Raw genomic sequence first — 115,343 nt, 5'->3', positions numbered from 1 at the left:
AGACTTTGAGCCGAGCCGCCACGGGGAGATATTGTGTCCAATAATCTTCGTCATCTGCGGGTTTTTCTCGCCGTCGTCGATACGCGTTCGGTCACGCGCGCGGCGGAGGCCTGTTTCGTATCGCAGCCGGCGGTCACCCAGGCGCTTGGCAAGGTTGAGAGCATGGCCGGGCTGGCGCTGTTTTCACGAACGCGGCAGGGTCTTTTTGCAACGGACGCCGGTGAGGCCCTGGCAAGACGGGTAAGACGCTGCTTCGGCTATCTCGACCCTGCACTGTCCGATCTGGCGCCACGGCTGAAGATGACGGCAACCCATGCCCAGTTGCAGGCGCTGATCGCGGTGCGCGAAACCGGGAATTTCACGCTTGCCGCCAAGCGGCTCGGTCTTGCCCAGCCAACGGTTCATCGCGCCGTGTCCCAGATCGAGGGCGAGGCGACGCGTCCGCTGTTCGAACGCACCTCGTTCGGTATCGTGGCCACGCGGGCCGCCGACGCGCTGGCCCAGGCTGCCCGGCTCGCTTTCGCCGAAATTGCCCAGGCCGAAACGGACCTTGCGGAATTGATGCAGCGCGAAGCGGGGCAGATCGTTGTCGGCGCGATGCCGTTGTCGCGCGCCTGCATACTGCCAGACGCGATCGTGCGCTTCCGGGCGCTCGGACGGACAATTCCGGTGCAGGTTGTCGAAGGGCACTATGAGGACCTGCTTTCCGGCTTGAGGCGCGGCGAGATCGACTTTCTCATCGGCGCGTTGCGCGATCCGGTGCCGATTGCCGATGTCGTGCAGGAGCCGCTGTTCTCCGACAGCGTCGTGCTGGTTGCGGGTCCGGGGCATCCACTCGCCCGCGCGCCTTCGCTGACACCTGCGATGATGGCGGACTATCCCTTCGTTGTCGCGCCGGAAGGCACGCCGATCCGCAGCCATTTCAACAGTATATTCGAGAGGGCCGGAAGCCCCGCGCCCTCGAGACTGGTCGAGACCAGCTCCGTCATCCTGATGCGCGAGCTTCTCGAAAGGAGCGATCATCTCGGCTGCGTGTCGAACTGTCAGGCGGAAGCGGAGATCGCTCACGGCCTGATGGTCGCCCTGCCATTCGACCTTTCGAGCACCGAGCGGCCGATCGGGCTGACATTGCGCAGCGGCTTTCTGCCGACCGCGGCCCAAGCCCTGTTTCTCCGGCTTATGCGTGAGGCCACGGCCGCGTTCGGCTCCTCTTGACCTTGCCATTTTACCAGGTGGTTCCACCGCCCCCTGTTTCCCAAGGGCGGGTCTCGCGAATAAACCGAAACATGAAGCTGTCCGCAATATGAAAGTTGCCGGGAAATGAAGTTGCCAAGTGGAGCGCAAACCGCACTAATCGTGTTCGCACCATCGGGCAAAGTGGCTTTTTTTGCCCGATAAAGCTTGGGAGGAGATCATGAAAGCTATGCGCGCGCTCGCTTCGGCGGCGGTTCTTTTTTCTTTGGCACCTGCTGTCGCTTCTGCGGAAACGACGCTGATTTTCAACAGCTTCCTGCCGCCTTATGACGAGATGTATCAGACGGCGGTGCGGGACTTCGCCGCGGCGATTGAAAAGGAATCCGGCGGTGAGATCACCATCCAGATACCCGACAGCACACTGGCGCCCTCGGACCGCCAGTACGAGATGGTACGCGACGGGATTGCCGATATGGCGCTGGTTTCGTCCGGCGCGGTACCGCAACTCGTAACGATGAACAAGATTGCCGACCTTCCCTTCAACTCGCCGAACGCACGTGCGGGATCGGTCGCCTTGTGGGAGACGTATAGGAAATACTTCGAGCCTTTTGACGAATTGAGAGGCGTGAAGGTGCTTTCGACTCACGTTCTGCCCGGACGGCAGATCCTGTCGGTCGGCAATGTGAAGGTCGAAGACGTTGAAGACCTTTCCGGCATCAAGCTGTGGTCGCCGCCCGGCGCATTGACGCAGACTGCCGATGCGCTCGGGGCCGTGCCGGTCAATTCCGAATTCACGGACCTGCAGGAATATGTCACCAAGGGCACCGTTGACGCCATCATCATGACCCCTGGTTCGGCCGACGGCGCCCGTGTGCTGGAGAATGTCACCAGCTACACGAAAGTTCCCGGCGGCCTTGGCTCGCTGTCCTTCGCCGTTTTCATTTCGCAGGAGCGTTGGGCCGAGCTGAGCGAGGACGAGCAGTCCGCCATATTGCGGGCGGCCGAGGGGCTTCCGGGACGGACAGGGGCCGCAGCCGACACCGCCGAGGCCGAGCTTGACGATACTGTCGCGAAAATCCCGACGGTTGTCATCGAAGGCGAGGCTTTGACCAACTTCGAAAGTATTCTCAATTCTCAGATCGAGGCCTGGAAGAAGAAAGCCGCGGCCAAGGGGCTCGAAAATCCCGATGAGGTCTATGCCTTCTATCGCGAGGTTCTCGACCGCGAACTCAATTCCGGAAATTGAAGTATCGGGAAGTCCCTGTCTCCCGCAGTGCCCCGGCCTGCGGGAGGATAACCATCCGGAGAAATTCATGCTTTATGTCATCGATCGTTGGCTTGGGCGGATATGCCTTGCCGTATCGGGCGTCTCCATCATCGTCATGGCGCTGGTGGCCTTCGTCGACAGCATCGGGCGCAAGCTCGGTCATCCCCTTTATGGCGGATCGGAATATGTGATCTTCGCGCTTCTGATCTTTTTCTTTTCCTCGATTCCGCTGGTCGTGCGGGATGATTCCCATATCCGCGTCGGTCTCTTTTCCGATCTTTACAAGCGCCGGCTCAGCCGCATCGAGGCGCTGTTCACCAGCATCATGGAGGTCGTGGCGCTCGGCTTCTTCACCTGGATGATCTTCGATCAGGCCGATCGGCTGGAGCGTTTCGGTACGCTTTCCGTTTTCTTCGAACTGCCGATGGCGCCATTCGTGTTTCTCGCCGGGATATTCTGCCTGATCGCGATCTGGTTTGCCGTCCACAATCTCTGGATCGTCCATCGCCAGCCCCGACCGCGCCCCCATGCCATTCCCGACGACGAGGATACCGATGCTTGAAATACTGACCCTGGGATCGGTCGTCGGCCTGATCGCATTTACGCGTTTGCCGCTCGGTTTCGTGATGATGTTCTGCGGTGTTGCCGGGATCACCGGGTTGCACCCGCGCGGGCTTTCCGCAGCGCTCGCCATCTCCGAACAGCAGATCATGGACCTGGCAACGAATTACCAATTCTCCGTGCTCCCGCTGTTCATCCTGATGGGCGTGTTTGTCGTCAAGGCGGGCCTTGCCAACGAGCTTTTCGACGCGGCGCGGCGGTGGGTCGGCCAGTTTCCGGGCGGGCTCGGGATGGCGACCATCATGGCCTGCGGCGGCTTTTCTGCGATGTCGGCGTCGTCTTCGGCGGCGTCGGCAACCATGGCCCAGATCGCCATACCGGAGATGAAGAAGGCCGGTTACGATGACGGCTTCGCGGCAGGTTCGATCGCGGCGGGGGGCACGATGGGCATTCTGATCCCGCCTTCGAGCGCTCTCATCATCTACGGTCTGCTGACCCAGGAAAGCGTCAGCGAACTCTTCGTCGCCGGCATCGTTCCCGGGCTTTTGCAGGTGTTGTTCTACGTCATTGTCATGGCGATCGTCGCCCGGTTGGTCCCCCACTGGGCCCCGAGAGGCGAACGGTCCGGCCTTGGCGAGAGTCTTTCTGCCCTGTCGAAGGTCTGGGGGGTTCTGTTCCTGTTCGGTTTGATCATGGTCGGACTGGTTCAGGGCTGGTTTACAGCAACGGAGGCCGGTGGCATCGGGGCAGGGGGTGCCTTTCTTTTCGTGCTTCTGCGCGGCAAGCTCACGCTCTCGGTACTGATCAAGAGCCTGCTGGATACGGCCCGGATCTCCACGATGATCTTCATCGTTGCCGCCGGTGCCATGGTGCTCAACCAATTCATCAATCTGTCGGGCATTCCCGGCGACACGGTGCGCTTCATCGACTCGCTCAATTTGAGCCCGCCGCTCGTGATTGCCTGCCTGATCGTGTTTTATGCGTTGCTTGGCTGCCTGATGGATGGCTATGCGATGATTTTTCTGACCGTTCCCGTCGTCGCCCCGATCGTGAGCGGCCTCGGCTACGATCTCGTATGGTGGGGGATCGTCACCGTCCTGGTCGTCGAAATCAGTCTGATCACGCCGCCGGTCGGCCTCAATGTCTTCATCCTGAAGGCACTGTTGCCCGAACTGCCGATCACCCGGATTTTCAGGGGAATCATGCCCTATCTGATATCCGACTTCTTGCGGCTTCTCCTTATTCTTCTGGTTCCGTCAGTTGCACTTTTCCTGCCGCGGCTGATCAACTGACAAGGGCAGGCACGTCATGACGGACAACGCCGTACGGAAGGACTTCCGTGCGGCGTTGTCGCTTGTCGGGCAGTTTCGTGCCGCCAGCATCGCAAGGCCAGTTTTCGCTATGTGAACAAAGAAAGTCTGGTCGCTTGCGGGGTGAATGCGGGTGGTTCAAGGTCTTTTTCAAAGGTTACAGGGAGGAGCCCCGATGAAATTCGATACGCCTGTTCTCGATCCGCCGTTCAATATCACCCGCGCCAGCCATACGGTTCTGACGGCGAAGGATATTGAGGCCAGCAAATATTTCTACACCGAGCTTGTCGGGCTTGTCGTCAGTGACGAGGACGAGAACGCTCTCTATCTGCGCGGTCGGGAAGAGCGCGGCCATCACAGCCTGGTTTTGAAGAAGTCGCAGGGTCCGCGCAAATGTGAACGGCTCGGAATGCGCATGTTGACCGATGACGATGTGCGCCGCGCCCATGACTGGTTCAATGCGCAGGGTTTCAAGGCCTATTTTGTCGACGTGCCCTATCAGGGTCTGACGCTCCATGTCTCCGATACATGCGGCCTGCCGCTGGAGTTCTGCGCGGAAATGGTTGCCATGCCGCGACAGATGTATGGTTATGACAAATACAAGGGTGCTGCCGCGCAACGGGCGGATCACTGGCAGACACAGTCTTCGGATGTCGCCCGGTCGGCGGACTTCTATCATCCGCTCGGTTTTCGGACCAGCGAATACACCTTCTCCGACAGCGCTTCAGGCGGTCTTGACCTGTGGGGTATCTGGATGCAGCGCAAGGGCAATCCCCACGACATCGTTTTTACCAACGGTCCGGGGCCGCGTCTGCACCACTTCGCCTATCTGCTGCGTGATGCGGCCGATCTCGTGCATGCCTGCGATGTTGCCGGTGCGCTCGGCCTCAATCACGATCTCGAACGCGGGCCGGGACGCCATGGCATTTCCGGGGCGATGTTCATCTATTTCCGCGATCCGGACGGCCATCGCATCGAACTGTTCAACACCCACTATCAGCATATCGATCTCGAACCGCCGATAGCATGGAACCTGAAAGACCCCAGGCGCGCCGACCAGTGGGGGATGCCCGCTCAGGAGAAATGGTTCACGGAGGCGACTGAATTTGCCGGTGTAGCGCCCGCGGATCCGATCCTGAATGCGCCGCTGCCCACGCTCGAGAAATTTCTCGAAAAGGCGAAGCAGGTTGCCTGACAGGTGAGGGGCGATGTTCGGGCGCCCGGTCCTATCGATTTACCCAGGAGGAATGAACCATGTTGGATATAGCCATTATCGGAGCCGGGCCCGGCGGACTGGCCACCGCGCTTCGTTTGCATCAGAAAGGCTTCAGGCCGACAATCTACGAAGCCGCTCCGGAACTCAGGCCGCTCGGCGTGGGTATCGACATCAAGGTTTACGGCACTAGGGAAGTTACCGAGATGGGGCTTCTCGATGCGTTCCGCGAAATCTCCGTCGAAGCGAAGGACTCGGTCTTTTATACCGGGTACGGCCAGCAGATTTTTGCCGAAAAATGCGGCAAGCACATGGGCTATGACCACGAGCAGCGGTTTGTGCATCGCGGCCGTTTCCAGTTCATGCTGCTGGACGCGGTCAGGGAGCGTCTCGGTCAGGATGCGGTTGTCCTGAACGCCAAACTCAGGACGTTCGAGCAGGACGACAAGGGTGTCACCCTGTTTTTCGAAGACGCGGCCGGGGTGCCGGCCACGGCGCGCCACGATATCGTGATCGGCGTCGATGGTATCCACTCGGCGGTGCGCAAGAAGCTTCGCCCCGACAGCACCCGAACGCATTATTCCGGTATCGCCATGTGGCGCGGGGTCACGGTCATGCCGCCCTATGCCAACGGGGGAACGATCCTGCATATCGGCGATCCTATCCGCCAGGGCTCGCTTATCGTCTACCCGATCGCCAACGATGAGGATGGCGAGGGCAATCAGCTCGTCAACTGGGTCTGCGAGCAGAGCGGCAAACCGAAAGCTGCCGAAGACTGGAACGTCCGCGTCGAACCAGACGAAATCGCCCACGTCTTCGATGAGGTCAAGCTCGACTTCCTCGATGTAGGCGAGATGATCCGCAACGCCCGTGAGGTCTATGTCTATCCGCTCATCGACAACGATCCCCTGGATCGGTGGTCGTTCGACCGGGTCACGCTTCTGGGCGATGCCGCGCATGCGATGTATCCGCGCGGCGGCAATGGCGTATGCCAGGCTCTGGTGGATGCCCGTGTGATCGCGGAAAAACTTGCCGGGATTGAAGATCCGGTCGCCGCGCTTGCAGCCTATGAGGAAGAGCGCTGCGGCTTTGTGAACAAGCTCGTGATCGCCAATCGCGGCGAGGGCCCCGAAGTCATTCGCCGCATGGTCGAGGAGCGGTCGGGCGGTGTTCCCTTCGACAATATCGATGATGTCATTCCGCGCGGCGAAGTCGAGGCGCTGTTCATGGAATACCATCGCAAGGCCGGCATGAAGCGGCCCGACGACCTCAAGGAGAAGGCGGCGTTCAAGGAGGTCTTTGACGAGGAAAACATGCGGCGCGTCGCCGCCAAGGAAGATATTCGCTGAGAATGCCAGCACGAAAAGCAGGAAAGAGTTCAAGATGAATGTTTCGACCAAGTATCGCGTTATCGATGCCAATATGCACTGGCTTCCGGACACGTTGTTTACAGACGAAAAACTGCGCGAAAAGATGATGAACTGCATCCCTCGCCAGCACGGAATCCATGTGAGGATGGAGCAGATCAAGGGCAAGAACCTCAGCCAGATCATCATTGAAGAGCCGAAAGGCTACGTGAACATCAATTATGCCGAGGGCCAGTACAATATCGAAAGCCAGCTTGAGGATATGGACAAGGCGGGCATCGATCATGCCGTGTTCCGTATTCCGGTGTGGCAGGAATGGCTTGACCTGGAAAGCTCGAAGCGCATCAATGACGGTCTGGCCGAGTATGTTTCCCGCTCGGGCGGCAGGTTTACCGCGCTTGCCGTCTGCCCGCCCTGGGGCACGAATGAAATGATCGGCGAAGTCGAGCGCTGCATTGACCAGCTTGGCTTCAAGGGCCTGCAGATGGCCTGCAAATACGGCGACGTCTACCTCGACAACGAAGCGTTCTACCCCTATTTCGAGTTCATCAATGATCGCAGCATTCCGGTCGTGGTTCACCACACCCCGCTGCCCGTCGATTATGAATCGATCCTTGATTTCAACAATCAGCGCAGGCAATACGGCCGTTGTATCGCGCAGGGGACCGCGGTCGGCCGCGAACTCTTTTCCGGCCTTTTCGACAGGTTCCCGAACCTGAAACTCAGCCACTCGATGCTGGGCGGCGGCTTCTTTGCCTTTGCCGATATGCTCGTTCCCAAACCGCGCCATTCCTACGGCGACGCGGTCGACAGGTTCGATACGGGCAACACCAATCTGCGCGAGAAGCTGCGAAACAACCTTTTTTTCGACATTTCCGGCCCGCCGCAATGGGGCAAGAAGCAGCTTGAATGCGCCATCGAGGTTCTCGGCGAGGACAACATTCTGTATGGCGCATCCTACCCGATCCGCAAGGACTGGTTCTTTGACGGCGTCCCGACCGTTGAGGCGCTTGATATCTCGGATCAGGCCAAGACCAAGATTTTCTCCTCGAACGCTGAGAAATTTTTCGGCCTCTAGCCTGTTACGTAAAAGCAAGGAATGGAGCATTTCCGGTGATCCTGCTTTCGCCGGCAATGCTCCAAGCCGAAAACACTGTGGTGCCGTGGATAGCCGCTTTCGCAAGATCGTCACGGCGCACTTTCCCTTCCGTGTGGAGCCGCCGATGGACATGACCACTGCCTCGCTTATGCGCGAAGCCGCGCTCGTTGGCGGCCAATGGATCGCCGCCGAGCAGCAAAATTCTATCGCCGTGACCAATCCGGCCACCGGCGCGGTGATCGGCCACGTACCGAACCTGACGCAGGACGACGTCGCCGGAGCAATCGAGGCAGCGCGCATTGCCCAGAAAGACTGGGCGGCCCGCACAGCCGGCGAACGAGCGGCCATTTTGCACGGATGGTTCGAGCTCATCATCGAAAACCGCGAGGCTCTCGCCCATCTGCTCACATTGGAGCAGGGCAAGCCGCTTGCCGAGGCTCGCGGCGAAATTGTCTATGGCGCGAGTTTCATCGACTGGTTTGCCGAGGAGGCGCGCCGAGTCTGCGGCGATGTGATCCCCGGGCACCACCGCGACAAACGCATTCTCGTCATGAAGCAGCCCATCGGCGTCGTGGCGGCGATCACGCCCTGGAATTTTCCGAATGCGATGGTGACGCGAAAGGTGGCGCCGGCACTTGCAGCCGGCTGCGCGATCGTTCTCAAGCCGGCAGCCCAGACTCCGTTTTCCGCAATCGCGCTGGCGGCTCTTTCACAACAGGCGGGTTTGCCCGATGGCCTGTTCAGCGTTGTAACAGGGTCGGCGCGCGCGATCGGCGCGGAGATGACGGCAAATCCTCTCGTTCGCAAGCTGACATTTACCGGTTCGACGGAAGTGGGGGCGGCGCTTTACGCGCAATGTGCGCCCACGGTCAAGAAACTCAGCCTGGAGCTTGGCGGCAATGCGCCCTTCATCGTCTTCGATGATGCGGACCTCGATGCTGCCGTCGAAGGTGCGCTCATCGCCAAGTTCCGCAACAATGGCCAGACCTGCGTATGCGCAAATCGCATCTACGTGCAGGATCGCGTCTATGATGCGTTTGCGGAAAAGCTCGCCGCCGCGGTCGTCCGGCTGAAGATCGGGAACGGCTTTGAGGATGGCGTGGCACTTGGCCCGCTGATCGACGCGAACGCCGTCGCCAAGGTCGAGGAGCATGTCAGTGACGCGGTGGCCAGGGGCGCGAAGGTGGTTTCCGGCGGCAATCGCCACGCGCTTGGCGGCAATTTTTTCGAGGCCACGGTTGTGACCGGCGCGACCGCCGAGATGGCCGTTGCGCGAGAGGAAACATTCGGCCCGGTGGCGGCGCTTTTCCGGTTCGCCGACGAGGCGGATGTCATTGCCAGGGCCAACGATACCGAATTCGGCCTTGCGTCCTATTTCTATGCCGGAGACGTCGCGCGGGTCTTTCGTGTCGCCGAGGCGCTGGAATACGGGATGGTTGGCGTCAACACCGGATTGATCTCGACGGCGGAAGCGCCCTTTGGCGGCGTCAAATCATCGGGGCTGGGCCGCGAAGGCTCGAAATATGGTCTCGAGGAGTTCCTGGAGCTCAAATATGTGTGTCTCGGCGCCATAACCTGAAGCTGGAAGGTTGAGATGGAAAAAGCTAAATTTATCAGCTATTCGTTTGAAGAGCGGCGTTGCTACGGTCTGATGCGCGGTCGCGGGGTTGTGGACCTGTCCGCGCGTCATGCAAACCGTTGGCCATCGCTGCAGGATGCCGTCGCTGACAACGCCCTGATGCGGCTGGCGGATACGGCCGCCCATATGTCACCCGATATTGCTGTTGATGACATTACGTTCGATATTCCCCTGTCGAATCCCGGCAAGATCATCTGTATCGGCGTCAATTTTCCTGATCGCAATGCCGAGTACAAGGACGGCAAGGACGCGCCCGCGAACCCCTCGCTGTTTGTCCGGTTTCCCGGGTCTTTCACGGGCCACAACAGACCATTGATCCGCCCGCCGGAGAGCGAGCAGCTTGATTACGAGGGCGAGATAGCTATCGTCATCGGCCGGCCTGGCCGCCGTATAAGCGAGGCCGGTGCGCTTTGCCATATCGCGGCGCTGACGATTTGCAACGAAGGCACCATTCGCGACTGGGTCCGCCATGCCAAATTCAATGTCACGCAAGGCAAGAATTTCGAACGGTCCGGAGCGATGGGACCATGGATCGTGCCCTTCGTCGATGAAGGGCAGATAGCCGACATCAAGCTGGAGACCCGCGTCAATGGCGAGGTTCGTCAGCAAGACCGCACCAGCTGGATGATACATCCGTTTCGCAGGATCATCGCCTATATCTCGACCTTCACCAAGCTGGTGCCGGGGGATATCATCGTGACCGGAACGCCGACAGGCGCCGGCGCCCGGTTCGACCCTCCGCGCTGGCTCAGGCCGGGCGATATCGTCGAGGTTGAAGCCGAGGGCATCGGCATCCTGCGCAACGGCGTCGCGGATGAGGTCTGAGATGCTGAACAGCCAAGACATAGAGACCGCCGCCAGAGCGCTCGACGAAGCCGAGCGGACGCGTGTCCAGACCGGACTTCTGTCCGGGCAATTTCCGGACATGACCATGGACGATGCCTACGCGATCCAGGCGTTCTGGGTCGGGCTGAAGAAGGCGGCTGGTCGCCGCGTCGTTGGCTGGAAAATCGGCCTGACGTCGAGGGCCATGCAGGCCGCCCTCAATATTGATATCCCGGATTCCGGCGTGCTGTTCGACGACATGATCTTCGAGGACGGCGCAGGCATTCCCGCGGACCGCTTCATCCAGCCGCGGATCGAGGCGGAGATCGCGTTCCTTATGAAGTCTCCGCTCCGCGGTCCGGATATCACCGTTTTCGATGTCCTGAATGCGACCGAATATGTGTTTCCCGCTCTCGAAATCCTCGACACGCGGATCGTGAGGGTCGATCCCGAGACCAACCGGATGCGGACGGTGATCGATACCATTTCCGACAATGCCGCGAATGCGGGCATTGTTTGCGGAGGAAGGCCGGCGCGCCCCAACGATGTCGATATGCGTTGGATGGGCGCCATTGTGTCGCGCAATGGCGTCGTCGAGGAGACGGGGCTCGGCGCCGGTGTTCTCAACGATCCGGCGCGCGGGATTGCCTGGCTGGCAAATCGGCTTGCCCGGTATGGAGACGGCATCGAGGCTGGACAGATCGTGCTTGCCGGTTCATTTATCCGACCGGTCGAGACCACACATGGCTGTACGATTTCTGCGGACTTCGGTTCCCAAGGTACGGTCGCCTGCCATTTCGAATAGGATCCGGACGATGCCCGCACCGAAAAACACATTCAAACAGGCGCTGAGAGACAGCAAGCCACAGATCGGTCTATGGATTGCGCTTGCCAATGCTTACACCGCCGAGATCTGCGGCGGCGCCGGATTCGATTGGCTGGTGATCGATGGCGAGCACGGACCGAACGACCTGCCGTTGCTTTCGGCGCAGTTGCAGGGACTTGCCGCTTCGCCGTCTCACCCGGTCGTGCGGGTGCCGATTGGCGAGGCCTGGCTGGTCAAGCAGGTTCTCGACGTCGGCTTTCAGACGGTTCTGGTGCCAATGATAGAGACCGCCGAGCAGGCGCACGCCATGGTTCGCGCGATGCGCTATCCGCCGGACGGCATGCGCGGCGTCGGTGCGGGCCTGGCGCGGGCCTCGCGCTTCAATCGCATCCCCGATTATCTGGCGAGCGCCAACGAGGAAGTCTGTCTCCTGCTTCAGATCGAAAGTCGCGCCGGGATCGAGGCGCTCGACGATATTGCTGCAATCGATGGCGTCGACGGCGTCTTTATCGGCCCTTCCGATCTTGCAGCCGATATGGGCTATCTTGGCAAGCCTGCCGCACCGGACGTCAACGCCGTGATCGAAACCGGCATTGAACGCATACTTTCCCACGGCAAAGCCGCCGGCGTGTTGACAGGCGACAAGTCTCTTGCGCGCCGCTATCTTGAGTTGGGCGCCACCTTCGTGGCGGTCGGAACCGATGTCGGATTACTGGTTTCCGGATCGGCCTCGCTGGCGGCTGACTTCAAGAGGAGCAAGGCTCATTCACCGGACGGAAGCTATGGTTGAACAGACCTGAAACGGGAGAGATGACCGCAATGCACACTGTCGCTATCGTTACCATGGGGCAAATGGGCTCGGCAGTCGCGGCGAGGCTGGTTCATCACGGATTGCGGGTCATCACCTGCCTGGACGGGCGCAGCGCCGACAGTCTGGCCCGCGCAGGAGCCGCAGGCGTTACCGTGACGAGCCTCGATCGACTTGTCGGCGAGGCCGGCCTGGTGCTTTCGATCGTGCCGCCCCATGCCGCGCGGCAGACGGCGGAGACCCTTCTGCCCCTGCTTGGCGAGCGGCCCGAACCACCCCTTTATGTCGATTGCAATGCTGTTTCGCCCGCAACGCTGCATGAGATTTGCGCGCTGTTTGACAATCTTGGCCTGCCCTTCGCCGATGCCGGTATTATCGGAGCGTCGCCGTTGCCTGACCGTGGGGCCGGCCCGCGCGTCTACATGTCGGGTCCGGTGGGCACCTCGGTGGAATGGCTCGGCGCCCATGGCCTCGACACGCGCCTGCTCTCCGATCGGCAAGGCGATGCGTCGGCGCTGAAAATGGCCTATGCGGGAATCACGAAGGGATTTCAGGCGCTGGCGACTGCCATGGCTGAAGGTGCGGGGCGGAACGGCCAGCTCGAAGCGCTCAAGGCCGAAGTCGAAACCAGTCTGCCGGATATTTACAAATGGCTGGCCGCGCAACTGCCGAACATGCCCGCCAAAGCCTACCGCTGGGACGGAGAGATGGCTGAAATCGCCCGTTTTCTGGATGCCGAGGACGATGTGGCATCGATGTTCGAGGGCGCATCGCGCTTCTATCGCCGGGTTGCCCGTGACAATGCCGAAAACGGACCGTTGATCGAAACGATCGCCCGGTTTGTCGGCCGTTGAGTTTTGGTCGGGGGACCGATCCGGCCTGCCTCATATCGAAAACCGGATGAGGGCAGGGGGGCGTGGCCCCCTGTCGTCGTTTCATCTCCCGGCGGCTTCCGATTGGCTGCGCTGCCATGCCCCCAGCAAAGCGCGGCCGTAATCGTTGCCGTTCGGGATGCGGGTGATCGTGTGGATGTGGAATTTCTCCGGCTGCTCATTGGTCAGCCACATGCCGGAGTGATGGTCGAACTCGATCATCACCACGGGGCTCTGAAGGCGGAAATAGAACGGATCGTCGTCGCCATGCCCGCCGATCCAGCTCCACCACGTATGGTCGAGATATTGTTCGATCATGCGCATCCGGGCCCTGCGGGGATTGTCGGGAATATGTTCCAGAAACGCCTCCGCCGTCGACAGTAGCATTTTTCGCTGTTCAGGCGAGAATTCGCTGGCGCAGACGCCTTCGATCGGCACGATCCTGTTGTCCTGAAACGCACCGCCCAAATGGCGCTGGTCGGCGAAATTGAAACGGCCGGGCGGCATGGCTGGGTCTTCCATCTGCCTGTAGACGGTGGCGCGATCCTGCAATTGCGGCGAAAGCGATTGCATCAACGCCAGGCCGCGCTCTTCTTCCGAAACAAACAGCGCGAAGGAACTGCCGTCACCACGATCGATGACGTTCGGCTCGACCCCCATGAAGGTTGGCGAAATCACCAGTTGGTTGCCAAGGATAAAGCAGTTGAAGCAGGCATGATGGCCATAAATGCTCCATCCCCACGGCTCTGTTTTCGACGGCGTGCCGAACATCAAAAGGTGATAGCTCCATTCGTTCATGATGTTCAGGAGATCGTATGTTTCGCCGAGATAGCGGTTGGCGGAGAAGAGCTGAAGCACCTTTTCATATCCGCGCGGGCTGGTGCAGGCTTTGAGCAGGGTGAGAAAGGCTTCCCGCGCATGGTCGCTCACCGTCTCCAGGCGAATGCCATGGTCGTTGAACGGGATCTCGGGATTATACCACGCGCGCCATGCTGTGGCGTCGATTCGGTGGCCAACGGCCTGTCGCTGTTCGTCTTTCAGGCTGGAAAGCAGGGCGTGAGCCGCCTCGACCGCAGGCGCGGGGTCGAACCCTTCGTCGGCAAGCGAGAACAGATTTTCCTGAACCTTGCCATCGACCGTTATGCCCCTGAACGGCTCGGCGAGAAGGCGCTCCCACTCCGCCTTCAGCCCGATGGCCTTGTCGGTTGCCAGCATCTGGGCGCCATATTCTGCGACGCTGTGTCCGCGTCCCATAAGAATGCGCGGCGCATCCAGCGGCATCAGATACGGATGGAAATCCTTTTGCGTCATTCTTCTCCCCTCCCGGAGTTCGTTCAGGCCGGTTTACACGGGTGATATTGCTGTGGTGTCCGTGAGACGCCTGAAGGCTTTGCGATGCTTCGTATAGCATAAAATATATTTTTTTATACAAATATTTTTATGTAATTTTATATTTTTTATGGTAGGTGTTTGGCAGGAGTGAGGAATATGGCGGCAGCAAGCAGAACGGCAGAGGTTTATGAGGCTCTGAAGGAGGAGCTTCTCGATTGTGCCTATGCGCCCGATCGCAAGCTGGCCATCGACCAGCTTGCCAGCCAGTTTGGCGTCAGTGCGGGCGCCGTGCGCGAGGCGCTGTCGCGGCTGACCTCGGACAGGCTGGTTGTCAGCCTGCCGCAGCGAGGTTTCGTGGTCGCATCGGTCTCGCGGCGGGACCTTATCGATTTGACCGCGGTTCGCATCGAGATCGAGACACGGTGCCTGGGGCGATCAATCGCGCGCGGCGACCTTGAATGGGAGGGCCGGTTGCTCGGCATCTGGCACAGGTTGTCGCGCACGCTTCCTTCTGAGGACAAGGCTGCAAAAAAGGAGTGGGCGCGGCTCCATTCCCAGTTTCATGACGAACTTCTCTCGTGTTGCGACAGCCTCTGGTGGCTGCATCTGCGCGATCAGCTTTATATGCAGGCCGAACGCTACAGGCGGATGATCCTGCCGCATGCGCGGACAAGCCGCGACATCAATGCCGAACATCAGAAAATTCTCGATCGTGCCCTTGCGGGTGACGCCGAACAGGCATGCGCGGCATTGCGCGATCATCTGCAACTGACGACCGACATTCTTTTGACATCGGGGGCGCTGGCTCCTGCTGTGGAAGACGGCAAACGTGAACTGGTCCAGGGAGGTAGATATGACTGGCACCGTGATTGAGGCCATTGAAGCAGCAGCGCCGGCGCTCGGGCGGGAGACCGGCGCGCAATGCATTCACAGATCGCTCGGCGTGTTGCGGCTTCTGGCCGGCAGTCCGCCCGACGGCGTGAAGCTCGTGGACATCGCCGCAGAGCTGGGCCTGCCGCATCCGACGGCACACCGGATATTGAAGGCACTGGAAGAGGAGGGCGTGGTCGAACGGGTGCGCGGCACGCGGCGCTATACCATCGGGTCGGAGGCAGCGTGGCTCGGCCTGCCAGCCGCAAACCGTTTTCCGATTTCCCAAGCCGCGGCACCCGCCCTGGACCGGCTTTGCGAGGCGGTCGGCGACTCGGTATTTCTTGCGGTGCGCAGCCGTAATGATTCCGTTTATGTCGACCGGCGCATCGGTTCCTATCCGGTGCAAGCCCGCCGCCTGACACTGGGTGCCCGCCGCCCGCTCGGAGTCAGCATCGCAAGCCGTGCGATCATGGCTTATCTCCCGAAGGAAAAGACTGCCGATATTCTGATGGAAAATGAACGCCGTTATGTCGATTATCGGCTCACGCCGGATCGGATCATCGAGGACCTTGCCACCGCGCGCAGCCAGGGGTTTCTACTCGCCTCAAGCCTCACGAATATTGAACGCAGGGTGCTTTCCGTTCCTGTTTTCGACATTGTCGGAGCACCGGTGGCGGCCATCAGTGTCATTGCATCAATGCAACGGCTGCAAAACGACCGCGTCGAGCGTATCCTGCCCAAACTCAAACTTGCGGCGAGCGCGATTTCCGAGAGACTTCTGGAAAGCAACACATTGGCGCGGGCCTGCTGAAGGCGGACTTCAACCGTCGTTTTTGCCAAGCCGCTGTCCGCCATACGGATGGCGGCTTTGTTCTTAAAGGCTCTGCCTTGGCTTTTTTCGCCATATGAACAAAACAAGCCGTCTCGCTTGCGGCCCGCGCGGCGGTGCTGAAAACTCCTTGCTGAGGAACGGGCGAAAAAGGCCGGACCAGGCAATGGGAGGTTTGCGTGATCGAGCGGGACTGTGTTTACGGCGGCGGCGAAGAAACAGTGACTGGCTGGTTGTGCGCGCCGGAACCCGCGTCGCGCAAAAGGCACCCCGGTGTGCTCGTCGTCCATGGCGCGCACGGTCTGGACGATCATGTCGTTTCCTCGTCGCGCCGGATCGCCGCTCTCGGATATGCCGTTTTTGCCGTCGACCTCTGGGGGGAGCGCAAGCAGCCGAAAGGGCCGGATGAATTCGGGCCGCTGCTTGGACGATATGCCGGCGACCGCGACTACTGGTTTTCACGCATTGACGCCGCCTGCGCGGCACTCGCCGGACAACCGGAAACCGATGCCACGCGCATCGGTGCGGCGGGCTACTGCTTCGGCGGAGCATCGGTTCTCGAATATGTCCGAATGGGCGGCAGGATCGCGGCGGGTGTCAGCCTGCATGGCGGCCTCGACATGGTCGCCGACGACTGGTCGAGAGCGGTGGCCGGAACCGGCATCCTGATCGCGACCGGCGCCGATGATCCGCTCGCAAAATCCGAAGACCGCATGCGTATCGAAAACGCTATGAGCGCGGCCGGAATCGTTTGGGAAACCGATCTTTATGGCGGTGTCAGGCATGCCTTCAGCGAGCCTGATACCCCCGCAACGCCACCTTTTGCCGCCTATGATGCGCATGCCGACCGGCGTTCTTTCCAGGCAATGACGGCTTTTTTCGCGGCGATGCTTTAGCCGTGTTCTTTAGGGACAGGCGGAACGGCAAAGCGGATCAAACGACAAACGGAAGCATTTTAAAAGGATCAGGGAGCAGACATGGATCTTGGCATCAGAGGCAGGAGGGCTCTTGTTCTCGGCTCGTCGCAAGGGCTCGGTCTGGCATGCGCTCGCGCGCTCAGCCGGGAAGGCGTCAAGGTATTTCTCAACGGGCGGGACGAGGCCAAGCTCAGGAAGACGGTGGCCGAGGTAATGTCTGAAAATCCAGCTTCGGATGTCAATTTCATTGCCGCCGACATGACAGCCGAAACCGGCCGCGATGCGATCCTAAAGGCCTGTCCGGATGTCGATATCTTGGTGACCAACAATGCGGGGCCACCGCCTGGCGCGCTTGAGAACTGGGACGAAGCCGCTCTGCTGGGCGCGATGGGGGCCAATTTCATACCGGCGGCGCTTCTGATCAGGGCCTATATTCCGGGCATGCGCGCGCGCGGCTTCGGGCGGATCGTGAATATCACATCGGCCATGGTGAAGACGCCGCATTACATGATGGGTCTTTCCACATCCGCGCGCGCCGCCCTGACGGCCCTTTCCAAGGCGATCAGCGGCGAGGTTGTCGCTGACAATGTGACGATCAACAATCTTCTGCCCGAACGCATCGACACGCCGAGACAGGAATTCATGATCCGTCGCCGGATGGAGAAGGAGGGCATTGACTGGGACGAAGCCCGCCGTCGGACCGAACTATCGATAAAGGCCGGAAGGTTGGGCCGGCCCGAGGAGTTCGGCGATGCCTGCGCATATCTTTGCAGCGCTCAGGCCAGTTACATTTCAGGTCAGAACCTGCAACTCGACGGCGGCACCTATGAGGGGCTGGTTTGAGGCAATGAGCACGGTCGGGAGGAACATATGACCAATCGGGATACGGAACTGGCGGCGGTCAGCGCCGCCGAAGAGGAACGGCAAGCGGCTCTGATCTCTGCCGATCCGGCGGCGCTGGATGCGATACTGGAAGACGACCTTGTTCATGTCCACTCGACGGCGATGGTGCATGGCAAGGCGGCTCTGATCGCCCATGTCGACCGGATGGGCGGATTTATCGCTATCGAACGCGGGTCGCTGGATATCCGCATTGAAGGCGATCTTGCGATCACCACAGGTACGACAACCAATCATGTGCGCTCGCCGCAGACAGGCGGCGAGGTGGCGCTTGATGGCTTCCAGACCGTCGTTTTCCGACTCCGCTCCGGTCGCTGGCGAGTTCTGCTGTCGCAACTGACTCTTGCCCGCAAGCCGCATTGACGACCGCTGCCAACCAAAGAACATGAAGAAAGACCATTTATGAAACTCGCGCGCTTTACCCATTCCGGAAAAACCTCGATCGGCAAGGTCGTTGGCGACACGATCATCGATCTTTCGTCCGTACCGGGCGTCGGCTCGTCGATGAGCCAGCTGATCGGCGATCTGCCGCATCTGCGTCCAGCACTGGAGGCCGCAACCGAGCCCGCCTTGCCGCTTGGCGCGGTTCATCTGGAAACGCCGGTCAACGATCCCCAGAAGTTCCTGGCGATCGGGATGAACTATCGCAAACACGCCGAAGAAGCGCGGGCGGCCGGAATTCCCATTCCCACGAGCCAGTTCTGGTTCAACAAGCAGGTTTCCTGTCTCAACGGCCCCTATGATCCGGTGGAAAAGCCTGACGTCTCGGAGAAGGTCGACTACGAAATCGAGCTTGGCGTCGTGATCGGAAAGCGCTGCCGCCATGTGAACCGCGAGGAAGCGCGCGGCGTCATTGCCGGTTACCTGATCGTCAACGACGTCTCCGCGCGCGACTGGCAGCATCGCTCGCCGACCTTCACGCTCGGCAAATCCTTCGACACCCACGGACCGGTGGGGCCATGGCTGACGACGGATGACGAGATCGCGGACCCACTGCAACTCGAGATGAGACTGACGGTCAACGGTGAGGAGCGTCAACGCTCCAGCACCGCCGACATGATCTACGATATCTACGACCAGATCGCATACCTCTCGACGGTCATGACCCTGATGCCGGGCGACATCCTGGCGACCGGAACGCCGGCGGGTGTCGGGGCGGCAATGAACATTTTTCTGAAGCCGGGCGATGTCATGCATCTGTCGATCGATGGCCTGGGGCACATCGAAAACCGGGTTGTGTCGACGTCCGAAATTGCCGCGGCGTTCTAGCGGAAAGTCGGTGCGTGACAAGAAAAGGAGGTTCGAGGATGGCAATCGAAAAAGGCGAAATCGCTTTCCGCAGCAGACGAAGTGTCTATATCGACGGTTTTGCGCATAAAAACCCGGTGCCGGTCGCCTGCAGGATCGGTAACATAGTCTATTCCGGCGGTATCCACGGGCTCGATCCGGAAACAGGACGGACCGCGGACGGTCTCGACCGGCAGTGCGAACTGATGTTTGGCCATGTCCGCGATATCGTCGAAGCGGCAGGCGCAACGACGGCCGACATCATCAAGATGACATTGTGGATGAGGGATCGCGGCGATCGCCATGTGGTCAACCGCCATTGGGAGGCCATGTTTCCCGAACCGGGCAACCGGCCGGCGCGCCATGCTCTTCACTCCGAACTGGGCAGCGGCATGCTGATCCAGTGCGACTTTGTCGCTGTTGTTGATGCAAACGCCTAGTTTTTTTGTCCGAACGACTGTGGGTCAGAATTCCGGAATTTGTCTTTGAAGCGAAGCACAGGAATGCTTCGGAACCGATACCTGGTTGCAGGCCGGCTCACGCATTGGAATGCCGTGAGCCAGCCTGCTTTGCTGGGAACTGATTCCTTCCGGATCGTGCGTGTCTGGTGGCCAGTGCCGCCAGACCATCGCGCGGAGATGGTTTCGGTGCGCTTCGAGCCACCGCTGAATTTTCGACAAGCATCCGGCTCATTCGTCACCGTTCCATCCGCTGTCGCCTTGTCGGTCCGGTGCCGCAACCGCGCCGGACGATTCGGTTCAAGATATGCCTTGTCAGCGAGACCATTGGCACGCATGACGCGGACGAGCTGTGGCGAGCCCGTCAGATCGGTGCGAGCAGTGTCTCCATGATCCTCTGGGTCGTCGCAATGTTGTCGAAGTCCGGAAGATGGCCCTTCTCCCATTCGCCGATGTCGACGCAACCTTGAATCACCATTCGGCAGCGTTCGTAGCGACGGTCGATATAGCGCTTGAAGGCCTGTTCGCAGGTGGCGTCTTCGGCCAGGCATTCAGCCAGAACGATGCCGTCCTCGATAGCCTGCGCCGCTCCCTGTCCCAGATGGGGCAGAAATGCATGCGCCGCGTCTCCGATCAGGACGATGCGATCCTTGTGCCACGGCGGCGGCACGATCATCCACTCGATCGGCCGAAAGACGATCTCATTGCCGTCATGAACGAAATTGTCGCGCACATAACCGGTGAGACCGCCGAAGCCCTGAAGGCGCTCCCTCAGCGCCGGCGCGAGTTCGTGCTCCTCGAGCCGCGTTCCCGCCGGCCAGGACGAGTTCAGGAACATATAGGCGAGATCCGGGCCGATGGGCACGTAACCCGCCATGCCGTGGGGCGCGTGCTGCAGAATGATCCGATCGATTTCGCCGAAGCCGGGCACCGTGCGGGGTATATTCATGCGAAAGGCCGATTGACCGTTGTAGACAGGGCCAATGTCTTGATCAAAAACGTATTTTCTCGTTTGTGAATAGGTTCCGTCGGCACCGACGACAATGTCGGCATCGAGACTGGTTCCATCTTCGAGGTGCACAACGACGCCGTTTTCATTGGGTTGAAGCGATCGATAACGTGTCCCGTAGCGGATGCTGGCGCCGGATTCGACGGCCTTGCGCGTCAGAATTTCGTGAAGTTTTGGGCGGGTGAGACCGTTCATCGGGGGCAGGTGCGAGTTCTCGGCGACAGCGCCCGGCATCTGTCGGGTTTCATGACCCGCCGCGTCGAGTTGCATGCCCCAGGCACGGGTCGAATATCCGGCTTCGATACAGGCATCGGCGCAGCCGATCATATCGAGTGCGCGCAACGCGTTGTTGGGCTGGATGATGCCGACCCCGAAAACCGAGGAGTGCAGGCCGGAGCTGCGTTCGAGAACCTCGACCGAAAACCCTTTGTTGTTCAGTGCGATGGCGGCGGAAAGGCCGCCAATGCCGCCTCCGATTATGATGACCTTGCCTGATTGCATGAAATTTTCCCTTTCTAAAAGTTTGCGGGCAGGGCTCACTGTCACTGAACCCTGGTTTATCGCGAGCGGGTCAGTCGAACCGGGCCAATACGCTTCGGTAGCTTTCCAGCACGGCCTGCGGATCGGCGAGGCCGTTTTTGCGGGATCTGGCGATCCAGTCCTTGATCTGAGTGTCGAGGATCGGGGCCAGTTTCGCCAGCAGGGCGGCGGGAGCGTTGATGCTCACGATATGGTCGGACGGCGCTCCGGCCGTTTCGACTTCACGTGCATCCAGGGCCGCGCCGGTGCGTTGCGGGAGCCCCTCCGCGGCACGTCTGATTGCCATCCGTTGGTCATCGCTGAGTTCTGCCCAGCGCGCCGCGCTGATAACGACGGCGATCGAGACTGATCCAATGCCGCCGGGAACGACCGTCTGATGAGAGATCGCGTCGAGAATCCGTCCTGATGCCGCTGAATCTGGCGTGATGACCAGTGCGTCGACCATGCCTTTCGTGACATTCTCGAAGAGATCCGGGAAATTCGTGATCGAAGGAATCGCCCCAAGAGCCTCGACTGTATCGACCATGGGGCCGTTCGGTACCCAGATGCGTTTGCCGACGAAGGCTTCGGGGGTGTCGAGCGGCGCTTTCAGCGACAGGAACTGCCTGCCGGGAAGAACATGGGCAGAAAGAAGAACCAGCCCCTTGAACTCGTCATAGGCTTCGAGATGCTTTCTGTAGGTTTCCCAAAGCGCCACCGATGCCGCTTCGGCACTGGGCGCGTTGTAGGGCAACTCGGCTATATTGCCGAATGTCACATATTGCGGGATTTCGTTGATCGGCAGCAACGCCATGTCGGCAATGCCCCCGACGACCGCTTCATACTGGCGATTGATCGGCGCCAGCGTGGTATCGGGTATCGTTACGGTAATATCGCCGTTGCTTTCCGCCTCGATGCGGTTGGCGAAATCGCGTACCGCAACCGCTTGCGTGGCTTCGAAAGGCGGCAGGAAGTTGTTGAAGATCAGGCTGGTCGGCTCGGCGCTCGCCCGCAATGGGACAAGCGCCATCGCCACGGCAAACGCCGCGGTGAAGGTGTTTTTCATTCTCTCCTCCATGAATGAAAATGATTTATGCTGGTCAACGCTCCGCTCTGGCCGGGCGGCGTATTGAGTTTTTGTTCCTCCTGGCTCAACATCCGAACCTGATCGAATTAAGAAACCAATTGGTTTCTAAAGTCAAGAGGTCTTCATGGCGCGTCTCGGAAGACCGCCGGCGATGCCGGCGGAAGAACGCAGGGAAATGGTGTTTCAGGCGGCGGAACGCCTGTTCGCCGAAAGTGGCTACGAGAAGGTGCGGATGATCGACATTGCCAATGCCACCGGCATGGCCAAGAAGACGCTTTACGTCCTGTTCAATGACAAGCAGGAGCTGTTGCGGGAACTCGTGGCGTCCTCCTTTGTCTGGTCGGATGTCTCGTTTGATTCGAAAAAAGCAGACCCGGTCGAGGAGTTGAGCGCGCGCGTCAGGGATGTGATAGCGCATGTGCTTTCTGAACGTCACATTAACCTGTGTCGCCTGGCGATCAGCGAAAGCATTGGTATCGAGGATCTCGCGATAACATTCCACGAAATGGGGCTTGTGCGAAGCCGCAACGCGCTGATCGCGACGATCGACAAGATTCCGGCAGGGAGGCGGCAATACGATATTCCTTCGGATCTGATTGCCGGCATGCTTTATGGTGCGACGTGCGGGCATCGACTGATGACGGCACTTTTGACCGGCGAACTTCCATCGCTCCGCGAAGCCGAAGCGGCAGGCAATCTCGTGATCGGGCAGATGTTCAAACCTTTAGGCGCACTGAACTCCTGCCGATCTGAAGACGAAAATCCCAGTGACAGTTTTGCCGGAAGCTGCCGCGACCAAGCCGGATAGGTGGTTGTCTGTTCTTTCATCCGGCGAAATCGCCAAACGCCGCCTTGCCACACACATGGCCACCCGCCATTGCACCAATGAAGGCGATGAAATTACACAACGTCTAAGAGGACTACCGAATTCTGACCGGCTTCATTCTGAGTGCTGCCGGAGCACTTCACCTTTTGAAGGCCAAAATAGTGTCGCGCAGCGAAAGAAACCTGATATTCAGCGAAAGCAGAGGCAGCACCCCAAGACGATACGGGATGAGTGGCCGGCAGGCATCTCCGTCGGTGAGACCGATTTTCCGCGTGAGAGGAATTCTGGCATGAAGGCCCCGACGGCGCCGGTGAGCGCGATGAACACCAATGAAGCCCGCAATCGCAATCTCGCGGCGGTTTTCGAGGCCATCCGTGAGGCCGGAGGGGTTTCGCGGACCGAGATTGGCGCCCACATGCCGTTTTCATTGCAGACGGTGACGAGCATTGGCCAGGAACTGATCGCCATGGGGCTGATCCGCGAGGGTGACCGCCTGCAGGTGAATGCGAAGGGCAAGCCCCAGACGACGCTGCATATCGTCCCCGAACGCGGTTACGCCATCGGCATGCAGATGCGCTGGAACTCGATCACCCTCTGCCTCGTTGACCTCGACTACACCGTCATCGATCAGCTCAATATTGCCATCGGCGCCTTCGAACCACGGGAATATGTGGGTGAAGTGATTTCCCACCTGCGCGCATTTATCGACCGGCACGCGGAAAGGGATATCTGGGCGCTCAGCGTCTCCGGCCCGCTGCCGGTCGCATCACCGGGCATGCACGCCTCACTACCGAGGCGGTTCGCATGGATGGACGCCGAGTGGTTCCAGTCCTTCTGGGAGGCCTATTCCGCGCAATCCCTGTGTGACGAGTTGGAGGCGGCGCTCGGCCTGCCGGCCTATATCCTCAACAATCCGCAGTCGGCGGCAATCGCCGAGGCCCTTGCCGCGCCGCTTGAGGCGCGGATGGTCTACATCATGGTCGGACTCAGCCTGGGTGCGACCGTGGTCAATCATCGCCAGCTCAACCTGGAACTCTGGCGCTATGCCGGCGAGATCGGCTACGTGATGTACAAGGACGAACCGCTGAACCGGATCTTCTCGGTCTCGGGCCTGCGCGAGCAACTCGACCTCGACGAGCCGCAGGGCGTCTACGAAGAGATCATCGAGCGCGTGCTGGCCGAGACGCCGGATGTTCTTGACGACTGGTTCGACAGTTCGGCCGAACGTCTGCGGCTGATCGTCAATTTCCTCGAGAATACCGTCCGGCCGGATGGCATTGCCGTCGGTGGCTTCATGCCGGTCGGCTACCTGCGCGAGCTCGTCAGCCGGGTCGAGCCGCTGCCGGATTCCGTCGTTCTCGAAACGGACGATCCGCAACGCATCATGCCGCGCCTTGCTGTTGCCCGCCATTCGGCCGAATCCATTCCCTTCGGTGCCGGTGCGATGGCACTGTCCAGCCGGGCGAATTCGCGCTTTTCCGATCTCATCGGCCAGCGTCGCCTGCCCGGATAGGCCGGTCCGTGCGGACGCCCTGCCCTTGCCCCGTTGTAGCGATGGCAGGAGGATCGTGGCAGGACACGCAAAGCGGATGGCTTCGCGGCATCTTCCAGACTAACTTTTTGATAAATATAATTTATCTCGATCAAAAACGTGACCGTACCCAACGGCCACGGCAGCGGCGCTTGCCGTTTGTCAGGTCGTCTTGACTTTTTTCACGAAAGTTGATTAATTGACTTTGCCACGGATGTCCGCTCTGAGGACGTCCCATCTGGGAGGAGATTTCATGAAACTGCGTTTCGCAATGATGGCCGCCGCAGGCGCCCTTATGTCCACGATCGCGATGGCCGATCCGGTCACGATCACCATGTATACATTCTATACGACGGATGTTCCCTTCTACGAGAAGGTGTTCGCCGCGTATGAGGAACAGCATCCCGACGTCACCATCGACATCCAGACCTTCGAAAACACCGCCTATGACGCGGCGCTGCGAACTGCATTCGCCTCCGGCGAAGTTCCAGACATCATCTGCGTCGAGCCGGACGCCCGCGCCGTTGGCATGTATCCGCTGATCGAAGCCGATCTCCTCAAGCCCCTCAACGATCTTTACGGGAGCCAGGGCTGGGACAAGTTGTTCTTCCCGAGCGTTCTCGATCAGCTCGACGTCGATGGAACCTACTATTCCATTCCCGTCGACGTGAACAATTTCTCGCTGTTCTACAACAAGACCATGCTGGACAAATACGGCCTGGACCTGCCGCACTCCTATGCCGACCTGCAGCATATGGCCGACGTGCTGGGCAAGGACGGCATCTATCCGATCGCCTTCGGCAACCAGTTCCCGCAGCGCGGCCGCGACTACTTCTACATGCTGGCAGGCCAACTCGACCATTCGATCATCACCGATGCCGATTCCGGCGACATCTCATGGGATGATCCGCGCCTGGTCGAGGCCGCCCAGAAGCTGAAGGACATGGCCGACGACAAGATTTTCATGCCCGGTATCAATGCGATGAGCATTCCCCAGGGCAATGATGCATTCCTCACCGGCCGCGCCGCCATGGTCCTGTCCGGTCCCTGGGACGTCAAGCCGTTCACGGCCGGCAAGCCCGATGATATCGAGCTCGGTGTCATGCGTTTCCCGCCGGTCTTCGACGGCGTCACGGAAGGGACCTCCCCCGGCGGTGTCGGCAAGAACTACGCCATTCCGGCCGGCGGCAAGCATATCGAGGAGGCGGAAGCCGTCATGGCCTATCTCCTCTCCGAAGACGTGATGAAGCAATATGTCGCCGACCGCGCGATCATGGCGCCCTATGCCGCGGCCAATGTCGATATTTCCGATCCGCTGCAGAAGGCCTTCGTCGAAAACCAGGAGAGCAATGTCGTTCCGCGCGTGCTTCTGAACGCCGACACGCTCGATGCGCTCGGCAATGCCATTCAGGGCGTGCTGGCCGACGAGGTGACCGCCGAGGAAGGTATGCAGGAGGTCGAAGACGCGCGCTGAGCGTATACCGCCCTCGCGCCGCCGGGCTTGCTCCCCGGCGGCTGGCCCGACCTTAAGTCCGGAACGCAGCCCATGAAACCTCGAAGTGCAGTCGGTATGGCGGCGGAAACCAGAACAGGATGGAAATTCCTGTTTCCCGCCATACTGCTGATCGCCCTGATCACCATCCTGCCCGCGCTCTACGCGCTCGGCATGAGCTTTTTCTCCTGGAACGGCCTGTCTGCAAAATGGACATTCGTCGGCCTGGAGAACTATCGCAAACTCTTCCACGACCGGACGCTGGCGCAGGCGATTTCCAACACGGCGCTGTTCACCCTCATCAACGTCGTGTTCAAGCCGGCCGCGGCGCTGGCGCTGGCCTATGCGATCGAAAGCGTCACCCTGACCTGGCTCAGGATCACCTATCGCACGATCTTCTTTTCGACATCGCTGATCTCGGCGGCAATCGCGGCGATGATCTGGGCCTTCGTCTACGACCCCAATATCGGTTTCCTGAACCAGATCCTCGGCACCCAGATTCTCTGGCTCGGCGACCGGCATCTCGTGCTGTGGTCGATTGCCGCCGTCGGCATCTGGCAGTTCCTCGGCCAGAACGCGCTGATCCTCGCCGCCGGTCTGCAATCGGTCCCGCGCGAGCTCTACGATGCCGCCGAAATGGACGGGGCGACGGTCTGGGGCAAGTTCCGCTTCGTCGCGCTGCCGCACCTGCGCTCCTTCATCGCCATCGTGGTGGTGATCAACATCATCAACAATCTCAAGGCCTATGACCTGTTCAAGGTAATGACCGATGGCGGCCCCCGCCATGCCAGCGAAGTGATCGCCACGCACATCGTCAAGGTCGCCTTCGAAAAGGGCGAACTCGGCTATGCCGCCGCCATCAGCTATGCCCTGCTGCTGGTCACTCTGATCCTCGTGGTGGTCTATCTCTACCTGACGGAATTTCGCAGGGAGGAGCGCACATGAAACAGCGCCTGAGCTTTCTGACCGTCCTCAAGCATTGCATCCTCGCCCTGACGTCGCTGGCTTTCGCAGCGCCCTTCCTGTGGGTGATCGTCACCAGCTTCAAATCGCCGCAGGAATATTACAACGGGCGCATCTTTCCCTCGGGAACCTGGCAGTTTTCGAATTATGCCGAAGCGATCTCCCAGTATGACCTGCTGCAGTTCTACCGCAACAGCGTGATCATGGCGGCATCGGCGGTGGTCGTCGGGCTGATCCTCTCGCTGCTGGCCGCCTATGCGCTGTTTCGCTTGCGTTTCCGCTTCAGGAATGTCGTCTTCGTGGCCCTCGTGGTGCTGATGATGCTGCCGCCTCAGCTCACCCTCATCGCCCAATTCCTACTGTTCCAGAAATCCCACATTCTCTACACCCCGCTGGCCCTGATCCTGCCTTACATCCTCGGCGTCCTGCCGCTCGGCGTCTTCATCCTGCGCGGCTTCTTCAACGAACTGCCGATCGATCTCGACCACGCAGCCCGGATGGACGGGGCGACGGACCTGCAGATCATCTTCCTGGTCCTGCTGCCGCTGTCGGTTCCCGTCCTCGCCACGGCCTGCATCCTGACCTTCATCCAGACCTGGAACGAATTCCTGCTGGCCTCGATCTTCGTGCGCGACAACTGGTCCACGCTTCCGGTGGCGATCGCGCGGATCAATACGGTGGCAACTGTCGAGGGCAACCAGCCGATGAAATTCGCGGCCGTGGTGCTGTCGTTCCTGCCGCTGCTCGCCGTCTTCCTGTTCATGCAACGCTACTTCATCAAGGGGCTCGCCTCCGGCGGCCTCAAGGGATGAACGCAAGAAACCGACAATGATGAAAAACAAACCTCACATCCTGCTGTTCAACCCGGACCAGATGCGTGCCGATGTCATGGGGCATCTCGGCTCCGGCAGCACGGTCACGCCGTTCATCGACAGCCTCGTGGAAACCGAAGCCGTCTCCTTCGCCAACACCTGCTGCCAGGCGCCGGTGTGCACGCCGAGCCGCTGTTCGTTCGCGACCGGACTCTATCCGCATGTGAACGGACATCGTTCGCTCCACCATATGCTGCATGCCGAGCATGGCGAGAAGAACATGTTCCAGGTGCTGCGCGGAAGCGGCTATTTCGTCTGGTGGGGCGGCAAGAACGACCTTGTGACCGCCGATGACGGCCCGGAAGCCTATTCGGATATCCACTTCAAGGCCGACGCCGCCTTCTTCGAGCGTCACCAGAGCACCCCGCAATCCGATACCCATCGCGGCGATCAGTCATGGCGTGGCGAACCCGGATCGGACAGCTATTATTCATTCCTGAAGGGCGAACTGAAGAAGGGCGAAAGCGACAGCTACTATCTCGACAATGACTGGCAGAACGTGCTGGGCGCCATCGACTTCATCGAAACCGCGCCGAAGGACAAGCCGCTCTGCATCTATCTGCCGATCCTGTTCCCCCACCCACCCTACGGCGTCGAAAGCGAGTTCTATGCGCTTGCGAAGAACGCCCCGCTGCCGCCCCGCCGCCAAGCCACGCCGGAACAACTGGCGCGCAAGCCCGAAATGCTGCGGGAAATCCGCAAGGCGCAAGGACTTGAAGGCTGGACGGAAGACCGATGGGACGAACTGCGCCGCACCTATTACGGCATGATCGCTCGGGTCGACCGGCAGTTCGCCATGCTGATGGAAGCCCTGAAGCGTGCCGGCATTTATGACGACACGGCAGTGTTCATGTTCTCCGATCACGGCGACTATACCGGCGATTACGAGGTGGTCGAGAAGAGCCAGACCACATTCGAGGATCCGATCGTTCGTGTCCCGCTAGTCGTCAAGCCGCCCCGCGACCTGCCGGCAACCCCCGGCGTGCGTGACGGCGTGATGGCCGAGCTTATCGACATGACGGCCACTGTCTTCGAAATGGCCGGCGCCGATCCTGGCTACGACCATTTCGGCCAGTCGCTTGCCCCGGTCCTTGCCGATCCCGCAGCTCAGCACAGGGATTTCGCCTATTGCGAGGGCGGGCGGCGTCCCGACGAGATGCAGGCCTCCGAGCGGGAATCGCTCAGCCAGTTCGGCCCGAACCCGGCCGACGGGCTCTATTTCCCGCGCATCAATATTCAGGTTCACAACGCCCGGGCCCATGCCCGCGCCGCTATGATCCGGTCGCCTGGATACAAATACATCCGGCGGATGACCGGAGAGGACGAGTTCTACGACCTGACGGCGGACCCGATGGAGTGCGACAACCGCATAAACGACCCTGCACTTGCCGGCGAGATCGGGCGCCACAAGGAACAGCTTCTGAGCTGGTACCTCGAAACCTCCGACATCGTTCCGCGCGCGACCGACAGCCGCTGGCCCCAGGCGGACAGAACGCAAAACAAGGCGGAACCCGCGTCCGCAGTGGAGTCATGACCATGCCCAGCGTCGAAATCAGAAACCTCAACAAGCATTACGGCCCGTTTCATGCCCTGAAGGACATCAACCTGTCGCTCAACGAAGGCGAGTTCGTGGTGATGGTCGGACCTTCCGGCTGCGGCAAATCCACGCTTCTGCGCACCATTGCCGGCCTTGAGGACGCGACCACCGGCCAGATTTTCGTCAATGGCCGCGAGGTCACGCAGGTGGCGCCGCGCGATCGCGGCCTTGCCATGGTGTTCCAGAACTACGCGCTTTATCCGCACCTGACTGTCGCCGAGAACATGGGCTTCGCGCTCCGGCTGGCGCGGCGGCCGAAACCGGAAATCAACGCGGCGGTCGGCCGCGCCGCCGAGATCCTGCAACTGACAGAACTGCTCGACAAGAAACCCCGGCATCTTTCCGGTGGCCAGCGGCAGCGGGTGGCGATCGGGCGGGCGATCGTGCGCGAACCCGACGTGTTCCTGTTCGACGAACCGCTTTCGAACCTCGATGCCGCGCTGCGCGCCCAGATGCGCGTTGAACTGAGCGCCCTCCACCAGTCGCTTGGCGCCTCGATGATCTACGTCACCCACGATCAGGTCGAGGCGATGACCATGGCGAGCCGCATCGTGCTGTTGCGTGGCGGGATCATCGAACAGGTGGGCGAGCCGCTGGAGCTCTATAACCGCCCGGCGAACCGCTTCGTCGCCGGCTTCCTCGGCGCGCCGAAGATGAACTTCTTCGCCGGAACGATCAGTGCGGTCAGCGAGACCATGACGACCATTACGGTGGCCGGCGGCATCAGTTTCGATCTGCCAAATTCCGGCTTTGCCGCAGACACGGGCCTGAAGGCCGCGGACACGGTTTCATTCGGCATCCGGCCCGAAGATTTCCTCATCGCCGACGAGGAACCCAACAGCGCCGGGCCGGCCTTCGACGTGAATATCGCTCTCGAAGAACGGCTGGGTCGCGAAACCGTTCTCTACGCAGATGGCAAACAACTTCGCCCCGACGAGATCGAACAGCCGCATATTACGATACATCGCAATGTTCAATCCGGCTTCCGCCCGGGTGACAGCGCAAGGGTTGCGTTCAATCCGAATGTCGCAACGGTTTTCGCAGCCGACGGACGGGCCATCCGCTGGCCTTCTGTCGCACGGCATTGAATGAAATGTCTCTTCTGCTCAAAGGCTTTGCGAGAATCCGGGGCAAGCCATACTGAATGTCCCGAGGCGTACACGAAACGCGGGGCTATTCGAAGGGGCGCCGCGATGAAGATCGAAAGTGTCAACTTTCACAAGCCTGCGATCTCCATCCGCACCTTGTACCTCAGTCTTTCAACTTGTCATGCGCGTCGGCGATCCCCTTCAGCCAGTAGCCGGAGGCCTTGGTCCATTGCAGCGGATGACCCCGTTCGTTGACGAGGTAGTCGCGCGTCGCGCGCGCGAGCCGCGCCTCTGCCGCGATCCAGACGTAGCCGTCGCCCTCGGGCAGTGAGAGTGCCTTTAGTGCCGAAAGAACCGGTTCCGGATCGTCGGCGCGATCGAGCGGACGATACACCCATTTCGCCGCGTGGTTGGCCCGGGTCGTGAAGGTTTGCTCGTCGCCGCTATCGGCGACCGCCACGACGCTGATCACACGCGTGCCTGCCGGCAGTTCCTCGATTCGACGGCCGATCGCGGGAAGGGCGGTTTCGTCTCCGACAAGGAGCCACCAGTCGAAGGTCGGCGAAACGATCGTCGAGCCGCGCGGGCCGCCGATCTCCAAAACGTTGCCAGGCTTTGCCGCCAGCGCCCATCGTGTCGCTGGACCGGCATCGTGTATGGCAAAGTCGATTGCCAGCGTACGCGTTTCCCTATCGAACCGGCGCGGCGTATAATCCCGCCGTTCCGATTCACCGGCACCATTGGGGAAGAAGAGCTTGACGTGATCGTCGGCGCCGAGACTTACAAAATCGGTAAGATCGTCTCCTGCGAACAGGATACGGATCATGTTCGGCGTGACGTGGGCGGTTTCCTTGACCGTCAGCTGCCTGCGCCTGAGTTCGTGACGGTGTCTTGTGATCTGATGATTCATGAACACTCCAATCAATTGGCTCAGACCGGCTCGTAGCGGCTGATCTCAATGCCGGAGCCGACAGGGAGCACGACACTGGTTATGCCGGGTTTGGCGCGTACCGCCTGAGCATAGGCGATCGCCCCGGGTGCCGCGCGGCCGAGCATGTTGTCGGCAATGATGATCGCACCGGAATTGAGTTTCGGATAGAAGGCCTTGAGGCAGGGCACATAAAGATCTTTCCAGAGATCGAGCAGCACGAAATCGACCTTGCCGGATAGGGCCGGAATCATCTCTACCGCGTCGCCGACACGGAAGTCGATCCAGTCGGCAAGGCCTGCCTTTCGCGCCATTTCCTTTGCGTAGGCCGATTTATGCTCGTAACGTTCCATGGTGATGACGTGGCCGCCGCTCGCGCGCGCGGCGTCGGCAAGCCAGATGCCGGAATAACCGAAGGAGGTTCCGATCTCAAGGATAGTCGGCGCCTCGAGGCCGCGTGCCAGGATATTGATGAACTGCCCGGTATCAGGCCCGACCGCCATGAAGCGATGCTGGCCGCCATCCTCACCTCCGGGACGCGCTTTGTGGCGGTTCTCCCGTTCCTCGCTGATCTTCTCGTGATAGGCTTGGAGCACCGCCGTGATCTTGTCGTCCATGATATATATCTCCTGCTTGTTCCCTTGTGTATGGCGCGGTTAACCTGCTGTTTCGCTGCTGTGTCGGCAGATGCGTCGCACCGAATGGCTGGCAATTCGATGATCGCCGGGCTTTAGCGCTCCGAAACTCGAATGATTTCGGGGGCTCTTCCGTATTTATGCTGCGTTTGACGATGATAGACGATGAAGTCTTCTGCCGGCATGGGCTTGGCGTAGAGCCATCCTTGGCCAAAATCGACGCCAAGCGCTTGGAGGTGATCGGCCTGTTCCTTGGTCTCAATGCCTTCAGCGACCGTGAAGAGCCCGAGCGTCTTGGCCATCTCGATAATATGGGGCGTGACCGAACTGGTGGCTGTATCCTTGCCAATCGTGTCGACGAAGGACTTGTCGATCTTGAGCGCGTCCATGGGCAGGCCCTGAAGATACTGCAGGCTGGAATAGCCAGTGCCGAAATCATCGATTGCCACAGAATGGCCGCGTCCGCGGGCTCTTGCCAGCGTACTCCGCGCCGCCTCTATGTCGATGAAGCCGCGCTCGGTCGCTTCCAGCCATATCTGTTCCGGGCGGATATCGGCTTGGCGAAGCTTTGTTTCAAGGATATCGAGGATACGCCCCGATTTGATATCCGCGGCGCACAGGTTGATTGCGATATGCAGGCTTCGGTCGTCAATGAGCGTGCTGTTCAGATCCGAAATGACCGCCTTGATCACCTGATCGGTGATCGGCATGATCAGCCCGGTTTCTTCAGCCAGCGGTATGAAGAGATCGGGCTTTATCAAAGTTCCGTCCGGTCTTTGCCAACGCACCAGCGCTTCCGCGCCAACGCAGATGCCGGACTTCAGTGCGATGATCGGTTGATAATGCACGACAAATTCACATTTGCGAACCGCAATCTCAAGCTCTGCCAGTGGAGACAAACGTCTTCGCGACAGCCAAATTACGACGCCGACTGTAAATATCGCCGAGACCAGGCCGATCGGCAGCATCAACATTCGCTCTGAATTCAACCCGGTGGCCACTTCAGATCGTTGTTTGGTGGCAACCGCGACCATGCCTTCTCTACGCGCCGTGGCGAACAGATCGCTGTCGGTCATTCCTTTGCTGCGGCCGGCGACGAGCGAACTGACAGCTTCGCGGTCCGGTGCATTCAGCGTTTGGATGATCGTGCCGTCCTCGTTTGCCAACGCAATGGATATGCCATCATCGATCAAAACGTCGACAAACCTTGATGGAACCACCAAGGCATTGTAGGCGCCGGAACGCAACGCCATGACCGGTCTCCCGCCGCTGATTGCGGGTTTGACGTGTATCGAAACTTCGATGCCGTCCTCAGTATGAAAATCGGTTGGTGACTCGGCAAACTCACCGGTCGTTCTGCCCCAGGATGTGCATTTTAGTAGGCCCTCCTCGAAATATCCGATCTCTTCCACGGAAGGAGTGTCGACCGTCAGGGTTCGCATCAGCGCGACGTGGGCGTCGGAACAGGGCGCCAGGGATGTTGCGCCAACCTTGGCGAGTGCCGCTTTGGCATCGGCGAATGTGCCTGTTGCTCGCATTATCGTCAGGCCGGCGACCTGTTCCAACCGTTTCTGCACCCTCTGGACGGCGATAAACCAAGCAAGATAGGACGCAGCAACGATCGGGAGCGCCGCGCCTAGAATGCCCAGAAACACCGCAATTGTGATAATACGCGAACGCCGCTTGCCCATGCCGTCAACCTAAATGAACGATGCCGCTGTATCATGCAAAACCCAAGTTAAAAAGCGCTGCTGGCCTTCCTAAGGGTTAGGCCTTCGCGATCGGCGCGTGAACAGCGATGGCACACGAGAAGATGTTGATGATCGTCGCCCTTTCGCAGCCGCGTCCAATCCAATCTTCACAAGAGGAACTGATATACGGAAATGGCGAGATCTCGAACTGTACGGGACGTCTGGTTGGTTTTCTGCTGGATAACCATGGCGCGATTTCGGGACTCGTGGTCGTGACGAGGGGGCCGATCTTGAACTTAACGAGACTGCAACCTCGCCGCTTCCTGTCGATCAAAAGACCAAACTAGGACCGGTCTCTTGTGCGCTTTTCTCTGTCGAGGCAGAGATGAATTTCCGTGGACCTGTCGCTCTCGGCCAAGAGCCGTGAGGGAGCCGCCATATCCTCGCCCTGACGGATGGTGGTCTCCGAGCGGGAACGGGTTGCGTGTATGTCTGCTTCGGATTGTCGATCAGCAGCGCGTTTGCGTTCGGCGATTTTCACTGGCAAGAAAAAAGTGGGGTTGATCGCACGACGATGCCGACTTTCGCCGCCCGTTTCATGATTTTGCCATTGGAAAACGATTTCGGTCGAGGCAAGGCGAAGCTGCATCGAGTTGATCAGATCGTGACTTCCAATGAATGTCGGTATCGGTAGTTGCGTGCCCCCGCAACCAAAGATACCAACAAACCCGTCGCATCAGCGGCGGGTTTTGTCGTTTTGGAAGCCTTTCCAAGAGCTTGCCGTTCCGTCCAATTCAAGATTGTGCCCAGTTCGCCATGCAGCGTTGCGTAAATCTCGCCGCGTTCTGAGCCGGGAGTGAGCGAAATCTTCTCTATCAGACCGCGAAGGGTCTCTGCCGCTTCCTGGCGCTCGGCGGGGCGATTCAGGGCTTGTGCGAGCTTTGCGACCTTCTTCGCATAGATCGCTGACGCCGTCGGCAGCAGGTCTGGTTTGTCGTCCGGCGCATCCGCCAAGAGCGAGGTCAATTCGGACTTCCGGGTTTCCAGGCCGGTCATCTTCTCCTTCATCGAGGGGTGATACATTCCGTCGGCAATGGCCTCGACAATCTGGGCGATCTGTTTATCGACTTTCGCCAGTTCCACCTGCCAGACATCCGCATTGGAGCGCCGCTCGCGGTTTAGCCGGTTGGTCTCTTCCGCATAGGCGCGCATCGCCTCGGCGGCGATCTCTGGTGACATCATGCGGTCTTTGAGACCAGAGAGCACACGGCTCTCCAGTTCATCCTGCCGGATGGTTCGGCTGTTGGAGCAGGTTCCCTTGCTGATGTGGTTGGAGCATGCGAAGCGGCCTGCACCGCGCAGCGAATAGGGACCGCCGCAGCAGCCGCAGAAGACCAGGCCGGACAGAAGGGACCGAGGTCGGCGCTTGCCGTTGAGCTGGTTCTTCTTGTGGTGCTTGCGCACCGCCTCGGTGACATTCGCGTATTTATCCGCGATCGCGGCCTGCCGCTCACGCACCGCCTGCCAAAGCTCATCATCGACGATACGCAACTCAGGCACCTCACGGGTGAGCCATTCGCTCTCGGGGTTGAGGCGCGACACGCGCTTTCCGGTCGATGGATCCTTGATGTAGCGTAGCCGGTTCCAGATCAGGCGACCAATATAGAGCTCGTTGTTGATGAGGCCGGTTCCGGGCTTCACATGGCCGCGGATCGTGGTGTCGCCCCATGGTTTGCCGTTTGGACCGGGAATGCCCTCTTCGTTCAGGGTGCGAGCGATCGTACGCGGACCCACACCAGAGGCAAATTCCCGGAAGATACGCCGGACGATGTTCGCCTCCGCGTCATCGATCTCGCGATCGCCGCGGATCGGATCGCCGCGTGCGTCGAGCTGTTTGACGACCTTGTAGCCATAGCAAAGTCCGCCGCCCGATTTGCCCTCCTCGACACGGCCACGAATGCCCCGATGGGTCTTTGCAGCGAGGTCCTTGAGGAACAGCGCGTTCATCGTGCCCTTGAGCCCGACATGCAACTCGCTGATCTCGCCTTCCGACAGGGTGACGATGGGGACGCCGGCGAACTTCAGGTGCTTGTAGAAGGTGGCGACATCGGCCTGGTCGCGGCTGACCCGGTCCAGCGCTTCGGCCAGCACCATGTCGAACTTCCCGGCCTGCGCGTCCTGGAGCAGTGACTGGATGCCGGGACGCAGGATCATGCTGGCCCCGGAGATACCCGCATCCTTGTAGGTCCCGACGATTTTCCACTTCTCCCGCTTCGCCTGTTCTCGGCAAATCCGGAACTGGTCCTCGATCGACGCTTCCCGCTGATTGTCGGAGGAGTAGCGGGCATAGAGCGCAACGCGGGTCATGATCGGGTTCCTTTATGCCACCTTGTCGAAGCGGCTCGGCCGGATCAGCACGTCCGCCGAGATGCCGAGCTGTTCGTGCAACTGCCGGATCATGTCGATCGACAGGCCGCGCTTGCGGTTTAGGATGTCCGAGACCCGGCCACGCGGTCCGATGATCGGCTCCAGATCCTTGCGGCTCAACCCCTGCTGCTCCATGCGGAACTTGATCGCCTCGACCGGATCGGGCGGGTCCATCGGGTGGTGCTTCGCTTCATAGACATCGATCAGCGTCGCCAGCACGTCGAGCCGGTCGCCGTCGGGCGTTCCGCTCTTCGCCCCCCAGAGGCGTTCGACTTCTTCAAGCGCCGCGTCGTAATCCGCCTCGGTGCGGATGAGTTTGAGTTCAGTCACCATGCTTCACCTCCGTCACATCGATCCTGTCATAGGCCTTGTGGGTGCCGATCCACTTGATCCAGACGATGCCCTTCTCGAAATCGACCGCCACCACAAGGCGGTAGTTGTTGCCCTTGATATTGAAGACAATCCGCTCGGCTGTGACGATGCTTGCCGTGGCGTAGTGTCTCTTCACATCCGCGGAATTCGCCCAGTCCGCCTTGCTGACTTCATCGAACCAGGCATCAAGCGCGGCTTTCATCGCCGTCTGATCCTTCTGCCCCGCGAGGCTGTCAATGAATTGCTGCAGGGTGCGGCGGGCGATGATCCTCATTCGAACCTCTGTATCATGATACCATAATGGTATCAATTGAAATATACCAAGGCCCCGACGGCTGGAACCGTCGACGCCGGTTGCATGTGTGGGCAGCCGTTCAGGTGGGGGTGTTGCGCTTGCGCCGGTTCGCCTTCCGAGCTTGTGCTTCATAGCGTTCGAACTGCTCGCGCGCGATCTGGTGGCCGATCAGTCGGGCCAGGGCGATGACAGCTTCATCGGAGCGGTCAAGCTCCCGCCGCGCCGTTTCCGGTGCGGATGAAGGCCCGAAGACCTCCATGATGAGCTTGGCCCGCTTGATCGCCATTGTCTCCCATAGTCCCGTGCCCGGAATGGGCGTGGAACATGGAAGCGCCGAATATCGAACCTGAAAAGGCTCGTTGCCAGACCGTGCGGTAAATCGGATACCATGGCGTAGAAAAGGGTTGGCTCACTTTCGGCAGACGAAGGATAGGCGCGGCATTGAAAGGGTCCATTCGTCCGAATCTCGGTTCGAGTCCCGCATGCTTCACCACCCCGCCGATTACCCCCTATACCCCGATATTTCCGCCGATCACCGCACCACACCAGACGGTATAGCGGACCGCCGATTCTACGCTATCGACCGCTGCTTGCATGCCTGAAACGGGCCGGAAACCGCCATAAAGAAAGAGCTTCCTGGACGACGGCTTGGCGCCACAAACGGTCAAACCGCCACACGAGGGCGGCTAGGCGGTTTCATTTCCCAGGAACCAGCCGACGTTGCACCGTCCAGTCAGCCCCACGGCCGCAACATTGCGGCGGCGTCGGCCCAACGAGCGCAGTTGGCATCCGTTCCCAACGAACTGCAAAGTGGCTGGGGTCACGATCGCGATCGCTTGTGCGAAAGCTGGGTGCATTGCTTTCGGGCCTATTCGACTTCGATCGCGTGGCGGCCCGCCCTGCGGCGACGCTCGCAATAGGTCTGCATTGCCTCCTTCCGGAACCGGCCTGGCGAGACACCAGTCGAGCGGCTGAACGCGTTGCTGAAGGCGCTGTCGGACCCGTATCCGAGCGACCAGGCAATATCGGCGACGGAACGGTCCGTTTCGCTCAACTCCCTTTCCGCCAGGCGCATCCGCCAGTTGAGTACATAGGTCAAAGGCGGGACCCCGACGACATCACGAAAGCGTACGGCGAACGATGTCCGCGACATTCCGGACAGCTTCGCTAACTCGTCCAGGCTCCACGCATGCGAAGGTTCGGCGTGAATTCCTCGTAGCGCGATCGAGATGCGCCTGTCGTCAAGCGCCGTGAGCCAACCGGACCGGTCCGATTTGTTTGATTCTATGTGAAGCCGCAAAGCTTCCACGAACAGCAACTTCGCCAAGTGGATGATCGCGGTTGTCGAGCCTGCCCGCTCGCGCTGCGTCTCCTCGGCCAATTCCGTAAGAAGCCAGCGCAGTTTCGCGGCTTCTGCTTTCTGACCATTGACGTGAACGACGGGAGGAAGACTTTCCCGCAAAAAGCCACAGCGCTGCTCGTCGACCTCCAGCAGCCCGCCGATCATCATGAATTCGGAGCCTTCCCCTGCGCGCAGGTTGCCCTCTGCATCCCGCTCAAGCGGTGCGGCGAGGGCGCCCGCAAGCTGCTCCGAAGCGCCGGCCAGGATGATCGCCGGCGCTCCATTCGTGATGACGACGTCGCCCGCCTCGAACCGAGCCGGCGCTGCTGTGTCTGCTTCGGTCGATAGCCAGCACACCCCTCTGACCACGGCGAGCAACTTCACCGCGTCCGAACGCTTGAATCTGCGCGCCCACCCGCCGCCGGCAACAAGCGTGCCGGTGAGTACGCAGCGAGCGTCGGCGAGATTGAGGACATCTGAGAGCGGGTCGGCGTGCATCGTTGTACTATCTCGCATAAATTTCGCACGATCAAGCATTCATCATTCGGAAGCAGCCGCCTACCAAGACGCTACCCTCGCGAACGGAAGGAGCCCCCCATGCCTCTCGATCACTTCATCACACTCGGCCGTTCGGGCCTGCGGGTCAGCCCGCTGTGCCTTGGCACCATGACATTCGGCGAAGACTTCGGCTGGGGCGCGAGCGATGAGGACTCGCACGCGATGCTGTCGGCGTATCTCGATCGCGGCGGTAACTTCGTCGACACGGCGAACATCTACACCGGTGGCCATTCGGAAAGGATCACCGGCGACTATCTGCAGCGACGCGATGTTCGCCGTGACGGGCTCGTGCTCAGCACGAAGTTCTACTGCAGCCTGTTTCCTGGAGACCCGAACGGCGGCGGCGCAGGCCGCAAGGCGCTCCTCCAGCAATGCGAAGCCTCGCTGAAGCGTCTCCAGACCGACTACATCGACATCTACTGGCTTCACAATTGGGATCAGGCCGCGCCGATCGAGGAGACGTTGCGTGGGCTCGACGATCTCGTCACGGCCGGCAAGATCCGCTACGTCGGCTTCTCCGATATCCCCGCCTGGAAGACGGCTGAAGCCCAGACTATCGCCCATTTCCGGGGGTGGGCGCCGATCATCGCGCTGCAGCTCGAGTATTCGTTGCTGGAGCGGACAAGCGAAGGCGAGCTTTTTCCCATGGCCCAGGCAATGGGAATGGGCATCATGCCCTGGTCGCCGCTGAAGAGCGGGTTCCTGAGCGGCAAGTTCAAGCGCGGCGGCGGCGATAACGTCGATACGAAGCGCACCGGCCTGGTGGGCGTTCCGAGTGAAGCCGATTACGACGTCATCGAAGCGGTCGCGGCCGTCGCGTCGGAACAGGAAGTGAGTTCCGCGTCGGTTGCGCTGGCCTGGGTGCGGTCACGGTCCGGTGTGAGTTCCACGCTCGTGGGCGCAAGGCGCGTCGATCAGCTTCAAGCGAACCTCGATTCGCTCGACGTCAATTTGTCGCCCGACCAGATCAAGATGCTCGACAACGTCTCCAAGCCCAAACTCAATTTCCCGGCCGAGAACAATGAAACACTGGCGCCCCTGATCGGCTTCCCGGGCACAACCGTCGATGGACAAACGATGCCCTCAGCTTCGCGCCTCTCGGCCTGATCGCAACGTGATGGTCCACGGCTGGAATGCGCGCACGCTGACAAGCGCGACGCATCTCGAACGATCGCTCATAATATTTGTACGAATAAGCATTCAACGTTCTAGATTGGTCGCTTATGCGTGTCTCCACGAAGTAGGGAGATATAGCAATGAGCACAGCTCAATCACCAATCGGTTCAAGATTTGGCCGCGCCTCCACGACAGCCGACATCATCAAGGGAGTCGATCTAGTCGGCAAGGTGGCGATCGTCACGGGTGGCTACTCAGGCTTGGGGCTTGAAACAGCACGCGCGCTCGCCTCGGCGGGTGCGAGAATCATCGTCCCGGCGCGCGACGTCGAGCGCGCGCGCAAGGCCATCGCCGAAGCAGGCGGCGGCATGGAGGTTCAGGCGATGGACCTCACCGATCCCGGCTCGATCGACAACTTCGCCCGCGACTTCGTCGAAACTGGCCTGCCGCTTCACCTGCTCATCAACAACGCCGGCATCATGGCGCTCCCCGAGCTGAAGCGCGATGCGCAGGGCAATGAGCTGCAGTTTGCTACCAACCACCTCGGCCATTTCCGGCTGACCCTGCGTCTCTGGCCGGCGCTCAAGCGGGCCGGCGGTGCGCGCGTCGTGTCAGTTTCGTCCGCCGGGCACCGCTTCTCGCCGGTGGTATTCGACGACATCAATTTCGAGCGCCGCGACTATGAGCCTTTCAAGGCCTATGGTCAGTCGAAGACGGCCAACATCCTCTTCGCGGTCGCCCTCGACCGGCGAGGCAAGGAAGAGGGCATCCGCGCGTTCGCGCTCCATCCCGGCGGGATCGCGGGAACCAATCTCGGTATGCATGTCGGGGTGGAAATGCTGAAAAAAACCGGGTTCGTCGACGAGAATGATCGGCCGGTCGTCGATCTGAGCCGTGACCTGAAATCGGTACCGCAGGGAGCGGCTACCCACGTTTGGTGCGCGGTCAGCCCGCAGCTTGACGGCAAAGGTGGTGTGTTCTGCGCCGATTCCGACATCACGCCTGTGCTGCCGGGCGGCGGTTGCGTCGATCTGGGCAGCGAAGATCGCACCAATCGCCTGACTGGCGTAGAAGCCTATGCGATCGACCCCGACGTCGCCGAAGAGCTTTGGCGCAGAAGCGAGGAGATCGCCAATATACCCATCCAGAGCTATTCGTAGCGCGACAATATTGCGTCGCCCCTCGATGACTGTGGGCCCCCGCCCGGACATCGATGCGGTCGTTGTATGCCACGTCCTCGACCAGCCTCGAAGCATCTGGTTCGTGATGCCGGCCGCAGAACTTGACCAACAGACCCGCTCTTCGTAGGCCTCGAGCGGGTGAAGTTCTTGCCGAAATCGGTAGCCGTGGTGCCGGGCTGAGGTCCGTTTCGAGCCTGAAGCAGACATTCGAAGACAACGTCGCGAACGACGGAAATGAGGGCGCAAACCCGCCAAACGTCCGAAATGGCCGCCGTTAGCCACCCAAATGCCGCCGATAGCCGCATAACACGAAGTATCTGCATAATCGTCAAAGGGTTATGACGATCTCATAGTGCTCACCTTCGTCGGGCGCTGCCCGCCAAACATCGCCGATTGCCGCACAAACTGACCGGCTATATCTTTAATTATCAATTAGATAGGTACTTGAATTATGATACGTGGTTCTCGCACGGCCCAACCAAGCGGGATAGCCCTACCGTTACATCGCCGATCAAACGCCACAGCCCCCTTCGCTTCTATCAGGGAAGAGGCTTGGGCATGACCGGATCGGGGCCGACTACCGATTGTCAGTTGCTGGGCTAACCGAGATGAAAGCGGACACACGACATCGGATGCCATGATTTTAATCGGGCCCAAACCGGTCGTAAATTGACTTGTCCGGCATAGGCACACTTACGCGGCCTCGCCACGAAGACGTACTACGTCCTTGGATGGGGGCAGCCCGAACTGTCGCGCGTATTCCCGGCTGAACTGGTTCGGGCTTTCGTAGCCGACACAGAAGGCCACAGATGTTGCGCTTCCCTCTCCTGCCATCAGAAGCGTGCGGGCATGGAGCAGGCGGACCTGCTTTTGGTATTGGATGGGGCTCAGCGCCGTGACAGCCTTGAAGTGGCGATGGAATGCCGAGACGCTCAGGGCCGCCATCTCGGCGAGCGCCTCAACCCTCAGGGGCTTTGCGAAGTTCTCCCTGATCCACTGGATCACGACGCCAATCCGTGAGAGCGCCGCGTCGGGCGCCGCGATGTCCCGTAGCATCCAGCCGAGCGGCCCCTGCAGCACCCGGAACAGGATTTCCCTTTCGTAGGCAGGTGCGAGCACGTCGACCTCGTCCGGCCGGTCCATAAGCCGAAGCATTCGCACCCAGGCATCGAGAAATTCGTCGTTGACCGGCGCGACCGAGAAGCCCGAGCCAAACAGCTTGCTGCAGACCTGCACGGGCAGGTCGCTAATCAGCGACGCGACCGTCGGAGGATGAAGCGTCAGGCTAACCGCGAGATACGGCTCCCCGGAGGCCGACGGATGCACCGATCCCACGGCCGGAAGATCGACCGACATGACGAAATAGGTGGCCGGATCATAGGCAAAAGTCCGCTCGCCAATCGTCATCGTCTTCGAGCCCGTCAGGATCAGGTTGATCATCGGCTCATAGACGGCCGAGAGCCGATGTTCCGGTATCTCGCCCTGGACCATGGCGACGCGGGGAATTCCTGTTTCCGTCCGGCGGTTTTCGGCCGACGAGGCCAAGCTGCGCAGTTCCTGAAGTTGGTTTTCCATGAAGGCGAAGGTGACAGACTGAGGTTGGTTCCGCAAGCGTTGAAGCAGAAATAGGCAAGTTTCAGAGAGAAATGGGTGAGCGTCAGCGATGGTACAGGCCTAGCTTCAGGTCATACCGAACAGGGAAGGAAAAGCCCTATGAAGATCGTTATCATTACCGGAAGCAGCCGGGGCCTCGGAGCGAGCACCGCCGTTGAATGCGCCCGCAACGGCATGGGCGTTGTCGTCACCTACAACAGCAATCCTGAAAAAGCAGAAGAGGTCGTGAAGACGATCGTGCAGAGCGGCGGCATGGCCGTGGCCCTGAAGCTCGACGTTGGCGACATCAGCTCGTTCTCGGCGTTTCGTGACGACGTCGCGGGGAAGTTGGAGACGGTCTTCGACCGTGGTGATTTCGACTATCTGGTCAACAATGCCGGATATGGCCTCTTCAGTCCGATAGCCACAGTCACAGAAGAACAGTTTGATGGATTGTTCAACGTCCACCTCAAAGGCCCGTTCTTCCTGACCCAGATCCTGCTGCCGCTGATGGCGGACGGTGGCCAGATCATCAACTTCACCAGCGCTACCTCGCGTGTCGCAACTTCAGGTGTCGCGCCCTATGCCTCCTTCAAAGGCGGCCTCGAAGTCCTGACCCGTTACATGGCCAAGGAGTTCGGTGACCGGGGTATCCGGGCGAACTCGATTGCACCTGGTGCTATCCGCACCGAACTCGGCGGTGGCCTGAATGACGAATTCGAGACGATGCTCGCAGGTCAGACCGCGCTTGGCCGCGTCGGCGAACCCGAAGAGATTGGCGGTGTCGTGGCCAGCCTTCTGTCGAGCGAGAATCGCTGGATCAACGCCCAGAACATCGAAGTCGCCGGCGGCTACATCATCTGACCAAAGGAGAGCAACGTGCTCGATCATGTCTTCATCTCAGTCAGCGACATCACCCGCTCGGTCGCCTTCTACGAGGCGGCGCTGGCACCGCTCGGAATCGTCCATGCACATGACTACGACGGGAAGGACGGGCCTCCCGGCCATCCGGACCTGAAAGGCTTTGGGGCGAACGGCAGGGTGTTCTTCTGGCTTCGCGAAGGGGTCGTCGAAGGCCGCTCGGCTCATGTCGGTTTCGTCGCCAAAGGCACCACCCAAGTCGATGCCGCCTACGCCGCCGCCATGGCTACAGGTGCATCCGAGATCCATCCGCCCGGCCCGCAGCTTCATTACGACCCACGTTACTACGCCGCGCAGGTTCGCGACCCCGACGGCTACAGCCTCGAATTCGTTTACAAGGAATGGCAGCACTGACATGACAAAGCTAATGATCTATGGCGCGACCGGCTATACCGGCCGCATGGCAGCGAAACATGGGAAGGCGGCAGGCACGCCTCTCGTTCTCGCAGGCCGCAGAGAGGAGACCCTCTCCAGGCTTGCCGCCGAGCTCGGTGTTGAATACCGGGTGTTCAGCCTCAGCGACGCTGCGGCGATCGACAAAGGCGTTGCCGATATTTCGGTCCTGCTGAACTGCGCCGGTCCTTTCCTGCGGACCGCCGAAGCCCTGATGCGGGCGTCGCTCCGCAACGGCGTACACTATCTCGACACTGCAGCCGAACTCGACAGCTACCGTCTGGCCGAAGACCTGGACGACGAGGCGAAGGCAGCAGGAATAATGCTGATGCCAGGCGGCGGGGGCAGCGTCGCAATGCTCGGCAGCCTCGCCGGACACGCTGTCGGGAAGGTCCGCGACCCCCGAAAAATCAGGATCGCGCTGCATGTCGCAGGTGGTCTTTCGCGCGGGTCGGCGATTAGCGCCATCGAGAATGTCGCCACCCAGACCCTGGCTCGTATCGACGGCAAGCTCGTCAGCGCTTCTGCTGAGGGCATTCGGAAATTTGACTTCGGCAAGGGTGCGGTCGACTGTTTCCCGGTGACGCTTCCCGATCTCATCACGATCTGGCGGTCGACGGGCGTCCCTGATGTCGAGACCTTTGTGCATGTGACAGGCGACGGCTTTCCGCAGGGCGATCTCTCCCTGCTCCCGGATGGGCCGAGTGAAGAGGATCGTCTCGCGAACCGATACCAGGCAGCCGTCGAAGTCACCGACGCGGAAGGCCAGGTGACCCGCTCGCTTCTCGACACGGTCAACGGCTACACCTTCACCGCGATGGCTGCGGCCGAAGCTGGCCGCCGTGTGCTCGCAGGCGAAGTCCGCCCCGGCTTCCAGACGCCCGCCGTTCTGTTCGGAAGCGGCTTCGCTCAGACCATCGCCGACACCACGATCGTCGACATCTGAGGAACGCACCATGCAGAAGCTCGTCGAATCCTTCATCGCGACCGCAAACGCCTGCGACGTCGAGGGCGCGCTGTCCCTGTTCGCTCCCGATGCCGTCATCGACGATGTTTCGGTCGGCGACGCCTTCGTCGGCCGGGCCGGCGTCCGGATCTATTTCGAGCGGTTCTTCGTCGGTTACAACACCGCAAGCAGGCTGCTGTCCATCGAGACGCTGGACGACTTCAACGCGAACGTCCGCCTCGATTTCACGGGAGATTTCGGCCACGAGGTCGGCATCCTCAAGATCGCGATCAATTCTGAGGGCCTGATCGAGCGCATCGACGCCGATCTCGAGTAGCAGGCCCACCTCACAATCTCATCAGACAACGAACATCTGCGCCTGAGGCGCGGATGCCGGGGAAGGCTTGCATCCGCAAGCCCCCGCACAAGAAGGAGTATGTTCATGACAGTCTCGCCATCTCTCACTCAGGAGGCCGCCGACAAGCTGGCTGTCGTCGAAGCGTTGTATCGCTTCGCGGCTGGTATCGACCTCCGAGACAAGGAGCTTCTATCGTCGTCGCTCGCAGAAAACGCGGTCTCAGACTTCCGGCCGGCCGCCGCCAAAGCCGGGTTCGAATATCCAGTCATTGAAGGTCGGGATGTCATTGTCGCGGCCCTGTCGACGTCGCTCAGCATGCTGGACACCACCCACTCCGTCAGCAATCCGCGTGTGACCATCGACGGCGACACGGCGCGCATGGATGTGCTTGTGGAGGCTCAGCACGTTCCCCGTGGCGATCCCTCGCGTCATTATCTGATGAAGAACCGCTACGACGTCGAGTTGGCGAGAACCGGCGACGTCTGGGTCATCACCCGCAACACGGTCGACAATGTCTGGCGGACGGGCGATCTGACTGTTCTCTCCGAGATCTAAGCCTCCAATGAAGGCGACGCGAATGGAATGGCGGCGGGTTCTGTTTCCGCCGCCATTCTCTCGCGGATGACCGCTGTTGACGCAAACATGCCGCTTCCTCAGTCCGCTTCCATGTCCGCTTTAGCAACCCCGCCGGGGTAGTCCCTATGACCGAGATAAAGGCGTACTGCAGACATGCAACGGTTGCATCGGGAACCACTGCTAGTGTTCGCCACCTGGCAAAAGATTCCCAGTTTGCGTCCCGTTCAACCTCGGTAGTTCGAACGAAGACTCGAGGTCCAGAATGCGGACAAAGCCGCCGTCGGTTCCTGCCAGCTTGCAATGTAAAACGATCGTCTTACATTGGTGTTCATGGACGCAAGGGGAGGTTCCTATGGATATGACCACCAAACTCACTGCCGCCGCAGAGAGGCTCTTCGACCGTCACGGCTACATGGCCACCGGCATGGACCGGTTGACGGAGGCTGCGGGAATGTCGAGCCGCACGCTCTACAAGCACGCCGGTAGCAAGGCGGCACTCATGGCACGTGTCCTGACCGAGAGAGACCGGCGCTTCATGGCCCGGCTTGAGGTGCGGACCGTGGACGCTCTGTTTGCTGCCCTTGAGGACTGGGTGCGGATCGAGGGGTGTCGGGGCTGCCTGTTCCTTCGGTCGCGCGCAGAAACGGGTGGCGATACGCCGGAGATCGCCGCAGCCGTCGCGGCGCACAAGGAGGTCTTCCACCGGCGGGTCGGCGAGGTCGTCGCGATGGATCTGGGACGCGAGGACCCGACGCTCGCCGAGCAGGTGCTGGTCCTCTTCGAGGGCGCGACCCACGCGGCGGTCTATCGCGGAGCGCAAACCGTCTCCGCAGCACGGGCGGCGGCGACCATCCTGCTGGAGAGGGCGCGCTCATGAGCTCGGCCCTTCGCATCGGCGCAACAGGCTTCGCCCTCATCGCGGTCTGCTACGGCTTTGCCCGCTTCGCTTTCGGCCTGTTCCTGCCGCAGATCGACAGCGAACTGGGCCTCGGCACGTCCCTCAGTGGGGTGATCTCGGGTGGCTCTTTCGCCGGCTACTGCGTCGCCATTGTCGCATCGGCCATCCTGACCGAACGGCTCGGCGCGCGCGCCGTCGCGGTCGGGGCGGCCCTCGTTGCGTCAATCGGCATGGCGGGTATCGCGCTCGCGCCGTCGCCACTGATCCTGGCCATTGCCGTGGTGGTCGCCGGATCGAGCACAGGCCTTGCCTCGCCGCCCATGGCCGCCGCGGTCGCGGCGGCGGTCAGTAAAGGTCGGCAGGACCTGACGAACACGGTCATCAATGCCGGCGTGAGCGCGGGCGTGGCGCTGTCGGGGGCCATCGCCCTCGCCATCACGGGACAATGGCGGCTGGCCTTCGGAGCTTTTGCCGCCGTGGCACTGCTGTTGGCCATCGCGGCCGCCATCGCGCTCCCCGCAGCCTCGGGCAGCGGTCGCTCAGGTGGTCTGCCCCCGATGACGGGGCCGGTCCTACGGCTGATTTCGGCATCCTTCTTGATGGGGACCGCGAGCACGGCGCTCTGGTCCTTCGGCGGCCAGTTCGTCGCGAGCCAGTTGGACTGGGGGTCGACCGGAACTGGCCTTCTCTGGACCTGCATCGGCGTCGGCGGGCTTGTTGGAGCTTTGGCAGGAACGCTCGTCGGAAAGTTTGGTCTCGACTGCGTTCACTGGGCCTTTTTGGGCCTGATGGCGGCCAGCATCCTGTCAGTCGGCCTTGGCCTTGGCCTTGGCCCCGTCCCGACGCTCGTCGGAGGAACCATCTTCGGCGCGGCCTACGTGATGCTGACCGGGGTTTACCTAATCTGGGGCACCCATGCCTTACCCGGCCGGCCTGCAACCGGGCTCATGGTCGGTTTCTTGACCATCGCCGTGGGCCAAACCGTCGGCGCACCACTTTTCGGATTCCTAATGGCGGGTCCGGGCGTTGAGTTTGCCGTGATATGTTTCGCCGCCGTCGCGCTGTTCTCTGGGGCCTTCCGAGCAAGGAGCGCCGTCGATAGCGCACTTGCGTAGCCTCCGGGGGGGGCGCAGAAGGTCTTGGAAGGGCTCAAAGCCGTCAACTGACCGTGTCGCTCCAGAATGTTGGACCAGTGCCCGATGCCCTGCTTTCATCGGGTATCATGTGTCAGGTGGTCAACACTAGCGCCTAACGAAGACTGTTCGGACCTAACGGACACATCACTACGGCGGATCAGACGCAACAATCGGCGGAAAATCGCCGATTGCCGCACGATAGGCAAGATTTCTTTGCCTTTTCATGGGCCTAGCAATTCGCTTTTAAGGTTCAATAGGGAGGGCCATAGAGTAGATGTCGTGCCCATCGGGTTCCCGCACGCCCCACCATCTTGGATAAAATCACCTTTTGGACGAACAATTTGCCGCCGATAGCCCGATAAGTCCGTCCGGGGAAATGGGTCATAGCGCCCGATAGGGGGCGTGTTCTAAATCGAAATCCCATCTCAGTCCCGGAATGCCGCGCCGCCCTCAATGGTGATAGTCCTATCGGCAAGCTCGATGATGAGGCTGTCGTGCGTCACCATCACCGTCGAAGTGCCGCGCTTCCCTCCAAGGGCTTTGAGTATCCTGACCACATGAAGGCCTGCGTCTTTGTCGAGCGCGGCCGTTGGTTCGTCGGCAAAGTCTCACTCCGAAGGCAAAAGCATTGATGCCTCAGAGTCTGTTCAAGAAAGCGGATATCGGGCGAGCCTTCTTGTCATGAGCGTGATCATTGCGGTCTGGATGAAGGCGCGGCTCGTTGCTGAGAACCGCTCGAAATCCTTTGCCAGGCGGCGGTTTATTCCAAGCCATGCCAGAGTGCGCTCAACGATCCAGCGCTTCGGCAACACCTCAAATCCAATCTGATTGCGCTTGACGATCCCCATGGGTCGCGGGCTTGCCTGTTCGACCTTGGGGCCCTGATAGCCGCCGTCGCCGCAGATTTTCTCGATGAAGGGAAAGCGGTTGGCGAGTTTGTCGAAAACAAGAGCTGCTCCGTCGCGATCCTGAATGCCCGCCGAGTGGACTTCCGCCTTGAGCAGCATGCCTAGCGTGTCGACCAGAATGTGCCGCTTGCGGCCCTTGATCTTCTTGCCCGCATCATAACCGGTATCGCGGCGGGCATCCGGCCCGGTCTTCACTGACTGGCTATCAATGATGGCAAACGATGGCTGTTCTTCGCGGCCTTCCAGTTGCCGCGTCCGGCAGTAGAGCGCGTCATGAATGCGCCGCCACGTCCCGTCTCGGCAGAACCGTTTGAAAGGCATCGTCAACTTAACGGAATGTGGAATTCGATGTGCGACTGATGGGCCATGACAGACCGTGATCCACTCTATCGCCGCCATCGCGTCCCCCCTTGAAGTCATTGCCCACGCCGTGTGGCTCTATTTCCGGTTCCCTCTTAGCCTGCGAATGGTCGAGGAATTGCTGGCTGCCCGCGGGATCATTGTCTCGCACCAAACCGTCCGGCTATGGGCTGAGAAATTCGGCAGCACCTTTGCCAACGACATTCGTGGTCGATCATGCGGTCGGCTTGGGGACAAGTGGCATCTCGATGAAGCCGTTGTTTCAATTCGTGGCAAGAAGCATTGGCTGTGGCGCGCAGTTGATCAGGACGGTTTTGTGCTAGAGGTTCTGGTTCAAAGCCGCCGAAACGCCAAGGCCGCCAAGCGCCTGATGCGCAAGCTCTTGAAGGGTGAGGGCCGGTCGCCGCGGGTGATGATCACAGACAAGCTGCGATCCTATGGCGCAGCAAAGCGAGAGATCATGCCGGATGTCGAGCATCGTGCTCACAAAGGGTTAAATAATCGGGCGGAGAATTCTCACCAGCCAGTCCGGCTTCGAGAGCGAATCATGAAGCGCTTCAAATCACAGCGACATCTACAACGCTTCGTCTCCATTCATGATCCGATCGCCAACCTATTTCAAATCCCACGACACGACATCTCCTCCGGCCACTATCGCGAACTGCGCACGGCGGCGATGAGCCTGTGGGCGAAAATTGCCCGAGCATGAGAGATATCGGCGGATGGCGTCTTTCGCTTTCTCTCCCTCCGTTAAGTTTACGATGCCGGTGGCGGCGTTGATTGAGGCCATCAAAACGGAATTGTAGGAGGGGATCAAGATATTTTGATCAAATGATACTGAAAAACTTGAAACCTAAAGCGCCTTTGGCTGAAATAGCTTCGGTCCGAAGCGAGCCTGCCGGCAGCGCCGGGTTTGGCTTTGATATCCGAAGTATCGGAATAATGATTTTTATATCATATACTTAATGCATGTATAGCCATCGCCGAACTGCGGGAGCAGGGCGTCAATTCTTAATCTATGAATTTTGCGAATTGATACTTTTAGAAATATTAATTCGCTTTATAAATAAAGCGAGGCTACCTGTCAGAAGCAATAGATAAGGAGCGGAACATGACGGCCTCTAGCCAAGCCTTGCGTGCGACTGACATCGCTACGACCAGTGTCGATGGCGCCACACTGACTAAAACTCCCGAATTCGAAGAGCTTCTGGCCATCATAGCAGAACGACAGCGTGAGTTCGAGGAGCTGCGCCATATTCCCCGCGATGTTATTGCACTCATGAAAAAGGCTAGGATCTTCCGCTCCGCGACGCCGACCCGGTTCGGCGGCGATGCGCTCGCGCCGCATCATTTCCTCAGGATGATTGATGCGATTGCTACTGTCGATGGCTCGGCCGCTTGGGTTGCGGCCTTTGGTTCTGCCAATACCTACACGGCGGCCCTTTCCGTCGAAGCGCAGGAAATCATGTATCGGGACGGCCCCGACCAGGTTTTTGCCGGCGGATTGCACCCGGTTCAGGAGGCGGTGCGGGTCGGTGGCGGCTGGCGGGTTTCTGGCCAGTGGAAGTTCGCCTCGGGCTGCATGGGCGCCGACTGGATCGGCGTTGGCATTGCCGGCCGCCGCGAGGGCGAAAGCGCCGATGCGCCGCCGGTGGTGATGATGGCGGTGGCGCCGGCGGAAGAGGTCGAGATTATCGAGACCTGGGACGTCTCGGGCATGCAGGGCACCGGCAGCCATGATACTCGCGTGAGGGACAAGTTCTATTCCGACGCCTGGATTTGCGAGCGTGGCGCGCCCGGTATTTTCGATGATCTTCTCTATCGCTATCCGGCGATGGCCTATCAGGCCGAGGTTCACGCCGCCTGCAACCTCGGTCTGGCGCGCGCCGCGATCGATCAGGCGATATCGGTCTCCGGAGCCGCCAAGATCATGGTTGGCCATTCAAGACTCTGCGACCGGGGCTATTTTCTGACCGGGATCGGCGAATGCGAAGCGAAACTGCGCAGCGCAAGGGCATTCTTCTATGAAGCCGCCGAGGCTGCCTGGGACAGCCTGCTGAAGGGGAACACGGTTTCGGTCGTGGAAAACACGATGCTGCGGCTGAGCGCCAGCAATGCCGCCCGCACCGGGGCCGAGATCGTGCAGCATTGTTACCGGATCGCTGGCATGGGCGTCATCAGCAAGGATAATCCGATGCAGCGCTATCTGCGCGATGCCATGGTGGTCACGCAGCATGCCGCCGTCGCGGATCTGACGTTTGAAAGCGCCGGCCGCGTTCTTGCCGGCCTCGATGCGCCGCGCGGTTATCCGTAGCTTCTCCAATCCAAAAGGTGTCGGGCAAATGGATGACAGGCGTTTGCTGCTGTTCGATCTCAATCTCATCAAGGTGTTTATCGCCGTGTACGAGGCGGAGAACCTGACTGGCGCCGCCCAGCGTCTCGGGCTCACGCAGCCGGCCGTCAGCCATGCCTTGCGGCGTCTGCGCGACACGTTCGATGACAGGCTGTTCCTGCGGTCGGGCTACGAAATGCATCCGACACCGGCGGCAACCGCGCTTTACGGGCCGTTTCAGCAGGTGATGCGCATTTTACGCGATTCCATGGACGCTTCCCTGACCTTCGATCCGGCGACGTCCACGCGTAGGTTTCGGCTCGCCATGACGGACACAGGCGAATTCGTGACCCTGCCGCGTCTTTTGAACGCGCTTCAGGCCGTGGCGCCGGGGGTCAATATCCAGACGGTCCGCGTGCCGACCGATGCGCTGGAAACGGCTCTGCGCGTCGGCAAGGTGGATGCGGCGATCGGCTATTGCCCGCTGTTGGAAGATACCGCCTGCCGCGGTGCTTTTCTCTTGAAAGACCATTTGATCTGTCTTGTCCGCAACGGTCATCCGGTCCTGGAAAAGGACTGGACCAGCGAAAGCTTTTCCAAGCTGTCGTTCATCGATGTCAGCAGGGAGGCGACGGGCTATCGCATGGCCCGGGCACGGATCGAGGATCTGGGCATTCACTATAACATCGCTGCGCGACTTGAGCATTTCACCATTCTTCCGGAGATCGTCCGGCGCACTGATTACGCGGCAGTCTTCCCGCGCTCGGTCTTCAACTTGATGCATCACCATGACGATTTGAAACTGTGCGAATTGCCGTTCGACATGCCGGACTATGAAATCAAGTTCTGGACTCACGAGATGTTCAGCGCTGATCCGGGCCTGAAGTGGTTGAACGGGGTGCTTCAGAACGTATTCGAACCTCAAGAAGAAGGTTGTCATGCAAACCAATCCTGAGAATTTCCGCCAGGCCATGGCGATGTTTCCCGGCGCTGTCACCGTCGTGACGACGGGCGAGGGCGATGACCGTCGCGGCATGACGGCGACGGCGGTCTGCTCGGTTACGGATGATCCGCCAAGCCTGCTTGTCTGCATCAACCGCAAGGCTGAGACGGGAGCCGAAATAACGCGGAATGGACGGTTCTGCGTGCAATTGCTGAACGATCAGGATCATGCCCTGGCGCTCCGCTTTGCAGGGACCGCCGGCCTGCGCGGCGCTGAAAAATTCGAGCCAGGCCGCTGGAAGACCTGCAGCCTAGGCATGCCGCGCCTCGAAGGCGCCCGGGCTGCGCTTTCCTGCGTGGTCACGGCCAAGCACGATGTCGGTAGTCACCGCATATTCGTCGGCGAGATCAGGGACATCGAACTTTCGACAGACGGCGAAGCGCTTGTCTATGTCCGGTCGGCTTTCAGGAGCCTGATGCCGCAAGGCTGAATCGGCCATTTGCCACTTGTCGCTTCTGTGACTTGGCTGTGCCCTTCAGGCTTCACCAAAACCCCAGAAAAGCCCGGCCATGATCGCCAAGCCCACTTTGGCGTCGAGTTCGACAGATGCTTGTCGGCCCCGTGCTGGCGGCAGCTCGGATAGGAATGGCGAATCCAGATTGTCGGCAACTGCAGAATGTCGGTGAAGATCGCGTTGGGCAGCGAAACTCCGAGATTTGGCAGAATGCAGGGCGGTTCGTCGAGTGCGCGCTCCATCGAGGCGGTGACGAACTTGACCGATGGGTCTTCAAGATCGGAGCGGCTGGCTGGGAAGGATGCGTCGGTTACCGGACCGATCTGGACGCGCTGCAGGCCCGCGGCGTCGAGTTTTTTCCGAACGGCGGTTTCGATACCGTCTGTGTCAATGCCAACCGGGTGTCTGAGCTGTAGCCGCGATTTGGCTGAGGGCGGGATCAAGCGCCGATCGTATCCCGCATCTGTGTGGAAGTTTCGATCGCGACCTGCCACAAGAGATGGCCGGGATGACCGTCAAGCATGGTGTTCAACGCGCGCGCCGCCAGTGCTTTCGTCAGTTCGCAAAGAATACGCAGATTGCCGAAAATGTCACCGGGCTGAATGGGTTCGCAGCAACCATCATTTGCCGGAATACCGCGCCTCTCTGCCAGGCCATCGGCGGTCGGCCAAATGAAGGGCTTGACGTGCGGCCTGAGTTCGAGGTGCATACCTGCTCGCGCGAATAGGCGCTCATCCTATTGACCGGGAATACCGTTCGCCGATGGGCGAAAAAGCGTAGGGCCTCATTCCGCCCTCAGCCGAAGCAGTCCCCCTACGACGAAACGGTACCCCTCCAGCGAAATCCTCCAGGGACAGACGGTCAGTCGGACTTTTCTGCTTCCCCAGTGCCTCTGATCTGATCGGTGATCTGCTTCAGGCTTACGGTCATTTCTTCGATATCGCGCAGGGCGATGCCGGAAAGCTTCTTGCTGATCTCGGTTTGGTGTTTCGCCACCGCGTTTTCGAATACCGTTTTGCCCTCGGCTGTGATGGAGGCTCTGAAAGAGCGCCGGTCGTTGGGCTCGACCGACCTCTTGACATAGCCGTCAGCCTCCAGCCGGGTGACGAGGCCGGAGACGTTTCCGTTCGTCACCTTTAGCTTTTTGGAAAGCGCGCCCATCGAAATTCCCTCGGGATAACGATAGAGTTGCGCCATCACGTCGAACTTGGCGATGCTCAACCCCGCCTCGTTGACAAGGCGCGCGTTCAGGTCATTATAGATGAGGTGATGAACATTCAGGATCTGAAGCCAGAATCTGGTCTCCGCCTTTTGCCGACGGGAGAGATTTGCTTCCAGGGATGTATTGCTCTCGTGTTCCAGACTGTCCATCATAACCGCAAGCCTCCCTCGATAGCACCGATTGAGGAAGCATCTACTGACACCATTTTCCAGAATAGGCAACTATTGCCGCCTTGATATCCGCTGGAATAACGATGGACTTGTGGTGATCGAGCGAGGTCGTGACGGTGGTGAAATGTCCGCGCAACGCCTCGCGACCCTCTTTCATCGCATGCAGCATCAATGTGTAGGATTTGCTTCCAATCCGAACGACGCGCACGAAAATCTCAAGCTTGTTGCCCATCATGCAGGGCGCGAAGAAATCGGCCGATGCCGTGACATAGCCGAGACCCGTCCGGCGTTCACCGATGACGTGGTAATAGTCGATTCCCAAAACCTCGATGAACCAGCCTTCGATGGCGTGATTGAACAGGTCGAAGAACTTGGGGGTGTAGACGATGCCGGCGGGATCGCAATGGCCGTGCCGGATGGTTACCTTGAACGACCAGCACGACGGCGGTAGCGCCTCGGCGGTCAGGGGAGAGGGAATTTCTTGCTGGAGCGCTATGTTCTGGTCATTCATAGATGTGTTTCGATCGTTTGTATGGTCTCGTTGAGAGATTTTTGTTCAGGATCCTTGACTGCGGAGAGCAACAGCAGGCGCGCCCACTGGGCCGCGTCGTCACGGTTCAGCAGCCGCAGGGTGGTGTTCATCACCTTGTCGAACTTGGCGTGTCCGCGCACATGCGTGTCGGAGTATCCCTTGATCAGCCGGCGGAAGCGCAGCATTTCCACGCCGAGGTCGTAATGCGCGGTCAGGCCCCGCTTTGCGTTCTCCAGCCATTCGTCGCGATGCGCCACCTCCGTGGCATGCCGCAGGGAAACCCGCCGCATGCGCTTCCAGCGCGCCACGAAGTAGAGTGCGAGGAACCAGCGCAGGGAATAGGTGTTCACGTGCCGGCCCTTGTCGACGCGCCGGTCGAGCCAGGCGTAAAATCCCTTGCGTGATCTCAGCCAGCGGGCAAAGCCGGCCGGCAGGGCGGACGAGACTTCCTCCATGCGCGGATGCATGAACTCGGTGGTCTTCAGGATCTGGTTGTCCTTGACCCTGAGTTCGCTGGCGATCCGGGCTTTTCGCGCCTTGCGGGTCTTCAGGTCCGCCACCCGCATAAGATCGTCATAGGCCATGGCGTTGGCGAGATACTTGGCGGCTTCGTTGGTGAACAGCCAGTCGTGCCCGTCCCCGCCTGCCTGCCGGTCCGTGGCATGAAGACCTGCCAGCAGATCAAGATACTCGTCGCCATAGGCGACATCCTGGAATGCCACTACCTTCTGGAGACCGGCAAACGCCATTGTGTGGGCGGCTTCGGGAAGCTCTGCCCTGAGCCGTTGCAACAGACGGTCGGCCTTGCGCGATGCCAGCTTGGCAGGAACCGGCGCCGGTTTGCCGTCGTCCGTGGATTCTTCGGTCGGGTCCGGTCCCTTGAGGGTGCGGTCATAGGCGGCGTCGAACGCCCTGATGCTAGCCTCCACGCCCTTGCCGCCCTTGCGGATGACCGCGTGATAGGCTTCGCGCGCGAAGGGCAGGGCGCCCGATGCGGCAAGGCTGCCGAACATCGACGCGGAGATGACGCTGCCGTTTCGAACCGCCAGTTCGTCCATGTCGAAAATGATCTTCTGTCTGGCGGTAACGCCAACGGCCTCGTCGACCGTGTTGCTGTTCGCGACCCCCATGCCGGGCGGCATCTTCTCGGTCACTGCGAGCGCGCGATGGCTCGACGCGATCAAGGTGGTCCGGTCGGGCGTCACCAGACCGCGCAGGATCGAGCGACCGGCTTCCATGAATTCCGACGCAATCACGACGTCGACATCGCCCGGCGTCGGCATCTGCGCCAGGATCGGATGACGGCCGTTTTCACGCGCCTTCATCATCTCGACATAGTAGATCGTCGCGCCGGTCCGCTGGGCGACGCCTGGCACCGATGTGGACTGGCCGATCCAGCCCTGGCTTTCCGCCAGATCGACGATCCAGCCCGTCAGCACGCCGCCGCCCTGGCCGCCCATTGCCACGATGGCAATGGAGATAGGGCGTTCCGTGGCCTCGCCCGCGGGAGCAAGGCTCAGTTTTACAGTATCGTCTCTCATGTCGGTATCAGGCCTCGAAGCTTACGGCGAAACGTTCGCGGGTGTTCTGCAGGAAGCCGATGATGCTCATCGAAACCCTGTTGGAAAACCGGTCCCACTTCGATGGGTTGTTGATGACGTCGGCGCGGTAGAAGCTCGGGCAGAGAACCGCCGCGTCCGCCACTTCGCCGCAATTGCCGCATGCCACGCAGGTGTTGTCGATCGAGGCCACCGGATCGTCGCGCAGCGGGTCGTCGAGCTGCTTCACCGAGAGCGACGGACAGCCCGAAAGCCGGATGCAGGCATGATCGCCGGTGCACACGTCCTCATCGACGCCGAACCGCGCCGTGACCGTCCGCTTGCCGTCGCTGATGGCCTTTCTGATCTGCGGCTTCACGCGGCGCTGCTTGTTGAGCATGCACTCGGATGACGCGACGATCACCTTCGGCCCCTCGAACGGCGTGGTCAGCGCCTCCTTGAGGACATCGCGCATCTTGTTGACGTCATAGGTGCGATCGATCTGGCGGACCCATTCCACGCCGATGCCCTTGACCGCCTTGACGATGCTGTTGTTGGTGTTTCTCCGCTTATTGAAAGCGCGCGACGACAGGATGTCCTGTCCGCCCGTGGCGGAGGAATAGAAGTTGTCGATGATCAGGAAGACGCCGTCGTGCTTGTTGAAGACGGCATTGCCGATGCCGCTGGTCAGGCCGTTGTGCCAGAACCCGCCGTCGCCCATGATCGATATCGAGCGCTTTGCGCCCTTGACGTTGAAGGCCGCCGACGATGCCCCACCGAGGCCATAGCCCATCGTGGTGGCGCCGAGGTTGAAGGGCGGCAGGATCGAGAACAGGTGACAGCCGATGTCGGCCGAGACGTGGTGCTCGCCGATTTCCTCGTGAACCAGCTTCATCGCCGTGAAGATTGGGCGTTCTGGACAGCCCGTGCAAAGACCGGGCGGACGCGACGGCACCACCTCCCTGAGTTTTGCCACCTCCGGCAGGGCAAGCGTTGGCTTGGCGTTTGGCACGGGCGGCCGGTTGCCGAGGCGGGCGGGCTCATGATCCTCGAAATAGCGCTGCAGCCCGTCGGTGAGCACCTCTGCGGTATAGTCCCCGCCCATCGGCAGGTAATCCTTGCCGTGCACCCGGGTGGTCGAGCGGACGCGGGAGAGGGTGGTGGAAATCGACTGCTCGATATATTCGGGCTGGCCTTCCTCGATCACCAGAACGGACTCGAGCCCCTCGCAGAACCTGTCGACTTCCGACACGATGGTGGGATAGGCAACGTTCATCACGTAGATCGGGACCTTGGTGTCGCCGTAAGCGTCGGCGAGGCCGAGGAACTGCAGGGCGCGGATCGTGCTGTTATAGGTTCCGCCCTGGACGATGATGCCGGTCTTGCTGCCGGTCTTGTCGCCGAAGAACTCGTTGAGCTTGTGCTTGGTGATGAACTCGATCGCGGCGGGCATCCGGCGCTTGATCTTTTCCTGCTCGTGCTCATAGGCCGCCGGCGGCAGGACGATCCGATCGAGATCGCGCTTCGGATTGTTCATCGCATCGGCAAGCGTGAATTGCGGGCGCACATTGTCCTTGCACACGAAGCTGCCATGCATGTGACAGGAGCGTACGCGCACCTGCAGCATCACCGGCGTATTGGACTCCTCGGAAAGTTCGAACCCTTTTTCGATCAGGTTGACGATGCATTCCTGGTCCGGGCGTGGATCGAGCAGCCACATCTGCGACTTCATCGCAAAGGCATGGGTGCGCTCCTGCATGATCGAGGAGCCTTCGCCGTAATCCTCGCCGACAATCACCATCGCGCCGCCGGTGACGCCGCCCGAGGCGAGATTGGCCAGCGCGTCCGATGCGACATTGGTGCCGACCGTGGACTTCCACGCCACCGCGCCCCGCAACGGGTACATCACCGATGCGGAAAGCATCGCGGCCGCAGTCGCCTCGTTGGCCATGCTCTGGAAGTTGACGCCCAGTTCCTCGAGGATTTCGTCGGCGTCGGCCAGCACGTCCATGAGGTGGGAAATCGGCGACCCGGGATAGCCGCCGACATAGGAAATGCCGGACTGAAGGAGGGCCTTGGTGATTGCCAGAATGCCTTCGCCGCGGAAAACGTCTCCCTCTCCAAGCTTGAGGTCCTGTACTTCTTTCGCAAATGAGCGTTCGGCCATCCAAGTCTCCAAATAATCTGTTTCGAGAATAATTTTATATATAAAATATGTCAACGTGTTTTTGGCTTCAACCGGTCTGCAGAGACCTTTCCGTTGTCGCGAATTCCGTCGTTTCGGTTTGATCCTCGAACGAGAGTGTCAGCGCCGCGTCAACCTGACGCGGGCTCAAGATGCCGCAAAGAAAGGGGTAGCCAAATATAATTTTATATGTAAAATACATTGTCATAAGAGATGAATTTGTGGCGACCCCTATCGCTTTTCTGGGTCCCGATCGCCCGACTAAGGCAAGCGGAATCAAGTGGATAGATCGCAGCCAGTTCCAGCTTGACGAAGGGTTGCCCTGCAATGGCGGGCTTTCGCGGCAAGCAGGGCGCGCAGATGCATTTCGGGTGCAAATTCTTGGCTTGCAAGGGAACGGTTGAATGCTTCCAGTACATGATTTTCCCAAATTCAAGGCGGCCGCCGTGCAGGCGAGCCCGGTCTATCTCGACGCAGCGGCAACGGTAGAGAAGGTTGCGGATCTGATCGCCGAGGCTGCCCGCAATGGCGCGCGTCTGATCGTGTTTCCGGAGGTGTTCGTTCCCGGCTATCCCTACTGGAACTGGATTACCGATCCGGTGACGGGCAGCGCCTGGTTCGACAAGCTGGTGCGCGCATCGGTGTTTGTGCCGGGGCCCGAGATCGACACGGTCCGCGCGGCGGCCCGCACCCACGGGGTCTATGTCATCCTGGGCGTGAACGAGCGTAGCCCCGTGTCGCTTGGCGCACTCTACAACACGCTGGTGTTCATCGGTCCCGACGGAGCGATCATCGGCAAGCATCGCAAGCTGGTGCCGACCTGGGCGGAAAAGCTGACCTGGACCGGCGGCGACGGTTCCAGCCTCAAGGTTTACGACACCGAGATCGGTCCCCTCGGCGGTCTCGCCTGCGGCGAAAACACCAATACGCTGGCGCGCTTTTCCCTGCTCGCTCAGGGCGAACTGGTGCATGCCGCAAGCTACATTTCGTTGCCCGTGGCGCCGCCCGATTACGATATGGCGGAGGCAATCAAGCTGCGCGGTCAGTCGCACAGCTTCGAGGGCAAGGTATTCACCATTATATCCACCTCGACCATTTCGGATGAGATCATCGCCGAAATGGAAAAGGTCCGGCCCGACGCGCGGGCGTTGCTGGAGCGCAAGTCCAGCGCGTTTTCGGGCGTTATCGGCCCGGACGGCCGTGTGATCGGGGATGGCCTGATCGACGACGAGGGGATTGTCTATGCCGAGATCGACCTCGGCAAGTGCATTCAGCCCAAGCAGATGCACGACATCATCGGCCACTATAACCGGTTCGATGTTTTCCAGCTGAATGTGAACCAGACGGTCAGAAATCCGATCGAGACGCTTCGCGCGCCCGCCGACGAGGCGGAGCGGGAGAAGGGCGAAGCTTCGCCTGAGGATTTGGAACCGATCAAGATCCGTAAATGAGGAGAGGTTGAAGCCATGACTGATGCAGTACAAAGCGATGACATTCTGGGCCGCGCCCGCGTCAAGGACAATGCGGAACTCGAAGCCTACTACAATGATCTTGCCAAGCTCGACACGGGCGCCCTGTGGACGGTCGCCAACTCGATCGAACCCTGGCAGCCGACGCCGGCTTCGGCTCCGGTTCTCTGGAAGAACTCGGAACTGCGTGATCAGGTCCTGCGCGCGCTCGACCTGGTTCGCCCCGAAGACGCCGGCCGGCGCGTGGTCTATCTGCTCAACCCCAAGCGCACCGAAGTCAGCGCCGCCTGCGGCTGGCTGTTCTCCGGCATTCAGGTGATGCGGCCGGGCGAGCGGGCAGGCGCGCACAAGCACGCCGCCTCGGCCCTGCGCTTCATCATGGAAGGCGCCGGCGCCTACACGATCGTGGATGGCCACAAGATCAATCTCGGCGCCCGTGATTTCGTCATCACCCCGAACGGCACCTGGCACGAACATGGCATTGCCGAGGACGGCGAAACCAGCATGTGGCAGGACGGGCTCGATATTCCGCTGACCAATGCCCTGGAAGCCAATTTCTATGCGGTTCACCCGGACGATTACCAGACCACCGACCTGCCGGTGAACGACAGCCCGCTGACCTATGGCGGTCCCGGGCTTCTTCCGCTCATGGATAAGTGGGACAAGCCGTATTCGCCCCTGATGCAGTATCGCTGGGAGCCGACATACGAGGCCCTGCTGAACTATGCCAAGGTAACCGATGGTTCGCCCTATGACGGCGTGATCATGCGCTATACCAACCCGACCACAGGTGGCGATCCGATGCTCACCATGGGCGCGGCGATGCAGCTCCTGCGTCCTTCCGAGCACACCAAGGCGCACCGCCACACCGGCAATGCCATCTATCAGGTTGCCAAGGGTGAGGGCTATTCGGTCATCAATGGTCAGCGCTTCGACTGGAAGGAGAAGGATATCTTCTGCGTTCCGGCATGGATGTGGCACGAACACTGCAACACGTCCTCCGGCGACGATGCCTGCCTGTTCCAGTTCAACGACCTGCCGACCATGACCAAGCTGGGTTTCTACGCCGAGCAGGGCCTGAACGAAAACGACGGTCACCAGGTCGTGAAAACGAACTAAGTTAAGGACTTAATTATGAAATTGGTAACCTATCGCGGACACGTGTCCGCGGAGGGCCGCCTGGGCGTCGTCCAGGATGGCCTCGTCATCGACGTTGAAGGCCTCGGCGCGGTGGTCGGCGAACTTTTCGCCGGTTCGATGCTGGAACTGATCGACCAGGGCCCCGACGCCCTGGCCGCGCTCCGGTCCGCCCTGAAGGAGACCGACGGCGCCCGCCCGCCCGGGATCGCGGTGCCGCTTGAGAACGTCAAGCTGCTGGCGCCGATCCCGCGCCCGCGCAAGAACATCTTCGGCATCGGCCTCAACTATGTCGAACATGTCGCGGAATCGGCGAAGTCGCTGGATACGTCGAAGGACCTCCCCAAGCAGCCCGTGGTCTTCTCCAAGCCGCCGACCGCGGTGATCGCTGACGGCGAGGCCATCCAGCACAATGCCGCAATGACTCAGCAGCTTGACTGGGAAGTCGAACTGGCCGTGATCATCGGCAAGCGCGCGACGCGGATCGCCAAGGACGATGCGATGAGCCATGTCTTCGGCTATTCGGTCATCAACGACGTCTCCGCCCGCGACAACCGTCGCGCCGGCCAGTGGATCTTTTCCAAGGGGCAGGACACCTATTGCCCGTTCGGACCGATGATCGTGACGGCCGACGATATTGCCGACCCGCATAATCTCGATCTCTGGCTGAAGAAGAATGGCGAAGAAAAGCAGCGGTCCAACACCAAGCACCTGCTGTTCGACATTCCGACCCTTATCTCCGACCTTTCGAGCGGCATGACGCTCGAGCCCGGCGACATCATCGCCACCGGCACGCCGTCCGGCGTGGGCGCCGGCCGCGATCCGCAGGAATGGATGTGGCCTGGCGACGTCATCGAGTGCGGCGTGGATGGCATCGGCGTGCTGCGCAATCCCGTCGTCAGGATCGGTTGAGCGTCATGGAAAACCTCAACGACACCATCAAGATCGGCCAGATCGTTCCGTCGTCGAACCTGACGATGGAACGGGAGATCCCGGCAATGCTGCGCGCCCGCGAGCAGATACTGCCGGAGCGCTTCTCCTTTCATTCATCGCGCATGCGCATGAAGAAGGTGACAGCCGAGGAACTGAAGGCGATGGACTGCGACAGTGACAGGTGCGCCCTGGAACTGTCCGACGCCGCCGTGGACGTGATGGGTTATGCCTGCCTCGTGGCCATCATGGCGATGGGCAAGGGCTACCACCGCGAAAGCCAGGCCCGCCTGCACAAGCTGACCGTGGACAACGGGCATCCCGCGCCAGTGGTCAGTTCGGCGGGTGCGCTCGTCGATGCGCTGCACCTGATGGGGGCGAAGCGCATTTCGATCGTTGCGCCCTACATGAAGCCGCTCACCCAGATGGTGGCCGACTACATCGAGAGCGAGGAGATCGAGGTCAGCGACTATGTCGCGCTCGAGATTCCGGACAATCTCGAGGTGTCCAGACAGAACACCGACAACCTTCTCGACATCTACAAGAAGGTCAATCTGAAGAACATCGACGCGCTGGTGCTGTCCGCCTGCGTGCAGATGCCATCCCTTGCCGCGATCCAGAAGGTCGAGGACGAGTGCGGCATCCCGGTTCTGTCGGCATCGGTTGCTACAACGCATCAGATGCTCAAGAGCCTCGGCCTCGAGGCCCGCGTTCCGAACGCGGGCGCGCTGCTTTCGGGCAAATACAGCTAGAGCATCGGGCGAAAAAGTGGAATCCGGTTTTTCGACAACCCGATGATCCAGCGCACGTCCGGTGAACACGGGTTCACCGGACGTACTTTTCCCAGGGCTATTCCTCGTTCTTTGACACAAGGGCGCTCATGAAGCGCAGGGGTCAGCCAGCCACAAGATGTGATTTGCCCGCCGAGGAATGGCCGGAGCGGTCAGGCGATGTCGAGAACGATGCGGCCGCGCGACACCTTGCCCGCCTCCATCATCCGGTGCGCCTCGTCTGCCTGCGCAAGGGGCAGGCGATGGGCCACCTGCGGACGAAACACGCCTTCGCGCGCCAGCTTCGCCACCGCTTCAAGCGCATATTGGCTGTCGTGGATGTGGGGTATGCTGAGCCGGACGCCGTAGCGCTCGGACTGGTCTTCGAAAGGCTCGGCGCGCAGGCACACCATGTGGCCGCCGCGCTTCAGAACCTCGTATGAACGGCGGTGCACCTCGCCGCCGATCAGGTCGAGGACGACGTCGAAGGGCTCCTCGATCGTGGTAAAGTCTTCCCTGTCGTAGGCAACCACGCCATCGGCGCCCATGGCGGTGACATAGTCGGCATTCGCCGCGCGGCAGGTGGTCGTCACGTGGCACCCGAGATGATGGGCGAGCTGAATGGCGAGGCCTCCGGTCGCACCGGCGCCGGCATGCACCAGAATGCGCGCGCCGGCTTGCAGATCCGCGGTCTCCACCAGGCATATCCAGGCGCAGATGCCCGCATGCATCAGCGATGCCGCCTCGCCGAACTCCAGCGTTTCGGGCATGGCGACGATGGTGTCCTGATTGCGCACGATCTTTTCGGCATAGGTGCCGTCTTCGGCATGTTGCGCGACAACGCACACCGCATCGCCGACGCTTGCGTAGTCCACGCCTTCCCCGAGCTCGAGCACGATACCGGCGCCGTCGCGACCGGGTATTTTCGGCAGGCTGATGGGGAGCATGCTCTGCAGCATGCCCGCGCGCACTTTCCAGTCGGCGGGAATGACGCTCGCCGCCTTGAGGCCTACCAGCACCTCGCCGGGGCCCGGCCGGGGATCGGCAATCTCGGCCATCTCCAGCACATCCGGGTCGCCATAGGAGTCATATCTTATTGCGCGCATGGTTCACCGGGGATATGTTTTAGGAATAAAACAATATGTGTCGCACATCATGCGGCCTGTCAACTTGGTCCGCCGGGAGAAATCGATGCGCTTTGCCTACTTTCTGTCTTTCTTCGACCGTAACGATCCCGGCAGGGAATTGGATCGCGCAACTCTGGAGAGGGTTGGCGCTATCGTGCGCTCCACGCCAAATCTGAGGCGTGGGCTTGTGTATCACGCCGACCAGAGCGCGGGGCAGCATTATCCCGGCGGCGACGCGCCGCCCCAACTGGCGCTGCAGCTCTATTTCGATGAAATCGCGCATCTGGAGAGCGCGGTCGCGCGCGACGGCCACCTCCAGCAACTGGCATTGCCGCAGACCCTGCCCGATCTCGCCGCCGCCGAGGCTGAGCAGCAGGCCATGATCGTGCGGCGCTTCGCGGTGCCCGATCCGGTGCGCGGTCGGCCCGAGACCGATCCGTTCTGCACCTATCTTGTGCATTATCCCGGCCCCGCCGAGGATCTGAATGCCTGGCTCGACCACTATGTGCGCGAACATCCGCCGATCATGGCGAAATTTCCCAACGTTCGGGAAGCGGAAGTGTGCTCGCGAATGGACTGGCTGGGTTTCCTGCCATGGCCCAGGGTCGACCATATGCAACGCAACAAGGTCGTGTTCGATAGCGCCGAGGATCTGGTCGCCGCGCTGAACTCGCCGGTGCGCGAGGAAATGCGCGCCGATTTCGTCGCGTTCCCGCCCTTCACCGGCGGCAATGCGCATTATCCCCTGACGACGCAGGAGTTTTTGCCGTAGAGCGTTTTACGGTCAAAACCGGAAATGCTCGACTTGCTGACCAAGTCCTCCTCAAACTCCATCGTCATGCCGGCTCAAGGCCGGCATGACGATGGAGAGGGGGCGCGCTCCGTGACGCTTAGTGGCTTTCCCGGCCGCACTCTATTGGCCGGGCGTGACCGCGAGAACCCGTAGCGGGCTTCCCGAGCCATTGAGAATCTTCAGGGGCGCGGCGAAGACGATGGCGCCTCTTGGCGGCAGCTGGTCGAGATTGCACAGGCATTGCAGCCCGTACCGGCCCGCGCCATGCAGATAATGGTGGGCCGGGAGCGGCGGGTTGAGATGGGTGGCCTGTCCCGAGTCTGTTCCGATGGTTTCGGTGCCGAAGCCGAGAATGCCGCGCTCTTCCACCAGCCATTTCATCACATCGACATCCGGGCCGGGGGTATGTGCGCCGTCTTCCTTCAGATTGGCGTAGTCCTGGAAGTTACGCTTCGACCAGTCGGTGCGCATCAGCACCCATTGGCCCGGCTCGATCTTGCCGTGCTGGTCTTCCCAGGCGAGCACATGCTCGCGGGTCAGCAGGAAATCGTCGTCCGCTGCCGCTTCCGCCGAGCAGTCGATCACGCAGGCGGGAGCGACCATATGTTCGATCGGCAATGTGTCGACGGAGCCATTGGGCAGGTCCTTGCCGGTATGCCAATGGACCGGCGCGTCGAAATGGGTGCCGGTATGTTCGCTCAGCGAAATCTCGTTCCAGTACCAGCCTGGACCGGCATCGTCGTAACGCGAAATGGTGCGGATGCGCACCGGCGCGGCTTGGCCGAGTTCCGGCGGCAGCACCATGACGGGAAAGTCCGGCGACAGCGTGAAGGTGAGGTCAACGATCCGCAGGGCGCCGGAGGCGATCGCAACTGCAAATTCGGTCGGGTCGGTCAATGCCATTGTCGATGTTCCACTCAGGTGTGCCGATTGGTGAATTCGCGCTCAACGCTCTTCGGGTTGTCGACGAGGTTTTGGCGGATCTCATTGGCGACATCGCCTACGAACATCTCCTCGACGCCCTTGTTGAGAGCGGTGATCACGGCGCTGGCGAGCGCCTTGGGCGCGACCTTCGGCGGGGGCAGGGTCTGGAACCATTCCGTGTCGGTTGGCCCGGTGAACAGGTTGACCACGCGCACCCCGCCGCCGCGCAGTTCGCCGCGCAGGCAATGCGAAAGCGAAAGGCAGGCTGCCTCCGCGGCGGAGTGGGTGCCGAATGCCGACCAGTTGGCGAGGGCATGAACGGAGAAGATGTTCACCCAGGCGGCAGCGCTGTTGAGCTGGTCCGCGCCGCGCCCCAGCATGGCCGGGCCGAAGGCCTGGGCGAGGTTGACGAAGCCCAGATAGAGCTGTTCCATCTCATCGCGGATGACGGTGGTGCGGCTGCGGTCCAGGAGACCGCCCGGGCGGATGAATTCCGACGTATTGACCAGAATATCGATCTTGCCGCCGATATCGGCCGCCAGTTCGCGAACCGACCGCTCGTCCGGGGCGTCGAGCGGAACGATCTTGTGCTCGGCCGCGCGCAGCCTTTCTTCGCCGGGAAAGGGCTTCCAGGGTTCGGCAATGCCGACATAGACGGTCGCTCCGGTCTCGGCCAGGGCGTTTGCCACGGCCTGACCGATGGCGGAACGGCCGTTGGTCACCAGCACGCGGCGGAATTGGGGTTTCGCAACCATTTCGTACCACTGCCTGTCTTGATCCATATTCGGGGTGGGTTCGGACGGTATCGCAAAAAAGACGGCCTGCCCGGATTTGTCGAGCTGCAATGTCGTTCGCACGCGGTCGCCATCCTGGCAGTCGCCATGCAGGTGCGCAACGGCGATCGGGCCGCAGTCAAGCTTCACCATGCCGATCCGCCAGGGCATCCGCTCGCGGAAATAGCTGTCCGAGGTCACGTGGGTGGTGGTTTCGGAGACAATCACGCCGCCATCGGGGGCATCGGTCAGCGCCAGATCGACCGACAGGCAATTGGGGCAGACCTCGCGAGGAGGATAGACATAATTCTGGCATTCCGCGCAGCGTTGCAGCGCGAACCGGCCTTCGGCCGCCGCCTGGGTCAGCAATTGCGCCGAGCGGCTGCGAGCTGCGGGCGGAAGGGCCTGCTGCCAGGTCCGCGCGAGCGGGTTCTTGCGTTTCGGTGGCTTGAGCGGCTCTACCATTACCTGTCTCCCGTGAGGATGACCGCGCCCGAGGACAGGCCCCTCGCGTAGTTGATCATGCCAAAACCGGATGCGAGGCCGACCCTGGCGTCCTTGACCTGCGTCGGTCCGGCGGTGCCGAGCACCTGCCGCACGGCTTCGGTCAATCCGATATAAGCGCCGCCCGCACCCGCCTGTCCCGACGAAAGCTGGCCACCGGTGGTGTTGTGGGGGAAATCGCCATCGATCTTAAGGTCGTGGCTGCGCACGAATTCGGCGCCTTCGCCCTTCTTGCAGAACCCGAGATCCTCAAACTGCATCATCACGATGAAGGGATAGTCGTCATAGGTCTGCAAGAAGTCCATGTCATCCGGCTTCAGGCCGGCCATGGCATAGAGATCGTCGATATCGGCGATCCAGCCGCCATGGCTCTGCACCACGTCGTCGGTGCGCACGTTATGCCGCTCGATGGTGCCGAGGATTTTCGCGCCCGCAAGCCCGCTCGCGGCCGCCGTCTCCTCGCGCATGATCAGAAACGCTTCCGCGCCGGCACATGGCATCACGCAGTCGAACAGATGGATCGGGTCCGAGATGGGCCGCGCATTCATATACTGGTCGAGCGTCAGTGGCTTTTTCATCAGCGCATTGGGATTGCGCAGGGCGTTCTGACGCTGCGATACGGCGATCTGTCCGAGATCCTCGCGCTTGACCCCGAAGGTCTTCATGTAGTGGCGCGCGATCATGCCGAAGCTGGCATTGGCGCCGCCCGCGCCGTAGGGGTAGGCCGCGTCCTGGGAGAACCGCGAAAAGTTCGACAGGGTCTGGCGGAAACTGTCGGTGTGGTTGGTGTCGCCGGCAACGCAGACGACGACATCGCAGTCACGGGCCTCCACCGCCCTTGCCGCGCGGCGGATGGCGCTGATGCCGCTGGCGCCGCCAAGCGGAATGTGATCCAGCCAACGGACGGACAGGCCCAGATGCTCGGTCAGCCCGATCGCGGCATCGGAGCCGAGGGTGAAACTCGACAGGCAGAAGCCGTCGATATCGGCCTTGTCGATGCCGGAATCGTCCAGCAGCGCCCGCACCGCCCGGCCGATCCACCAATGGGCGGTTTTGTTGGAAAACCGCTCATAGGGGACCGTCACAGGCGTGGTGATCACCACGTTTTCATAGGGGCGTCGATTGCTTGTGGAATGCTTCATAATGCGGTTCAGACGAGGTTCAGGGCAAGATCGACATTGCCCCTGGTTGCGTTGGAGAACGGGCAGCGCTTGTGCGCGTTCTCGACGATCTGTCTTGTAAGCGCCCCGCCAAGCCCGAGCAGCGAGACGTTGGGCGTGCAGTTGAGAGAGCGGCCTTTGCCGGCTGGGCCGCCGAACGCGTTGGCATGGCGGCCTTCATGTCGGTTTGTAGATGTGTCTTCCGCCCTACAGCCAGGTTTCACTGTCATCTTCCCGATCTCCGTAGCGACGAAACTCTGCCAGACTATGCGCGGCATGACAGTCTCAGTTTATAGAGCGCTTCCGGTAAAAGTGGACACCGGTTTTCCGTCCGGAAAGCGCGAACAACAAAATAAAGAGCATTTCTGGCGATCCGGTTTTCACCGGAAATGCTCTGGAGGCCGTCTTGGCCGTGGAGGGCTGCAGGCAATCGGAACCGCCCGCCTTCCCCCAACTCCACCTGTAATTATTTTATATATAAAGAAATTTTGTCGCCCGCAACGGTAATTTGCGGGGCGCGCGATTTTCCTTCGCAGGACCCAATGTTATCAACGCCCAGAGCCGGGTTTGATGTTCCGGGCCGGTACCGTTCCCCGCGCAACGTTCGCGCGGCAAAGGGCGGGAGCGCGTGATGTTCGGTTTGACGTCGGCATGAGAGTATTATACATCTAAAATAATTGCAGCTTCGCTTGAATTTTCCGGGATCCGACTATGCCAAAAACTCATGAAAATGCCGTCCAGACGCAGGATAGCGCCTATGATCGGGCCTTGGCCGCGTTCCCGCCATCGGATCGAATTCTCTCGACCTTGCTGCTGCGTCAGGCGGAGAAATACGGCGACAGGATATTGTTCACCTTCGGCGATACCCGCTGGACCTATGAAGAGGCACCGGTCATTGCCGCCGGCTGGGCGCAACGGCTTGCCGAAGCGGGCATCGTCGCCGGGGACCGGGTTGCGATCCATTGCAACAATCGTCCCGAATTCATGCAGATCTATCTCGGCTGCGCGTGGCTCGGAGCCATCGCCACCCCGATCAATACGGCGTTTCGCGGCGCGCAGCTCGAAGGCGTCATGAACAATTCCACCGCCAGGATCCTGGTTATCGAGGAAGACAATCTCGGCGTTCTGGAGGGGCTTGAGAAGGGGACGGCGGTCCCGCCGCAGATCTGGACGATCCGCAAGGACGGCATTCACGGGCCTGACGACGCGTTGATCACGGCGCCCGAAACCGTGGCGGACATGACGCCGCCGCCGATCAAGGTCAGCGACACCGCCGTCATTCTTTACACCTCCGGCACGACCGGCCCGTCCAAGGGCGTGTGCTGCCCGCAGGCCCAGATGTTCTGGTGGGGCGTCTATTCCGCCCAGGCACTCGGCGTGCGCGAAGGCGACGTGCTGATGACCATGCTGCCGGTCTTCCACACCAATGCGCTGAACTGCTTCTACCAGGCGCTGATCAATGGCTGCGAATATGTGCTCGAGCCCAAGTTCACCGCGTCCGGCTTCTGGCGGATCTGCAAGGATCGCAAGGCTACCGTTACCTATCTGCTTGGCGCCATGGCGGCCATTCTTATGGCCCAGCCTGAGCGTCCCGAAGAGAAAAGCCACAGCATTCGCGTGGCGCTTGGCGGCGGCGTTCCCGGTCCGCTGCACGAACCCTTCCGCGAGCGCTTCAACGTGCCGCTGGTCGACGGCTACGCCTCTACCGAGACCAATTTCGTGTTCTGGAGCCGGATTCCTTCGGATCGCCCGGGCGGTATGGGTTATCTGAGCAGCGGCGCCGAGGCCATCATCGTCGACGAATATGACAGCGAGGTGTCGGACGGTGAGGCCGGCGAACTGCTGCTGAGGCCGACCCAGCCCTATTCGTTCGCCACCGGCTATTTCGGCATGCCCGACAAGACCGTCGAGGCGTGGCGGAATTTCTGGTTCCACTCGGGCGACCGGGTGCTGCGCGAACCGGACGGCAGCTTCAAGTTCATCGACCGGATGAAGGATGCCATCCGCCGTCGCGGAGAAAACATCTCCTCCTGGGAAGTCGAGCAGGAACTGCACAAGCATCCCGCGGTCGACACCTGCGCGGTGTTTCCGCTGCCTTCGGAACTGGGAGAGGACGAGGTCGCCGTGGCGGTCAAGGTCAAGGCGGGCAAGGAACTGGAGCCGGAAGAACTAGTCGCTTATGCCCAGACGCGGCTTGCGAAGTTCGCGGTCCCGCGCTTCATCCGCTTCGTCGACGAGATGCCGCACACCGAAAACGGCAAGATCAAGAAAACCGTCTTCCGCGATCAGGGTCTTGTTGACGGAATCTGGGACCGCGAGAAGGCCGCCAAGGTCTGATCTTTTCAACGCGTCGGGGGAGGTTCAGTCGCCTGTCAGATCGCGGCAACTGGATCTTCCCCGGCGCGTCATCGTCTCAAGTGTCGCGCGTGACGGCACGTATCAGATACATGCCGAAGGTCGCTACGCTCACCAGCACGTAGGACCCGACGATCGAGGCCGGTCCGAAACTTGCGGCCGGCACGAGCACGAGCACGCCAAGACCCGACAGGACGAACTGCAGGAAGCCCAGCATGCCGGCGGCGCTGCCGAACGAGGTGTCAAGCGCGCTGGTGGCGCTGGCGGTCGCGCTTGGCACCACCAGTCCGTGCCCGAAGGTCAGTGTGCCGATGAGAAGGAACAACCAGAACACCGAGAGCGATCCCGACAGATAGATCGCGGCAAGCGGCACCGACAGAATGAAGGTGAAGGCGGTGCCAAGCCCCATCATCCTGTTGACGCCCAACCGCTCGGCAAGCCGGCCGGACGTAAGATTTCCCATCATGAACCCGATCGCCGGGATGGCGAACAGCGCGCCGTAGGAGTTGGGGCTCAGGCGGTAATGCTGTTCGAGCACGAACGGCGCGCTTGCGAAGAAGGTCTGCGCCAGAAAGCTCGGCAGGATGACCTGCCAGGTGAAATAGCGGAATGCTTTCGACTGCAGCAGGCGGCCATAGATCTCGACCGTCGAACGGGGCCGCGGCGGCCGTCGGGAGACGACATTTGGCACCATGGAGGTCACCGTCACCACAAGCAGTAACGATATGGCAGTCAGCAGCGCGAAGTTGCCGCGCCAGCCGATGCTCGACTGGATGTAACCTCCCGCCACCGGCGCGAGCATCGGGATCACCATGATGCCGACCGTCATGTAACCGAGCATGGCGGCGGCGCGCTCCGTCGGGTAGAGTTCGCGCACAAGCGCCCGCGAGGTCACCATGCCCGACGACGCTCCGATCGCCTGAAGTATCCGTCCCACGACCAGCCATGCGAAATTCGGCGTCACCATGCAGATCAGGCTTCCCAGCACGAACAGGACCATGCCCACGATCAGGGGAGGCCGATGGCCGAAACGGTCGGAAAAGGCGCCGAACACCAGTTGCGGCACCGCAAGGCCGAACAGAAACACCGACTGGGCGAGCGCGATCATAAACGAAGACACCCCGAGCGCCGTCTCAATGGCCGGCAGCGAGGGCGTGACGAGCGTCATGCTGGCGGGGCCGAGCCCTGCCGAGAGCCCGAGCGTGGCGACGATGACCAGCGGATTTGGATTATTTGTCTGTGCCAATGGCGTGCCCCCCCGGAAAACAAGCGTTACCCGGCCAGGACCGCAACAGGACCGGTCCATACGCCGAGATATTGTTATATATATAAAATAAATTATTGGAAGAAGCTTGTTTCGTCACGGGGGAGGGGCGGGCCTCCTCCCGCGCTGGCTTATGGAGCGACGCGCGTTCTCAGCCGTCGAGTACGGGTGAGCGGGCCAGTCCCATATTCCTGAGTGCGGCGGCAAAATCCCCTAGGCGCTTTTCCCTGTAAGCCTCGGGATCGATGTCCTTGAAATTGTAGAATCCCTCGCCGGATTTGAGGCCGATGCGGCCGGCTTCCATATTCTCGGCGATGATAGGAGGCGCGGCATAGCGTTCGTCACCGAGCGCGCCGACGAGATAGCGCGATGCATAGTGCAGGATATCGCCGCCGCCCCAGTCGATGAATTCCAGCAGGCCAAGGATCGCGAAGCGAAAGCCGAAACCGTGGATGATTGCCTTGTCGATATCCTCGGCGCTGGCCACACCCTCGCCGACCATGCGCGCGGCCTCGTTCATCGCCAGTGTCTGGATTCGCGGCACGATGTAGCCGGGACGCGCGGCGCAGACCACCGGCACCTTGCCCACGCTTTCGAGCAGCGCGATCAGCCTTTTGGTGGTCGCGTCATCGGTATTGGCGCCCGGCGAGACTTCCACCAAGGGCACAAGGAAGGCAGGGTTGAGCCAGTGCGCGTTCAAGAAACGCTCCGGATGGACCACCGATCCCGACAGGTCGTCGACCAGAATGGTCGACGTGGTGGATGCGATAATGGTTTCCGGCCCGGCCATGCCAGAGATCTGCGCGAACGCCTCGCGCTTGAGGTCGAGTATCTCCGGAAGCCCCTCGAATACGACGCTGGAATCGTCAAGGGCGATTTGGGCATCGCCCTTTGCCACCACCCGCACGCGATTGGCGATCATGTCGATATGCTGGTCCTGCATCAGGCCGATCCGGGCCAGCATCGCCAGCGTCGAGGCAATCTCGTCGCGAACTTCCGCGACGAGACGGTCGAAGCCGTCCGCGTCGCGGTCCTTGAAGTCGATGATGTCGACGCGATGGCCGGCATAGGCGAACACGACGGCGATGCCGCGCCCCATGCGGCCCGCGCCGAGGCAGGCGATCTTCTCGCTCATTTGAAGCCCTCGACCAGCAGGTTCCGGAGCTGGTCACGATCCAGATGATCGAGGCCCAGCGCCGAACGGCTGCGTCCGGTCTTCATGAAATCCTCGCCGACGATCGCGCCCCCGATGGCCATGAAGCCATTGACGAGCGGCGTCGCCACCTCGGCCAGCGCGCCGAACGAAGACAGCAGCGACAAGCCCATGCGCGTATCCTCGAGCATGTAGCGATGCGTGGCCAGATCCAGGCTCTCGTTCCAGTCCCGGGTTTCGCTGATGGTGTCATGATCTTCGCGGCCGTACATCCACATCTCGCCGGTCTTGTTGTAGTGGTTGGCGAGGGGGAAGTGTGGCGCGCCATAGCCGAACGCTTCCCGCACCACGATGCGCTCCCGGTCCAGCGCGTCCGTGACCCGGCGCACAGCCGGCTGGGTGCCCTCGGTATGGATGTCCCAGGTATCGAAATGCTCGATCGCCGCCGCGTTCATCACGATCAGAGGCGGGTGGATGATCGGTCCCGCATTCATCAGCGCTGCCGAAAGCGCATCGCCGCAATCCTCGATTGCGCCCGGAAACGCGCGCCCGATCACCTCCAGCGCATGGGCCGATTTGGATTGCGGGAACACGCCCGTCGGCAGCCGCACGCCGCGACCCGACAGACGAACCTCATAGGCGCTTTTCTTGCGCGCAAGCCAGGGCAGCGTGCCGGTCTCGGCAAAGGCGACGTCCGTCGATCCGCCGGCGTCCTTGACCGCCTTGGCGAAAACGTAGCTGCCGAAAGTGCCCGGCGGCAGAAAAACCACCTGACCGTCTTCCAGATGCGGCGCGGCCAGTTGCGCGATCGAGTCTTGCGCAAATGCCGGCAAGGGGCAGAGGACAAGCTCGGCGCCGGCCAGCGCCTCGGCGATGGAGCTTGTTATGGTGTGCAGCGTCGCGACGGCCTCTTTGCGGCCCTCGATGAGCTTGATCGTGCCGCCCGCCGCGCGGTGAGCGGACACCTGCTCCTCATCGCGTCGCCACAAGCGGACCTCGTGACCGGCGAGCGTGAGGTCTGCCGCGGCGGCAAAAGAGCCGTTTCCTCCACCCAGAACCGTAATAATCATATGCGCTTCACTCCTTGTGCATGTGCGTTGGAGAGCCGACCGGGGAGGGCGGCTACATGTGGGACGGCAGGAACAGCACCAGCGCCGGGAAGATCAGCAACAGGGCGACCCGCAGGATGTCGATAACCAGAAACGGCACCAGTCCCTTGAAGATCGTGCCGAGCGACACGTCGCGGACGACGGAGCGCAGCACGAAGGCATTCAATCCGACCGGCGGCGTGATGTAGCTGATTTCCGAAACGACCACGACGAAGATCCCGAACCAGATCAGGTCGAAGCCCTGGGCCGCGACGATCGGTACGAAGATCGGAATCGTGAGGGTGATCACCGAAAGCGCCTCGAGCATGCACCCGAGCACGATGTAGATGATCACGATCAGGATCATGGTCACGTAGGGATTGTCGCCGAAAGCGCCGAGCAGTGTCTGCATATCCGACGTCATGCCGGACAGGTTGACGTAATTGGCGAAGGTCAGCGCGCCGAACAGGATGAAGAACATCATCGCCGTGGTCTTGGCGGTGTCGAACAGCGTGTCGAGGGTTTCCCGCCACTTGAACCGGCGCTTGGCGATCAGCAGCAGCAGCGCGCCTCCCGCGCCCATGCCGGCGCTTTCGGTCGGGGTGAAGACGCCGAAATAGATGCCGCCCATGATGAAGGTGAAGATCAGCAGCGCGCCGGAAACGCCGCGCAAGGCATAGATACGCCGCATCAGTGGCAGCTTGGGTTCCTCGGGCAGGTTTACGCCGCGCCGGCGCACCGAATAGATTACCGCGATCGCGTATCCCAGGATGCCGACGATGCCGGGTATGATGCCCGCGATGAACAGCTTGCCGATATCCTGCTGCGTCATGATGCCGTAGATGACCAGGATGACCGAGGGCGGAATCAGAATGCCCAGAGTCCCGCCTGCCGCGATCGAGGCGGTGGAGAGGGTGTCGGGATAGCCGAACCGGCGCATCGAGGGCATGGCGATCTTGGACATGGTCGCCGCGGTCGCAAGCGACGATCCGCAGACCGAGGAGAAGCCGCCGCAGGCCACGATCGTCGCAAGCGCCAGTCCGCCGCGGCGATGACGCAGCCACGCATAGGCGGCCTCGTACATTTCCTTCGCGACGCCGGACTGCACGACGAAATTGCCCATCATCAGAAAGAGGGGAAGGATGGACAGCGAGTAGGCGTGGCTGTTGTCGAAGAATGTCTGCCCGAGAAGGGAAAAAGAGGCCTGCCAGCCAATGATCGAAGCTGTGCCGATGGTGCCGACAAGCGTGAGGGCGAACGAGATCGGGACGCCTGCCCCGAGCATGATAAAGAGCAGGGCGATGCCGACTTCCCAGCTACTCATAAGGTCTTATCCTGGTCTAGAACGTGTTTTGAACGCCGGGGCGGGGCAAAGCCGACCAGCAAGGTGATAAGCATGGCGATCCCGGTCAGCACCGAGGTGAGGTAGGCGACCGGGGCGACGGGGATATCCAGACTGTCGGTCACCGCGCCGTAGCTGGACAGATTGTCGCCCACGATCCACAGCCGCCAGCACACCACGCCCAGAACCACCGCCGACACGACGGCGATCAGCGCCCGTCGAAACGGTTCGACGGACAGCGGCGTTCTGGCCGAGATGAAGTCCACGGTGATGTGCTCGTCATCAAGGCTCGCTGCCGGCAGCCCCACGAAGATGATGGCCGCCAGCAGCAGTTCGGTCATTTCGGTTGCGCCGATCAGAGGGCGGTTCATCAGGTATCGTCCCACGACATCCACGATGGTGAGCATCATCATGGAGACCAGCATCACGCCGCAAAAGATCCTGAGACCCAGAACGGCGATTTTCAGTGGCTTGGAACGCATGTCCGTGGGCCTCCCCTGTCAGGCGATTGCCTATTCAGCCGATACCTTGGCCACTTCGGCCTTCATCATCTCATAAGCGGCTTGGCCGTCGATCCCCGTGGAGGAGACTTCTTCGATGCCCTTTTCGATGACCGGCTGGAGTTTCTCCTTGAGCGCTGCCATATCCGCGTCGGAGATCTGCTGGATTGCAACGGTGCCGGCCATTGCCTCTCGGGCTTCGCCATCGATCCGGTCCCACATCTGGCCCGCCTTGCGCGCCAGCGCTTCGCCGCTGATCTTGTCGATGGCAGCCTTGTCTTCTTCAGAGAGGCTTTCCCAGGTGTTCTTGCCCATGATCATGAAGAAGGAGGTGTTATAGAGACCGCCGGGGACCATAAGGCCCTTCGACAGCAGGCTGTCGAGATTGAAATACTTCACCGATTCCAGCGGGAAGAAGATGCCGTCCGCCACGCCCTGGGACAGAAGCTCGTATGCCTTGGACGACGGTCCCTCGACCGGCGCGGCGCCGAGCGTGGTGGCGACCTCATGCGCAACGCCGCCGCCGACGCGCATCTTCAGGCCGTTGATCTGGTCGACGCTGTCGATGTCCGGATTCTTGAAGAAGGCCCCGCCCGGGCCGTGGGTGAAGACGCTCAGCACGTGTACGTCGTCATATTCGCCGGCATCTTTCAGCATGGCGTCCCAGGTGCGCCAGTAGGCGACCGAGGTTGCTTCGGCGGTATCGCCGAGGAATGGCAGTTCGCCGACGACCATCGTCTTGAACCGGCCCGGCGTATAGGCTTGGTTGCCCTGCGCCAGATCGACGACGCCGTTTTTCACGAGATCGTAATGCGCGGGAGGAGCGCCCAGCGGAGCGGGAAGTATTTCGACTTTCACCCGGTTCTCGGTGACCTTCTCGATATCCTCGGCGAAGGGAACCAGAACATCCGCCACCAGCGGGTGGGTGGGCGGCAGCCAGATCGAGAACCGCATCGTGGTCTCGGCCCAGACCGCGTTGGATGCCTGCATCAAGAACAAGGCGGATGCGGCCGCAAGCTTTCCGATATGCTTCATCTGTGACGTCTCCTTTTCAGTCGTTTACATATAAAGTTTTGTAACGTTCTTCTGTTCAAGGGGAGGCGCTGAACTGTTCTCGTTGCAGATTTTCGGTGCTTAATTGTCGGCGTAAATCGGCGGAATCGTTCGCTGAACGTCACGCCAAAGGCGTAACGGGCACGACATCGGATGGCCCGGTCTCCCGCCGGGCATTGCTCCGCACACCATCAGTCCCCTCTCGTGATCGGGTACGCAGACCGCGATCAATCTTCTTATTTAGGAGAAAATTCGCATGAAAATGGTAGTTTGTCAATGCGCGTGATCCGCATGCGGCAGCGCTTGTTTGGCTCATCTGTCCGGGTGAGGCGCTGTCGGGGCGAAAATCGGTTCGGCCAGGGTTCAGGGGTCGCGTTCACGGATTGAGGTTGGAGAAGATCTTCCGGGTGATCACGTTTACGGCGTGCAGGTCGTCGGTCTCGATATCGTGGCAGGCCTGAATGGCGATCGCGCGGGCCTTCTGGAAAACCACTTCCATCTTCTCCCGGCCAAGCTCGGTCAGGAATACGTCCGTGGAGCGCGCATCCTCGGTCGATGGCCTCGTGTCCACAAGCCCCTCCGCCGTCATGCGCTGAACCAGCTTGGCGATGGTGGAAATCCGGATCATCGTCTCTGTCGACAGCCTGGTAACGGTGGCGGGTTCATGCTTCTCGAGAATGGTCAGGATGCGCCAGCGGGCCACGTCCATGCCCACCGGCTTGAGGGCTGCATCGAGGCGCTGGTGATAAAGGGAGATGACCCGGGCAAGATTGTAAAAGGGCGACGTCTGATAATCGAAATCGTCTTTCGTCGGGTCAAGGCTTACCTTAGGCTCGGTCGTCTTGCTCATTTGAACTGACTTCTCCATCCCCAGTGTCCCGTGATGTTGTCGATCGCGTCGTCCCAAGCCGCGCAAACGCGATTTGAATACGTCTTAAACATCATATGGAGGGCCGTGAGCAAGGCGCTTTTTGCTGCGCCCACCGCTTCGAACCCGTCTGGTAGGGTCAAATTCGTTTGAATATTCCATTAAATATGCTACTTTCTTGATACGTGTCAACCAAATGGCGACTGAGACGGCCGGCGCGAAAAGACCAGAAGAATATGCCTGGTATCAGGCTGGGATGACCGCCGATAACCGGTTTCGAGGGAGAATAAAATGACGGGTTCAGAGCAAGCATCATTCACGGCGATGGCGGAGAAGGAGCCGGACGCGCTGCATCGGCAGTTGCAGGCCTGGTTCAGGGCGGAAGGCACCGAGGATGCCGATACCGTCCTGCAGTGCTTTGAGCCCGGCTACCAGATGGTTGGCGCGGCGGGCAATGTCGTGAGCATCGAGGCGATGCGCGGCGGCTTTCCCAAGCAGCGCGGCAGCCGGCCCACGCTGGTCATGGAGATCAGCGACGTGGAGATCCGTCATATCGCCGGCAATACCGCGCTTGTCCGCTACAAGGAGCGCCAGATTCAGGACTCCGGAACCAATGATCGCTGGGCGGCGGCGGTGCTGGTGGACCGGGGCGACGGTAAGCGGCCGGGCTGGCTGTTTCTGCAGGAAACTTTTTGCCCGTAACCGGCCAATCCTGACCGCTTCGGCCCTTTTTCGGGCCCGACTTCGAGACGGAGAAATCGGCTTTTGTCAAAAATTAGTCGACATTTCGAGTGAATATTCCTATAATTGGCGAGATCGCGGAGGAGTGTAGACATGACGGTTTCGCAGGACGACTTCCGAACGGGCATGCGGCAATTGGCTGCCGCGGTGAATGTGATCACGGCGGGCGAGCCCGGGGCGCGGGCAGGCATGACAGCGACGGCGGTGATGTCGCTGACCGCGGAGCCGCCGCAACTCGGTGTCGCGGTCAATCGCTCCAACGCCTCCCATGCGGCGATCACCGCCGGCAAGGGCTTCGTGGTCAATGTCCTGCGGCGCGATCAGCATGAGATCGCCAGCGCCTTTGCCGGCGGCAAAGGGGTCAAGGGCGAAGAGCGCTTTGCATATGGCAATTGGCGCACCTCCGGGCGCGGGGCGCCGGTGCTGTCCGACAGCGCCGCAAGCTTCGAATGCAGCCTGGCGCAGGCGATCGAGTTTTCCACGCACACACTATTCGTCGGGCTTGTCGAAGCGGTGTCCGTGATGCCGGACGAGCAGCCGCTGCTGTTCATGAACGGGACCTGGGCGAGCCTCGTGCGCGCCAAAAGCGAGCAGATCGCGGCTTACGAGGCTGTCGTCGGAGAGGTCGATCAGGCGCTTGATAGAACCATGAAGGCATCGGATTCCCCCACCGAGCAGCTCGGGGACTTCGCGCAGGTCTTCATCGATCTCAACGCCCCGAGAGTTGATTTGCTGCGCGAGTTCTATTCGCACGAGAGCTTCGCCGCCGCCGACGAACTTGAAAAGGTCAACGAGCGCAAGCGGAACGTCGAAGACAAGCTTCGCAAACTGCTGAAGCGCGGCAAGGAAAGTGGTGAGTTCGATGTCGACGACCCGGACATGGCCGCCAACGCCATCATCGGCATGCTCAATTCCATCCATCGCTGGCCGCGGCGCGCGCACGAGCGCGATGCCGAACTGCTGAGCCGTGGAATTCTCAAATTCGTAAGCGCGAACCGGGAGCCAGATAGCCGGAAGCCTGACGCCTGAAGCGCGAAAAGACAAACAGATGGTGCGATTCCGGTTTTCGCCGGAAGTGCCCCGGAAAAGGGAGACGATCATGAGCGACCAAGTCCTTGAAGCGGTCGAGGAAAAAAGCGAACTGGAAAGCCTCAAGCAGGAGATCCGGTCGCGTCGGCAGGAGTTCGAGACGCTGCGGCATGTTCCCGGCGATATCGTCCGGAAGCTGAAGAAAATCGGCGTTTATCGCGCCTTCGTGCCCAAGTCTCTCGGGGGCGATGAGTTGACGCCCGCCCAGTTCCTGCATCTCATCGAGGAACTGTCGCGCGCCGACGCGTCAGCCGGCTGGGTTGCCAGCTTCGGCGTCAGCTCCACCTATCTTGCCGCGCTCCCCAAGGACACGTTCGAGCACCTCTACGGCCAGAACCCCGACCTGACCTTTGCCGGATCGATCTTTCCTCCGCAAAAGGCCGAGAAGACCGACAAGGGCTTTCTGGTCAACGGCCGGTGGCCGTACGCCTCGGGCTGCATGGGCGCAGATCTGATCGGCGGCGGCATCATCGATGACTCCAACGACAGCCCCTTGCCGCGCATGGCGGTCATGCCGGCCGACAGTGTGGAGATCGATGAGGTCTGGGATACGGTGGGGCTGTGTGCGACCGGTAGCCATGATATCGTCGCGAAAGATGTTCTGGTATCGGCGGACTGGACTTTCATCCGGGGTTCGAAGGCAGAGCGGAGCGAGCCGATCTTCCAATACCCGGCAATGGCGCTTGCGGCCCAGGTTCTTGCGGTCGTCGGGCTTGGCGCGGCGCGCGAGGCTCTCGACTTCCTGCGTGAAAGCGCGGGGCGCAAATCGATCACCGGCGGTCCAGCGGCCGGCGCCAAGCCTTATGTGCAGCAAGATCTCGCCAAGGCGGAAGCCGCGCTCGCCGGTGCGCGTGCGTTCTTTTACGATGTCACCAACAAGGCCTGGGAGCAGATCCTGGTGGGCGACCCGGTTTCGCCCGACGTGCATCTCAATCTTCGCCTCGCCTCCACCGAGGCGGCGCGGGCCGGTGCGGATGTATCGCGGCGCGCCTTCGAGCTCGGGGGCACGCCCGCCATCATTCGCGGGCATACGCTGAACCGGTGCATGCTGGACGCCGCGGCCGTCGGCCAGCATGCCTTCATGGGCATGGGAACCTGGACAGCGGCCGGCGCTGTCATGCTCGATCAGCCGGGCTTGCCCGGCTATCCTTGAGGCCGCAGGTTCGAAACGCGATTACGCTACTTGTCGCAGTGGCATGAGATAACCGGAAAGGACGACTGACATGCACGCACTCTTCCGCGCCCTACGGGCGACCGCACACATCGAGGGCGCATCGTGATGGCCGCGCTCGATGTTGATGGAACGCAGACCGCCGTGGTCACCGGCGGCGGCAACGGGCTCGGTGCGGACATCTGCCGCGCCCTGCATGAGGCGGGTTTTCGCGTCGTGGTGTCGGATGTCGACCTGACGGCGGCCGAAGGACTGGCGGCCGAGCTCGACAGCACCGGCCAGACGGCCGTGGCGGTCAGAATAGATGTCTCGCGGCCCGACGACTTCCAGTCGGCGCTCGAGATGATCGTCGAACGCTGGGGCAAGGCGCATGTTCTGGTGAACAACGCCGCGCGCACCGAGGTGAAGCCGCTGCTCGACATCGATCCCGCGGACTTCAACAGCATCCTCGCGACAAATGCCGGCGGCTGTTTCGCCGGAAGCCAGGTGTTCGGTCGGCACTTCAAGCAGAATGGCTACGGGCGGATCATCAATCTCGCCTCCATCGCCGGGCAGAATGGCGGCACGGCCACCGGGGCGCATTATGCCGCCTCCAAGGGCGCCATCCTGACCCTGACGAAGGTGTTCGCCCGCGATCTCGCCGCTTTCGGCGTGACGACCAACGCCATCGCGCCCGGTCCGCACGACACGCCGATGGTGCGCTCCGTGCTGACCGACGACAAGCTACCCGCCGCCCTTGCCGGTATCCCGGTCGGGCACCTGGGCGATCCGAAATTCGTCGCGAAACTCATCGTTTTGATGGCGGGGCCGGAATCCGGCTTCGTCAACGGAGCCTGCTTCGACGTCAATGGCGGCATCTATATGCGCTAGGCGCGGACCCCGGGGTCGCGATCGATCCTGGGGCCTCTTGCAGACTACTGGTAGTGGTGAACCACGGCCTTCACCCTTGTGTGTCCCAGGACCGACTCCTTACCGAGATCGAAACCCTGCCCGGAATTCTTCCAGCCGCCGAAGGGTAGAGCCATGTCCAGCGCGTTGTGGACATTCACCCAGACCGATCCGGCCTCAAGACCCCGGGTCATGGTCCGGACGCGGTCCAGGTCCTGCGACCAGATGCTGGCGCCCAACCCGTATTCGGTGTCGTTGGCGAGGCGCAGCGCCTCCTCGTCCGTCTCGAACGATGCCGCCACCAGCACCGGGCCGAAGATCTCCTCGCGAACAGGGGTCATGTCGGCGGTGACATCGGCCAGAATGGTCGGCTCGATATAGGCGCCGCCGTGATCGGGAACGCCGCCGCCGGTGACGACGCGAGCGCCTTGGCTGCGCCCGGCCTCGATATAGCCGAGCACCCGTTCGCGCTGCCTGTGGTTGGCCAGCGGCCCCATCTGCGTTTCCGGGAGCAGCGGTGAGCCGAGCCGAATATCCCGTGCGATCTTGGAAACCCCTTCGAGAACCTCCTCATAATGGCGCTTGTGGACATAGAGGCGGGAGCCGGCGCAGCAATTTTGCCCGTGATTGCCCAGGATGCCCCAGGCCGCCGCCGGTATGGCGCGATCGAGATTGGCGTCTTCCATGATGAGGAACGGGGATTTGCCGCCCAATTCCATGCTCACGCTCTTGAAGGAGCCGGCGGTCGCCTGCGCGATCAATCGCCCGGTCTCGGTGGAGCCGGTAAAGGTGATCTTGTCGACATCGGGGTGCTGGACGAGGGCCGAGCCCAGTTCCGGGGCGCTGCCGGTGATGATGTTCAACACGCCTTCGGGAAGGCCCGCTTCAAGGGCAAGCTCGGCGAACCGCAAGGCGGTCAGCGGCGTCTGCGGCGCGGGTTTCAGCACCATGGTGCAGCCGGCGGCCAGCGCGGGAGCGATCTTCCAGACGGCGATGCCCAGAGCGACGTTCCATGGAACGATCGCGGCGACAACGCCGATGGGCTCGCGAAATGTGAAGCCGTCGAATTCGCCGTCGGGAATGTAGGGCATCGACAGCGGCATCGTGCGGCCTTCTATCTTCGTCGCCCAGCCCGCCATGTAGGTGAGGAAGTGGTTCGAGTAATCGACATCGATGCCGCGCGTATTGGCCAGCAGCCGTCCCGATTCCACTGCGCCGATCTCCGATATCTCCTGGCCGTTCTGCTCGAGCAGCGCCGCCATGCGCAGCAGGCAGTTCTGGCGCTCGTTGGGGCGCATGCGGCCCCACGGCCCCTTCAGGGCGCGCCGCGCCGCGACGACGGCGGCATTGACATCCGCAACGCTTGCTTCGGCAGCTGTCGCGACCGGCCGGCCGCTCGTCGGGTCGATGATCTCGTATCGGGACGCGCCCGTGCTCGACTTTCCATCGATATGCAGTCCGTGGTCGCGATCGAGGAAGGCGCGCGCGGCGGCGCCCAGTCTGCCGAGGTCGTTGTCGAGCTTGTTCATTGTTGTCTCCATGTTGTGCGTCGCCGGCTGGAAATTCTGGCGCTAGGCGATGTCCAGGTCGTGGGGCGGTTTGCCGATCGCGGCGGCGACCAGGGTGCGGGTATAATCGTGTTTGGGATTGCCGAAGACGTCATCGACCGGCCCCTGTTCGACGATCTCGCCCTTATACATGACGAGCGCCCTGTCGCAGAGGTGGCGGACCACGGACAAGTCGTGGGAGATCAGCAGCAGTGAAAACGGCGTCTTCTTGCGCAATTCCCGCAGCAGCTCCAGGATTTGCGCCTGCACCGAAACGTCGAGACCGGAAACGATCTCGTCGGCCACCAGCAGTCGCGGGTTCGAACAGAGCGCGCGCGCGATGTTGACGCGCTGCTTCTGGCCTCCGGAAAGCTGTTTGGGGAAACGGGAGATCATGTCCGGCGTCAGCTTCACATATTCGAGCAATTGGCGGGCCAGCGCGTCCCGGCTTGCAGCCGATGGCGGAAGCCCCTTGGCTTCCACGGGCTGGGTCGTCAGGCTCCCGACGGTCCGGCGCGGATTGAGCGCCGATTCCGGATCCTGGAACACCAGTTGCACCTGATCGAGAATTCTGCGCCGGTTCGCGCTGGAGTGGTCGGCGCCGTCGAGTTCGGCAACTCTCAACTCCCCTTCACTGACGTCTTCGAGACCGACGATGAGCTTGGTGAGGGTGGTTTTCCCCGAACCGCTTTCCCCGACCACGCCGACGAACTCGCCCTCGCGCACCTCGAAATTGAGACCCTTGAGCGCTTCGACGTGGCGCGCCCGGCCGAACATATCCCGCAACACATAGCTCTTGCGAAGATTGGAGGCCTTGAGGACGATCTTTTCCGAGGCGAAATCCCGCGCTGCGTCCATCGTTCCCGGCGGCGTTTCGATTGTCGCGGTGAGGTCCGATCGGAAACAGGCGCTCCGGTGGCCGGCAATTTTGGTTTCCAGCGGCGGACGTTGCTGGCTGCATTGCTCGACGGCAAGCGGACATCGGGGCGCGAATTCGCAGCCGGGGAGCTCGTTGCGTTCGGCGATGGTGGCCATTGCCTTCGGCAAAATCAGCAGGGTCCGGTTCGCGGCCTCCATGCTGGGGGTCGCAAGATTCAGACAGCGCGAATAGGGATGCCGGGGGTCGTTGAGGATGCTTTCGGCCGGCCCGTCCTCCACGATACGGCCGGCATAAAGAACGCTGACGTCGTCGCATACGTCCGCCGCGAGCCGCAGGTCATGCGTGATGAGCAGCACCGAGGTCTGGTGCGCGTCCCGCATTCTCTTGATCAGCTCCATGACGAGGGCCTGCATGGTCACGTCGAGTGCGGTTGTCGGTTCGTCGGCGATGACAAGCCTGGGATTGGAGGCGAATGCCATGGCGATCAGCACCCGCTGCAGCATGCCGCCGGATAGTTGATGGGGATAGGAATGCAGAAGTTGCGAGGGGTCGCGCAGGCCGACCTCGTCCAGGAGCTCGATCGCGCGCTCCTTCCGGCTGGATTTCTGCACGATGCCGATGCGCTTGAGATGGCGCACGAACTGCTGCCCCACGGTCAGGCTGGGATTGAGCGCGGTCATCGGCTCTTGCGGGATGAACCCTATCTCGCGGCCCAGAATTTGCCGACGCTTGGGCCTTGACATGGTCGTCAGTTCGCGGCCGTCGAAGCTTATCCGGCCGTTGGTGACCTCGATACCCGGGGCGAGCGTGTCCGCGATGGCGTTTCCGAGCATAGACTTGCCGGCCCCGGACTCCCCGATCACGCCGAGGATCCTTCCCGGTTCGATCGTCAGCGAAATATCGCTCAGGACGCGCGTTTTCGCCGTGGGCAGTCCCGCTTCCAGACCGGATATGCGCAGGATAGGTACCGAGGCCATGGCAGATTGATCCAATTCGTTATTGACGGGGGTCGAGAACGCGACGCAATCCGTCGCCGAGCAGATTGAAACCGAGCACGGTCAGGAAGATGGCGGCGATGGGCAGAAACAGTCCCCAGGGCGCCGAATAGACGTCCATGCGCGCGTCGGCGATCATCTGGCCCCATCCCGGTTCATTGGGCGGAACGCCCATCGAGACGAAGGACAGGATGGCTTCCACGACGACGGAAATGCCCATCTGAAGACTGAACAGGGTGATCAGCATCGGCATCGTCGCGGGCAGGATCTCGCGCGTCATGATGCGCAGGTGCGAAAATCCGATGAGACGGGCAAAGGAGACATAGTCCTTGCGCCGCGTCACCTGGACATCGCTGCGCAAAACGCGACAGAACCGCGTCCAGTCCACCAGAACGATGGCGAGGATCACCTTGTCGATCCCGATGCCGAGCCCGATGATCAGCAGCATGGATAGCACGACGGGCGGGAAGGACAGCCAGATTTCGACGAGACGGCTGATGACCCAGTCGACCCAGCCGCCGAAATAGCCCGCCAGATTGGCGAGCACCGCGCCGAGCAGCATCGCCCCTGTCGAGGCGAAGAAGGCAACATACATAGCGATCCGCGCGCCGTAGAGCAGGCGGGAAAGCGTGTCCCGCCCGAGGCTGTCGGTGCCCAGAACATGCTCCATCGAACCGCCCTGAACCCAGACCGGCGGCATCAGCATGTTCAGCAGGTCCTGGTCGTTGGGTGGATAGGGCGCCAGCCAGGGAGCGAAGATCGCAGCGAACAGAACGATCGACGCCGACACCGAGCCGATAATGAATCGCGTGTCGAGCAATCTGGTCGGAAATCGGCTCATGAGGAACGCAACCTTGGATTAATCATGTAGGCGAGGGCATCGGCCAGTGAGTTGAACAGCAGCGTGGTCGCGCAATAGATCAGGGCGACGGTCTGGATGACCTCGAGATCGCTGGATTGCATCGACCGCAGCATCAGATTACCAATGCCGGGATAGGAAAAGATCATCTCGACCAGCAGCGTTCCGCCGAACAGCAGGCCGAACTGGGTGCCGACGAGGATGATGACGGGCAGCATGGCGTTTTTCAGCGCCTGACCGAACAGAATCTGGGTTTCGCTCAGGCCGCGCATCCGGGCCTGGCGGATATAGCTTTCCTCATAGATCGAGATCAGGCTCGAATGCAGCACCCGGATGATCAGCGGGGCGAAGGCAAGGCCGAGCGCCATGACCGGCAGCGCCATATGGGAGAGCGTGCTGCCGATCAGCGACGGATCGCCGGTCAGGAAGGCGTCGATGACCAGGAAACCTGTCTGGTCGGGCACGATCATTCCCGGGCCGAGACGCCCGTTGACGGGGAAGATCTGAATGATTACGCCGAAAAGCAGGATGAAGAGCAGGGACAACAGAAAGTCCGGCAGCGCCATCAGCACCGACGTTCCGAAAACCGCCACGCCCTCAAGCGGCGTACCCCGGACCGCGAAGAGCGACAGTCCGCCGGCCACGCCGACGATCACCGCAAAAACCAGTGCGCCAAGCGCCAGTTCGACCGTGGCGGGCAGGCGGGACAGTATGACCTCGCTGGTCGGCATCCGGTACTGGGCGGAATCGCCGAAATCGCCCCGGACAGCCTGTCCCACCCAGTGGGCATATTGTTGCCAGATGGGTTTATCGAGCCCCATCTCCAGACGCTTGGCCTCTACCTGCTCAAGGGTGGCCTGCGGTGGCAGCGCCATCTGAGCGGGATTGACGGGCAGTGCTCTCAAGGCCACGAACACCAGCATCGAAACAATGACGAACACTGGCACAAGCGAGGCCAGGCGTCGTCCGAGGATCAACAGCAGCGATTTGATCAACTATCTCGGTCCCTGAAAGAGAAGTGCGGACCGCCGCTGAGCGGCGGCGGTCAAGGGAGGTCGTCAGACCCGTTCAGGCCTTCGTGATGGCACGGGGCAGGATCCAGCCATTGGTCCAGGGCTGGAAGTTGAACTGGTTGCTGTAGCCGATGGTCTGGATCGCCTGCAGCAGCGGAATGATTGCCCCTTCTTCGATGAGCCAGCGGTTCAGCTCATCATACTGGCGGATGCGTTCGTCATAATCCGCGATGTCGAACAGCGGTTTGATCTTGGCCGTGATGTCGGGCCGCCGGAAGGTGGCGAAGGGCAGATCGGCGTTGAACATGTTGCCGGTAAAGATTTCCGGGTCGCCGGTGCCGTTCTCCCAGACGAACAGCGAGGCATCGGGAAGCTTGCCGGTGGCGTTGAGATCGTACCACTGCCCTTCGGTGATGACCTGCAGGTCCGTCTTGATGCCGACCTTGTCCCACATCGTGACGATGGCGCGCGCAATATCGTAGTCGCCGGCGAAGTTGCCGTTTGTGGTCGCAAAGCCAATGGTGACCGGATTGTCCGGGCCATAGCCGGATTGCGCCAGCAACTCCTTGGCCTTCTCTGGGTCGTAGGGGAACTCGAAATCCTCGGGGTAGCCGGGCATGCCCGGGATCGAAGGAGCATCGATCGCCACGGCGTCTCCGCCGAAGAAGGCCTTGGACAACAACTCCTTGTTGATGGCGTAATGGGCGGCAAGACGGATGTTCTTGTCCTCGAAAGTGCCGTCCGCGCGCACAGTGACATAGATGATCCGGGCGATCGGGTTTGCGATGGCCTTGAAGCGATCGGATTGCTGCAGGCGCTTGACGTCGCGGATCGACAGTTCGACGGCGAAGTCGACATTGCCGGATTCGAGCGCCGCAAGACGGGCCGTGGCGTCGGGAATGATCTCGAAGGTGAGCTGCTTGATGGCCGGCAGTTCGCCCCAGTAATCGTCGCGGCGCTTCAGCACGATCCGGCTGTCGCGCTCGTATTCCACCAGTTCATAGGGGCCGGATCCCATCGGCTTGGTCTGCAGGCCCTCGATGCCCACCTTCTCGGCATAAGCCTTGGAAATCACGAAGCTTGCGCTGAAGCTCAGCCACTGCGCCGGGGTGGCGAAGGGCTGCGAAAACCGCATGATGCCCTCGGTCGGCGAGATGATTTCGATGTCGGATACCACGCCGAAGCCGACGACGAGATCGATTTCATCGCCCTGCTGTATGCGTTCGAAGAAGGTGTAGCGGAAGTCCTCCATCGTCATCGGAGAGCCATCCGAGAACGTGATGTCGTCGCGCATCCACACATGCATGCTCATCGCGTCGTCAGCCAGCTTCCAGTCGGTGAGGACATTGGGCGCCAGTTCCAGATTCTGAAGCTGGTCGATCGGCTGGTCGAAAATCGTTTTGAGGATCGACTGCGGGTCGGGCGCAAGCCGCTGATTGGGATCCCAGGTGACCGGATCGGAGGTCCAGGCAATCGATACGTTCTCGATTTCGCCGTCATCGGCAAAGGTGAGATCCGGGCGGGCTACCAGCGCTCCGCCGGCTGCCGCTGCGAGCTTCAGGAACAGTCGCCTGTCGATCTTGTTCATCGGTATTCTCCTTGCTTGGCTGAGGACACGAATGCCGCGTTGCAGACCGCTCCGGTCCGCTGAATGAAAAGCCCGACCCTGTAGACACGCGATCGCGGGAGGTCCGCGGCCGAAACTGCAAATTCGTGGGCGTAGAACATGGTCTATCTTGTCCCAGTCTGTTCATCGCGGTCATGATACAGCAAAGTCAGTTTTGGCGGGTGGACGGTCGAACGAACTCATGTGAGTGTAGAGGACACCAAAACCCGCGATCCATGCACTTTGTGACCGAATATTTTGCATTAGCGGCCATAATCGCGCTATTGTTTCGTAAGTAAAATAAAATTTGGGGACGGCGATCGCCGCCGCCTACCGCTTTGGAGTAGGCCATGCAGACCAACGCTAAACATACCGCTGGAATGGGAGTCTATGAAATTGCCGGTCGAAACGAGACCCTGCCGGTCGTGCGGCGGCTATTCGTGGACGCTATTGTCAGGGAGATGGTGAGGGATGGCAAGGACGTGACGGACCTCTTGTCCCGGCATGGCCTGTCAGACGGCCCGGCCGGCAGCCCATATGCGATGATCCCGTTGCGCGCCTATGTCGGCTTCTTCGAGGATGCGGCCAACCTGCTGGAGCGGCCCTATCTCGGCCTGGAAATGGGGCAGGCGTTTCGCGCCTGGGAGGTCGGTCCGGTCTATTCCCTGCTTGCGACGGCCCAGACGCTAAGAGGGGCGCTGGATGTGTTCGCGCGGTTTCAGAGGTTATGGCAGAGCCATACCACCATGTCCTGTAAAAGGCAGGAAGAGCAAAGCATCTATATCTACATGATCGACGATCTGAGCGTATGGCCGAGGCGTCAGGACGCGGAATACGCCATAGCGGGCCTGTGCGGCATGGTGCGGCAATTGCTGTCCGATCGCTGGAACCCCGTGGAAGTGAGGTTCGAGCACGACGTTTCCGACCACGCGGATGCTCTGCGCCGGTTCTTCAAATGCAGGATAACAGGCAACGCCTCCGCCAACGGCATGGTGCTTCTCGAAGCCGATCTGGAACGCCCCTTGAGCAATTGGTTGCGCTTCAACGAGGCGGCGCGTCAGATCGTCGAGAGCCATCTGTTCGATCTGCTCGGCGCGCCGGAAGAGCGGCATCGTTCTCTCCCCGAACGAGTCGCGCTGATCGTTGCGCGGCGGTTGGGCCGGGAGGCAATCGACCTTAAATCGGTGTGCGATGAACTCGCCGTCAGCCCCCGCACCATCCGCCGCCAACTCAGCGCGCACGAGACGAGCTTCAGAAAAATCGTCAACGATGAGCGCATGAAGAAGGCCAGGAACCTTATGAGTGGCGGAACGATCACCATAGAGCAAATGGCCGAGCATCTCGGCTATGGAAACCAGGCGGCGTTCTCTCGGGCCTTTCGCAGTCTGACCGGCGAGTCGCCCAGTGCCGCGCGCAAGGCAGCCCGCAGACAGTCATCCCACACTTGAGGTAAGCACGCTTCCCGCTTCGCCTGCGCAACGGTGCGGACAACCGCGACCGGCTCCATGGGCATGGCCGGAATTGTTACGTAAATGGCCGCAAGCGCAATTCATGGGGGTCTGCCCATGCATTACCACTCAAGCACCGTTCGCCGGGAGCTGGCAGGCGGCCCTCGACTGAACCCTCCGCTTACCCGGATATGCCCTGGGCCGTCGAATACGTAGATATGCTGCGGGAGAGGAGACGTGGCGCGTTGGTGCGGTTGGAACGCCTTGCCGTTCCGCCGTGCGCTCGTGCAGAGGCTCACAGCAGACGGCCACGGTTGGCGAACCGCTGGTTGACAACGAGGATGACAGAATGACCACTTCCACCAAGATCGATTTCATCTATCTGTCCGAGCCGGACATGGTGCGCGCCGGCGTCACCGACATGCCCGCCTGTGTCGATGCCATGGAAGAGATGTTCGGGCTGCTTGCCAGCGGCGACTACCGCATGGCCGGCGCGAACAACAGCTCGCACGGCTCATTGATCCTATTTCCGGAAGACTCGCCTTTTCCGAACATGCCCAAGCCCACGGCGGATCGTCGCTTCATGGCGATGCCGGCCTATCTCGGCGGCAAGTTCGGCACGACCGGCGTGAAATGGTACGGCTCCAACATCGCGAACCGGGACAGGGGCCTGCCGCGTTCGATCCTGATGTTCATCCTGAACGACACCGACACCGGCGCGCCGCTCGCGCTGATGTCGGCCAATCTTCTGTCGGCCTATCGCACTGGCGCGGTGCCGGGCGTCGGCGCCAGACATCTTGCGAGAAAAGACTCCAGGGTTGCAGGGATTCTCGGTCCAGGCGTCATGGGCAAGACTGCGCTCAGCGCCTTCATTGCCGCATGCCCCGGTATCGACACCGTCAAGGTGAAGGGTCGCGGCCGAAAGAACCTCGACGCTTTCGCGGAATGGGTCCGGAGCACTTATCCGCAGGTCAAACATATCGAGGAAGTCGGCAGCGACGAGGAACTGGTGCGTGGATCCGATGTGGTGGCCTATTGCTCTTCCGGCCCGACAGGCGATCCGTCCACCTATCCGCATGTGAAGCGCGAGTGGATCAGCCCGGGTACGTTCTTCGCCATGCCGGCTCTCGGAAATTTCGACCGCGGCGTCGAAGGTCCCGATGTGCGCAAGGTGCTGGAATTCACCCCGCTCTATGAAGCCTGGCACCACGAAACGCCCAAGCCGACGCACAAGCACATTCCCGCCGTCGGCATGCGCTTCATGGATCTGGTCGACGAGGGCCGGCTTCGCATGGATGACCTTGAGGATTTGAGCCGCATCGTCGCCGGCGAGGCGCCCGGACGGCAAAATGACGACGAAATCATCATGCTTTCGGTGGGCGGCATGCCGGTCGAGGACGTGGCATGGGGAACCATGCTCTATCGCAACGCGATCGAGAAGGGGATTGGCGTGAAGCTCAATCTCTGGGACGAGCCGGTTCTTCGCTAGGTTTTCCCCGCAGTCTGGAGAGATAGATAATGGTTGATGTGATCAAGGTAAAAACCGGCAACAAGTTCGAGGACTGGGCCAGCTATTCGCGCGTGGTCGCGGTGGACAATCTGATTTTCGTGTCCAACACCGCGGGCCGGAATCCCGAGACCAAGGAGATTCCGGACGACATCACCGCGCAGACCGAGCAGGTTCTGGCCAATATCGAACGCGCGCTTCAGGCTGTGGATTCGAGCTTGGAGGATGTCGTTTCCTCGCGAGTCTACGTTCAGGATCCGGCCGATGGCGATGCCGTCGGCGAGGTTCTGGGCAAGAGGTTCCGCGGCATCGATCCGGCGACGACGATGGTGTGCCCGGCATTGGGCTCCAAGATCTACCGCGTGGAAATTGACGTCACGGCCTATCGTGGCGCAGGCAAGGGCAACACCAGGCTGATCAATCTTTCTGCCTCGTAACCTACATGTCGCTTCGCCCCTAAGCAAACACTCACCGCGTTCAGGACCGTTCTCATGGCGCCGATCATCAGACCCGTACAGACCTCATCCGACCTGCCAAGGCAGACCACTGTGGTCATCCTTGGCGGCGGGATCATCGGGCTGACGGCGGGTCTGACGCTTGCGGAGCGGGGCATTCCGGTCACCATTCTGGAGAAGGGGCGGATCGGCGCGGAGCAGTCATCTCGGAATCTGGGGTGGGTGCGAAAGCTGAACCGCGATCCGGAGGACGTGGCCCTTTCGGTCGCTTCCGATACGCTGTGGACGCAGATGCCCCAGCGCACCGGTTTCGACGTGGGATATCGCCGCGCCGGCATCATGTATGCCGCTCGCAGCGAAGCCGAAATGGAGCCCCACAGGAAATGGCTTCAGGCCGTCTCGGACCTTTCGCTCGACTCGCGGCTCGTCACCCCGCGCGAAATCGACGATCTGTTGCCCGGCACGGCAGAAAAATGGGTAGGCGGCATTCACACCCCTTCGGACGGTTATGCCGAACCGACGCTGGCGTCGAGCGCGATCGCGACGGCGGCGCAGCAGAAGGGCGCTGTCATCATCGAGAATTGCGCGGCGTTTTCGCTTTCCCTTGCAGGCGGCCGGGTGGCCGGCGTCCATACCGAGCGCGGCGAAATCAAATGCGATCAGGTTTTGCTCGCCGCCGGGCTGTGGTCGCGCCGTTTCCTAGGCAATATGGGCATCTCCTTGCCCACGCTTCCGATGGTTGCCTCCGTCATCCGCACCGCGCCCATGGACGGGCCGTCGGACATCGCGTTCGGGGCCTCGGACTTCTCGTTTCGAAAGCGGCTGGACGGCGGATATACCGTGACCCAGCGCGGGGCGCTGTGCCATCCGCTGACGATCGACAACCTGTTGATCGGGCTCAAATATCTGCCAACGCTGCGGAACAACTGGAAATATTTGCGGTTGTCGCTGGGACGCGAATTCCTCGGCGATCTCGGATTGCCGAGGCGCTGGAAGGACACCGGCCCTTCGCCGTTCGAGCGGGTGCGCACCAAGGACCCCTTGGTCGACGCGGGCCTGATCGCCGAAGCGATCGCCAATACGGTCAAGGCCTTCCCGGTTTTCGAGAAAGCCGAGATGAGGGAAGCCTGGGCCGGAATGATCGATGTCACGCCGGATTCGCTGCCGGTTATTTCGGGGCTCGATCGGGTTCCCGGTCTGACCTTGGCCACCGGATTTTCGGGACATGGGTTTGGCACATCGCCCGCGGCGGGCCAACTGGCCGCGGATCTGGTGTCGGGCATGACGCCGATCGTCGACCCGGCCCCCTACCGCTTCAGCCGGCTTTCGAAGTAGCAAACGCGCTGCGACTGCAAGGACATCGAAGCCTCTTGATGAAAAGCCAAGGGCGCGACCAGCATGGTGAATGCGGGTCGCGCCCTTGTTTTGCCCGGATGCGTTTCGGTGTATCCTACTTCAACAGGCCGGGAAGCCAGGCCGTCAACTGCGGGAATACGATCATCAGCGCCAGAATGATGAATTCGAGCAGAATGAATGGCGCGACCGAGGCATAGATGGTCGTGACCTTGAGTTGCTTTCCGACGACGCCTTGCATCACGAACAGCAGCAGACCGAAAGGCGGCGTGATCAAGCTGATTTCGAGGACGATCAGCACCAGCACGCCGAACCACAGCTGGTCGATTCCAAGGCCGGCAACGATCGGCATGAAGATCGGCAGGGTCAGCATCATCATCGACAGCTGATCCATGAAACAGCCAAGGAACACCAGCACGGCGAGCATGCCGAGCACTAGAAGCAGCGGTGTCAAGCCGGAGGATGTCACCATTTCAGCAAGGCTCTGGGTCGCACCGCTGAAGGCGAGGATCTGCGAAAAGGTGCTCGAGGTACAAATAATGATCAGGAGCATCCCGCTGAATTTCGTGGTTTCGATCAGCGATTTGCGCAGGCTTTCGAACGACAGCGCTCGATAGCCCGCTGCGGCGACAATGGTTGCAAGCACGCCGATCGCAGATGCCTCGGTCGGTGTGGCGACGCCGGTGAACATGCTGCCCACGACCGCCACGAAAATCAGCATGAGCGGCAGCACATGGGTTACCACCGGCATCAGTCTCTGCTTCCAGGTCAGTTCCTTGACATCGAACACCGGGGCAATATCGGGTCGGATGATGCAGCTTACGATGATGAATCCCAGAAACAGAAATGCCATCAGGATGCCTGGAACGATTGCGGTCAGGAGCAGGTCGTTGATGGATATCTGTGCCAGACTGCCCAGGAGCACGCCGAGGCTCGATGGCGGAATGAGCATGGCGATTCCGCCAACGGCAAGGACAGGACCTACCGCCATGACCGGGTGATAGCCGCGATCGTGCATTTGCGGATAAAGCGTGCGCCCCACCACTGCGACGTTAGCGATGGTTGATCCCGAAAGGGAGGAGAACACAGTGCCGCTCAGAACGGCGACGATGGAGAGGCGCCCGGGCACGCGCGCGATCAGCCGGTCGATCGCATCGATCGACCGTGACGCCATGCCGGTCTGCAACATGATCTCGCCCATCAGGACGAACAGCGGCACCGGCGCGAGCGAATAGTTGGCGACGGCGGGGCCCATGTTTCTCACCAATTGTGTCAGCCCGATTTCCCCACCGAGAAAGATGACGGCACCAACAATGTTGACGGCCAGAAAGGCAAACACGATCGGCAGGCCGATCAGCAGCATGGCCACCACGCCGCCGAACATCAGCAATAGGGCTAAAGTCCATTCCTGCATGATTATTGCGCCTTGTGCTGAGCAGAGTCGGTGGAGGGGAAGGCCGCCGAAACGATTCGCCCGAGAAACTCGATGCTTATCAGGGCCATCACCAGGGGCACTTGCCACTGAAGCAGCCAGTCGTGAATGATGAGATCACGAAAGATCAATTGGCCCGATCTGTAAGATTGCATGAAGAGCTGGACGCCGATCCAGAAAGTCACACTGGTGGCGCAGAGTCCCAGGACCCATGTCAGCAACGCGGTGGCCGAACGCAGTTTTTGCGGCAGAAGGTCAACAACCACGTTAACTGCGAGGTGACCGTTGTGGTGTAGCAGCCAAGGCGCGGCAAGCATCGCCATCATGAACAACGCGTATTCCGACAGTTCCACGACGCCCGGCAAGAACGGTAAATGCAGCGTGCGCGTGATCGCTTCGCCGCCGATGAGGAGCACGAGCACCGCAAGCATCGAAATAGCGATGGCGGCGAGGAGAGTTATGATGAGTAGATAAATCCTAACGAGAAATGTCATGTCAGGGTGTCCTGGGCTGGCGTCTTGCGCTTGCAAGGGCGTTGGAAGTGCAGCCGTGACGTCGATCGACAGGCTCCGGCCGCTCTGTGGTTGCACATGTGTGCCCGCATCGATGTCAGAGCTGGGGCGGGTGACGCCGCAAGGTCTGCTGGCCGGGAGACATGTGCTTTCAAGTAAAGGCGGGTCGCCGTTGGGATTGACGTCAAAAGGACCGGGGAGACGCCCCGGTCCAACTGACTGGGCAAGGGCAACTATTTCATCAGAGCCTTGCGGATGGCCGGGATGGTGTCCGGGCTCTGCTTTTCGAGGTCGGCCCAATACTGTTCCAACGCGAGGTCGACATATTCGTGGCCGATATCGAGGGTCTTGATGCCTGCGTTTTTCTGGAACTCGATCTCGTCCTGAAGTGCTTTCTCGGTCCACTCGACCATGTAGTCGTCGAACCACGCCACCGAGTCGAAGAGCACCTTACGCTGCTCTTCGTCGAGCTTCTCAAGGCTCTTCTCGTTCATGATCACGGTCACGTCGACATTGTAGAAACCCGGGTCGATCCGGACCTTGGTCTCGGGGGCCCAGCCCATTTCGCCGATGCCGTTGAGCGGCCAGCCATAGCCCTCTACCACCCCGCGCTCGAGCGCCGTGAACACGTCGGGGGTCGGGATGTTCGTGCCCTCCACACCCAGCTGATCATAAATCTGCTTGTAGATCGTCTGGCTGCGCAGCCGGCTACTGCGGATGTCGTCCAGGCTGTTTGCGTCCTTGTTAAGATATACGTGGAAGGTAATGCCGCCGCCATAGGTGGTCAGGTAGACGACCCCCATCTTCTCTTCGGCCATGTCGCTTATCATCTTGTAGGCGCCGGATTCACGCAGTTCGGCCAGCGTGTGGTTGGTCAGAGATACGGCATCGGCTTCCACGAACATGCCCTTGTAGTAGGGCGGCGGAACCGCAGCCATGTCGAGAACGCCGGAGATCACCGCGTTAGGCTGCTCGGCGCCGGGAATGGCTTCCGGCCCCACCAGTCGAATCTGCAGAACGCCCTTGCCGACTTCGTTGACGTGATCGACGAAAATGTCCATAGGCACGCCGAAGGAGGCGTTGGGCGGAATGAAGACGCCGGCCTTGAGCGTAACCTCCTTGGCCGTGGCTGCTGAGAAAGATAAGGCTAGACCGACTGCGGACAAGCCGGCAAGCAATAAGCGACGCATATGAATCCCCTTTTTCCATTTTTGGCTCTCGATCCGAGGACCGGAGTTTTGTAACCGCGATGCTGTGACTTCTGCCGAACCGGCGGCAGCTTCTTCAACGCGTGATCTTGTGTACTGCACTCTCCGTTCGAGCCGTTCCCGGTCTTGTTGCCGATGTAGCCGGCTCTGGTTGGCGCGTCTCGTACGGACGCTGCGGATATTATTATATATATAAAATAAACTGGAACAAGCGCTATTTCGCGAGCCCACAGAGGTTTGAAGCGATGTCATGGTGTCCGCAGCGTGCGATCAGGCCTGGAATAAGAATCCGAGCGGCACATATGTCGGCAGCCATCTTCAACCGGCGTAAGAGGATTAGGCTGAAACCCATCCAATACCACCGCGTCATATCGGCCTGCGAGGCGAGGCAGCGTCTCCAGGCTGTCTGGCTGAAGATTAAGGGGGGACATCCTCGCGAGGTCAATCGCGGACTTGATGACCATGCAGTGCTCTGGGACTTCTCCGTCGGCGTGCTCCGGTAATCTTTGGAAGCTTGCATCACGAAAGCGGCCGCCTGCGATGCCATTGCGTTGCCTTTTGAAAGGCCATGCCGGCGCGCGCCAGCGCGGCTTCGCCGAACAGCGGTCCGATCAGCTGGATATTGATCGGCATGCCATCGGAATGGACGCCGCCGGGCATCGAGAGCACGGGATGACCCGACATGGTGAAGGGGCATGTGAAGCGATGGATGCCGGAGATCATGTCGTCCGAGAGGGCTTCCATCGCTTCATTGAGCGGCGGCGAGAAGGCCATCGCTGGCGAGAGGACAAGGTCCAGACTGGCAAACAGCGCTTCGAGATCGCCACGAAACGCGTTCGCACGGTTGATGACAACCTGGTAATCAGCGCCTTTCAACGCCCTGCCGCGCGCGACCAGCTCTGTGAGCGCGGGACCAAGCGCACCCGGTTGCTTGTCGATGACGGGACCATTGACCAGCGCATTCTGGACGGCGCAGACATCGAACCAGTCCCATATTATCTGCTCTGAATTCGGCAGCGTGACATCGATCAGGTCGGCGCCCAGGTCTCGTAACGTGTCGGCGGCGGCCAGCATGGCCGAGACGTGTTCGGGGTCCGTACCGGCGTGGGAGAATGCCATGTCGATGCCAATCCGTATGCCCTTCAGCGATACGCCGGCTTCCGAAAGATAGTTTTCGACGGGCCGGTGCGACGATGTTGGGTCGGCGCTGTCCCGGCCGGCGATGATGGAAAGCACGGCGGCGGCGTCGGTGACGCTGCGGGCGATTGGTCCGGCATGGTCGAGCGAGGCGGCGAGTTGATAGACGCCGGCGCGGCTGACGCGGCCCCAGCTCGGCTTGAAGCCGGTGACGCCGTTCATCGCCGACGGAATGCGGATTGAACCGCCTGTCTCTGTCGCCAGACCGGCAAAGAACAGGCCGGCCGCGACGCCGACGGCGCTGCCGCTTGACGACGCGCCGCACCAGCGATCTGGATTCCAGGGGTTGACCGGCGTTCCGAAGGGAGCGCGGTGTTCGGCATAGGCGCCTTCCGTCATGCAGGTCTTGCCGAGAATGACCGCGCCGGCGTCGAGCAGCCTTTGGGTGACCGTCGCATTGGCGGCGGCAATCGCCTCGTGGCGCACCGGCATGCCGGCGGTTGTGGGCGTACCCGTAAGATCATAGAGGTCCTTCAGCGCTACCGGCACGCCGTGCAGCACGCTGCGGCGCAAGCCCGCTGCGATGTCGCGGTCGGCGGCTACAGCCTGGGCAAGCGCACGCTCGGCGAGCAGGGTGATGAAGGCGTTGAGGGAGGCGAGGTTTTGGCAGCGCTCAAGCTGGTGCCGCGTCACCTCGACGGCCGAGACCTGCCTGCTGGCAATCAGTTCGCCGATTTCGACAAGGCCTTGATAGTGCAGAACCGTCATCCTGTTGCCCTCATCGCCTCAACGCCTTTGCCGACGGCGTCAGCCTTTTTTGCCGGCCTGGGTCTGTTCGAGAAGGGCGAAGGCGGCATGGACGAACAGGCGGGTGCCCATCGCAAGCGCATCCTCGTCGATGGTGAATGCGGCGTCATGATGCGGGGCGGTGATCCCCTTTGCGGCGTTGCCGGCGCCCAGCAGAACGAAACAGGCCGGCGCTTCATGGGCAAAGGCGGAAAAGTCCTCGCCGGGCATGATCGGCGGCATTTCGCAGACGCCGTCGGGGCCGAACAGGTCGGTAGCAACGGTGGACATGATCGCCGCGGTTTCCGGATCGTTGATCACGGCATCGTAGATGCGGGTGTATTTGTAGTCGCAGCTCGCCCCGTGGGCGGCGCAGATCCCCCGCGCGACTTCGCCGATACGGCGTTCGATCAGATCGCGTACATCCGGATCGAACGTGTTCGTGCCTCCGCCTATCGTGGCTGTCGCCGGGATGACGCCGACTGAACGGCCCGAGTAGAACTCTGTGACGCCGACCACGGCGGCATGCAGTGGATCGACCTCGCGTGCCGCCAGATGCTGCAGATTGGTGACGATCTGCGCGCCGATGGCGATCGGGTCGATGGCCGTGTGGGGCGTGCCGATATGGCCGCCCTTGCCCTTCACCACGATCGAGAAAATATCGCATGCCGCCATCACCGCGCGCGCGTTGATCTGCACCACGCCGGTCTCATAGGGCGACCACAGGTGCAGGCCGATAACGCGGTCGACGCCTTCCATCGCGCCATTGGCGACCATGCCCGCCGCGCCGCCGGGTGGTGTTTCCTCGCCGTTTTCGAAGAGGAAGCGGATTTCTCCGGCTATCCGGTCTCGGAGGCCGGACAGCACAGCGGCCGCGCCGAGAAGGATCGACGTGTGCCCGTCATGGCCGCAGGCATGCATGACGCCGGAATTTTTCGAGGCAAAGGGAAGGCCCGTCACCTCGGTGATCGGCAGTGCGTCGAAATCGGCGCGGATGGCGATCACCGGTCCGGGCCGCGCGCCCTTCAGCCGACCGACGACGCTGGTGCCCGACGGGCGCGATATCTCGATGCCGCCGAAGCTTTCCAGCGTCCGGGCAATAAACGCGCCGGTCTGGTGTTCCTCGAAGGAGAGTTCGGGATTGGCATGCAGATGGCGTCGCCATTCGATCACCTTTGCCTTCAGGTCATCACAAAGCGCGTCGAGCTGGTCTTTCATCTCTATCTCCCTGAACTGAAAACCCCGTGCCCGACGTCAACCGAAATCCGGTGACTCCAGCCGCATGCAGACCGCGCGCGGTTCGGTATATGCGTGCACGACCTCACTGCCGAATTCGCGGCCAAGACCGGAAAGCTTGGTGCCGCCAAAGGGCATGGCGGTATCGAGGATATTGTGGGTGTTGATCCACACGGTTCCGGAATCGATCTGGCCGGCCAGCAGGTGCGCCTTGTTGATGTCGCGCGTCCAGATGCTGGCGCCGAGGCCAAATTCGGTGTCGTTGGCCAGTGCCTTGATCTGGCGCGGGTCCTCGATCGGCATCGCCAGGACCACCGGACCGAAAACCTCTTCGCGGGTGATACGCATATCGGCGCGGGCGCCGGTCAGCACCGTGGGCTGGTAGAAATAACCCTTGCCATCTGCGGAGGCCGCCCCGCAGAGCGGTTCGGCGCCTTCCTCCACGCCGCTGGCGACCAGCGAGGACACCCGCTCCATCTGCCGCGACGAAATCAGCGGTCCGAGTTGGTTGGACGGATCGAAGCCGCTGCCGAGGCGCAGTTCTTTCGCGATCTGGGCGACGCCCCTGGTCACCTCGTCAAAGATCGAGGCATCAACAAAAAGCCGGGAGCCCGCGGTGCAGACCTGCCCGGAGTTGGGGAAGATCGCATTCGCTGCGCCGGGGATCGCCTTGTCGAGATCGGCATCCGCGAGCACGATCGCCGGAGACTTGCCGCCGAGTTCAAGCGTCACGCGCTTCATCTGGCTGGCCGAGGATTGCAAAATGCGCTGTCCGGTCGCGGTCGAACCGGTAAAGGCGATTTTGCGCACCAGCGGATGGTCCACGATGGCCTGGCCGGCATTGTGGCCGTAGCCGGTGACAATATTGATCGCGCCTTCGGGAATGCCCGCTTCAAGAACGAGTTCGCCGAGCCGCAGCGTCGTCAGAGACGCTTCTTCTGATGGTTTCAAAACGATCGTGCAGCCGAAGGCGATGGCCGGGGCGATCTTCTGGATTGCCTGGCCCAGCGGGAAGTTCCACGGCGTGATCCCGCCGACCACGCCGACCGGCCGGCGCTCGGTGTAGGCGCGATAGGTGCCGCCGTCATCGAAAAAAGGCGATAGCTGGATATACTCGCCGGCGATCTTGGATGCCCAGCCGCCATAATAGCGCAGGGCATCGACGGTGAATTTCAGGTCGACATTCTTCGAGACAAAATAGGGCTTGCCGTTGTCGAGCGTCTCTAGACGGGCGAGCTCCTCGGCATCGCGTTCAACCAGAAGCGCGAGCTTTTCCAGCAGTCGGCCGCGGTCGAGCGGGCGCATTTTCTGCCACAGCGCGCTTTCGAAGGTTCGGTGCGCGGCCTGCACGGCAAGGTCGACATCGGCTGCTGTCGCCGCCGCGATGTCTGCGATCTTGTCTTCCGTGGCCGGATCATAGACCGCGATCGTCTGCCCGTCGGCGGCGGCGCGCCACTTGCCGTCAATCAGCATCTTGCCTTCAGGAATGCGGATAGACGAACCGCCAGGCCTTTCAATCATCTCGAGCATGTGTTTACTCCCGGTGCAGCCGGACGATGTATTCCGGCTGGATATTTCAGGTTCCCTGGAAGTGAGTCCGCGTTCGATTTGGTTGCAGACTCGTTCCATTTCATTGCTTTACGGCATTTTCGCAGACAGCAGATTATTGCTTCCGGCAGCGAAATGCTCTGGCGGCGTTGCCGCTCGTCTTGTTCTGTTTGTTGATAAAGTCATCACCGGATGCGGCTGCGGGTCCAATAGTATTGAAGCGGCCGACCAATCGCAAAATGCTATTGCGCGGCCTTTGTGTCTATTGTGTTTGCTCTCGAATAGGCTGTTTCAGCGTTTGAGCAATGTCAGGAAGCGGCGCAGCGCCGGCACTGATTGGTTGGCGCGATAGATCAGCGCGAGATTGAGGCCGACATCCAGACCTTTTACCGCAAGAAACTCTATCCCCTGGGGCTTGCGCCATCTCTGGCATTCGTTGACCAAGGCGTTGCCGAGCCCCGTCGTGACCAGCGCCAGCATCTCCGCCTCGTTTTCGGCTTCGTGAACCACATCGACGGTAGCGCCCGCCTGGAACAGTCCGCGATGTATTTCATCATAATAGGTGGGGCTCTCGCGCCGGTGGAACAGGATCATCGGCTGACCGGCCAGTTCCGACACGTCGATGGACTTCCGCTGGGCGAATTCCGAGATTGAAGGCACCGCGAGCAGTACCGTGTGACGCGTTACAGGCAGGATCGTCAGCAACGGATCGTTGGGCGGGTTATAGATGAAGCCGGCATCGATCCGGCCGTCATAAATGCCCTCTATCTGGCCAAGGCTAGTCATCTGGCTCAGCACGAGCCGTACATCCGGATTGGCGCGGCGGAACTCCATGATCGTCTCGGGAATGACGCCGCTCCACGCTGCGACCTCGATGAAACCGAGCTTGAGCATGCCGGCCTCGCCGCGCGCCACCGCCTGCGTTTCGCTGACCGCGTGGCTGAGGTTGACGAGGATCTGGCTGCAATGTTCGCGGAAGGTGTGGCCGGCGGCCGACAACTTCACGCCACGCGGCAGGCGGTCGAAAAGCGTCACCCCGAGTTCGGCCTCGAGCAGTTGAATCTGCCGGCTCAGTGCGGGCTGGGCAATGTGAATCCGCTCCGAGGCGCGCCCGAAATGCTCATCCTCGGCAACGGCGATGAAATATCGAATTTGTCTCAGATCCATGCTGATTGATAGCAATTCGTTATGTGTCGTTGCAAGCGATAATATTGGACCCGAAAGGTCGGCTACCACTATCCCTTTGGAAAAACATGTGCTTGGCGGCATCCGCAGATTGCCGCGATAACGGCAAAAAAGGGACCATCCATGCATTCCCCCTTCTCCGCTTTCCTGATGCAGTCGAATGCGCGACCGGACGCCACTATGCTGCTTGCGCCCGCAAGCGCCGGCCTTGCCTACGCTCCTCAGGGGTTTCGCATTACCTATGGAGAAATGCGGGACACGGTCGAGGCTCTCCGCAAACGGTTTGGCGATGCCGGATACGGTGTTGGTCATCGCGTGGGGTTGCTTCTGGAGAACAGGCCGGAATTCTTCAGTCACTGGCTTGCGCTCAACGCCCTCGGCATTTCGATCGTGCCCATCAATCCGGATCTCAGGCCCGGCGAACTGGACTATCAGCTTGATATGGCCGATGTGGACCTGATCGTCACTCATTCGAAACAGGCCGCGACGCTTTCCCTTCTCGACCGCAGCCGCATCCGCGTGATTGAGGTTGGCGAAGCCGTGCCTGCGGCGACAACGCCGGCGCTGCGCCAGAGCGGCCTTGCCGATGATGAATGCGCGCTGCTTTTCACCTCAGGCAGTACCGGCAAGCCGAAGGGCTGCATCCTGTCCAATACCTATTTCATGATTCTGGCCGACTGGTATGTCACCCAGGGCGGCATTGCCGAGATCGTCCACGGCGAGGAAGTGGCGTTGACGCCGCTGCCAATGTTCCACATGAATGCGCTTGGTTGCACCGCGCTTGGCATGATCGTATCCGGCGGCGCCATCGTGCCGCTCGACCGCTTCCATGCCAGCCGCTGGTGGCAGTCGGTCAGCGATTCCGGCGCGACCATCATCCACTGCCTCGGCGTTATTCCGGCCATCCTGCTGCGCCTGCCTGAAAGCCCTTATGACCGCGACCACCGGGTCAAGTATTCGCTCGGGCCCGGCGTTGACGCCAAGCACAAGATCGAATTCGAAGAGCGCTATCGCATCCCGATCGTTGAGGCCTGGGCGATGACGGAAACCGGCGGGCGGGCCACCACGACGACGGCCTGCGACGATTATACCCCTGGTCAGCGTTGTATCGGGCGGCCACGCAAGGGGATGGAGTATCGTATCGTTGACGACGCGGGCAACGACGTGGAACGCGGAACGCCGGGCGAACTGATCGTTCGCGCTGAAGGCGATGATCCGCGACAGGGGTTTTTTAGCGGCTATCTCAAGGATGAGCAGGCGACGGAGGAGGCCTGGGCCGGCGGCTGGTTCCACACCGGCGATGTGGTTTATGAGGATGACGGCGGGCTTCTCTACTTCTTCGACCGCAAGAAAAGCATCGTTCGCCGCAGCGGCGAGAACATCGCGGTTCTGGAAGTCGAGGCGGCCCTTGCCGGCCATGACGGGATCGAAGCGGTGGTGGTGACGCCGGTGCACGATGACCTGCGCGGCGAGGAGGTCTTTGCCTTCTTCGTCAGGTCAGGAGATGGTGGGAGCGGCGCCGACGCCAGCCTTGCGGAGGACGTCATACGGGCCGGCGCCGAACGGCTCGCCTATCACAAGCTGCCGGGCTATGCCGCCTTCATCGATGCTCCGCCGTTAAGTTCGACCCAGAAACTGCAGCGCGGCGAAATCAAGGCCATGGCTGCGGAATTCGTGCGAACCGGAAAGGCGCTCGACTTCCGGGAATTCAAGGCCGGCATGCGGCGCAAGACGAAGCAGGGCTGAAAAGCGTCGTCGCCGGCATTGTCTAGCGTCGCCGCGCGCGGTGCAGGCAGGCGACGCGCGCCCATAGAGTGTCGTTCCGGGCGTTATGACCGCCGGTCTTTCTGAGAGAGATGTTCGGCTTCAGCGCAAAGCCGGATTATGCCTGGTAGTTGACGGATAACAAGGCTTCAATTCCCGATCGATCATTTCGGCCCCCCGGTTCATCGCAAAACGGTATGGAAAGCCGGCACCTATTTTATTGGATGCTCGCGCGAAATTCCGTTCTTCTGGTCTCATGCAAAGCGTCGGCCGAATGCCGCGCATTTGCCCGGAGCGACCGGAAAATGAAGCATTCCGGCGGTCGCTTACCCACATCAAAAAACGAAAGGGGAATTGAATGACCATGAAATGCCTGAAAACGCTTCTCGGGACGACAGTTATCCTGACGGCAGGCGTCTTTGGCGCCCATGCCGAAACGCTTGTCGGTTATATTTCGCCGATCGCCGCCCAGCCGGGCCAGCAGATGATCAACCAGGCGATCGAGGCCGCCGCCACGGAAAACGGCTGGACCTATCGCGTGCTTGACGCCAACCTGTCCGCCGACCGGCAGGTCTCCCATGTCGATACGCTGTTGACGATGGGCGCAAAAGCCATCGGCTCCTGGTCGCTCGACGCCAATGCCGTCGCCGGGGCCTATTCCCGCGCCAACGCGGCGAACGTGCCGGTTATCGGCCTGAATTCGGTTGGCCAGGGCGTGACCAACACCGTCTGGTGGGAAACCAATCTCTGCAAGTCGGGCGGTGCCTACGATCAGCAGGCCGCCTGGATCGCCGAGCGCAAACCGGGCGCCAAGGTCATTGTGTTTGGCGGTCCTCCCGTTGAATCGATCATCAACAACAAGAACTGCTTCACGGCCGCCGCCAAGGCCGCCGGCCTTGAGGTGATCGATCAGGTCGACAACACCAAGGATTCGACGTCGAATGCTGCAACGCTGGCCGCCGACGAACTGTTGAGGTTCCCCGATGTGCAGGTGTTCTGGGCCTATAATGATTCCAGCGCGCTCGGTATCGCCGCTTCGGTCTTCGCCAATGGCAAGTCCATATATAACGGCGAGAATGAAGACGGCGTCATGGTCTTCGGCATCAATGGCGATCAGGATGCGATCACCGCGGTCAAGGAAGGCCGTCTGACCGGCACCTGGGATCCGGACTCCTATGCCACCGGGCTTGCCGTTGCGACCGCGATGAAACGCGCCATGGACGATCCCTCGGCCGAGCAGGAGGATATCGTCGTCGCGGCCAAGCTGTTCACCTTCGAAAACATCGACAGCTGGAAGGACGGCACGGAGCGCGGCTACACGATGGACGACTACCCGCTGGCGAAGTAGCCGTTTCCGGAAGAAGCGGAGACCTGTTTTGCGTCCGGAAATGCTCCGGACTGAGACCGAAAATCTGAAGTGAACGGGCCCCGGAAGCACGCTTCCGGGGCCTTTTCGCGGGAAAGGCGAGGGGCGTTGCGGAAGAGGTCGGCGGAGACAGTGACGCCGGCTCATGGCCGGCGCAGGGGGTACCCGAAATGTCCTGTCGGTCGCATCTTTTCGCGGAAGTGAAGTGTCCCGCCTGAATGCGAAAGGCACTCAGGCGGGAGGGCGCGCGCTTTTTGGGGGGAACACCGCGCGCGAGAGGGATCATTCCACGGCGGATTGACGCCGACGACGCAGGATCTGGCGCAGTCCTCCGAGCCAGACCGCCAGGATCAGGATGCCGCCGCTGACCATGCCCTGCCAGAACGAGGAGACGCCGCTCAGCGTCAGGCCGTTCTGAATGACGCCGAGAAACAGCACGCCGATCATCGTTCCGAACACTCCGCCCTCGCCGCCTGTAAAGGCGGTGCCGCCGATCAGGACCGCGGCAAGCACGGTCATCAGCAGCGTGGGGTCGACATCGGCCGAAGCCGAGGTCAGCCGCCCGACCTGGACGATGCTGCCGAGCGCCGCCATCAGGCCGGCGATGATGAACACCGCGAGCACGACGCGCCGGACGTTGATGCCGTTGAGGCGGGCGGCTTCCTGGTTGGAGCCGATGGCATAGAGCGCGCGGCCGAAGGCGGTATAGCGCAGGATCCCGCCGGCGATCAGCAGCAGGGCAAGGTCGAAGACGAGGATGATCGGAAACGGGCCGATGCTGCCGTTGACGAATGTGTTGAGCGGCTTGAAACCGGCGGTCGCGAACACGCTGACGCTGGTGCCGTCATTGATGATCAGCGAAAAGCTCTGGAACATCGACAGGGTGCCCAGCGTCACCACGAAGAATGATATCTTCAGATAGGAGATTGCGAAGCCGTTGATCGCCCCCAGAAATGCCCCGAACAGGAGTGCTGCGACAATCGCGATCGGGGCGGATACGCCGGTGAGCAGTGTCAGCCCGAAGATCATTGCCGAGGCCGCCGAAGCGCTTGCCACCGACAGATCGACGCCGCCTGAAATCACCACATAGGTCGCCCCCAGCGCCAGCACGAAGACCACGCTGTTGGATTTGACGATGTTCATCAGGTTCGGCCAGGTGAGGAATACCGGCTGGGTCAGGGTCAGAAACAGGCCGACGATCACAAGGCTGATCAGCGCGCCGGCGTAGCGGTTCTGAAAGATACGGGCCAGGAAGGAAGGCGCCGGCGTGTAGCGCGCGGCCGCCGTCGACTTTTCTAGGGGGGTGGCGGTCATTGACGTGCTCCGGATAGGTGGTTCGTTTGTTCATGCTTCTTGGCGCCGGCCACCGCGACATGGGCGATGGCCTGCTCTGTTGCTTCGCTGCGGTCGAACTCGGCCTGCAGGCCGCCCTCGAAGAACACGGCGATACGGTCGCAGATGCCAAGCAGTTCCGGCAGTTCCGAGGAAATGACGATGACCGCGGCGCCGGCTTCGGCTGCATCCTGCAACATGCGATAGATTTCGCTTTTGGCGCCAACGTCGATCCCGCGTGTCGGCTCGCTCAGCACCAGCACGTCCGGTGCGCGGACGAAGGTGCGGCCGAGGATGACCTTTTGCTGGTTGCCGCCCGAAAGGGTGGCGATCGACGTCGCATATGATGAAGTGGCGACGCGATAACTGCTGATGGCGTCCAGCACCTCGCCGCGCTCGCGCCTCGTGTTGAGAATGCCGCCCGAACACAGCCGGTCCATCCAGGCAATCGAGAAGTTCTCGAGCACACTGCGCACCAGCAGCAGGGCCGAAGCCTTGCGATCGTCGGGCACATAGCCGATGCCGGCGGCGATGGCCTTGCGGGGATCACCGAGCGGCACGGGCTTGCCGCCGACCCTGACCGTTCCCGCACCCTCGATCGCGCCGCCGAGCACCATGCCGAATTCGGACTTTCCTGAGCCGACGAGGCCGGCAATACCGACAATTTCGCCGCGTTTCACATCGAGTGTGGTCGGCTTCAGCAGGCCCTGCGGGGTGTGGAGGTCGCGGATTTTGATCACGGTTTCGCCGGCCGGGATCTCGCGCTTGCCGTAGAAATCGGTGATCTCGCGGCCGACCATCAGCCGCACGAGGTCGGTTTCCTGCGTTTCCGCAAGCGGCACGGTTGCCACCAGTTGACCGTCACGCAGCACCGTGGCGATGGAGGCGACGGCATAAATCTCGGGCATGCGGTGGGTGATCATCAAAATGGCCATGCCCGCATCGCGCTCCTGCCGCACCAGAGCGAGCAGGCGTTCGGTCGCCGCCTCGGACAGGGAGCTGGTGGCTTCATCGAGGATCAGCAGCCGGGCATTGGATGACAGCGCCCGGGCAATCTCGATCTCCTGGCGCAGTTCGACGCTGAGATCGGAGACGATGGCTCGCGGCGAGACATGGACATCGAGCCGGTCGAGGGCCTCGGTGGCCGCCTGTTCCAGCCGCGGCCAGTCGATCAGGCCGAACCGGGTGCGCGGCAGACGACCGAGAAAGATATTCTCCGCCACCGTCAATGTCGGCGCAAGGGTCAGTTCCTGGCTGATCATCACGAAGCCCATTTGCAGCGCATGAGCGGGGCTCTCGATGCGACAGGCCGCGCCGTCGACGAAAATTGTGCCTTCGTCAGGCTGGATCAGGCCGGCGATCAGTTTGGAGAGCGTCGACTTGCCCGAACCGTTCTCGCCGGTCAGCGCGTGCACTTCGCCGGCCCGCACGGTGAGGCTTACATCGCTGAGCGCCCTTACCCCCGGAAAGCTCTTGGATACCCCCTCCAGGCGGACGATGATATCCCGGTCTTCCGCTGCTCTTTCGCTTGCTTCACTCATGCTGCCCGCCTCCGGATAAGGTCCGCCGCCTTTTCGGCGATCATGATCGTTGGTGCGTTGGTATTGCCCGAGATCAGGGTCGGCATGATCGAGGCATCGACCACGCGCAGTCGCTCCACCCCGTGCACCTTCAGTTCCGGATCGACGACCGCCATCGCATCGGTGCCCATCTTGCAGGTGCCGACCTGATGCGAGACGCAGCCGCCGTTCTGGACCAGATAGGCCTCGATCTCGGCGTCGGTGGCCGTCTCCGCGCCCGGCAGATGTTCCGCGATCACGAAATCGGCAAGCGGCTTGCTTGCGGCCATGCGCCGGGCAAGCTTCAGCCCCTCGACCGCGATGCGGCGATCGCGTTCGTCGGAGAAATAGTTCGGCGAGAGTTTCGGCTGGTCGAACGGATCGGACGACCGCAGCGCGATTTCGCCGCGGCTTGCCGGGCGGACGGGGCAGAGGAAATTGGCAAAGCCGGAAAACTTGAACAGCCCATCCTCATAATAGCCGCCGGAAAAGGTCTGGAACAGGAATTGCAGGTCCGGCGAGGCCGATTCCGGCAGCACGCGGGTGAACAGGCCGGCCTGTCCCGCGGGCACCGACAGCGGTCCCTTGCGCGTCAGCAGCCATTGCAGCCCGACGCGCAGCTTGCGGAACCGGCTCATCATCACGTCATTCATGGTGATCGGCTGGTTGCATTTCCAGGTGATCTGCCCGCCGTAATGGTCCTGCAGGTTCTTGCCGACGCCCGGCAGATGATGAACACTGGCGATGCCGTGCCCGGAAAGGGCTTCCGCATCGCCGACGCCCGAAAGCATCATCAGGTGCGGCGACTTGACCGAGCCCGCGGCGAGGATGACCTCGCGGCGCGCCTTCACCTCCAGCACCGCCTCGTTTCGGCGAAAGCGAACGCCGGTGGCGACACGCCCGTCGAACAGGATGCGTTCCGCCTCGGCATGGGTGGCCACGGTGAGATTGGGCCGCCTCATCGCTGGCCTGAGATAGGATGTTGCCGCCGAAGCGCGCCGGCCATTTCTGACGGTTGCCTGAAAATAGCCGGCGCCTTCCTGCGTGGCGCCGTTGAAATCGTCGTTGCGCGGAATGCCCTGCGCGCCGGCCGCACCGATGAACGCGTCACAGAGCGGGTTGCGCTCGGTAAGATTGGTCACCGCAAGCGGGCCGCCGCGGCCGTGATGTTCGTTGGCGCCGTTTTCCTGGTCCTCGGCCTTGCGGAAATAAGGCAATACGTCGTCATAGGACCAGCCGGTATTGCCGAGCTGACGCCAGTGATCATAATCCTCTGCCTGGCCGCGAATGTAGATCAGGCCGTTGATCGACGATGATCCGCCGAGAACCCGGCCGCGCGGCCAGTAGATCTCCCGGCCGCGGAGTGCGGGATTGGGTTCGGTCTTGAATTTCCAGTTGACTCTGGGGTCGACGATGGTTTTGCCGTAACCGACAGGAATGTGAATCCAGAAGCTTGAATCGTTTCCGCCTGCCTCCAGCAGCAGCACTGTCGATTTCCGGTCTTCGCTCAGCCGCGCCGCGAGTACGCAACCGGCCGAGCCTGCGCCTACGACGATGTAATCGAAACTCTGTCCGTCGAGCACGGATATTCTCCCGGTAATCCGGCGCTCCCGCGCCGGTGCCACGTCTCAATCCCCGAGCGCTGTTCCCGCTTTTCCGGCTTTTGTGTTCGACCGGGGACTTTGCAATTCAGTCTGAGTAGGCCGGTGTTCAGGCGGCCTGACCGCGGATCATATCCGCGGCTTTTTCTGCGATCATGATCGTCGGTGCGTTGGTGTTGCCGGAGATCAGCGTCGGCATGATCGAGGCATCGATGACGCGCAATCCGGAAAGACCGTGGACCCTGAGTTCACTGTCGACCACCGCGAGAGGGTCCTGCCCCATCTTGCAGGTGCCCACCTGATGCGCGATCGAAAGTCCTGTCTCCCGTGCATAGGCGAGAATCTCGTCATCGGAGCGCACCTGGTCGCCAGGCGCGTATTCGGCGATGATCTGGGCGGCGATCGCGCCTTTTTCGGCCACCTTGCGCGACAGTTTTATGGCTTCAACGAGCACATGCCTGTCGGTCTCGGCCGACAGGTAGTTGGGCTGCATCAGCGGCATGTCGGCCGGATTGGCCGAACGCAGCCTGAGCGTTCCCCGGCTTTCCGGCCTTACCGGACAGACGGCATTGGCGAAGCCCGAAAACGGATGCAGGCCGTCATCATACTCGTCATGGCTGAAGGTCTGGAACAGGAACTGGATATCGGGCGTGGCGAGCCGCGGATCCGACTTGGCGAAGGCGCCGACCTGTGCGGCGGAAATCGTCAGCGGTCCGCTGCGCGCCAGGATATATTGCAATCCCGCCTGCAACTGCTTCATCCGGCTCATCATGATATCGTTGACCGTCACCGCAAGGCGGCTCTTGTAGGTGACAAGCGCGCCGTAATGATCCTGCAGGTTCTCGCCGACGCCCGGCAGGTCGTGCACGAGTTCGATGCCGTGCCGCGCCAGTTCGGCCGCGGGACCGACGCCCGAGAGCAGCAGCAGCTTTGGCGAGTTGATCGATCCGGCACTGATGATGACCTCGCGCCGCGCCCTGATCAACGTGCGTTTTCCCGTGCGCTCGAAGACCACGCCGACGGCGCGCTTGCCCTCAAACACAATGCGCTGGGTTTCGGCGCGGGTGATCACGCGCAGATTGGTCCGCTTCATCGCCGGCCTTAGATATGCCACGGCTGCCGAGCATCGGCGGGCGTTCCGCGTCGTGGTCTGGTAGTAACCGACGCCCTCCTGAACGGCGCCATTGAAATCGTCGTTTCGCGGGATGCCGGCCTCGACGGCGCTGGCGATGAAGGCTTCGCACAGGGGATTGCGTTCCCTGAGATTGGTGACCGCCAACGGCCCTCCGACGCCGTGGAATTCGTTCTCGCCGTTTTCCTGGTCCTCGGCCTTGCGGAAATAGGGCAGGACATCGTCATAGGACCAGCCGGCATTGCCAAGCTGGCGCCAGTGGTCGTAATCCTCCGCCTGGCCACGGATATAGAGAAGGCCGTTGATCGAGGAGGAGCCGCCAAGCACCTTGCCGCGTGGCCAGTACATGGGCCGGTTCGCAATCTCTGGGCCGTTTTCGGTCTCGTAACGCCAGTTGAGGCGCGCGTCGACGATCGTCTTGCCGTAGCCGATCGGGATATGAATCCAGGGATTGCTGTCCTTGCCCCCGGCCTCCAGTACGGTCACCTGTGTATGACCATCCTCGCTCAGCCGTCCGGCCAGTGTGCAGCCTGCCGAGCCGGCGCCAACGATCACGATATCGGTTTCGATGGTTTCCGTATAATTTTGCATGCGGTACCTGGTTGCCCGATTATTGTCGTTACCTAGGTGTGGTGCGAGGGCAAGCTATTCTGCCACACGTCTTATGTAAGAGAACTACAGGGACTGATAGAATTCCAATAAAAACATTGGGGTAGATCCATGCCAAAATGATATTGATTACCCTGTAAAATTTGAGTTTATTTCCAACTTGAAACAGGGTGAAAACATCTCGATTACGCCAAGCGCATCCTCCGTGGAACAGAAGGCGCTGGCAGCCTTCGCACCGGGCTTTACCTACCGGATGCTGGCGGAGGAATGGTTGCTGGGCGGCTCGCGCCTGAAGATCCAGGAGCTTGGCTCCCCTCGCGCCACGTTCACCTGCGCCGCGAGGGGGCCTGCGTCAGCGTCATAACGAGAGGCGTTGCCGAAATACTCTCTCATCTTAGTTCCGTTGCCGCGCACGATCTGATGGCCGTCGATACCCATCGCCGAACACCTGCTGTGCACTGTTTACGTGGTTTTCGTTCTGCCCCACGCTTCGAACGCTGTCACCGTATGTCTGTATATGTATGAACTGGTAGCTCATGCTGCACCTAACCTGTATTCTTCGCCTCTGAACAGAATAAGGGGCGGTTGTGAAAATCGAAAACAGGATGAACAACTTTTTGGTCAGCGCAAAACTATCTACAGTGACAGACTGTCATTAGCTTTTCGGGAAGCATTTTCCGGGATAAGCGACAAGGTTTGTTCGGTAACTGGAACCAGTTCTATATGCCCTTCAAGGTGAAGCAAGGACCCGGAACGGTCGTTTTGTCGCCGAACGCGTTATGCGGACGCGCGGCAGAAATGTCTTCTTTCTTTCCGGTCACCGAAGTAATCGATTGGCAGCCAGACCTGCTGCCAGTCGATCGTAACGCCTCGATGCGCTCGCGACACCTAACGCGCCCGCGGTTCATCTTTGGTGACCTCTGTCAGTCACGAGCACTGTTATCTTGTAATGCTGCGGAATCCGCCGCAATCGCCAAGGCCATCTGATTCAGTGATGGACCTACCGTTGTTCAGCCCGCGCTGACCGCGCAACATGGTTCCTTTCCCGCGCTCTGGCTCGACACGATCCAGAAGGTCTTCGAGCTGAGAACCACTGAGTTCGCGCTTACTTACCAAAACTGTGGCCACATCCTCCAGTAGAGCTCGATTGCGTTCGAGGATCTTTTCAGCGGTCATCTGCGCATCTTCCAACCCGCGCCGGACGCGCTGCATCTGATACTGGTCGTGGAGCATGGGACAACAGAGCCCTCGCATGTGTTGAGGGCCATGGGAGTAGATCGTGAAGTCGCGTCGGAATGCATAAGATTTAGTTTTGGCCGCTTCTCTGATGAAGGTCAGGTTGATCGCACAGTGGCATATCTACTTGAGGAAGTGGCGCGGAGTTAGAGATTGTAGCGTCTATGTCAGACCTCAACTTTAATCGAATGTCGGTATCGGTAGTTGCGTGCCCCCCCGCAACCAACGATACCAACACTCCCGAGGAAACCCCTCCGGGAGTGTTTGTTTTTGGTGCCACCATGTCGTGACTGTTATAGGCGCCGTTCGCTGCGCCGATTTTACCCGTCGCCAGATCACGGGTGGCGTCACACTGCCAGCTCTCGCACTGGCGGCGGACGGTTTCAATCTCGACGCCGCCGTGACGCTCGTGGATCGAACGGAACGCCGCGCCTGCTTCGATGGATTGCAACTGCTGCGGATCGCCGACCAGCGCCACCCTGGCCCCAGTCTCTGCCGATTGGGACAGCACGCGCTCCAACTGGCGCGTGCCGGCCATGCCGGCCTCGTCGATCACCGGCACATCGCGGGACATGAGCATGTCGCGACCGTTCTTCCAGCCATGCCCCAGGCTGGCGATGGTGCGCGAGGATATGCCCGAGCCGCTTCACCGGCATAGCCAACGACAATACCGAAATCGCGCTCGTCCGTGACATGCGCCAGGGCATCCGCCTGCTCGCCGGAAAGGATAATCGTCCACAAGCGCCACGAATTTGATCCAGCGCAAAGACGGCTCGCCTTGCACTTCTTAACTTCTCCCGGCAATGGGCGCGACCGCCCTGCAAGTGGGGTTTCCCCGCTCAGGCGTTGTTCCAACGTTCGAGGGAGACATGGAAGCTCAGCACACAATACTTCCCATTCGTGGCGCCAGGTGTTCCGCACTCAGGTGCTCCGTTTGCGCCAACGCTTCCGCAACGTTGAAGCATGAACTGTCGCGGCTTGCCAGGATTCGGACGTATCGCGCTGGTGAGACGGTGCTGGCGGAGGCCGAAGAGATGGGCTTCGTCGGCAATGTCGTTTCCGGCGTTCTTCGCATGCAGAAGACGCTTCATGACGGTCGCCAGCAGATCGTCGGCCTGCTGCTGCCATCAGACATGTTCGGGCGGGTCTTCGCGCGCCGTTCGCACGTTGCCATAGAGGCGGCCACGGACGTTACGCTCTGCTGCTACAACCGCGCGAGCTTCGAAGGTCTGCTTCTCCGCTTTCCGGAAATCGAGCACCGGATGTTCATTGCAATGTCGCACGAGTTGGACGCGGCACAGGACTGGATGCTGTTGTTGGCCACCCAGTCCGTCACCGAGCGGGTCGCCACATTCCTGCTGATCCTGAGCAACAACCAGGGCATGATCGGTTCACGCGACAACCGCGCGGCATCTTTCATTCAGGTGCCGATCGCGAGAAAAGACATGGCCGCCTACCTCGGCACCACGGTCGAATCCATTAGCCGCTCGATCCGGCAGATGGGCCGCGGTGCCGTGATCCGGATCATTGACGCGCAACGCTTCGAAATCCTGAACCTGCGGCGCCTGCTGACCATTTCTGGCCATGATCTGGAGGATTTCGCGCCGCCAAATACACAATTGCAGCGCGCCGGTTGAGCAAATTGACGCCGCTCAATGCAACAAGGTCAAACGACGCATTATGCTAAGGCTCGAAGATGCTGACGCATCCTTGCCTTATATGCAGGCTCAAGAAAGGCGCTCATCATGAACACCACAATCTCAGGCTTCACGCAGGCTGCGGACCAGGCTCAGGAATGGGTCAATGAACTCGCCGAGGATCTGGGCTGGAGCGAACGGCGCGCCCACCGCCTTCTCAGATCTGTTTTGCACGCGCTGCGTGACTGGCTGCCCGAAGCGGAAATGGCTGACCTCGCCGCGCAACTCCCCGCGCTTGTGCGCGGCATCTACTTCGAGGGCTGGAAGCCCTTGGAGACCCCGGTCCGCGATCGCCGCAAGGAGCAGTTCGTCGCACGCATCCAACACGACATGGCGAGCGACCCCCTCGACGAGCCGGATTGGGCGATCGCCGCAGTTTTCGGGTTGCTCGACCGTCATCTCGACCAAGGCGAAATCGCGCAGGTCCGCACCTCTATGAAGAAGGCGCTCCGCCAACTCTGGCCGACGCATTGAACAATGTTTCGCAACCGTTCCGAAGCCGGGCGCATGCTCGCAACTGAAATCGCCGCTCTGGCGCCGCGCGATCCGATCGTGTTGGCGCTCCCGCGTGGCGGCGTGCCTGTCGCGGTCGAAGTCGCCCTGGCGCTCG

105 protein-coding genes and 2 pseudogenes (1 of these 107 cut by a window edge) are annotated in these 115,343 nt (G+C 61.0%); 59 read left to right on the top strand and 48 right to left on the bottom strand.

Going from position 1 to position 115,343, the window contains the following annotated elements; translation table 11 throughout:
* Positions 1-33: 33 nt before the first annotated feature.
* From HQ843_RS03885 to HQ843_RS03830, 12 genes are all read left to right on the top strand, one after another.
* Entirely contained in the window at positions 34-1,215 is a 1,182-nt protein-coding gene (locus HQ843_RS03885; RefSeq protein WP_180899735.1) for a LysR family transcriptional regulator, read from the top strand.
* 199 nt (positions 1,216-1,414) lie between these two features.
* Entirely contained in the window at positions 1,415-2,440 is a 1,026-nt protein-coding gene (gene dctP / locus HQ843_RS03880) for a TRAP transporter substrate-binding protein DctP (protein ID WP_180899736.1), read from the top strand.
* 67 nt (positions 2,441-2,507) lie between these two features.
* Positions 2,508-3,023 carry a TRAP transporter small permease gene (locus HQ843_RS03875; protein WP_180899737.1) on the top strand — a complete coding sequence of 172 codons (516 nt, stop codon included), beginning with the start codon at positions 2,508-2,510 and terminating at the stop codon, positions 3,021-3,023.
* Entirely contained in the window at positions 3,016-4,314 is a 1,299-nt protein-coding gene (locus HQ843_RS03870; RefSeq protein ID WP_180899738.1) for a TRAP transporter large permease, read from the top strand. Before HQ843_RS03875 ends, HQ843_RS03870 begins: the two co-directional genes overlap by 8 nt.
* 193 nt (positions 4,315-4,507) lie before the next feature.
* A complete protein-coding gene (locus HQ843_RS03865) occupies positions 4,508-5,527 on the top strand; it encodes a VOC family protein (protein WP_180899739.1) in 1,020 nt (339 codons plus the stop codon).
* Between the two features lie 59 nt (positions 5,528-5,586).
* The gene (locus HQ843_RS03860) at positions 5,587-6,894 is read left to right on the top strand and encodes an FAD-dependent monooxygenase (protein ID WP_180899740.1); all 1,308 of its coding nucleotides are present in this window, start codon (positions 5,587-5,589) and stop codon (positions 6,892-6,894) included.
* Between the two features lie 34 nt (positions 6,895-6,928).
* The gene (locus tag HQ843_RS03855; RefSeq protein WP_180899741.1) at positions 6,929-7,990 is read left to right on the top strand and encodes an amidohydrolase family protein; all 1,062 of its coding nucleotides are present in this window, start codon (positions 6,929-6,931) and stop codon (positions 7,988-7,990) included.
* 145 nt (positions 7,991-8,135) lie between these two features.
* Entirely contained in the window at positions 8,136-9,590 is a 1,455-nt protein-coding gene (locus tag HQ843_RS03850) for an NAD-dependent succinate-semialdehyde dehydrogenase (protein WP_180899742.1), read from the top strand.
* 15 nt (positions 9,591-9,605) lie between these two features.
* Positions 9,606-10,475 (top strand): fumarylacetoacetate hydrolase family protein, encoded by an 870-nt coding sequence (locus tag HQ843_RS03845; RefSeq protein ID WP_180899743.1) that lies wholly within the window; start codon positions 9,606-9,608, stop codon positions 10,473-10,475.
* A 1-nt stretch (position 10,476) separates the two neighbouring features.
* Positions 10,477-11,280, top strand: a complete 804-nt coding sequence (hpaH, locus tag HQ843_RS03840; protein ID WP_180899744.1) for a 2-oxo-hept-4-ene-1,7-dioate hydratase — start codon at positions 10,477-10,479, stop codon at positions 11,278-11,280.
* Positions 11,281-11,290: 10 nt separating this feature from the next.
* Complete coding sequence (gene hpaI / locus HQ843_RS03835; RefSeq protein WP_180899745.1) at positions 11,291-12,091, top strand: 4-hydroxy-2-oxoheptanedioate aldolase; 801 nt, start codon at positions 11,291-11,293, stop codon at positions 12,089-12,091.
* 29 nt (positions 12,092-12,120) lie between these two features.
* A complete protein-coding gene (locus HQ843_RS03830; RefSeq protein WP_180899746.1) occupies positions 12,121-12,963 on the top strand; it encodes an NAD(P)-dependent oxidoreductase in 843 nt (280 codons plus the stop codon).
* An 81-nt stretch (positions 12,964-13,044) separates the two neighbouring features.
* On the opposite strand, the gene HQ843_RS03825 is transcribed toward HQ843_RS03830, so the two are convergent.
* Entirely contained in the window at positions 13,045-14,292 is a 1,248-nt protein-coding gene (locus HQ843_RS03825; protein ID WP_180899747.1) for a DUF3500 domain-containing protein, read from the bottom strand.
* A 177-nt stretch (positions 14,293-14,469) separates the two neighbouring features.
* On the opposite strand from HQ843_RS03825, the gene HQ843_RS03820 reads away from it, so the two are divergent.
* The 7 genes from HQ843_RS03820 (at position 14,470) to HQ843_RS03790 (ending at position 19,559) form a co-directional block, all read left to right on the top strand.
* A complete protein-coding gene (locus tag HQ843_RS03820) occupies positions 14,470-15,186 on the top strand; it encodes a GntR family transcriptional regulator (protein WP_180899748.1) in 717 nt (238 codons plus the stop codon).
* 70 nt (positions 15,187-15,256) lie between these two features.
* Positions 15,257-15,997, top strand: a complete 741-nt coding sequence (locus tag HQ843_RS03815; RefSeq protein WP_180899749.1) for an IclR family transcriptional regulator — start codon at positions 15,257-15,259, stop codon at positions 15,995-15,997.
* A 197-nt stretch (positions 15,998-16,194) separates the two neighbouring features.
* Positions 16,195-16,911: a dienelactone hydrolase family protein gene (locus HQ843_RS03810; protein ID WP_180899750.1), complete on the top strand. Its 717-nt coding sequence runs from the start codon at positions 16,195-16,197 to the stop codon at positions 16,909-16,911.
* An 81-nt stretch (positions 16,912-16,992) separates the two neighbouring features.
* The gene (locus HQ843_RS03805; protein ID WP_180899751.1) at positions 16,993-17,775 is read left to right on the top strand and encodes an SDR family oxidoreductase; all 783 of its coding nucleotides are present in this window, start codon (positions 16,993-16,995) and stop codon (positions 17,773-17,775) included.
* Positions 17,776-17,802: 27 nt separating this feature from the next.
* Positions 17,803-18,195 carry a nuclear transport factor 2 family protein gene (locus tag HQ843_RS03800; protein WP_180899752.1) on the top strand — a complete coding sequence of 131 codons (393 nt, stop codon included), beginning with the start codon at positions 17,803-17,805 and terminating at the stop codon, positions 18,193-18,195.
* 39 nt (positions 18,196-18,234) lie between these two features.
* Positions 18,235-19,101, top strand: coding sequence for a fumarylacetoacetate hydrolase family protein (locus tag HQ843_RS03795; protein ID WP_180899753.1), 867 nt, complete (start codon positions 18,235-18,237; stop codon positions 19,099-19,101).
* Positions 19,102-19,139: 38 nt separating this feature from the next.
* A complete protein-coding gene (locus HQ843_RS03790) occupies positions 19,140-19,559 on the top strand; it encodes a RidA family protein (RefSeq protein WP_180899754.1) in 420 nt (139 codons plus the stop codon).
* Positions 19,560-19,941: 382 nt separating this feature from the next.
* Here HQ843_RS03790 and HQ843_RS03785 read toward each other — a convergent pair whose 3' ends face one another.
* Positions 19,942-21,087 carry an FAD-dependent oxidoreductase gene (locus HQ843_RS03785; protein ID WP_180899755.1) on the bottom strand — a complete coding sequence of 382 codons (1,146 nt, stop codon included), beginning with the start codon at positions 21,085-21,087 and terminating at the stop codon, positions 19,942-19,944.
* A gap of 70 nt (positions 21,088-21,157) precedes the next feature.
* Positions 21,158-22,171, bottom strand: coding sequence for a TRAP transporter substrate-binding protein (locus tag HQ843_RS03780; protein ID WP_180903410.1), 1,014 nt, complete (start codon positions 22,169-22,171; stop codon positions 21,158-21,160).
* Positions 22,172-22,316: 145 nt separating this feature from the next.
* Here HQ843_RS03780 and HQ843_RS03775 point away from each other — a divergent pair, with 145 nt between their 5' ends.
* From HQ843_RS03775 to HQ843_RS03745, 7 genes are all read left to right on the top strand, one after another.
* Entirely contained in the window at positions 22,317-23,000 is a 684-nt protein-coding gene (locus tag HQ843_RS03775; RefSeq protein ID WP_180899757.1) for a TetR/AcrR family transcriptional regulator, read from the top strand.
* Positions 23,001-23,307: 307 nt separating this feature from the next.
* Positions 23,308-24,531: an ROK family protein gene (locus HQ843_RS03770; RefSeq protein ID WP_180903408.1), complete on the top strand. Its 1,224-nt coding sequence runs from the start codon at positions 23,308-23,310 to the stop codon at positions 24,529-24,531.
* Positions 24,532-24,802: 271 nt separating this feature from the next.
* Complete coding sequence (locus tag HQ843_RS03765) at positions 24,803-26,023, top strand: ABC transporter substrate-binding protein (protein ID WP_180899760.1); 1,221 nt, start codon at positions 24,803-24,805, stop codon at positions 26,021-26,023.
* A gap of 72 nt (positions 26,024-26,095) precedes the next feature.
* Entirely contained in the window at positions 26,096-26,986 is an 891-nt protein-coding gene (locus HQ843_RS03760) for a carbohydrate ABC transporter permease (RefSeq protein WP_180899761.1), read from the top strand.
* Complete coding sequence (locus HQ843_RS03755) at positions 26,983-27,816, top strand: carbohydrate ABC transporter permease (protein ID WP_180899762.1); 834 nt, start codon at positions 26,983-26,985, stop codon at positions 27,814-27,816. Before HQ843_RS03760 ends, HQ843_RS03755 begins: the two co-directional genes overlap by 4 nt.
* Positions 27,817-27,832: 16 nt before the next feature.
* Positions 27,833-29,410, top strand: a complete 1,578-nt coding sequence (locus tag HQ843_RS03750) for a sulfatase-like hydrolase/transferase (protein ID WP_180899763.1) — start codon at positions 27,833-27,835, stop codon at positions 29,408-29,410.
* Positions 29,411-29,412: 2 nt separating this feature from the next.
* Positions 29,413-30,561, top strand: coding sequence for an ABC transporter ATP-binding protein (locus tag HQ843_RS03745; RefSeq protein WP_180899764.1), 1,149 nt, complete (start codon positions 29,413-29,415; stop codon positions 30,559-30,561).
* 163 nt (positions 30,562-30,724) lie between these two features.
* Here the strand turns inward: HQ843_RS03745 and HQ843_RS03740 are convergent, their stop codons facing one another.
* The 8 genes from HQ843_RS03740 to HQ843_RS03705 form a co-directional block, all read right to left on the bottom strand.
* Positions 30,725-31,471: a siderophore-interacting protein gene (locus HQ843_RS03740; RefSeq protein WP_180899765.1), complete on the bottom strand. Its 747-nt coding sequence runs from the start codon at positions 31,469-31,471 to the stop codon at positions 30,725-30,727.
* Between the two features lie 20 nt (positions 31,472-31,491).
* Positions 31,492-32,106 (bottom strand): O-methyltransferase, encoded by a 615-nt coding sequence (locus HQ843_RS03735; protein ID WP_180899766.1) that lies wholly within the window; start codon positions 32,104-32,106, stop codon positions 31,492-31,494.
* A 113-nt stretch (positions 32,107-32,219) separates the two neighbouring features.
* Entirely contained in the window at positions 32,220-33,815 is a 1,596-nt protein-coding gene (locus HQ843_RS03730; protein WP_180899767.1) for an EAL domain-containing protein, read from the bottom strand.
* A 657-nt stretch (positions 33,816-34,472) separates the two neighbouring features.
* Positions 34,473-36,182, bottom strand: a complete 1,710-nt coding sequence (locus tag HQ843_RS03725) for a recombinase family protein (protein WP_180899768.1) — start codon at positions 36,180-36,182, stop codon at positions 34,473-34,475.
* Positions 36,183-36,194: 12 nt separating this feature from the next.
* A complete protein-coding gene (locus tag HQ843_RS03720) occupies positions 36,195-36,575 on the bottom strand; it encodes a helix-turn-helix domain-containing protein (protein ID WP_180899769.1) in 381 nt (126 codons plus the stop codon).
* Positions 36,565-36,888: a type II toxin-antitoxin system HigB family toxin gene (locus HQ843_RS03715; RefSeq protein WP_180899770.1), complete on the bottom strand. Its 324-nt coding sequence runs from the start codon at positions 36,886-36,888 to the stop codon at positions 36,565-36,567. The genes HQ843_RS03720 and HQ843_RS03715 overlap by 11 nt, the downstream gene beginning before the upstream one ends.
* Before the next feature lie 100 nt (positions 36,889-36,988).
* Positions 36,989-37,195, bottom strand: coding sequence for a hypothetical protein (locus tag HQ843_RS03710; protein ID WP_180899771.1), 207 nt, complete (start codon positions 37,193-37,195; stop codon positions 36,989-36,991).
* Positions 37,196-37,777: 582 nt separating this feature from the next.
* Positions 37,778-38,788 (bottom strand): AraC family transcriptional regulator, encoded by a 1,011-nt coding sequence (locus HQ843_RS03705; protein ID WP_210275256.1) that lies wholly within the window; start codon positions 38,786-38,788, stop codon positions 37,778-37,780.
* A gap of 60 nt (positions 38,789-38,848) precedes the next feature.
* Between HQ843_RS03705 and HQ843_RS03700 the strand changes: the two genes are divergently transcribed.
* Both HQ843_RS03700 and HQ843_RS03695 read left to right on the top strand, forming a co-directional pair.
* Positions 38,849-39,916 (top strand): aldo/keto reductase, encoded by a 1,068-nt coding sequence (locus HQ843_RS03700; RefSeq protein WP_180899772.1) that lies wholly within the window; start codon positions 38,849-38,851, stop codon positions 39,914-39,916.
* Between the two features lie 149 nt (positions 39,917-40,065).
* The gene (locus HQ843_RS03695; protein ID WP_180899773.1) at positions 40,066-41,085 is read left to right on the top strand and encodes an SDR family NAD(P)-dependent oxidoreductase; all 1,020 of its coding nucleotides are present in this window, start codon (positions 40,066-40,068) and stop codon (positions 41,083-41,085) included.
* Positions 41,086-41,799: 714 nt separating this feature from the next.
* Here the strand turns inward: HQ843_RS03695 and HQ843_RS03690 are convergent.
* Positions 41,800-42,681, bottom strand: coding sequence for an AraC family transcriptional regulator (locus HQ843_RS03690; protein WP_180899774.1), 882 nt, complete (start codon positions 42,679-42,681; stop codon positions 41,800-41,802).
* 138 nt (positions 42,682-42,819) lie between these two features.
* Here HQ843_RS03690 and HQ843_RS03685 point away from each other — a divergent pair, with 138 nt between their 5' ends.
* The 7 genes from HQ843_RS03685 (at position 42,820) to HQ843_RS03655 (ending at position 47,906) form a co-directional block, all read left to right on the top strand.
* On the top strand, positions 42,820-43,563 hold the full coding sequence (locus HQ843_RS03685; protein ID WP_180899775.1) for an SDR family NAD(P)-dependent oxidoreductase: 744 nt from the start codon (positions 42,820-42,822) through the stop codon (positions 43,561-43,563).
* Between the two features lie 15 nt (positions 43,564-43,578).
* Entirely contained in the window at positions 43,579-43,974 is a 396-nt protein-coding gene (locus HQ843_RS03680; RefSeq protein ID WP_180899776.1) for a VOC family protein, read from the top strand.
* 1 nt (position 43,975) lies between these two features.
* The gene (locus HQ843_RS03675; RefSeq protein ID WP_180899777.1) at positions 43,976-44,959 is read left to right on the top strand and encodes a saccharopine dehydrogenase family protein; all 984 of its coding nucleotides are present in this window, start codon (positions 43,976-43,978) and stop codon (positions 44,957-44,959) included.
* Positions 44,960-44,969: 10 nt separating this feature from the next.
* Positions 44,970-45,296 carry a nuclear transport factor 2 family protein gene (locus tag HQ843_RS03670; protein ID WP_180899778.1) on the top strand — a complete coding sequence of 109 codons (327 nt, stop codon included), beginning with the start codon at positions 44,970-44,972 and terminating at the stop codon, positions 45,294-45,296.
* A gap of 105 nt (positions 45,297-45,401) precedes the next feature.
* Complete coding sequence (locus HQ843_RS03665) at positions 45,402-45,872, top strand: nuclear transport factor 2 family protein (protein ID WP_180899779.1); 471 nt, start codon at positions 45,402-45,404, stop codon at positions 45,870-45,872.
* Between the two features lie 373 nt (positions 45,873-46,245).
* Positions 46,246-46,770 (top strand): TetR/AcrR family transcriptional regulator, encoded by a 525-nt coding sequence (locus HQ843_RS03660; RefSeq protein WP_180899780.1) that lies wholly within the window; start codon positions 46,246-46,248, stop codon positions 46,768-46,770.
* Positions 46,767-47,906 carry an MFS transporter gene (locus tag HQ843_RS03655; RefSeq protein WP_180899781.1) on the top strand — a complete coding sequence of 380 codons (1,140 nt, stop codon included), beginning with the start codon at positions 46,767-46,769 and terminating at the stop codon, positions 47,904-47,906. The genes HQ843_RS03660 and HQ843_RS03655 overlap by 4 nt, the downstream gene beginning before the upstream one ends.
* A 668-nt stretch (positions 47,907-48,574) precedes the next feature.
* Here the strand turns inward: HQ843_RS03655 and HQ843_RS03650 are convergent.
* Positions 48,575-49,234, bottom strand: coding sequence for an IS5 family transposase (locus tag HQ843_RS03650; protein ID WP_180899782.1), 660 nt, complete (start codon positions 49,232-49,234; stop codon positions 48,575-48,577).
* On the opposite strand from HQ843_RS03650, the pseudogene HQ843_RS03645 reads away from it, so the two are divergent.
* The 4 genes and pseudogenes from HQ843_RS03645 to HQ843_RS03630 all read left to right on the top strand — a co-directional run bounded on the left by HQ843_RS03645 (position 49,202) and on the right by HQ843_RS03630 (position 52,960).
* Positions 49,202-49,904 (top strand): annotated as a pseudogene (locus HQ843_RS03645) (IS6 family transposase). The gene HQ843_RS03650 and the pseudogene HQ843_RS03645 sit on opposite strands and share 33 nt — an antisense overlap.
* Positions 49,905-50,306: 402 nt before the next feature.
* Positions 50,307-51,509 carry an acyl-CoA dehydrogenase family protein gene (locus tag HQ843_RS03640; protein WP_180903404.1) on the top strand — a complete coding sequence of 401 codons (1,203 nt, stop codon included), beginning with the start codon at positions 50,307-50,309 and terminating at the stop codon, positions 51,507-51,509.
* Entirely contained in the window at positions 51,454-52,482 is a 1,029-nt protein-coding gene (locus HQ843_RS03635) for a LysR family transcriptional regulator (protein ID WP_180899784.1), read from the top strand. The genes HQ843_RS03640 and HQ843_RS03635 overlap by 56 nt, the downstream gene beginning before the upstream one ends.
* Positions 52,466-52,960, top strand: coding sequence for a flavin reductase family protein (locus HQ843_RS03630; RefSeq protein WP_180899785.1), 495 nt, complete (start codon positions 52,466-52,468; stop codon positions 52,958-52,960). The genes HQ843_RS03635 and HQ843_RS03630 overlap by 17 nt, the downstream gene beginning before the upstream one ends.
* Here HQ843_RS03630 and HQ843_RS03625 read toward each other — a convergent pair.
* Entirely contained in the window at positions 52,918-53,427 is a 510-nt protein-coding gene (locus tag HQ843_RS03625; RefSeq protein ID WP_180899786.1) for a hypothetical protein, read from the bottom strand. The genes HQ843_RS03630 and HQ843_RS03625 overlap by 43 nt on opposite strands.
* A 65-nt stretch (positions 53,428-53,492) precedes the next feature.
* Between HQ843_RS03625 and HQ843_RS03620 the strand changes: the two genes are divergently transcribed.
* Positions 53,493-53,711: a hypothetical protein gene (locus tag HQ843_RS03620; protein ID WP_180903402.1), complete on the top strand. Its 219-nt coding sequence runs from the start codon at positions 53,493-53,495 to the stop codon at positions 53,709-53,711.
* 134 nt (positions 53,712-53,845) lie between these two features.
* On the opposite strand, the gene HQ843_RS03615 is transcribed toward HQ843_RS03620, so the two are convergent.
* Genes HQ843_RS03615 through HQ843_RS03600 form a run of 4 tightly spaced genes read right to left on the bottom strand, consistent with a single transcriptional unit; the run spans position 53,846 to position 58,613 of the window.
* The gene (locus tag HQ843_RS03615; RefSeq protein WP_180899788.1) at positions 53,846-54,427 is read right to left on the bottom strand and encodes a MarR family winged helix-turn-helix transcriptional regulator; all 582 of its coding nucleotides are present in this window, start codon (positions 54,425-54,427) and stop codon (positions 53,846-53,848) included.
* The gene (locus HQ843_RS03610; RefSeq protein WP_180899789.1) at positions 54,399-54,887 is read right to left on the bottom strand and encodes an acyl-CoA thioesterase; all 489 of its coding nucleotides are present in this window, start codon (positions 54,885-54,887) and stop codon (positions 54,399-54,401) included. The genes HQ843_RS03615 and HQ843_RS03610 overlap by 29 nt, the downstream gene beginning before the upstream one ends.
* Positions 54,884-56,449, bottom strand: coding sequence for an indolepyruvate oxidoreductase subunit beta family protein (locus tag HQ843_RS03605; protein ID WP_180899790.1), 1,566 nt, complete (start codon positions 56,447-56,449; stop codon positions 54,884-54,886). Before HQ843_RS03605 ends, HQ843_RS03610 begins: the two co-directional genes overlap by 4 nt.
* Positions 56,450-56,456: 7 nt before the next feature.
* Complete coding sequence (locus tag HQ843_RS03600) at positions 56,457-58,613, bottom strand: thiamine pyrophosphate-dependent enzyme (protein ID WP_180899791.1); 2,157 nt, start codon at positions 58,611-58,613, stop codon at positions 56,457-56,459.
* 422 nt (positions 58,614-59,035) lie between these two features.
* Here HQ843_RS03600 and HQ843_RS03595 point away from each other — a divergent pair, with 422 nt between their 5' ends.
* The 4 genes from HQ843_RS03595 to HQ843_RS03580 are packed head-to-tail and all read left to right on the top strand — an operon-like array spanning position 59,036 to position 62,919.
* Entirely contained in the window at positions 59,036-60,082 is a 1,047-nt protein-coding gene (locus HQ843_RS03595; protein WP_180899792.1) for a carbon-nitrogen hydrolase family protein, read from the top strand.
* 15 nt (positions 60,083-60,097) lie between these two features.
* Positions 60,098-61,219, top strand: coding sequence for a cupin domain-containing protein (locus tag HQ843_RS03590; protein WP_180899793.1), 1,122 nt, complete (start codon positions 60,098-60,100; stop codon positions 61,217-61,219).
* 15 nt (positions 61,220-61,234) lie between these two features.
* Positions 61,235-62,149, top strand: a complete 915-nt coding sequence (locus tag HQ843_RS03585; protein WP_180899794.1) for a fumarylacetoacetate hydrolase family protein — start codon at positions 61,235-61,237, stop codon at positions 62,147-62,149.
* A 5-nt stretch (positions 62,150-62,154) separates the two neighbouring features.
* Positions 62,155-62,919, top strand: coding sequence for a maleate cis-trans isomerase family protein (locus HQ843_RS03580; RefSeq protein WP_305793953.1), 765 nt, complete (start codon positions 62,155-62,157; stop codon positions 62,917-62,919).
* Positions 62,920-63,110: 191 nt separating this feature from the next.
* Here the strand turns inward: HQ843_RS03580 and HQ843_RS03575 are convergent, their stop codons facing one another.
* Positions 63,111-64,043, bottom strand: a complete 933-nt coding sequence (locus HQ843_RS03575) for an NADP-dependent oxidoreductase (protein WP_180899795.1) — start codon at positions 64,041-64,043, stop codon at positions 63,111-63,113.
* A gap of 85 nt (positions 64,044-64,128) precedes the next feature.
* Here HQ843_RS03575 and HQ843_RS03570 point away from each other — a divergent pair, with 85 nt between their 5' ends.
* Positions 64,129-64,836, top strand: a complete 708-nt coding sequence (locus HQ843_RS03570) for an EthD domain-containing protein (protein WP_180899796.1) — start codon at positions 64,129-64,131, stop codon at positions 64,834-64,836.
* Positions 64,837-64,977: 141 nt separating this feature from the next.
* Here HQ843_RS03570 and HQ843_RS03565 read toward each other — a convergent pair whose 3' ends face one another.
* From HQ843_RS03565 to HQ843_RS03550, 4 genes are read right to left on the bottom strand one after another with little or no spacing between them, the layout of a single operon-like run.
* Positions 64,978-65,760: a cyclase family protein gene (locus HQ843_RS03565; RefSeq protein ID WP_180899797.1), complete on the bottom strand. Its 783-nt coding sequence runs from the start codon at positions 65,758-65,760 to the stop codon at positions 64,978-64,980.
* Positions 65,761-65,774: 14 nt separating this feature from the next.
* Positions 65,775-67,019, bottom strand: a complete 1,245-nt coding sequence (locus tag HQ843_RS03560) for an SDR family NAD(P)-dependent oxidoreductase (protein WP_180899798.1) — start codon at positions 67,017-67,019, stop codon at positions 65,775-65,777.
* Positions 67,019-68,200, bottom strand: coding sequence for a thiolase family protein (locus HQ843_RS03555; protein ID WP_180903401.1), 1,182 nt, complete (start codon positions 68,198-68,200; stop codon positions 67,019-67,021). The genes HQ843_RS03560 and HQ843_RS03555 overlap by 1 nt, the downstream gene beginning before the upstream one ends.
* An 8-nt stretch (positions 68,201-68,208) precedes the next feature.
* On the bottom strand, positions 68,209-68,448 hold the full coding sequence (locus HQ843_RS03550; protein ID WP_180899799.1) for an OsmC family protein: 240 nt from the start codon (positions 68,446-68,448) through the stop codon (positions 68,209-68,211).
* Between the two features lie 481 nt (positions 68,449-68,929).
* Here HQ843_RS03550 and HQ843_RS03545 point away from each other — a divergent pair, with 481 nt between their 5' ends.
* Positions 68,930-70,555 carry an ATP-dependent acyl-CoA ligase gene (locus HQ843_RS03545; protein WP_180899800.1) on the top strand — a complete coding sequence of 542 codons (1,626 nt, stop codon included), beginning with the start codon at positions 68,930-68,932 and terminating at the stop codon, positions 70,553-70,555.
* A gap of 76 nt (positions 70,556-70,631) precedes the next feature.
* On the opposite strand, the gene HQ843_RS03540 is transcribed toward HQ843_RS03545, so the two are convergent.
* From HQ843_RS03540 to HQ843_RS03510, 7 genes are all read right to left on the bottom strand, one after another.
* Positions 70,632-71,819: a multidrug effflux MFS transporter gene (locus HQ843_RS03540; RefSeq protein WP_180899801.1), complete on the bottom strand. Its 1,188-nt coding sequence runs from the start codon at positions 71,817-71,819 to the stop codon at positions 70,632-70,634.
* A gap of 169 nt (positions 71,820-71,988) precedes the next feature.
* Complete coding sequence (locus HQ843_RS03535) at positions 71,989-72,972, bottom strand: 3-hydroxybutyryl-CoA dehydrogenase (protein WP_180899802.1); 984 nt, start codon at positions 72,970-72,972, stop codon at positions 71,989-71,991.
* The gene (locus tag HQ843_RS03530; protein WP_180899803.1) at positions 72,969-74,060 is read right to left on the bottom strand and encodes an NAD/NADP-dependent octopine/nopaline dehydrogenase family protein; all 1,092 of its coding nucleotides are present in this window, start codon (positions 74,058-74,060) and stop codon (positions 72,969-72,971) included. The genes HQ843_RS03535 and HQ843_RS03530 overlap by 4 nt, the downstream gene beginning before the upstream one ends.
* Before the next feature lie 52 nt (positions 74,061-74,112).
* Positions 74,113-75,402, bottom strand: a complete 1,290-nt coding sequence (locus HQ843_RS03525) for a TRAP transporter large permease (RefSeq protein ID WP_180899804.1) — start codon at positions 75,400-75,402, stop codon at positions 74,113-74,115.
* The gene (locus HQ843_RS03520; protein WP_180899805.1) at positions 75,399-75,902 is read right to left on the bottom strand and encodes a TRAP transporter small permease; all 504 of its coding nucleotides are present in this window, start codon (positions 75,900-75,902) and stop codon (positions 75,399-75,401) included. Before HQ843_RS03520 ends, HQ843_RS03525 begins: the two co-directional genes overlap by 4 nt.
* A gap of 30 nt (positions 75,903-75,932) precedes the next feature.
* Positions 75,933-76,955, bottom strand: a complete 1,023-nt coding sequence (locus HQ843_RS03515) for a TRAP transporter substrate-binding protein (RefSeq protein WP_180899806.1) — start codon at positions 76,953-76,955, stop codon at positions 75,933-75,935.
* A 394-nt stretch (positions 76,956-77,349) separates the two neighbouring features.
* Entirely contained in the window at positions 77,350-77,823 is a 474-nt protein-coding gene (locus tag HQ843_RS03510) for a MarR family winged helix-turn-helix transcriptional regulator (protein ID WP_180899807.1), read from the bottom strand.
* A 309-nt stretch (positions 77,824-78,132) separates the two neighbouring features.
* On the opposite strand from HQ843_RS03510, the gene HQ843_RS03505 reads away from it, so the two are divergent.
* The 4 genes from HQ843_RS03505 to HQ843_RS03490 all read left to right on the top strand — a co-directional run bounded on the left by HQ843_RS03505 (position 78,133) and on the right by HQ843_RS03490 (position 81,712).
* Positions 78,133-78,543, top strand: a complete 411-nt coding sequence (locus tag HQ843_RS03505; RefSeq protein ID WP_180899808.1) for a DUF4440 domain-containing protein — start codon at positions 78,133-78,135, stop codon at positions 78,541-78,543.
* A gap of 132 nt (positions 78,544-78,675) precedes the next feature.
* Positions 78,676-79,611 (top strand): flavin reductase, encoded by a 936-nt coding sequence (locus tag HQ843_RS03500; protein WP_180899809.1) that lies wholly within the window; start codon positions 78,676-78,678, stop codon positions 79,609-79,611.
* 70 nt (positions 79,612-79,681) lie between these two features.
* Positions 79,682-80,824 (top strand): acyl-CoA dehydrogenase family protein, encoded by a 1,143-nt coding sequence (locus tag HQ843_RS03495; RefSeq protein WP_180899810.1) that lies wholly within the window; start codon positions 79,682-79,684, stop codon positions 80,822-80,824.
* A 126-nt stretch (positions 80,825-80,950) separates the two neighbouring features.
* Complete coding sequence (locus tag HQ843_RS03490; RefSeq protein WP_180899811.1) at positions 80,951-81,712, top strand: SDR family NAD(P)-dependent oxidoreductase; 762 nt, start codon at positions 80,951-80,953, stop codon at positions 81,710-81,712.
* A 44-nt stretch (positions 81,713-81,756) separates the two neighbouring features.
* On the opposite strand, the gene HQ843_RS03485 is transcribed toward HQ843_RS03490, so the two are convergent.
* The 5 genes from HQ843_RS03485 to HQ843_RS03465 all read right to left on the bottom strand — a co-directional run bounded on the left by HQ843_RS03485 (position 81,757) and on the right by HQ843_RS03465 (position 88,612).
* On the bottom strand, positions 81,757-83,259 hold the full coding sequence (locus HQ843_RS03485) for an aldehyde dehydrogenase family protein (RefSeq protein WP_180899812.1): 1,503 nt from the start codon (positions 83,257-83,259) through the stop codon (positions 81,757-81,759).
* Positions 83,260-83,301: 42 nt separating this feature from the next.
* Positions 83,302-85,134, bottom strand: a complete 1,833-nt coding sequence (locus HQ843_RS03480; RefSeq protein ID WP_180899813.1) for an ABC transporter ATP-binding protein — start codon at positions 85,132-85,134, stop codon at positions 83,302-83,304.
* A gap of 19 nt (positions 85,135-85,153) precedes the next feature.
* Positions 85,154-85,993 (bottom strand): ABC transporter permease, encoded by an 840-nt coding sequence (locus HQ843_RS03475; protein WP_180899814.1) that lies wholly within the window; start codon positions 85,991-85,993, stop codon positions 85,154-85,156.
* Positions 85,990-87,006 (bottom strand): ABC transporter permease, encoded by a 1,017-nt coding sequence (locus tag HQ843_RS03470; protein WP_180899815.1) that lies wholly within the window; start codon positions 87,004-87,006, stop codon positions 85,990-85,992. The genes HQ843_RS03475 and HQ843_RS03470 overlap by 4 nt, the downstream gene beginning before the upstream one ends.
* Positions 87,007-87,079: 73 nt before the next feature.
* Positions 87,080-88,612, bottom strand: a complete 1,533-nt coding sequence (locus HQ843_RS03465; RefSeq protein ID WP_180899816.1) for an ABC transporter substrate-binding protein — start codon at positions 88,610-88,612, stop codon at positions 87,080-87,082.
* A gap of 368 nt (positions 88,613-88,980) precedes the next feature.
* Here HQ843_RS03465 and HQ843_RS03460 point away from each other — a divergent pair, with 368 nt between their 5' ends.
* From HQ843_RS03460 to HQ843_RS03445, 4 genes are all read left to right on the top strand, one after another.
* Positions 88,981-90,078 carry an AraC family transcriptional regulator gene (locus HQ843_RS03460; protein WP_180899817.1) on the top strand — a complete coding sequence of 366 codons (1,098 nt, stop codon included), beginning with the start codon at positions 88,981-88,983 and terminating at the stop codon, positions 90,076-90,078.
* Between the two features lie 349 nt (positions 90,079-90,427).
* Positions 90,428-91,567: a tyramine oxidase subunit B gene (locus tag HQ843_RS03455; RefSeq protein ID WP_180899818.1), complete on the top strand. Its 1,140-nt coding sequence runs from the start codon at positions 90,428-90,430 to the stop codon at positions 91,565-91,567.
* Between the two features lie 29 nt (positions 91,568-91,596).
* Positions 91,597-92,022 (top strand): RidA family protein, encoded by a 426-nt coding sequence (locus HQ843_RS03450; protein ID WP_180899819.1) that lies wholly within the window; start codon positions 91,597-91,599, stop codon positions 92,020-92,022.
* Between the two features lie 54 nt (positions 92,023-92,076).
* Positions 92,077-93,375 carry an NAD(P)/FAD-dependent oxidoreductase gene (locus tag HQ843_RS03445; RefSeq protein WP_180899820.1) on the top strand — a complete coding sequence of 433 codons (1,299 nt, stop codon included), beginning with the start codon at positions 92,077-92,079 and terminating at the stop codon, positions 93,373-93,375.
* 115 nt (positions 93,376-93,490) lie between these two features.
* On the opposite strand, the gene HQ843_RS03440 is transcribed toward HQ843_RS03445, so the two are convergent.
* From HQ843_RS03440 to HQ843_RS03410, 7 genes are all read right to left on the bottom strand, one after another.
* Positions 93,491-94,807, bottom strand: a complete 1,317-nt coding sequence (locus tag HQ843_RS03440; protein ID WP_180899821.1) for a TRAP transporter large permease — start codon at positions 94,805-94,807, stop codon at positions 93,491-93,493.
* A gap of 2 nt (positions 94,808-94,809) precedes the next feature.
* Positions 94,810-95,319: a TRAP transporter small permease gene (locus tag HQ843_RS03435; RefSeq protein WP_180899822.1), complete on the bottom strand. Its 510-nt coding sequence runs from the start codon at positions 95,317-95,319 to the stop codon at positions 94,810-94,812.
* Between the two features lie 251 nt (positions 95,320-95,570).
* Positions 95,571-96,527, bottom strand: coding sequence for a TRAP transporter substrate-binding protein DctP (gene dctP / locus HQ843_RS03430; protein WP_180899823.1), 957 nt, complete (start codon positions 96,525-96,527; stop codon positions 95,571-95,573).
* Between the two features lie 537 nt (positions 96,528-97,064).
* Positions 97,065-98,450 carry an amidase gene (locus HQ843_RS03425; RefSeq protein ID WP_180899824.1) on the bottom strand — a complete coding sequence of 462 codons (1,386 nt, stop codon included), beginning with the start codon at positions 98,448-98,450 and terminating at the stop codon, positions 97,065-97,067.
* A gap of 39 nt (positions 98,451-98,489) precedes the next feature.
* The gene (locus HQ843_RS03420) at positions 98,490-99,686 is read right to left on the bottom strand and encodes an amidohydrolase (RefSeq protein ID WP_180899825.1); all 1,197 of its coding nucleotides are present in this window, start codon (positions 99,684-99,686) and stop codon (positions 98,490-98,492) included.
* Positions 99,687-99,722: 36 nt separating this feature from the next.
* Complete coding sequence (locus HQ843_RS03415; protein WP_180899826.1) at positions 99,723-101,234, bottom strand: aldehyde dehydrogenase family protein; 1,512 nt, start codon at positions 101,232-101,234, stop codon at positions 99,723-99,725.
* 309 nt (positions 101,235-101,543) lie between these two features.
* Complete coding sequence (locus tag HQ843_RS03410; protein ID WP_180899827.1) at positions 101,544-102,419, bottom strand: LysR substrate-binding domain-containing protein; 876 nt, start codon at positions 102,417-102,419, stop codon at positions 101,544-101,546.
* Between the two features lie 141 nt (positions 102,420-102,560).
* Here HQ843_RS03410 and HQ843_RS03405 point away from each other — a divergent pair, with 141 nt between their 5' ends.
* Both HQ843_RS03405 and HQ843_RS03400 read left to right on the top strand, forming a co-directional pair.
* The gene (locus HQ843_RS03405) at positions 102,561-104,183 is read left to right on the top strand and encodes an AMP-binding protein (protein ID WP_180899828.1); all 1,623 of its coding nucleotides are present in this window, start codon (positions 102,561-102,563) and stop codon (positions 104,181-104,183) included.
* 376 nt (positions 104,184-104,559) lie between these two features.
* A complete protein-coding gene (locus HQ843_RS03400) occupies positions 104,560-105,549 on the top strand; it encodes a sugar ABC transporter substrate-binding protein (protein ID WP_180899829.1) in 990 nt (329 codons plus the stop codon).
* Between the two features lie 300 nt (positions 105,550-105,849).
* Here the strand turns inward: HQ843_RS03400 and HQ843_RS03395 are convergent, their stop codons facing one another.
* From HQ843_RS03395 to HQ843_RS29315, 6 genes and pseudogenes are all read right to left on the bottom strand, one after another.
* Complete coding sequence (locus tag HQ843_RS03395; RefSeq protein ID WP_180899830.1) at positions 105,850-106,881, bottom strand: ABC transporter permease; 1,032 nt, start codon at positions 106,879-106,881, stop codon at positions 105,850-105,852.
* Entirely contained in the window at positions 106,878-108,440 is a 1,563-nt protein-coding gene (locus tag HQ843_RS03390; RefSeq protein ID WP_180899831.1) for a sugar ABC transporter ATP-binding protein, read from the bottom strand. The genes HQ843_RS03395 and HQ843_RS03390 overlap by 4 nt, the downstream gene beginning before the upstream one ends.
* A complete protein-coding gene (locus HQ843_RS03385; RefSeq protein WP_246710269.1) occupies positions 108,437-110,041 on the bottom strand; it encodes a GMC family oxidoreductase in 1,605 nt (534 codons plus the stop codon). Before HQ843_RS03385 ends, HQ843_RS03390 begins: the two co-directional genes overlap by 4 nt.
* Positions 110,042-110,168: 127 nt before the next feature.
* Positions 110,169-111,782 carry a GMC family oxidoreductase gene (locus tag HQ843_RS03380; RefSeq protein ID WP_180903399.1) on the bottom strand — a complete coding sequence of 538 codons (1,614 nt, stop codon included), beginning with the start codon at positions 111,780-111,782 and terminating at the stop codon, positions 110,169-110,171.
* A gap of 957 nt (positions 111,783-112,739) precedes the next feature.
* Positions 112,740-113,033: a hypothetical protein gene (locus tag HQ843_RS03375; protein WP_180899832.1), complete on the bottom strand. Its 294-nt coding sequence runs from the start codon at positions 113,031-113,033 to the stop codon at positions 112,740-112,742.
* A 280-nt stretch (positions 113,034-113,313) separates the two neighbouring features.
* Positions 113,314-113,768 (bottom strand): annotated as a pseudogene (locus HQ843_RS29315) (AAA family ATPase); the annotation flags it as partial.
* Positions 113,769-113,905: 137 nt separating this feature from the next.
* On the opposite strand from HQ843_RS29315, the gene HQ843_RS03365 reads away from it, so the two are divergent.
* From HQ843_RS03365 to HQ843_RS03355, 3 genes are all read left to right on the top strand, one after another.
* The gene (locus HQ843_RS03365) at positions 113,906-114,673 is read left to right on the top strand and encodes a Crp/Fnr family transcriptional regulator (protein WP_180899833.1); all 768 of its coding nucleotides are present in this window, start codon (positions 113,906-113,908) and stop codon (positions 114,671-114,673) included.
* 108 nt (positions 114,674-114,781) lie between these two features.
* Positions 114,782-115,207, top strand: coding sequence for a DUF2267 domain-containing protein (locus HQ843_RS03360; RefSeq protein WP_180899834.1), 426 nt, complete (start codon positions 114,782-114,784; stop codon positions 115,205-115,207).
* A 33-nt stretch (positions 115,208-115,240) separates the two neighbouring features.
* Positions 115,241-115,343, top strand: partial view of a phosphoribosyltransferase gene (locus tag HQ843_RS03355; RefSeq protein WP_371822077.1) — the start only. It continues 563 nt past the right edge of the window; 103 of the gene's 666 nt are visible here — the first part of the coding sequence; its start codon is at positions 115,241-115,243; its stop codon lies off the right edge, out of view.

This window comes from Martelella sp. NC20, assembly GCF_013459645.1.
Lineage (GTDB): Bacteria > Pseudomonadota > Alphaproteobacteria > Rhizobiales > Rhizobiaceae > Martelella.
The sequence above is the reverse complement of the archived record's forward strand: the minus strand, read 5'-3'. Positions and strand labels throughout refer to the sequence as shown.

Bases quoted from the DNA above. Each gene is read 5' to 3' on its own strand.
- dctP (WP_180899736.1), top strand. From the start codon at position 1,415: ATGAAAGCTATGCGCGCGCTCGCTTCGGCGGCGGTTCTTTTTTCTTTG.
- HQ843_RS03875 (WP_180899737.1), top strand. From the start codon at position 2,508: ATGCTTTATGTCATCGATCGTTGGCTTGGGCGGATATGCCTTGCCGTA.
- HQ843_RS03870 (WP_180899738.1), top strand. From the start codon at position 3,016: ATGCTTGAAATACTGACCCTGGGATCGGTCGTCGGCCTGATCGCATTT.
- HQ843_RS03865 (WP_180899739.1), top strand. From the start codon at position 4,508: ATGAAATTCGATACGCCTGTTCTCGATCCGCCGTTCAATATCACCCGC.
- HQ843_RS03860 (WP_180899740.1), top strand. From the start codon at position 5,587: ATGTTGGATATAGCCATTATCGGAGCCGGGCCCGGCGGACTGGCCACC.
- HQ843_RS03855 (WP_180899741.1), top strand. From the start codon at position 6,929: ATGAATGTTTCGACCAAGTATCGCGTTATCGATGCCAATATGCACTGG.
- HQ843_RS03850 (WP_180899742.1), top strand. From the start codon at position 8,136: ATGGACATGACCACTGCCTCGCTTATGCGCGAAGCCGCGCTCGTTGGC.
- HQ843_RS03845 (WP_180899743.1), top strand. From the start codon at position 9,606: ATGGAAAAAGCTAAATTTATCAGCTATTCGTTTGAAGAGCGGCGTTGC.
- hpaH (WP_180899744.1), top strand. From the start codon at position 10,477: ATGCTGAACAGCCAAGACATAGAGACCGCCGCCAGAGCGCTCGACGAA.
- hpaI (WP_180899745.1), top strand. From the start codon at position 11,291: ATGCCCGCACCGAAAAACACATTCAAACAGGCGCTGAGAGACAGCAAG.
- HQ843_RS03830 (WP_180899746.1), top strand. From the start codon at position 12,121: ATGCACACTGTCGCTATCGTTACCATGGGGCAAATGGGCTCGGCAGTC.
- HQ843_RS03825 (WP_180899747.1), bottom strand. From the start codon at position 14,292: ATGACGCAAAAGGATTTCCATCCGTATCTGATGCCGCTGGATGCGCCG.
- HQ843_RS03820 (WP_180899748.1), top strand. From the start codon at position 14,470: ATGGCGGCAGCAAGCAGAACGGCAGAGGTTTATGAGGCTCTGAAGGAG.
- HQ843_RS03805 (WP_180899751.1), top strand. From the start codon at position 16,993: ATGGATCTTGGCATCAGAGGCAGGAGGGCTCTTGTTCTCGGCTCGTCG.
- HQ843_RS03800 (WP_180899752.1), top strand. From the start codon at position 17,803: ATGACCAATCGGGATACGGAACTGGCGGCGGTCAGCGCCGCCGAAGAG.
- HQ843_RS03795 (WP_180899753.1), top strand. From the start codon at position 18,235: ATGAAACTCGCGCGCTTTACCCATTCCGGAAAAACCTCGATCGGCAAG.
- HQ843_RS03790 (WP_180899754.1), top strand. From the start codon at position 19,140: ATGGCAATCGAAAAAGGCGAAATCGCTTTCCGCAGCAGACGAAGTGTC.
- HQ843_RS03785 (WP_180899755.1), bottom strand. From the start codon at position 21,087: ATGCAATCAGGCAAGGTCATCATAATCGGAGGCGGCATTGGCGGCCTT.
- HQ843_RS03780 (WP_180903410.1), bottom strand. From the start codon at position 22,171: ATGAAAAACACCTTCACCGCGGCGTTTGCCGTGGCGATGGCGCTTGTC.
- HQ843_RS03775 (WP_180899757.1), top strand. From the start codon at position 22,317: ATGGCGCGTCTCGGAAGACCGCCGGCGATGCCGGCGGAAGAACGCAGG.
- HQ843_RS03770 (WP_180903408.1), top strand. From the start codon at position 23,308: ATGAAGGCCCCGACGGCGCCGGTGAGCGCGATGAACACCAATGAAGCC.
- HQ843_RS03765 (WP_180899760.1), top strand. From the start codon at position 24,803: ATGAAACTGCGTTTCGCAATGATGGCCGCCGCAGGCGCCCTTATGTCC.
- HQ843_RS03760 (WP_180899761.1), top strand. From the start codon at position 26,096: ATGAAACCTCGAAGTGCAGTCGGTATGGCGGCGGAAACCAGAACAGGA.
- HQ843_RS03755 (WP_180899762.1), top strand. From the start codon at position 26,983: ATGAAACAGCGCCTGAGCTTTCTGACCGTCCTCAAGCATTGCATCCTC.
- HQ843_RS03750 (WP_180899763.1), top strand. From the start codon at position 27,833: ATGATGAAAAACAAACCTCACATCCTGCTGTTCAACCCGGACCAGATG.
- HQ843_RS03745 (WP_180899764.1), top strand. From the start codon at position 29,413: ATGCCCAGCGTCGAAATCAGAAACCTCAACAAGCATTACGGCCCGTTT.
- HQ843_RS03740 (WP_180899765.1), bottom strand. From the start codon at position 31,471: ATGAATCATCAGATCACAAGACACCGTCACGAACTCAGGCGCAGGCAG.
- HQ843_RS03735 (WP_180899766.1), bottom strand. From the start codon at position 32,106: ATGGACGACAAGATCACGGCGGTGCTCCAAGCCTATCACGAGAAGATC.
- HQ843_RS03730 (WP_180899767.1), bottom strand. From the start codon at position 33,815: ATGGGCAAGCGGCGTTCGCGTATTATCACAATTGCGGTGTTTCTGGGC.
- HQ843_RS03725 (WP_180899768.1), bottom strand. From the start codon at position 36,182: ATGACCCGCGTTGCGCTCTATGCCCGCTACTCCTCCGACAATCAGCGG.
- HQ843_RS03720 (WP_180899769.1), bottom strand. From the start codon at position 36,575: ATGGTGACTGAACTCAAACTCATCCGCACCGAGGCGGATTACGACGCG.
- HQ843_RS03715 (WP_180899770.1), bottom strand. From the start codon at position 36,888: ATGAGGATCATCGCCCGCCGCACCCTGCAGCAATTCATTGACAGCCTC.
- HQ843_RS03710 (WP_180899771.1), bottom strand. From the start codon at position 37,195: ATGGCGATCAAGCGGGCCAAGCTCATCATGGAGGTCTTCGGGCCTTCA.
- HQ843_RS03705 (WP_210275256.1), bottom strand. From the start codon at position 38,788: ATGCTTGATCGTGCGAAATTTATGCGAGATAGTACAACGATGCACGCC.
- HQ843_RS03700 (WP_180899772.1), top strand. From the start codon at position 38,849: ATGCCTCTCGATCACTTCATCACACTCGGCCGTTCGGGCCTGCGGGTC.
- HQ843_RS03695 (WP_180899773.1), top strand. From the start codon at position 40,066: ATGAGCACAGCTCAATCACCAATCGGTTCAAGATTTGGCCGCGCCTCC.
- HQ843_RS03690 (WP_180899774.1), bottom strand. From the start codon at position 42,681: ATGGAAAACCAACTTCAGGAACTGCGCAGCTTGGCCTCGTCGGCCGAA.
- HQ843_RS03685 (WP_180899775.1), top strand. From the start codon at position 42,820: ATGAAGATCGTTATCATTACCGGAAGCAGCCGGGGCCTCGGAGCGAGC.
- HQ843_RS03675 (WP_180899777.1), top strand. From the start codon at position 43,976: ATGACAAAGCTAATGATCTATGGCGCGACCGGCTATACCGGCCGCATG.
- HQ843_RS03670 (WP_180899778.1), top strand. From the start codon at position 44,970: ATGCAGAAGCTCGTCGAATCCTTCATCGCGACCGCAAACGCCTGCGAC.
- HQ843_RS03665 (WP_180899779.1), top strand. From the start codon at position 45,402: ATGACAGTCTCGCCATCTCTCACTCAGGAGGCCGCCGACAAGCTGGCT.
- HQ843_RS03660 (WP_180899780.1), top strand. From the start codon at position 46,246: ATGGATATGACCACCAAACTCACTGCCGCCGCAGAGAGGCTCTTCGAC.
- HQ843_RS03655 (WP_180899781.1), top strand. From the start codon at position 46,767: ATGAGCTCGGCCCTTCGCATCGGCGCAACAGGCTTCGCCCTCATCGCG.
- HQ843_RS03650 (WP_180899782.1), bottom strand. From the start codon at position 49,234: ATGGCGGCGATAGAGTGGATCACGGTCTGTCATGGCCCATCAGTCGCA.
- HQ843_RS03640 (WP_180903404.1), top strand. From the start codon at position 50,307: ATGACGGCCTCTAGCCAAGCCTTGCGTGCGACTGACATCGCTACGACC.
- HQ843_RS03630 (WP_180899785.1), top strand. From the start codon at position 52,466: ATGCAAACCAATCCTGAGAATTTCCGCCAGGCCATGGCGATGTTTCCC.
- HQ843_RS03620 (WP_180903402.1), top strand. From the start codon at position 53,493: ATGACCGTCAAGCATGGTGTTCAACGCGCGCGCCGCCAGTGCTTTCGT.
- HQ843_RS03610 (WP_180899789.1), bottom strand. From the start codon at position 54,887: ATGAATGACCAGAACATAGCGCTCCAGCAAGAAATTCCCTCTCCCCTG.
- HQ843_RS03605 (WP_180899790.1), bottom strand. From the start codon at position 56,449: ATGAGAGACGATACTGTAAAACTGAGCCTTGCTCCCGCGGGCGAGGCC.
- HQ843_RS03600 (WP_180899791.1), bottom strand. From the start codon at position 58,613: ATGGCCGAACGCTCATTTGCGAAAGAAGTACAGGACCTCAAGCTTGGA.
- HQ843_RS03595 (WP_180899792.1), top strand. From the start codon at position 59,036: ATGCTTCCAGTACATGATTTTCCCAAATTCAAGGCGGCCGCCGTGCAG.
- HQ843_RS03590 (WP_180899793.1), top strand. From the start codon at position 60,098: ATGACTGATGCAGTACAAAGCGATGACATTCTGGGCCGCGCCCGCGTC.
- HQ843_RS03585 (WP_180899794.1), top strand. From the start codon at position 61,235: ATGAAATTGGTAACCTATCGCGGACACGTGTCCGCGGAGGGCCGCCTG.
- HQ843_RS03580 (WP_305793953.1), top strand. From the start codon at position 62,155: ATGGAAAACCTCAACGACACCATCAAGATCGGCCAGATCGTTCCGTCG.
- HQ843_RS03575 (WP_180899795.1), bottom strand. From the start codon at position 64,043: ATGCGCGCAATAAGATATGACTCCTATGGCGACCCGGATGTGCTGGAG.
- HQ843_RS03570 (WP_180899796.1), top strand. From the start codon at position 64,129: ATGCGCTTTGCCTACTTTCTGTCTTTCTTCGACCGTAACGATCCCGGC.
- HQ843_RS03565 (WP_180899797.1), bottom strand. From the start codon at position 65,760: ATGGCATTGACCGACCCGACCGAATTTGCAGTTGCGATCGCCTCCGGC.
- HQ843_RS03560 (WP_180899798.1), bottom strand. From the start codon at position 67,019: ATGGTAGAGCCGCTCAAGCCACCGAAACGCAAGAACCCGCTCGCGCGG.
- HQ843_RS03555 (WP_180903401.1), bottom strand. From the start codon at position 68,200: ATGAAGCATTCCACAAGCAATCGACGCCCCTATGAAAACGTGGTGATC.
- HQ843_RS03550 (WP_180899799.1), bottom strand. From the start codon at position 68,448: ATGACAGTGAAACCTGGCTGTAGGGCGGAAGACACATCTACAAACCGA.
- HQ843_RS03545 (WP_180899800.1), top strand. From the start codon at position 68,930: ATGCCAAAAACTCATGAAAATGCCGTCCAGACGCAGGATAGCGCCTAT.
- HQ843_RS03535 (WP_180899802.1), bottom strand. From the start codon at position 72,972: ATGAGCGAGAAGATCGCCTGCCTCGGCGCGGGCCGCATGGGGCGCGGC.
- HQ843_RS03530 (WP_180899803.1), bottom strand. From the start codon at position 74,060: ATGATTATTACGGTTCTGGGTGGAGGAAACGGCTCTTTTGCCGCCGCG.
- HQ843_RS03525 (WP_180899804.1), bottom strand. From the start codon at position 75,402: ATGAGTAGCTGGGAAGTCGGCATCGCCCTGCTCTTTATCATGCTCGGG.
- HQ843_RS03520 (WP_180899805.1), bottom strand. From the start codon at position 75,902: ATGCGTTCCAAGCCACTGAAAATCGCCGTTCTGGGTCTCAGGATCTTT.
- HQ843_RS03515 (WP_180899806.1), bottom strand. From the start codon at position 76,955: ATGAAGCATATCGGAAAGCTTGCGGCCGCATCCGCCTTGTTCTTGATG.
- HQ843_RS03510 (WP_180899807.1), bottom strand. From the start codon at position 77,823: ATGAGCAAGACGACCGAGCCTAAGGTAAGCCTTGACCCGACGAAAGAC.
- HQ843_RS03505 (WP_180899808.1), top strand. From the start codon at position 78,133: ATGACGGGTTCAGAGCAAGCATCATTCACGGCGATGGCGGAGAAGGAG.
- HQ843_RS03500 (WP_180899809.1), top strand. From the start codon at position 78,676: ATGACGGTTTCGCAGGACGACTTCCGAACGGGCATGCGGCAATTGGCT.
- HQ843_RS03495 (WP_180899810.1), top strand. From the start codon at position 79,682: ATGAGCGACCAAGTCCTTGAAGCGGTCGAGGAAAAAAGCGAACTGGAA.
- HQ843_RS03490 (WP_180899811.1), top strand. From the start codon at position 80,951: ATGGCCGCGCTCGATGTTGATGGAACGCAGACCGCCGTGGTCACCGGC.
- HQ843_RS03485 (WP_180899812.1), bottom strand. From the start codon at position 83,259: ATGAACAAGCTCGACAACGACCTCGGCAGACTGGGCGCCGCCGCGCGC.
- HQ843_RS03480 (WP_180899813.1), bottom strand. From the start codon at position 85,134: ATGGCCTCGGTACCTATCCTGCGCATATCCGGTCTGGAAGCGGGACTG.
- HQ843_RS03475 (WP_180899814.1), bottom strand. From the start codon at position 85,993: ATGAGCCGATTTCCGACCAGATTGCTCGACACGCGATTCATTATCGGC.
- HQ843_RS03465 (WP_180899816.1), bottom strand. From the start codon at position 88,612: ATGAACAAGATCGACAGGCGACTGTTCCTGAAGCTCGCAGCGGCAGCC.
- HQ843_RS03460 (WP_180899817.1), top strand. From the start codon at position 88,981: ATGCAGACCAACGCTAAACATACCGCTGGAATGGGAGTCTATGAAATT.
- HQ843_RS03455 (WP_180899818.1), top strand. From the start codon at position 90,428: ATGACCACTTCCACCAAGATCGATTTCATCTATCTGTCCGAGCCGGAC.
- HQ843_RS03450 (WP_180899819.1), top strand. From the start codon at position 91,597: ATGGTTGATGTGATCAAGGTAAAAACCGGCAACAAGTTCGAGGACTGG.
- HQ843_RS03445 (WP_180899820.1), top strand. From the start codon at position 92,077: ATGGCGCCGATCATCAGACCCGTACAGACCTCATCCGACCTGCCAAGG.
- HQ843_RS03440 (WP_180899821.1), bottom strand. From the start codon at position 94,807: ATGCAGGAATGGACTTTAGCCCTATTGCTGATGTTCGGCGGCGTGGTG.
- HQ843_RS03435 (WP_180899822.1), bottom strand. From the start codon at position 95,319: ATGACATTTCTCGTTAGGATTTATCTACTCATCATAACTCTCCTCGCC.
- dctP (WP_180899823.1), bottom strand. From the start codon at position 96,527: ATGCGTCGCTTATTGCTTGCCGGCTTGTCCGCAGTCGGTCTAGCCTTA.
- HQ843_RS03425 (WP_180899824.1), bottom strand. From the start codon at position 98,450: ATGACGGTTCTGCACTATCAAGGCCTTGTCGAAATCGGCGAACTGATT.
- HQ843_RS03420 (WP_180899825.1), bottom strand. From the start codon at position 99,686: ATGAAAGACCAGCTCGACGCGCTTTGTGATGACCTGAAGGCAAAGGTG.
- HQ843_RS03415 (WP_180899826.1), bottom strand. From the start codon at position 101,234: ATGCTCGAGATGATTGAAAGGCCTGGCGGTTCGTCTATCCGCATTCCT.
- HQ843_RS03410 (WP_180899827.1), bottom strand. From the start codon at position 102,419: ATGGATCTGAGACAAATTCGATATTTCATCGCCGTTGCCGAGGATGAG.
- HQ843_RS03405 (WP_180899828.1), top strand. From the start codon at position 102,561: ATGCATTCCCCCTTCTCCGCTTTCCTGATGCAGTCGAATGCGCGACCG.
- HQ843_RS03400 (WP_180899829.1), top strand. From the start codon at position 104,560: ATGACCATGAAATGCCTGAAAACGCTTCTCGGGACGACAGTTATCCTG.
- HQ843_RS03395 (WP_180899830.1), bottom strand. From the start codon at position 106,881: ATGACCGCCACCCCCCTAGAAAAGTCGACGGCGGCCGCGCGCTACACG.
- HQ843_RS03390 (WP_180899831.1), bottom strand. From the start codon at position 108,440: ATGAGTGAAGCAAGCGAAAGAGCAGCGGAAGACCGGGATATCATCGTC.
- HQ843_RS03380 (WP_180903399.1), bottom strand. From the start codon at position 111,782: ATGCAAAATTATACGGAAACCATCGAAACCGATATCGTGATCGTTGGC.
- HQ843_RS03375 (WP_180899832.1), bottom strand. From the start codon at position 113,033: ATGCTCCACGACCAGTATCAGATGCAGCGCGTCCGGCGCGGGTTGGAA.
- HQ843_RS03365 (WP_180899833.1), top strand. From the start codon at position 113,906: ATGGAAGCTCAGCACACAATACTTCCCATTCGTGGCGCCAGGTGTTCC.
- HQ843_RS03360 (WP_180899834.1), top strand. From the start codon at position 114,782: ATGAACACCACAATCTCAGGCTTCACGCAGGCTGCGGACCAGGCTCAG.